This is a genomic window from Mycobacterium sp. NPDC006124 (assembly GCF_040614235.1).
Classification (GTDB): Bacteria; Actinomycetota; Actinomycetes; order Mycobacteriales; family Mycobacteriaceae; genus Mycobacterium.
This window is the reverse complement of record NZ_JBEXUA010000001.1, coordinates 455826-571168: the sequence shown is the minus strand read 5'-3', so window position 1 is coordinate 571168 and position 115343 is coordinate 455826. Positions and strand designations below refer to the sequence as shown.

The following is a 115343-nucleotide window of genomic DNA, read 5'->3' as shown; positions in this document are numbered from 1 at the left end:
CTCCCGCTTGAGCGAGGAGATGGTGACCGTCTCGGCCACCACGACGTTGTCGCGGATGAGGCGTGCCTTCGCGTTGCGACGGATGATGCCCGAGGTGACGAGGCAGCCGGCGATGTTGCCGACCTTCGACGACCGGAAGATCGCCCGGATCTCGGCGCGGCCGAGCTCCTTCTCCTCGTAGACAGGCTTGAGCATGCCCTTGAGCGCGGACTGGATCTCGTCGATGGCCTGGTAGATCACCGAGTAGTACCGGATGTCGACGCCCTCGCGGTTGGCCAGCTCGGTGGCCTTGCCCTCCGCACGGACGTTGAACCCGATGATGATCGCGTTGGACGCCGACGCCAAGTTGACGTTGGTCTCGGTGACGCCACCGACACCGCGGTCGATGACACGCAGTTCGACCTCGTCGCCGATCTCGATGCCCAGCAGGGCCTCCTCCAGCGCCTCGACGGTGCCGGAGTTGTCGCCCTTGAGGATCAGGTTGAGCTGGCTGGTCTCCTTCAGCGCGGCATCCAGATCGTCCAGGCTGATGCGCTTGCGGCTGCGCGCGGCCAGCGCGTTGCGCTTACGCGCACTGCGCCGGTCGGCGATCTGGCGGGCGATCCGGTCCTCGTCGACGACCAGCAGGTTGTCACCGGCACCCGGCACCGACGTGAAGCCGATGACCTGCACCGGCCGCGACGGGGTCGCCTCCTCGACGTCCTCGCCGTGCTCGTCGACCATCCGTCGGACACGCCCGTAGGCGTCGCCGGAGACGATCGAGTCGCCGACCCGCAGCGTGCCGCGCTGGATGAGCACGGTGGCCACGGGGCCGCGGCCACGGTCGAGGTGCGCCTCGATCGCGACGCCCTGGGCCTCCATGTCGGGATTGGCCCGCAGGTCCAGCGAGGCGTCGGCGGTCAGCAGAACCGCTTCGAGCAGCGCGTCGATGTTGGTGCCCTGCTTGGCGGAGATGTCGACGAACATGGTGTCGCCGCCATACTCCTCGGCCACCAGGTTGTACTCGGTGAGCTGCGCCCGGATCTTGGCCGGGTCGGCGCCTTCCTTGTCGATCTTGTTGACCGCCACCACGATCGGCACGTCGGCCGCCTGCGCGTGGTTGAGGGCCTCCACCGTCTGCGGCATGACGCCGTCGTCGGCGGCGACCACCAGGATCGCGATGTCGGTGGCCTTCGCACCGCGGGCACGCATGGCGGTGAACGCCTCGTGACCCGGGGTGTCGATGAAGGTGACCAGTCGCTCGTTGCCGTCCAGTTCGGTGAGGACCTGGTAGGCGCCGATGTGCTGGGTGATGCCACCGGCCTCGCCCTCGCGGACGGTGGCGTCGCGGATCGTGTCCAGCAGTCGGGTCTTGCCGTGGTCGACGTGACCCATCACGGTGACGACCGGCGGCCGGAACTCGAGGTCCTCCTCGCCGCCCTCGTCCTCGCCGTAGGTGAGGTCGAACGACGACAGCAGCTCGCGGTCCTCGTCCTCCGGGGACACGACCTGCACGACGTAGTTCATCTCGCTGCCGAGCAGTTCCAGCGTCGAGTCGTCCACCGACTGGGTCGCGGTGACCATCTCACCGAGGTTGAACAGCGCCTGGACCAGAGCGGCCGGGTTGGCGTTGATCTTGTCGGCGAAGTCCACCAGCGACGCGCCACGGGCCAACCGGATGGTCTCGCCGTTGCCGTGCGGCAACCGCACGCCACCGACGACCGGTGCCTGCATGTTCTCGTATTCGGCGCGTTTTGCCCGCTTCGACTTGCGGCCGCGGCGCACCGCGCCACCGGGGCGACCGAACGCACCTGCGGCGCCGCCACGCTGACCGGGACGGCCACCGCCGCCGCCGCCACCTGGGCGACCGCGGAAACCACCGGCGGGCGCGCCACCGGGGGCACCGGCGCCACCGGCGCCGCCACCGCGGTAGTTACCGCCACCCGCGCCGGGGGGACCACCGGGACGACCGCCACCACCGGGGCCACGGGCACCGGGGCCGGGACGGGGCCCGCCGGGACGACCGGCCGCACCTGGTCGGGCGCCGGGCGGACGGGGAGGCATGTTGCCGGGCGTCGCACCCGGGCGAGGTCCGCCACCCGGACGCGGAGGACCACCCGGGCGAGGCGGACCGGCCGGCCCACCCTGCGGTGGGCGCGGTGCGGGCCGCTCGACGGGCACCTGGGTGGAGAACGGGTTGTTGCCGACGCGGGGTGCGCGTCCTGCGGGCTTGGGCGCCGGGCCCGGTCGAGGACCGGGCGTGGGGCCGGCCGGCGAGGCCGGTGCGGTGGGAGCTGCGGGGGTTGCCGATGCCGCCTCGGCCTGCGGGGCGGCGGCCGGCGGTGCGGCGGCCACCTCTGGTGGGGCGACCGGCGGGGCCGGGGGTGCCGAGGGCGGTTCCGGCGCGGCGGCCGGCTTCGGGGCCGACGGGCGGGGGCCTCCGGGCTTGGGTGCCGATCCGGACGACGCGGAACCGCCGTTGGACGACGGGGCCGCCGGCGCCTTGGGGGCTGCGGGGGCGGCGTTCGACGACGCGGGCTTGCCGCCGCCACCCAGTGCCTCACGGAGGCGACGGGCGACGGGCGCTTCGACGGTCGAGGATGCCGATTTGACGAATTCGCCTTGCTCGCTCAGCCGGGCGAGTACTTCCTTGCTGGTGACACCGAGTTCTTTTGCCAACTCGTGCACGCGGGCCTTGCCTGCCACTACATCTCCTGTCTAGGAGGCGACAGCAGTGGGCCGCGCCTCGGGTTTAGCTATGACGCATGGTCATTCGAACTTCACGGTGTGCTCATGTTCTTGACTACCTGTTCTGTTGCCGGGCGGACCGAGCTTCCGGTGAGGAACTCGACCACCGCGGAGGTGTTCGGCGAACCGGTGATGCGCAACGCTCGAACGAAGGCTCGCCGCCGGATTGCCAGGTGTAGACACTGCTCGTCGGAGTGCAACCACGCACCCCGCCCAGGCAGGTTACCCGCTGCGTCGACGGTGACGGCGGCTTCGCCATCTCCATCGTGAACAGCGGCCACCCGAATCAAGTCGGCGGCCAGCTCACGCTTTCGGCATCCCACACACGTACGCACTGGTCCTTCGGGACTTTTGTGCTGCCGCGCGCGGGGAACCGAACTCTCGCGCTGGATCACGGCTCAGTCTACCGTCACGATCGCAGGAGAAAGAAACGCCTGCCTGCTACCCGTCGCGGGAGGCGCCGCTGGCCGCCTCCTCCTCGGTTTCGGGAGCCGCGTCGCTGCGAATGTCGATGCGCCAGCCGGTCAGCCGGGCGGCGAGCCGCGCGTTCTGGCCCTCCTTGCCGATCGCCAGGGACAACTGGAAGTCCGGCACCACCACGCGGGCGGCCTTGGCGACCTCGTCGATGACCGTCACCGACACCACCTTCGCCGGGGACAGCGCATTGGCCACGAACCTGGCCGGGTCCTCGTCGAAGTCGATGATGTCGATCTTCTCGCCCGACAGCTCGCTCATGACGTTGCGCACCCGTTGTCCCATGGGGCCGATGCACGCGCCCTTGGCGTTGAGGCCCGCCGTCCGGGACCGGACCGCGATCTTCGAGCGGTGCCCCGCCTCGCGGGCGACCGCGGCGATCTCCACGGAGTTGTCCGCGATCTCCGGCACCTCCAGCGAGAACAGCTTGCGCACCAGGTTGGGGTGGGTGCGGGACAGTTCGATCTTGGGCTCACGCGCCCCGCGGGTCACCCCGATGACATAGCAGCGCAGCCGATCCCCGTGCGTGTAGGACTCCCCCGGCACCTGCTCGGCCGGCCGGATGACGCCCTCGGAGCCCTTGGCCTCGGTGCCGAGGCGCACGATGACGTTGCCGCGCGTGTTCTCCCGGGCGTCGCGCTGGACCACGCCGGCGACGATGTCGCCCTCGTGGGCCGAGAACTCACCGAACATCCGTTCGTTCTCGGCGTCGCGGAACCGCTGCAGCATCACCTGACGAGCAGTGGTCGCGGCGACCCGGCCGAAACCCTCTGGGGTGTCGTCCCATTCGTTGACGAGGTTGCCGTCTTCGTCGGTCTCCCTGGCGAGCACCTTGACGATGCCGCTCTTGCGGTCGATGTCGATGCGCGCCGAGGCTTCGTGGCCCTCGGTGTGCCGGTATGCGGTCAGCAGCGCGGACTTGATGGTCTCGAGCAGTTCGTCGACCGGTATCCCCCGGTCCACTTCGATGGCATGCAGCGCACCCATGTCGATGTTCACTCTTCAACCTCCTGTACGGACATCCCGGCCAGCTCGAGCTCGAGCGGGTTCGGCGATGAGAATTCCACCTGGACAACGGCTTTGGCGACGTCGTCGATGGAAAGTTCACGAATCTTGGGCTTGGCGCCACGGTCGGTGACGACCAGACGCAGGACGCCGTCGCCGGTCTCGCCCAACCGTCCGGTCACCTGCGTGCCGTCGGTCGAGGTCACCTCGACCTTGCGGCCCTGGGCACGGCGGAAGTGCCGCTCGGTGGTCAACGGGCGGTCGACGCCCCGCGAGGTGACCTCCAACACGTAGGCGGCCTCGTCGGGTCCGTCGTCGATGTGGTCGAGCAGCTCCGAGGCCAGTCGCGACAAGGTGCCCAGGGAATCCAGGTCGAGCCCGCCGTCAGCGTCGGCGACCACGACGATGCGTGGCGGTCGCGCGCCCGATTCGACGACCACCTCGTCGACGTCGTAGCCCGCGCGGGCGAATTCGGCTTCGAGCAGCTCGGTCACCTGCTGCGGGGACGGCAACAGCGCCACGGTGAGCTCCTCGTCTTGAGTTGTATGGACCCGATCCCGCCACGAACTGCGCGGAACCAAGTGACAAGGATACGCCAGCCCCGGGCCTGCTCTCGGCAAACGCAGAGCGAGACGGCCGCGGCCGAGTCCAGCCGGGACCGTCGGCGCGAGATGGCAGGATGCTTGTGTGCCGAGCGCCCATCTCCCCGTCAGCAGACGGCGCGTGCTCGTCGGCGCGGCCGCGTTGGCCCTGCTTGGTGGCACCGCGGTCACCGCCTGCGGGTCGACCCCGCCCGTCAAGGACGTCGACGCCCTGATCGGCGCGCTGGACCGGGCCCACCAGGACAGTCGCCTCGCCGGCAACGCCGCGGCGGCCGCACCGCCCACGCTCGCAGCGGCGCTGACGGCCGTCGCCGACCAGCGCGCGGCGCACGCCACTGCGCTCACCGAGGAGATCACCAGGATCTCCGGCGAGACGCCGACGACCTCGACGACCGCCCCGTCGAGCGCCTCGTCGACTGCGGCACCGACGACGTCCGGTCCGCCCCCTCGACCACCGACCGCCGCCGAGGTGGTCGCCGCGCTGAAGGAATCCGCCGACGGCGCCACCCTGCTCGCGACCCAGCAGTCCGGGTACCGGGCCGGGCTGCTCGGCTCCGTCGCCGCGGCGTGCGCGGCCGCAGCCACGGTCGCGCTGGCCAATGCCGGGGTGACGCCGTGACCTCGCCCGCCGGCGGTTCCTCGGCGACGCCGTCGCGTCCCTCCGACGCCGCCGACGCCGCACTGTGGGACGCGGTCGCCGTCGAACACGGGGTGATCTACGGCTACGGCATCGTGTCCGCGCACTCGACTCCGGACGCCAATCAGCTCGTGTCGGATTCGCTTGCCGGACACCGCGAATTGCGCGAGGAGGGCATCGCCCGGCTCGTCGAACGCAAGATGACGCCGCCGATTCCCGCACTGGGCTACCAGTTGCCGTTCCCCGTCGAGGATCCGACTGCGGCCGCCAAACTCGCCGTGCGAATGGAGGAGGACTGCGCGGTCGCCTGGCGGGCGGTGCTCGAGCAGGCGACCGCCGCCGACGACCGGCAGCTGGCCGTCACCGCGCTGACCCGCGCCGCGGTCACGGCCGCCAGGTGGCGGGCGGTACTGGGCGTCGCCCCGGTCACCGTCGCCTTCCCCGGCGGCAGCGAAGGCGCCTAGCCAGCCAACCTGGCCGCGATCGCCGCGGCCGCCCCGTCGACGGGGATCTCCTCGGTCTGGCCGCTGAACCGATTGCGCAGTTCCACCACGCCGTTGGCCCAGCCGCGTCCGACCACGACCAGCCATGGCACCCCGAGCAGTTCGGCGTCCTTGAACTTGACGCCGGGTGACATCTTGCGGTCGTCGAGAAGGGGCTCCACCCCGAGCAGGTCGAGCTGCTCGGCGAGTTCGGTTGCACCGGTGCGGGCTTCGGCGTCCTTGTTCGCGATGACGACGTGCACGTCGAACGGCGACACCGACGACGGCCAGCGCAGGCCGAAGTCGTCGTGGCTCTGCTCGGCGATGACGGCCACCATCCGCGACACCCCGATGCCGTAGGACCCCATGGTCAGCCGCAACGGCTTTCCGTCCTCGCCGAGGACGTCGACGGTGAACGCGTCGGCGTACTTTCGGCCGAGTTGGAAGATGTGTCCGATCTCGATGCCACGGGCCGACACCAGCGGCCCGGCGCCGTCGGGCGACGGGTCTCCGTCGCGCACCTCGGCCGCCTCGATGGTGCCGTCGGCGACGAAGTCGCGTCCGGCCACCAGGCCCACGACGTGCTTGCCGTCTTGGTCGGCGCCAGTGATCCAACTGGTGCCGTCGACCACCCTGGGGTCGACCAGGAAGCGAACACCGTTGTCCAGCAACGCCCGTGGACCGATGTAACCCTTGGCCAGGAACGGATACTTGGGAAAGTCCTCAGCGGGCAGCATCACGTACTCGGCGGGGTCGAGCGCCGCACCGAGGCGCTTGTCGTCGACCTCGCGGTCACCCGGCACGCCGATCGCCAGCAGTTCCCAGTCGCCGCCGGGCTCGCGAATCTTGAGCAGGACGTTCTTGAGGGTGTCGGCGGCCACCACCGTTCGGCCCGCGAACTGGGGCAGGTCCGCCCCGTTGGCCCAGTCGACCAAGGTGGCGATGGTCGGGGTGTTCTCGGTGTCGTGGACGACCGGTTCGGGCAGGCCGTCGATCGGAAGCTCCTCGGGCCGCTGGGTGATGACCGCCTCGACGTTGGCGGCATACCCGGACTCCAGGCAGCGGACGTAGGTGTCCTCACCGACCTCGCTCTCGGCGAGGAACTCCTCCGACGCGCTGCCGCCCATGGCTCCCGACACCGCCGAGACGATGACGTACTGGACGCCCAACCGGGCGAAGATGCGCTGATAAGCCTCCCGGTGGGCGTGGTAGGCGGCCTTGAGCCCGTCGTCGTCCACGTCGAAGGAGTAGGAGTCCTTCATCACGAACTCGCGACCGCGCAGGATGCCCGCCCGCGGGCGGGCCTCGTCGCGGTACTTGGTCTGGATTTGGTAGAGCCGCAGCGGGAAGTCCTTGTAGGAGGAGTACTCCCCCTTCACCGTGAGGGCGAAGATCTCCTCGTGGGTGGGCCCCAGCAGATAGTCGTTACCGCGCCGGTCCTTCAGGCGAAAGAGGCCGTCGCCGTACTCGGTCCACCGGTTGGTGGTCTCGTACGGCGCCCGCGGAAGCAGCGCGGGCAGCAGGATCTCTTGTCCGCCAATGGCATTCATCTCTTCGCGGATGACCTGCTCGATCTTGCGGAATACACGCAGACCCAGCGGCAGCCAGCTGTACAACCCCGGTCCGATGGGACGGACGTAGCCCGCCCTGATGAGCAGCTTGTGGCTGGGCACCTCGGCGTCGGCGGGGTCGTCGCGCAGGGTGCGGAGGAACAGTTCGGACATGCGGGTGATCACAGCCGACAACCTTAGCTACCCGCGCGAACTAGTCCCTACCTTGCCAGGTGCAGACGCACACCTCGTTGCCCTCGGGATCGGCCAGCACCCAGAACGCGGGGGCGTGGGCCTCGGACACCAGCGTGCCGCCCGCCGCGAGCGCCGCGTCGATGCGCGGGCGGGCCAACTCCGGGGCGACCTCGAGGTCGAGGTGGATGCGGTTGCGCTGCAGTCGCGGCGCGTCCATCCGTTGAAACCAGATGGCCGGGCCCCGGCCGAGCGGGTCGACCAGCGCGGCGTCCGGTCCGTCCGCGCCCGGTTGGTCGACGTAACCGGTGGCGGCCTGCCAGAAGGGCCGCACCAGCGCGATGTCGAGTGCATCGACGGCGATCTCGATCGTCTGGGGCACCGCGGCCAGGTCTCCCGCGCTCGGCACCAGGGAACGCTCGCCGAGTGCCTCCGTCACGCGCTGCGCCAACCGCAGGTCCTGATCGGTGACGGTCCAGGTGGCGGCCGTCTGGAGCCGGAGCACCACGCGGTCGGGCTGCAGTTCGGCGGTCAGGTGCCCGTTGGCACCGGGCCCGGCCGCGACGACGGCCGCCAACGCGGCGTCGGCCGCGGCGGCCAGCGACGGCACGGGGACGTGGGTGAGCAACTCGGCCTGGATCAGGCGCCAGCCCAGCGAGTCGACGACGTCGGAGATCTGTTGTCCGGTGAGCATGGCGACACGCTAGCGCCGGACACCGACACCCCGAGGGGTCAGAGCTCGCCTGCCTCCACGGCTTCCTTGGTGTGCTGGGCCCGGGCGATGTCACGCGCGGAGAACCCGATCCAGAAGGCCGCGACGCCGACGAGGATCGAGATGCCGGCCACCCACAGCAGGGAGTAGGTGTAGCCGGCGCCGAGCGCGTCGAGTTGGGCGGGCGTCATGTTCTTCACCGGTCCCGTGGTGCCGCCCAGGTAGAGCGTGCGTGAGGTTTGCACCGCCATGATGGCGACCAGCACCAGCGGCCCACCGAGGTTCTGCACCATCAGGGTGATCGCCGACACCGGCCCGATCTCGCGCGGCCCGACCCCGGCGACCGCGCACAGGGGCAGGACCACCGAGATGATCCCGATGCCGAAGCCGCCGAGCACGATCGGAATGAACAGGTTGGGAAAGTAGGGAATGCTGCGGTCCAGGGTCGAGCCGTAGAGCATGGCCGCGAGCACGTAGACGCCGCCGCCGATGATCAGCCAGCGCGGCGCGACCAGGGGCGCCAACTTGGTGGCCAGCACGTTGCCGACACCGACCGCGACGGCGAAGGGCAGGAAGCAGACGCCTGCCCGCAACGCGGAGTACCCGAGGACGTCCTGGGCGAGCAGGCCCACCATGACGGTGACGGTGAGCAGCACGCCGCCGCCAAGGAACCACGCGGTCAGCGTCATCACCCGGTTGCGGTCGTTGAAGATCGAGAATGGCACCAGCGGGTTCTCGGCCGTGCGTTCGGCGAAGAGGAACGCCACGAAGAACACGACCGCACCGACGGCCGCGCCGACCACCCATGGATCGAGCCAGCCGCGCGGCGGACCCTGGGTGAAGACGAGCACCGCCGACGTGCAGCCGAGGGTGGCCAACAACGCGCCGGTGATGTCGAGTTTGAGCCGTTCGTGGTGCGTCTCGCCGATCCGCAGCCACGCGATCACCACGATCACGATGCCGATGGGGACGTTCATGAGGAACGCCAGCCGCCACGAGATGACGGTGAGCAGGCCGCCGAGCACGAGGCCCATGACCGACCCGATGGCCTGCATGCCCGCCGACACGGCCATCGCCTGATTGCGCGCCTGGCCCACGGCATAGGTCGTCGCGATGAGCGCCAGCCCGGTGGGAGCGGCGACGGCGGCGCCGATGCCCTGCAGGGCGCGGGCGGCGATCAGCGTGAACTCGTCGCCGGCCAGGCCGCACACCAGCGAGGCGATGGTGAAGACCCCGACGCCGGACAGGAAGGCCCGCTTCTGGCCGATCGCGTCACCGACCCGGCCGCCGAGGAGCAGCAACCCGCCGAAGGTCAGGACGTAGGCGGTGATCACCCAGCTCTTGCCGGCGTCGGAGAGGTCGAGTTCGGCCTGCATGCGCGGCAGCGCGACGATGACGATGGTGCCGTCGAGCGTCGACATCAACTGCATGCCGGTGATGGCGACGATGGCGATGCCGAGCACCGACGACGCCAGGGGCGCGGTCGAGTTCTCCGTCGAACCGGAGGACGAACCTGAGGGACCTCCCACGGCAGACATTGCCGACACCCTACCCAGCGGGACCGATCGTGAAACCGATGTCGGCGGTGGCGGCGTTGGCGCGCTGGGCAGTCACGTCGTCGAGACGGGCGCGCAGGGCGTCGGTGACGAGCTGCCACGCGTCCGAGCCGAGTACCAGTCGCCGTGGCGGATTCGGAGAATCAGCGGCCCGGATCATCGCCGCGACGGTGTTCTCCTGGCCGTCGACCATGTCGTCGGTCGTCAGCGGCGGTCGGTCGGCGGGGCCCCCGCGGTAGGGCGGGCTGGGTGGCACGCGCGTCGAGGCGTCGAAGAACCCCGTGCGCACCACACCCGGCTCGACCAGCGTGGTCCGGATGCCGAACGGTTCGACCTCCTGGGCCAACGATTCGTAGAAGCCCTCGATGCCCCACTTGGTCACGTGGTAGAGCGAGAAGGCCGGGAAGGCTATCTGGGCTCCCATGCTGGACATCTGCATCAGCAGACCACCGCCCTGGACCCGCAGGTGGGGCACGGCCGCCCTGGCCAGTTGGATGGATCCGGTCAGGTTGGTCGCGATCATTGCGTCGATCTGCGCGTCGCCGAGGTCCTCGGCGGTGCCGAAGACGCCGTATCCGGCGTTGGCCACCACCACGTCGACGCGCCCGAGGGCGGCGAATGCCTCGTCGGTGACGGCACGCACGGCGGCGGTGTCGGTGACGTCGAGGGACCGTACCCAGAACGCGTGGTCGTACCGGTCGGTGAGGTCGGCGACGTGGTCGAGGTCGCGGACGGTCGCCGCGACGTGGTCCCCGCGGGCAAGCAGTCGTTCGGTCAGTTCGCGGCCCATGCCGCGGGATGCCCCGACGACGAACCAGTTCTTGGGCATGAGTCCTCTTCTCTCGAATGGGTGTTCATGCCGTTCCAACCCTCGGTGGGTGGGTGCGCAATCCATGTTTGGGATGAGGGTCTCTGATCTCAGCCATACCGATTTCTTATGGCTATGGTGAGTCGGTGGACGAGGTGACCCTCCTGGGCCTGCGGGTGTGTCGCGAGGTGGCGACCGTGGGCTCGTTCACCGCGGCCGCTCGGTCGCTGGGCTATTCGCAACCTGCCGTCTCGCGACAGATCGCCGCGATGGAGGCCGCCGCGGGTACACCGCTGTTCGTGCGCACCGCGCGTGGGGTCAGTCCCAGTGCCGCCGGCGCCGCGTTGCTCGCGCGCGCCGGCCGCATCCTGGCCGACGTCGACGCGTTGCGGCGCGAGCTCGACGGGTTGGGCGACCGGTTGGCCGGCCGGGTGCGACTGGGCGTCTTTCCCGCTGCCGCAGCGGTTCTCGCGCCGCGTGCCATCGCCAGGCTGACCGGCGAGCACCCGGGCCTAGAGGTGCGACTGACCGAGGCGTCGACGCCCGCGTTGCTGCGCGACGTGCGCAGCGGACGGGTGACGGTGGCCGTCATCGGGACGGGAACCGGGCTGGCGGACTACGACCTCGAGGGGTTGTCGGTGCGGCAGGTGTTCGCCGGCGACCTCTGCGTCGCCGTCCCCGTCGGGCACCGGCTGGCGGCAACGACGAGGGTCGCGGTCCGTGCGCTGGAGGGGGAACCGTGGGTGGTCGGCGAGGGACCCGCCGGCGACCCGCAGTTCGGGGCGTGGCCGACGCTGAGCGACCCGCTCGTCGCCTTCCGGGCCAAGGGCTGGCCGGCTCGACTGGGGCTGGTCGCCGCCGGACTCGGCATCTGCCTGCTGCCCGAACTGGCCGCGGCGTCGGTACCGGACGGGGTGACGACCGTCCGCGTCGACGACCCGGACTGGCTCGGCCGCCTCACCCTCGCGGTCACCGGACCGGATCCGGGGAACGCTGCGCGGGCCGCCGTGGGCGCGCTCGTCGCCGCCGGTGACGGCCTCCGTGCGGCCCGGCCGGGCTAGATCTCGCCGGCGTCGATCGCTTCCTTGACTTCCTGCGCCTGGGCGACCTGCTGGGCGGTGTATCCGATGAACAGCGCGACGACGCCCACGATGACCGCCACCGCCGCCACCCACAGCAGTCCGTAGGTGTACCCCTGGTCCAGCGCGTGCATCTGCGCCTCGTTCATGTTCTTGACCGGGCCGGTGGTGCCGCCGAGGTACAGCGTCCGCGAGGTGATGACCGCCTGGATGACCGCCAGCACCACGGGACCGCCGAGGCTTTGCAGCATCAACGCGATGGCGGACACCGGGCCGATCTCGTCGAACGCGACGCCGGCGATGGCCGACACCGTCAACGGCACGACGATCATGCCGATGCCGAAGCCGCCGACCGTGATCGGCAGGACCAGGTTCGGGAAGTACGGGATGTCGCCGTTGAGAGTGGAGCCGTAGATCATCGCCGCCAGGACGAAGACGCCGCCGATGATGACCAGCACCCGCGGCGGCAGGATCGACACCAGGTAGGACGACAGGCCCAGGCCGATACCGAGCGCGATCACGAACGGGATGAAGCCGATCCCCGCGCGAAGGGCGCTGTAGCCCATGATGTCCTGCACGTAGAGCCCGATCAGCACGGTCAGCGTGAACATCACGCCGCCGGCGAGGAACACCGCGGCGAAGGTGGCCACCCGGTTGCGGTCGCGGAAGAGGCTGAACGGCACCACGGGATTGACCGCGGTGCGTTCGACGTAGAGGAATGCGCCGAAGAGGACGAACGCGGCCAGGCAGGAGGCGAGGGTGAGCGGCGAGAGCCAGCCCATCTCGGGACCCATCGAGAAGCCGAAGACGGCGGCCGTGCACGCCAGCGTGGCCAGAATGGCGCCGGTGGCGTCGAGCTTCATGGGTTCGCGGTGGGTCTCCCGCAGCGTCCGACGGGCCAGGTAGATCATCAGCAGGCCGACCGGCACGTTCACCAGGAACGCCCAGCGCCAGGAGAATTCGGTGAGGAAACCGCCGACGACGAGGCCCATGACCGAACCGACGCCGGTCATCGCGGCGAACACGGCCGTGGCGGTGTTGCGGGCCGGACCCTTGGGGAACGTGGTCGCGATCAGAGCCAGCCCGGTGGGTGAGGCGATCGCCGCGCCCACGCCCTGGGCCAGCCGGGCGATGACGAGCGTCGTCTCGTCCCAGGCCACGCCGCACAGGATCGAGGCGATGGTGAACAGTCCGACGCCGACGATGAACGTGCGCTTGCGGCCGATGGTGTCGCCGAGACGACCACCGAGCAGCATCAGTCCGCCGAAGGTCAGCACGTAGGCGGTGATGACCCAGCTGCGCCCGGCGTCGGAGAGGTTGAGCTCGTCCTGGATCTTGGGCAGCGCCACGATTGCGACGGTGCTGTCCATCGTGGCGAGGAGTTGCATGCCGCCGATCGCGATGACCGCGGCGATGAACCGCCGCGACGGGAGCCAGGTGGGATACCACTTGCTCGGCACGATCTGGGTCGTCGTGATGGGCATCGGCATGGGTGCCTGCGCAACGCTCTCGTCGTCGCCCGCGTCGCGATCGATGGCGGCGCGCTCTGCATCGTGGGGAGCCGTCATGTCGGGTTACCCTACAGTAATCTTAAGAGCTCTTTAAGTAGCGAAGGCCGCCACCGCCCCGATCACGATGATTGCGGGCGGCCGAATGCCGTCCTCGCGGATGTGTTGCGGTGCCTCTGCCAGCGTCGTACGCAGGGTCCGCTGCGCACTGGTGGTGCCGTGCTGTACCACCAGCACCGGCGTATCCGCAGGTCGGCCGCCTTCCAGCAGAACCTTGGCAAACAGTTCGATGCGCTCGACCGCCATGAGCAACACGATCGTGCCCGACAACGCCGCCAGCGCATCCCAATTCACTAACGATTCGGGGTGCCCCGGCGCAAGATGGCCGCTGACCACCACGAACTCATGGGTGACGCCGCGGTGGGTGACCGGAACGCCCGCGGCGGCAGGAACTGCTATGGCACTGGTCACACCGGGCACCACGGTGACCGGAATGCCGGCCTCGGCGCACGCCAGAAGCTCTTCGTGGCCGCGCGCGAAGACGTATGGATCGCCGCCCTTGAGCCGTACGACGAACTTGCCCGCCTTGGCCCGGTCGACGAGGACGGCGTTGATTGCGTCCTGCGCCATGTAGCGGCCGTAGGGAATCTTGGCGGCGTCGATGACCTCGACGTGTGGGGCGAGCTCGGCGATCAGCTCCTGGGGGGCCAGTCGGTCGGCGACCACCACGTCGGCCCGCGCGAGGAGTCTGCGACCGCGGACGGTGATGAGCTCGGGGTCACCGGGTCCGCCACCGACCAGGGCCACGCCGGCGTGCAGCGTGCCGGGCGCCCGAACGTCGCCGCTGTCGCCGATCACGCCCTGCTGCAGGGCGTCCTGAATGGCCGACCGGATGGCAGCCGACCGCCGGTGCTCGCCGCCGGCGAGCACTCCCACGTTCAAGCCGTCGTACTCGAACGAGGCGGGCGTCACCGCGGTGCCGTCGACGGCGGCGTCGGCGCGGACGCAGAAGATTCTGGACTGCTCGGCTTCGGCGACGATCGCCGCGTTCACGGTGGGGTCGTCGGTCGCAGCCAACGCGTACCAGGCGCCGTCGAGGTCACCCGGACGGTAGTCGCGCAGGTCGAGGGTGATTCCGTCGAACGCCTCGACCGCGGGCGTCGCCGCCCTGGCGATGACGTGCACGTCGGCTCCGTTGGCGAGCAGCAGCGGGATGCGCCGTTGCGCGACGCTGCCGCCGCCGACGACCACCACCCTTCTGCCGTTGAGGCGCAGGCCGACGAGATAGGCGTTGTCGGTCACCCGGCGAGTTTAGAGGTAGCGCCAGACCGGACGAACCGGCTCGCCGCCTCGGGATGCGCCGCCGCATGCGCGTGCAGGTAGGCGGCGTGGACGCCCCCGATGACCGCGCCGTCGGTGACGGAGGCGCCGGCACCGTCGCGAAAGCCCCACGCGGGCTCGTACCCGTCGGCGAATGTGACTGCCGTGCGGTGGAATTCGTGTCCCATTACTCGCGCGCCCGCCCGGTGCAGGGACGAGTCCCCCAGTGCCACCGCGTCCCGGTAGCCCAGCGTCAGGCGCTCGGTGAACCGGGCGCTGCCGGGCACCACCCCGCACATCGGGTGACCGTCGAGGTCGTCGACGAGGTAGGTCAGCCCCGCGCACTCCGCGTGGACGGGCGCACCCCGGTGGGCGAGCTCCCGGATCTGGCGGCGGACGACGTCGTTGACGGAGAGCTCGGCGGTGAACTGTTCGGGGAAGCCGCCCGGGATCACCAGTGCGTCGGTGCCGGTCGGCAGACCGTCGGTCATGGGGTCGAATGCGACGACGTCCGCGCCTGCGGCGGCCAGCAGCTCCGCGTGCTCCGGGTAGCCGAAGGTGAACGCCCGGCCGGCCGCGAGCGCGACCGTCACGTGTCCGGTGACCGGTTCGGCGCACTCCGGCGTCCACGGCTGCGCGCCGACGTGGGACCGGGCGACGGCGGCCACTGCGTCGAGGTCTACGTGTCGGGCCACCAGGGTGGTCATCGCATCCACGGCCGCCACGGCGTGCCTGCCGTGCTCGGTGGCGGTCACGAGACCCAAATGCCGTGACGGCACCGCGAGTTCGTCGGCGCGCGGGATCGCCCCGAGCACCGGCACCCCGGCCTGCTCGCATCCCTGCCGCAGCACGGCCTCGTGCCGCGCCGAACCGACCCTGTTGAGGATCACCCCGGCCAGATGCACCGAGGTGTCGAACGTCGAGAAGCCGTGCACCACCGCGCCGATGCTGTGACTTTGCCCCCGCGCGTCCACCAACAGGATCACCGGCGCCCCGAGAAGGCTGGCCACGTGCGCCGTGGAGCCGTGGGCAGGCCCGGATGACGAGGGGTCGATGCGGCCGTCGAACAGACCCATGACGCCCTCGACCACCGCGAGGTCGGCGTCGTCGCTGCCGTGGCGGAAGAGCGGACCGATCAGGTGGTCGCCGACCAGGACGGGGTCCAGGTTGCGGCCCGGCCGTCCGGAGGCGAGCGCGTGGTACCCCGGGTCGATGAAGTCCGGCCCCACCTTGAAGGGGGCGACGGTGCGACCGGCGCGACGGAATGCACCCATCAGTCCGGTGGCGACGGTGGTCTTGCCGCTGCCAGAGGACGGCGCGGCGATGACGACGGCCGGGGTGCTCACCATTCGATCCCGCGCTGACCCTTGCGTCCAACGTCCATGGGGTGCTTCACCTTCGTCATCTCGGTCACCAGATCCGCGGCATCGAGGAGTCGCTGCGGGGCGTCGCGACCGGTGATCACGACGTGTTGGGTGCCGGGCCGGGTGACGAGCACCTCGACTACCTCTTCGATGTCGACCCAGCCCCACTTCAACGGGTAGGTGAACTCGTCGAGCACGTAGAAGTCGTGGCGTTGATCGCTCAGTCGGCGCGCGATCTCGGCCCACCCGTCGGCGGCGGCCGCGGCGTGGTCGACCTCGGACCCGGACTTGCGCGACCACGACCATCCGGAGCCCATCTTGTGCCACTCGACGGGCCCGCCGGCGCCGTGTTCGTCGTGCAGGCGGCCGAGTTCACGAAAAGCGGCTTCCTCCCCCACCTTCCACTTGGCGCTCTTGACGAACTGAAACACCCCGACGTCGAAACCCTGGTTCCACGCGCGCAGGGCCATTCCGAACGCGGCGGTGGACTTGCCCTTGCCGGGACCGGTGTGGACGGCCAGCAGCGGGGCGTTGCGACGCACCCGCGTCGTCAGACCGTCGGCCGGGACGGCGACTGGTTGACCCTGTGGCATCAGCATCTCCTCCGTCGGGGATCACGCCGCGCGGTCGTCGGCGTGCGAACGGACCAACCGCGTCAGACCGTCGGCGCGGAGCTGGGCCAGCCGCACGGCCGGGGCGCCGAGCTGGGTGGCCAGCACCTCCGCGAGACCCAAACGTACATAGGAGGTCTCGCAGTCGACCACGACGGCCGCCGCGCCCTCGGCGAGCAACATCGCCGCCGCGGTGCGGGCCCGGCCGAGCGGATCGGGTCCGCCCGTGGCCCTGCCGTCGGTGAGCACCACGACCAGACTGCGACGTGCCCGGTCGCGTGCCTTCTCCCGGATCACCACGTCCCTGGCCGCGAGCAGTCCCTGGGCCAGCGGTGTCCGGCCGCCCGTGTCGAACCGCGACAGTCGCCTGCCCGCGATGTGCACCGACGTGGTGGGCGGCAGCAGCACCTGGGCCTGATCGCCGCGGAAGGTGATCACGGCGACCTTGTCACGGCGCTGGTAGGCGTCGCGTAGCAACGACATGGTCGCCCCACCCACGGCGGCCAACCGGTCTCGTGCGGCCATCGAGCCAGACGCGTCGACCAGGAAGACGACCAGGTTGCCCTCTCGACCCTCACGGATCGAGCGCCGCAGGTCGGCCGCACCCAATCGTGGTCGGCCGGGCCGGGTTTGCCGCTCGGCGGCCGCCAACAGCGTGCCGAACACGTGCAGACCGTGCCCCTCGCGTGGATCCTCGGTCGCGGCGATCGGGGTGCCGGTGCGGTTGCGGGCGCGGGACCGTCGCCCGGGCGCGCCCTCCCCCACTCCGGGTACGACGAGTGCCTTCGCCCGGAACGTGGCCGCGGGCGGGGCGTTCGGCCGGGGCGCGGACGCCGGTGACTGCCGTGGCTGGGCGGGGCCGTCGGTGGCCTCGGCCCCAGATTCCTCCACCGAACCGCCGCCGCCGCCGGGCGGGTCGGGCTCCGGGTCCGGTTCGGGACCGGGATCGCCGGCGGCCTCGCCGGCCTGGTTCATCGCCTCGTCGAGCTGGTCTTGGTCGAGGCCTGGATCGTCGAAGGGGTCGCGCCGCCGGCGGTGCGGGAGCGCCAGTTCCGCGGCGACCCGCACGTCCTGCTCCTCCACGCGGTCGCCGCCACGCCACGCCGCGTGTGCGACCGCCGTGCGCGCGACCACCAGATCGGCCCGCATCCCGTCCACGTCGAACGACGCGCACAGTGCCGCGATCCGCCGTAACTCGTTGTCCGACAAGATGATCGACGGCACCATGGCACGAGCCAGCACGATGCGGCGCGCCAGGTCGGCATCCTCGGCGGCGTAGCGGGCGGCGAAACCGTCCGGATCGGCTTCGAAGTCCATCCGCCGCCGGATCACCGCCACCCGGACGTCGACGTCACGGGAGGCGTGCACGTCGACGGTCAGGCCGAACCGGTCGAGCAGCTGAGGCCGCAGCTCGCCCTCTTCGGGGTTCATGGTGCCGACGAGCATGAACTTGGCCTCGTGGCTGTGGGAGACACCGTCGCGTTCGACGTGCACCCGACCCATCGCCGCCGCGTCGAGCAGCACGTCGACCAGGTGATCGTGCAGCAGGTTGACCTCGTCGACGTAGAGCACGCCGCCGTGGGCCCGGGCCAGCAGACCGGGTGAGAACGCGTGCTCGCCGTCGCGCAGCACGCGTTGCAGGTCCAGCGATCCGACGACCCTGTCCTCGGTGGCGCCGATGGGCAGCTCGACCAACCGGGCCCCCTCGTCGACGTCGGCGAGCACGGCGGCCAGCGCGCGCACCGCCGTCGACTTTGCCGTCCCCTTCTCCCCCCGGATCAGCACGCCGCCGATCTCGGGGCGCACCGCGCAGAGGATCAGGGCCAGCCTGAGCTGATCCTGGCCGACGAGCGCTGAGAACGGATAGGGCGTCGGGAGTGTGGAAGTCATCGCCTGTCAGCTTGCCCCATGCGGCCCGCCACGCCGCACCATGGGGATGTGGGGCACCCCGTCGTCGAGGAACTCCTCACCGTCGCGGACGAATCCGTGCTTGGCGTACATCTCCTCGAGGTAGGTCTGAGCGTCGATGCGACAGGGGTCGTCACCCACCTCCGCGAGAGCGGCCTTCATCAGGCGGCTGGTGTGGCCCTGCCCACGGTTGCTGCGCCTGGTGCACACCCGGCCGATGCGAAATACCTTCTCGCCGCCCGGATGTTCCTCCATCAGACGCAGAGTGGAGATCACGTGGCCGTCGGAGTCCTCGAGCCAGAAGTGGCGCGTCTCGGCGAGCAGGTCGCGGCCGTCCAACTCGGGATACGGCGTGGCCTGTTCGACCACGAACACCTCGACGCGAAGCTTCAGCAACTCATACAGCGTGGCGGCGTCGAGGTCCTTGGCCCAGCTGCGGCGGGGAATGACCGTCACGGCACCACCGTCATACGGTGACCGCGGGCACGTCGGTGGCCGCGTGGTCGAGCTTGAGAACCTTGGTGCCCCAGTCCCAGACCTCGGTGAAGAGCTTGGGTTCGCCGGACAGCTCGGTGCCGAACGACGGCACCATCTCCTTGATCTTGGGCTGCCAGCTCGAGAAGCGGTCGGGGAAGCAGCGTTCGAGCACGTCGAACATCGCCGGGACGGCCGTCGAGGCGCCGGGTGAGGCACCGAGCAGACCGGCGATGCTGCCGTCGGCGGCCGCGAGCACCGTGGTGCCGAACTCGAGCACCCCGCCGGCGCCCTTGCGCCGGATCACCTGCACGCGCTGACCGGCGATGTCGAGCTCCCAGTCGGAATCCTGGGCGCTGGGGGCGAATTCGCGAAGCGCTTCGACCCGGTCGGCCTCGCTGAGCGCCAGCTGGCCGACGAGGTACTTGACCAGGCTCATCTCGGTCAGGCCGACGCCAAGCATGGAGGCCAGGTTGTTGGGCTTGACCGAGAGCGGAAGGTCGGTGACCTTGCCCTGCTTGAGGAACTTCGGCGACCATCCCGCGAATGGTCCGAAGAGCAGGTAGGACCGGCCGTTGATGACGCGGGTGTCCAAGTGCGGCACCGACATTGGAGGCGCGCCCAGGGGCGGCGCGCCGTAGACCTTGGCCTGGTGCGCGGCGGCGAGCTCGTGGTTGCCGGTGCGCAGCCACTGGCCGCCGACGGGGAAGCCGCCGAAGCCCTTGGCCTCCTCGATGCCCGACTTCTGCAGCAGCGGCAGCGCTCCGCCGCCGGCGCCGACGAAGACGAACTTGGCGTTGAGCTTGCGCTTCTGACGGGTGCGGCGGTTGGTGACCTTCAGCGTCCAGCTTCCGTCGGACTCCTTGGACAGGTCGCGCACCTCGTGGCCGAACAGCGTCGTCATGCCGCCCTCGACGGCGTAGCCGATGAGTTGACGGGTCAGCGATCCGAAGTTGACGTCGGTGCCGTCCTGGGTCCAGTTCAGTGCCACCGGCTCGGTGAAGTTGCGCTTCTCGGCCATCAGCGGCAGTCGACGGGCGAACTCGTCGGCGGAGTCGATGTACTCCATCGACGCGAAGAGCGGGTTCTTGACCAAGGTCTCGCGACGACGCTTGAGGTAGTCGAGGTGCTTGGCCCCGTGCACGAAGCTGACGTGCGGGATGGGGTTGAGGAAGCTGCGAACGTCCGGCAGGACCCCACTCTCGACGGCGTGCGCCCAGAACTGTCGTGACACCTGGAACTGTTCGTTGACGTGGACGGCCTTGCTGATCTCGATCGTGCCGTCGGCGCGCTGCGGGGTGTAGTTCAACTCACACAGGGCCGAGTGCCCGGTGCCGGCGTTGTTCCACGGATCGCTGCTCTCGGCGGCGGCGCCGTCGAGACGCTCGACGAGCGTGATGGACCAGTCCGGTTCCATCAGCTTGAGCAGAGTGGCGAGCGTGGCGCTCATGATGCCCGCTCCCACCAGGACGACGTCGGTTTTGGCTACCTCAGACACGTGATCCTCGACCCTTCGTGGCACGAATTCCGCTCGTCGCGGCTTTCCGAATGTCCAGGTTATCCCGTCAACGTCGGCGGTCGTCGGTCGGCCGACATCCCTGCCGCGCCATCGCGCGGTACGGGGGTCCGCATAGAGTGAGGACGTGACACCGATGGGGCCCGGCGAGGAGCCCACGTGGGAGCCGGACGCGCTGCCCGGGTACTGGCAGCAAACCCTTCCCCTGGGTCCCGATCCGGACGGCGAGGGCGACCTGGTGGCGACGCTGGTGCGGCGCGGCGACGAAGCCCGCGGCAGGCACGCGGTGCTGGCGTTGCACGGCTACACCGACTACTTCTTCAACACCGAGCTGGCCGACCACTTCTCCGATCACGGCTTCACGTTCTACGCGCTGGATCTGCACAAGTGCGGCCGCTCGCGCCGCGACGGTCAGACGCCGCACTTCACCACCGACCTGGCCCGTTACGACGCCGAACTCGACCGCGCGCTGGCGATCATCGCCGCCGACGGTGCCGACGCGCCCCGGGTGTGCGTGTACGGGCATTCCGCGGGTGGCCTGGTCGCGAGCCTGTGGCTGGACCGGTTGCGCCGACGCGGTGCGGCGACCCAGGTCGGCGCCCTGGTGCTCAACAGTCCGTTCTTCGATCTGCACGGGCCGGCGATCCTTCGCAGCGCACCGACATCGGCGGCACTGGTCGCCCTGGCCCGGTTGCGCAAGCGGCAGGTGATCCGCAAGCCCACCCAGGGTGGCTACGGCACCACCCTGCACCGCGACTACGCCGGTGAATTCGACTACGACCTGGGGATGAAGCCCGTCGGCGGATTCCCCATCACGTTCGGGTGGATCAACGCGGTCCGGCGGGGGCAGGCGAGGTTGCACCGCGGCCTGGACGTCGGAGTGCCCAATCTGGTGCTGCGCTCGGATCATTCGGTCGCCGAAGCGCCCCACCCGGAGGCCATTCAACGCGGCGACGCGGTCCTCGACGTGGCGCAGATCGCCCGCTGGGCGGGTTGCGTCGGGAACCGGCAGACGATCACGCCGATCACGGACGCCAAGCACGACGTGTTCCTGTCGCTGGCCGAGCCGCGCGCGGCGGCATACCGGGAGCTGGCTCGCTGGCTCGACGACTACCTGGGCGCTGAATCTCGGCGTCCGACAATGAACTTCGGACAGGACTAGACACGTGGAACACTTCGACCTGGCAATCATCGGTACGGGCTCGGGCAACAGCATTCCCGATCCCGGCGTCGACTCCAGGTACGGCCAGATGCGGGTGGCGATCTGCGAGCAGGGCACGTTCGGGGGCACGTGCCTCAACGTCGGGTGCATTCCCACCAAGATGTTCGTCTACGCCGCCGAGGTCGCCGACACGATCAGGCGGAGCGCGCGTTACGGCGTCGACGCGACGATCGAGAAGGTGCGCTGGAGCGACATCGTCGAGCGCGTGTTCGCGCGTCGCATCGACCCGATTGCGGCGGGCGGCGAGGAGTACAAGCGGGGCCTGTCCAACGTGCGGGTGTACGGCAGCCACACCAGGTTTGGCCCGACGCAGCCCGACGGCCGGTACACGTTGCGCACCGATGACGGCGAGGAGTTCACCGCCGACAAGGTCGTCATCGCCGCGGGCTCGCGGGTGCGCGTCCCGCCGGCGATCGCCGACTGCGGCGTGACGTATCACACCAGTGACGACGTGATGCGCATCCCCGAGCTGCCGGAGCATCTGGTGATCGTGGGCGGCGGATTCGTGGCCGCGGAGTTCGCGCACGTCTTTTCCGCCCTCGGAGTCCGCGTCACCATCGTCGTGCGCGGCGACGGCCTGCTGACCCATTGCGACGAGTCGATCTGTTACCCGTTCACCGATCTCGCCACCAAGAAGTGGGACCTGAGGACCCACGAGAACGTCGTCGGCGTGCACCAGAGCGGTGACCAATGCGTGCTGGAGCTCGACGACGGCAAGACCATCGAGGCCGACATGTTGCTGGTGGCCACCGGACGCGTACCCAACGGTGATCAGCTCGACGCGCACTTGGCCGGCGTGGAGGTCGACGATTCCGGCCTGGTGGTGGTCGACGAATACCAAAGGACCACGGCGCGCGGCATCTTCGCCCTCGGTGACGTGTCGTCGGACTACCAGCTCAAGCACGTTGCCAACCACGAGATGCGGATCGTGCGCCACAACCTGCTTCTCGACTGGGACGACACCGACGCGATGCGCGTGACCGATCACCGCTTCGTCCCGTCGGCGGTGTTCACCGATCCTCAGATCGCGATGGTCGGCTTGACCGAGGACGAGGCCAGGGACGGTGGTTACGACGTCGTCACCAAGGTGCAGAAGTACGGCGACACCGCCTACGGCTGGGCGATGGAGGACGAGCACGGCATCGTGAAGCTGATCGGCGACCGAGCGACCGGCAAGATCCTCGGCGCTCACGTCATGGGACACCAGGCGTCGTCGATCATCCAGCCGATCATTCAGGCGATGAGTTTTGGTCAGACCGCCAAAGAGGTTGCCGAGAATCAATATTGGATTCATCCGGCGTTGCCCGAGGTGATCGAGAACGCCCTGCTCGGGTTGTCGTAGTCGAAGGCGGGCCGGGCCGTGACGTCGACTCCCGCTCGGAAGTGAGTGGTTCAGATGCTTCCTCAACGCCAACCCACGGCCCGACCGCGCCTCCCGACTCTAACATGAACACCTGAACAGGTGGACAGATTACGTGCCGCGACCCTAGGCTGGCGGTCGACCGAAGCATCCGTCGATGACGAAGGAAAACGCATGGCCGAGTACGCATTACCCGATCTTGGTTACGACTACGGAGCGCTCGAACCCCACATCTCCGGTGAGATCAACGAAATCCACCACTCCAAGCACCACGCCACCTACGTCAAGGGCGTCAACGACGCCGTCGCCAAGCTCGAGGAGGCGCGGGCCAAGGACGACCACGCCGCAATCTTCCTCAACGAGAAGAACCTCGCCTTCCACCTCGGCGGCCACGTCAACCACTCGATCTGGTGGAAGAACCTGTCCCCCAACGGCGGTGACAAGCCCACCGGCGAACTGGCCGCCGCCCTCGACGACCAGTTCGGGTCGTTCGACGGGTTCCGGGCACAGTTCACCGCCGCCGCCAACGGATTACAGGGCTCGGGCTGGGCGGTGCTCGGCTACGACACGCTGGGACGGCGCCTGCTGACCTTTCAACTGTACGATCAGCAGGCCAACGTGCCCCTCGGCATCATCCCCCTGCTGCAGGTGGACATGTGGGAGCACGCCTACTACCTGCAGTACGAGAACGTGAAGGCCGACTACGTCAAGGCCTTCTGGAACGTCGTCGACTGGGCCGACGTCCAAGACCGCTTCGCCAAGGCCACCACGGCGGCACAGGGGTTGATCTTCTAGGAAGTCGAGGCGCCACGTGCTCATCGCGCAACTGTCGGACCCGCACGTTCGGCCCAAGGGCGTCGACTACCACGGCGTCGTGGATTCGAACGCCGGTCTGGCAGCGGCCGTCGAGCACGTGTGCGCGCTGACCACGCGCCCGGACCTGGTGCTGGTCACCGGCGACCTGGTCGACCACGGCGAACCCTCGGAATACGAGCACGTCCGAGAGATCCTGGGGCGCCTGCCGATTCCTTTTCTCGTCATCCCCGGCAACCACGACGACCGCGAGAACTTTCGTCTCGCCTTCGCCGATCATCACTACCTGCCTCGGACCGGGCCGCTGCACTACTGCGTCGACGACCATCCGGTGCGCGTCATCGGACTGGACTCCACGGTGCCCGGCCGGCACCACGGACACGTCGACCGCGCCGGGTTGGACTGGCTGGCTGCCACGTTGGCGAAGGACACCTCCACGCCGACTCTGATCATGCTGCACCACCCGCCCTTCGTCAGCGGCATCCCGTACCTGGACGAGTACCGGTACTTCGAGGGCGCCGCACTTGCCGCCGTCGTCGAGCGCGCTCCCAACGTCGAGATCGTGGTGTGCGGACACGTCCACCGGTCGATGGTCAGACGCTGGGCGGGGACCGTGATCGTCACGTGCCCGAGCACCGCGACCGAGATCGACCTCCGACTGGAGGGGTCGGCCCAACCGTCGAGTCACGATGGGCCGCGGGGTTACCTGCTGCACCTCTGGGACGAGCACGAGGGAATGCTGAGTCACGTCAACCAGATTGGCGACTTCGCCGGGCCCTACCCGTTCGCCTGAGGCTCCCAGCGTTCCTCGATCCGACCGAAGTGCCACACCGCGAGGGCGACCAACCACACCACCACGAACAGCCCGACGATGGTGAAGCCGACGAACTCCAGGTCGGCCGAGCCGATGACCGCCAGCGGTCCGGACTGGATGCCGAGGCGGTCGACCAGTAACCCGATCAACACGATCACACCGATCACCAGGGCGACGAACACCGACAGCAGCGTGACGGTCAGGTTGTAGTACACCTTGCGAATCGGCTTGAGGAACGCCCAGCCGTAGGCCCGCGCCATGAACATTCCGTCGGCCGCGTCGAACAGGCTCATGCCGGCGGCGAACAGCACCGGCAGCACCATGATCGCGTACCACGGCAGCGTGAAGGCGGCGGTGCCGGCAGCCAGCACCAGCAACGCCACCTGCGTCGCGGTGTCGAAGCCCAGGCCCATCAGCAGGCCCACCGGGTAGAGGTGCCACGGCTTGTTCACCCGCCGCATGACGCGCCCGAGCAGCCGCGCCATGAATCCACGGCTGTGCAGTTGGCGTTCCAGCTCGGCCTCGTCGAACTCACCGGTGCGCATCTCGCGGAACACCTTGGCGATGCCGACGACGGCGAACAGATTGGTCAGACCGATGAGGATGAGGAACGTTCCCGCCACCAGCGACCCGATGAGGCCGAGCGTCTGAAGCATCGAGGAGTTCTCGTCCTGCACCGGTCCGATCAGCGCCTTGACCCCTAGTGCCAGCAGGAAGGCCAGCCCGAACACCACGCTCGAATGACCCAGCGAGAACCAGAACCCCGTCGACAGCGACCGCTTGCCCTCACCGACCAGCTTGCGGGTGGTGTTGTCGATGACGGCGATGTGGTCGGCGTCGAAGGCATGCCGCACGCCGAGCAGATACGCGGTCACGCCCAGGCCCACACCGAACACCCCGGTCGAACCCAGCGTGATGTGCTGCGGGGCCACCCCGAACACCAGCACACCCCAACCGAATACGTGCAGGAAGACGACGACGGCGACCATGCCGGCGACGGTGAACCAGTCGGTGCGATCCAGCCTGCCCATCGCGGTCGGACTGGACGGGGACTCCGACGACGTACCGAGGATCACGGGTTCGAGACTATGGCGACGCGCCCACGCCTGTCTAGCTGTACAGATGTTCAGGTCGACGGATCAACAAGCGGCCTGGTCACCCGTGCGCGGCACCGATCCAGTGCAGCAGATCGTGGACGATCTCGTCGTCGAGTCGGTAGGCCACCGACCGCCCCACCCGGGTGCTGCTCACCCAGCCCTGCTGCCGAAGCACCCGAAGAGCCTGCGACACGGCGTTCTCCGACCGGCCGACGACGGCGGCCAGGTCGCTGACGCAGATGCCGGGCGCCCGGTGCAGGCTCAGCAGGATCTCGAGCCGGTTCGGGTCCGACAGCAGGTCGAAGCGCAGCGTCCAGCCGGTGATGTCGACGTCGGACAGCGCGGACGACGCCCGTTGCACCATCGCCTCGCCGCCGGCTTCCATGCCTGCAATTTAGTCGACCGAGTGACGCAGTGGTCTAGCTGTCCAAAAACCCGTGCAGCAGCGCCGCCGAACCCCACACGTGCGCCGCCATCGTCTCGGCGGCGCCGTCGGCGTCCCCGGCCAGGATCGCCATCACGATTGCCTCGTGCTGTTCGTCGGAGTGGACGATGTTGCGCGCGAGCAGCGGAATGTGGTCGAGCAACTCGTTGAGGCGCATCCGGTTCTCGGCCACCAGCGGTACCAACGACGGGGTCCCGGCGGCCTCGGCGATCGCGAGGTGCAACCGCGAGTCCAACCGGCGGTAGTCCTCCAGCGCGGCTCCGCGGACGTCGGCCAGTCTGGCCCACAGGGTTTCGCGTTCGGCTGCGGTCAACGTCCGGCCCGCCGCCATCCGGGCCGCCCCCACCTCGAGGACCTCGCGCAACCGTAGCGCGTCGTCGATGTCCGCACGGCTGAAGCGCACGCCGTCGGCACTGGGGGCGGGCAGGTCCTCGGCCAGGAAGGTGCCGCCGTACCGACCGCGGCGCGACACCAGATACCCCGCGTCGGACAACGACCTGATGGCGTCGCGAACGGTGTCGCGGCTGACGCCGAGTCGCGCGGCGAGCTCGCGTTCCGGCGGCAGCGACTCACCCGGCTCCAGCAGGCCGAGCCGGATCGTCTCGAGCAACCGCCCCACGGTGTCCTCGAAGGCGTTGCCCAGCCTAACCGGCCGCAGCAGCGACGTCGATGCCGCCTCCGCGGCGGGGCACTCGCTGGCTGGCTGCTGCGGATCCGGTGTCGGGTGGGCGGTCACGGCGTCTACAGCGGGGTGACGTAGTGGCCGGTGATGCCTCCGTCGACCAGGAAGGTCGACCCGGTGATGAAGGATGCGTCGTCGCTGGCGAGGAAGGTCACGGCGGCGGCGAGTTCGTCGGGTTCGGCGAAACGGCCCATCGGCACGTGGACCAGCCGTCGCGCCGCGCGCTCCGGATCCTTGGCGAAGAGCTCCTGCAACAACGGGGTGTTCACCGGTCCGGGACACAGGGCGTTGACCCGGATGCCCTGGCGGGCGTACTGGATGCCGAGCTCCCGCGACATCGCCAGGACGCCGCCCTTGGACGCGGTGTAGGAGATCTGCGAGGTCGCCGACCCGTTCACCGCGACGAACGAGGCGGTGTTGACGATCGACCCCTTCTGCGCGGGGACCATGTGCCGCAGCGCGGCCTTGCAGCAGAAGAACACCGACTTCAGGTTGATGTCCTGCACCCGGTCCCAGGCGTCGATGCCGGTGACCTCGATCAGGTCGTCCTCCGGCGGGCTGATGCCGGCGTTGTTGAACGCGATGTCGACCGAGCCGTGGGTCTCGGCGGCGGTGTCGAACAGGTTGTCCACTGCAGCCTGGTCGGAGACGTCGACCTGGACGAAGGTGCCGTTGAGATCGGCGGCGACGCTCTTGCCCGTGGTGGGGTCGATGTCGCCGATCACGATCGTCGCGCCCTCGGCCCGCATCCGCTTTGCCGTCGCGAGACCGATCCCGCTGGCGCCGCCGGTGATGACGGCGACCTTGCCCGCCAGCCGCTGGGTCAGATCCATCTAGAGCTCTCCGATCTTGAAGAAGACGTTCTTGGTCTCGGTGAAGTGAAGCGGTGCGTCGGGGCCGAGCTCGCGCCCGAGCCCCGACTGCTTGAAGCCGCCGAACGGCGTGTTGTAGCGGACCGAGGAGTGCGAGTTCACCGACAGGTTGCCCGATTCCACGGCGCGGGAGACTCGCATCGCGCGCGACAGGTCGTCCGTCCAAATCGAGCCGGACAATCCGTAGGGGCTGTCGTTGGCGAGCTCGATGGCGTCGGCCTCGTCGTCGAACGGCAGGACGGTCACGACCGGGCCGAAGATTTCCTCGGTCACGGTGCGGTCTGTCCGCTTGGGGGTGAGAACCGTTGGCGGGAACCAGTATCCGGGGCCGCTGGGGGCGGAACCGCGGAAGGCGACGGGCGCGTCGTCGGGCACGTAGGACGACACCGTCTCGAAGTGCGGCCGCGACACGAGCGGACCCATCTCGCTGTCGCGCGACGACGGATCGCCGACGACCACGCCCTTGACCGCGGGCTCGAGCAGTTCCATGAACCGGTCGTAGACGTTGCGCTGCACCAGGATTCGGCTGCGTGCGCAACAGTCCTGGCCGGCGTTGTCGAACACTCCGTAGGGAGCGGTGGCCGCGGCCTCCGCCAGATCGCAGTCGTCGAAGACGATGTTGGCGCTCTTGCCGCCCAGTTCCAGCGTGACCCGCTTGACCTGCTGGGCCGCGCCGGCCATCACCCTGATGCCGACCTCGGTGGAGCCGGTGAAGACGATCTTGCGGACGTCCGGATGGCTGATGAACCGCTCCCCCACGACCGAACCCTTGCCCGGCAGCACCTGGAACAGCCCGTCGGGCAGACCCGCCTGCAGGCCCAGTTCGGCGAGTCGCATCGTCGTCAGCGGGGTGATCTCGGCCGGCTTGACCAGCACGGCGTTGCCGGCGGCCAGGGCGGGTACGAAGCCCCACGACGCGATGGTCATCGGGAAGTTCCACGGTGCGATCACCGCGACCACACCGAGCGGCTCGTTGAACGTGACGTCGAGACCACCGGCGACGGGAATTTGCTTGCCCGACATGCGTTCCGGGCTGGCCGAGTAGAACTGCAGGACGTCGCGGACGTGGCCTGCCTCCCACTCGGCGTTACCGATCACGTGGCCGGAGTTGGCCACCTCCAGCGAGGCCAACTCTGCGACGTGGGCGTCGACCACTGCCGCGAACGAGCGCAGCGCGGCGGCCCGTTCGGCGGGGGCGAGCTTGGCCCACAGCTTCTGGGCCGACCTGGCGCGCGCCACCGCGTCGTCGACCGCGGGCACGTCGAGCATCTCGACGGTGCGCAGCACCTCCTCGGTCGCCGGGTTGATCAGTGTGGACGTGCTCACGCGGTATTCCTCTCCAACCTCGAGTGCTTCTTCGATGCGTACTTCGTCGCGGCCTCGACGACACCGGCGAACAGTCGCAGGTCGTCGAGGCGTTCTTCGGGATGCCACTGGACGGCCACCACGAAGTCGGGGCCGGGAATCTCGACGGCCTCCACCACGCCGTCGGGATCCCACGCGCTGGCCATCAGCCCGTCGCCCAGTTCGGCGATCGCTTGGTGGTGATAGCACTGGGCGTCGGTGGACGTGCCGATCAGCGCGGCGACCCGGGTACCCGGCACCGTCTCGATCTTCGAGGTGCTGAACACCGCGTTGCCGAGCTGATGCTGGTAGTGCCCGACCACGTCGGGCAGGTGCTGGTGCAGCGTGCCGCCGAGAGCGACGTTGAGGACCTGCGCACCGCGGCAGATGCCCAGCAGCGGCAACCCGCGCGCCAATGCGCCTCGCACCAGGGCGAACTCCCACGCGTCGCGGTCCAGCGCCGGCTCGTCGGTGCTGGCGTGCGGAGCCTGACCGTATCGGGCCGGGTCGACGTCGCGTCCACCGGTGATCACCAGGCCGTCCAGACCGCCGAGCACGCGGTCGACGACGGCGTCGTCGACCGGTTGCGGCGGCAGGAGCATGGCGATGCCGCCGGCCGAGGTCACCCCCTCGACGTAGACCGCGGGCAAAAAGCTGGCACGGACGTCCCAGACGCCCGTCTGGGCCTGCTGCAAGTAGGTGGTCAGCCCGACCGCCGGCGGGCAGGAGCGCAGCGACTCGGGGGATGTCTCAGGTCTGGTGCCAGGCCTAGAGCCGTTCGAAGCCACGGCGCCTCTCCCAGTCGGTCACCGCCGAATTGAAGGCCTTCAATTCGATGCGGGCATTGTTGAGGTAGTGCTCGACGACGTCGTCACCGAACGCCTCCCGGGCCACGGTCGACGCCTCGAACAGTTCGGCCGCCTCGGCGAGGGTGGTCGGAAGTCGTTCGGCACCACTGGTGTAGGCATTGCCCGCGCACGGTTCGGGCAGCTCGAGTCGTTGGTCGATGCCGTGCAGTCCACCGGCGATCAGCGCGGCGACGGCCAAATACTGGTTGACGTCACCACCCGGGGCGCGGCACTCCATCCGCATCCCGTGCCCGTGACCGACCACCCGCAGCGCACACGTGCGGTTGTCCAGGCCCCACGCGACGGCGGTGGGGGCGAAGCTGCCGTCGACGAAGCGCTTGTAGGAGTTCACGTTTGGTGCATAGAACAGCGTCAGCTCACGCAGCGTGGCGAGTTGGCCCGCCAGGAAGCTGCGGAACATCGACGACATTCCGAGCTCGTCGTCGTCGTCGGCGAACACGGCCGAACCGTCCGTTCCGCGGAACGACAGATGGATGTGGCAGCTGTTGCCCTCCCGCTCGTCGAACTTGGCCATGAAGGTCAGGCTCTTGCCGTGCTGGTCGGCGATCTCCTTGGCGCCGTTCTTGTAGATCGTGTGGTTGTCACAGGTGACCAGCGCGTCGTCGTAGCGGAAGCCGATTTCCTGCTGGCCGAGGTTGCACTCGCCCTTGACGCCCTCGCAGTAGAGGCCCGCACCCTCCATGCCGTTGCGGATGTCGCGCAGCAACGGCTCCATCCGGGTGGACGCCAGCATGTTGTAGTCGATGTTGTAGTCGGTGGCGGCGGTCAGCCTGGTGTACCCCTTCGCCCACGCCTCGCGGTAGGAGTCGTCGAACACGATGAACTCGAGTTCGGTGGCCGCGACGGCTTCCATCCCCCGCTGGGCCAGCCGGTCGAGTTGCGCGCGCAGGATCCCGCGGGGCGACGGCCGCACCGGCGAGCCGTCATGCCAGCCGAGATCGGCCATCACCAACGCCGTGGCCGGCAGCCATGGGATGCGCCGCAGCGTGGTGAAGTCCGGCGTCATCACCATGTCGCCGTAGCCAGCCTCCCAGCTCGACATCTGGTATCCGTCGACGGTGTTCATGTCGACGTCGACGGCCAGCAGGTAGTTGCAGCACTCGGCGCCGTGGGCGATCACGTCGTCGACGAACAGCCGGGCGGAGATCCGTTTGCCGGTCAACCGGCCCTGCATGTCGGTGAAGGCGACGATGACGGTGTCGACGTCCCCCTCGGCGACCATCTTCTTCAACTCGGAGAGTTCCAACGTCACGTGCCCCGCCTCTCGAAACCGACGAACATGGGTGTGAGTCAACCATTGGATCCGGTTCACCGCGCATTTCGGTCATAGATTTACACAACCGTCACTGCCAAAGGTAGGACACCAGACCATTGCGGATCTATTGTCCCTACTCAGTGAGCGCGCTCGTGCGCTGCCCCGAGAAGGAGAATCACCGTGCCAGAGGGTCACGAAGAACTGTCAGACGACGAGAAGCACCTCGCGTCACTCGGCTACACCCAGGAGCTCAACCGCTCGTGGTCCAGCTTCAGCAACTTCGCCATCTCGTTCTCGATCATCTCGATCCTGGCGGGTTGCTTCACCTCGTTCGGCCTCGGATGGAACAACGGCGGTCCGGCCGCCATCGCCTGGGGTTGGCCCATCGTGTCGGTGTTCATCCTCGTCATCGGGTTGTGCATGTCCGAACTGGTGTCGGCCTACCCCACCTCCGGTGGCATCTACTGGTGGGCGAGCAAACTCGGGGGCGCCAAGGCCGGCTTCTACACCGGCTGGCTGAACCTGATCGGCCTGATCGCGATCCTCGCGTCGGTGGCCTACGGGTCGGCGACGTTCCTCGACCTCACCATCGGCACGTTCAGCGAGACGTGGCTGGCCGGCTACAGCCTCACCCGCGTCTTCGTCATCTTCCTCGTCATCCTCGCGCTCGCCGCAACGGTCAACATCTTCTCCTCGCACCTTCTGGCGGTCATCAACAACATCTCGGTCTGGTGGCACGTCGCCGGCGCAGCCATCGTCATCGTCATCCTCATCGTGGTGCCCGAGCAGCACGCGAGCCTGTCCGACGTCTTCGCCAAGACCATCAACAACACGGGCATGTTCGGCGGCGCCACCTCGGGCGTCGGCTGGCTCCTGTTCGTCCTGCCGATCTCGGCGATCCTGACCCAGTACACGATCACCGGCTACGACGCCTCGGCCCACCTGTCCGAGGAGACCAAGAGTGCGGCCGACGGTGCGGCCAAGGGCATCTGGCGATCGATCTTCTACTCCGCCATCGGTGGCTGGATCCTGCTGCTCACCTTCCTGTTCGCGGTCAACGACTCCGACGCCGTCTCCGCGGGTGGCGGTGCGGTCGCGGTGATCTTCAGCCAGGCTATGAGCTCACCGTGGGTGGGTGTCGTGCTGCTCATCTCGACGGCCGGTCAGCTCTTCTGCACCACCGCCTGCCAGACCAGTTGCTCGCGAATGTTGTTCGCGTTCAGCCGCGACCGTGCCGTGCCCGGGCATCAGCTGTGGTCGAAGGTCAGCAAGAACAAGATCCCGGCCAACGGCGTGATGATCACCGCCGTCGTAGCGGCCATCATCACCCTGCCCGCCCTGGTTCAGGTCGACGTCAACGGCGCTCCCGTGCCGGTCGCCTTCTTCGCGGTGGTCTCCATCGGCGTCGTAGGTCTCTACCTCTGCTTCGCGGTGCCGATCTACTACCGCTGGAAGGCCGGCGACTCGTTCCCCGTGGGCAAGTGGAACCTGCGCGGTCACCACAAGTGGATGGCACCGGTCGCACTCGTCGAGATCGTCGTCACCTCGATCATCGCCATGTTCCCGACGTCGATGGGCGGCATGCCGTGGGACCCGAGCTTCGAGTGGAAGTTCGTCAACTACACCCCGCTGCTCGTCGGCGGCGTGCTGATCCTGCTGTTCATCTACTGGCACGTGTCGGTGAAGAAGTGGTTCACCGGGCCGATCAAGCAGGTGACGACCGTTGCCGAGGAGCTCGACCTGACCTAGCCGAACAGTTCCCGCACGTCGGAATCGGTGATGGCAGAACCGAACACGTCACCCTCGTCGACGACGGCGGCGAACAGTTCGCGCTTGCGCTCCTGCAACGTGACGACCTTCTCCTCGATGGTGCCCGCGGAGACCAGGCGGTAGACGGTGACCGGGCGGGTCTGACCGATCCGATGCGTGCGGTCCACCGCCTGGGCCTCTGCGGCGGGGTTCCACCAGGGGTCACAGATGAAGCAGTAGTCGGCCTCGGTGAGGTTCAGCCCGAAGCCACCGGCCTTGAGGCTGATGAGGAACACCTGGGTCAGGCCCGATCTGAAGTCCCGGATCGCGGCGTCGCGCTGCTGGGAGCTCGACGACCCGTCGAGGTAGGCGTAACGCACCCCGACCGCGTCCAGGTGGGTGCGAAGGATGCCGAGAAATCCGGTGAACTGGCTGAAGACCAGGGCGCTGTGCCCCTCGGCGACCAGCTCGGGCAGTTGCTCGACCAGGAAGTCGACCTTCGCCGCGGCGACGTCCATCTTCGTGTCGTCGACCAGTCCGACGTGCAGGCTGAGCTGCCGCAGCAGCGTCAGCGACCGGAAGATCTGGAACCGGTTCTTCTCCCAATCCCCCAGCAGCCCAAGCACCTTCTGACGCTCACGGGCCATGTGCGTGTCGTAGATGCGTCGATGCTTGGGACCGAGGTCGAGTGCGAGGAGCTGCTCCTGCTTCGGGGGCAGCTCACCGGCGACCTGACCCTTGGTGCGCCGCAGCATCATCGGCTTGATCCGGCGGCGCAGCACGGTCAGCCGCTCGGGGTTGGTCCCAGACTCGATCGGCTTGCGGAAGTGCTGGGTGAACACCGCGGGCGACGGGAACAGGCCGGGCGCGGTGACCGACAGCAGGGACCACAACTCCATCAGATTGTTCTCCATCGGCGTGCCGGTGATGGCGAGCTTGAACGGGGCGTCCAACCGGCGCACGCACTGATGGGTCTTGCTGTTGTGGTTCTTGACGAACTGCGCCTCGTCGAGAATGACTCCGGCCCAGTCGATTCCGGCATAGGCCTCGAAGTCGATGCGCAGGATGGCATAGGAGGTGACCACGACGTCGGCCCCCGCGGCACGTTCCGCCAGCGAGGTACCCGACCTGGCCTCGGTGCTGGTGACCGCCAACGCCGTCAGCCCCGGGGTGAAGCGTCCGCACTCGGCGACCCAGTTGGTGACCACGCTCGTGGGGGCGACGACCAGGAAGCGACGGGATCCCTGCTCGGCCACGCGCGCGATGAGAGCCAGGGTCTGCACGGTCTTGCCGAGCCCCATGTCGTCGGCCAGCACCCCGCCGAGCTGGTTGTCCCACAGGAAGGACAGCCAGCTCAGTCCGTCGCGCTGGTAGTCGCGCAACGTGGCCGCCAGTCCCGCCGGCACCTCGACCGGCGCCGGCGGCCGGGCCGCCGTCCTCGAGGCAAGACTCTGCTGCCAGGCGGCCAGCTGCTCGTCCACCACGCCGAGGGCAAGCAGCTCCTCCCACAGGGTGACGTTGTGAGATCCGGCGTTCACCCGGTCGCCGTCGATCTCCCCGAGTGCGCGGGCCTCCTCGATCAGGTCACGCAGCCGTAGGAGCTCCGGGGTGTCGAGCCGAAAGTAGACTCCGTTGGGCAGCAGCATGTGCGTTGCGCCCGTGGCCAATTCGGCGATGACCGAGGCGATGGGCACCTCGTGCCCGTCGATGGTCAGCGTGATGCCGAGGTCGAACCAGTCGTTGCGCACCGGCTCGTCGGCGTCGCTGCCGAATCGGAGCCGGGGTGCGTCGTCGGCGGGCCGGAAGTCGGGCACGCCCTGCTCGACCTCCACGGTGAAACCGTCTCGGCAGTCCAGGACCGGCAGCGTCTCACCGACCAGCACCGCCGCCTCGGCCAGGGTGAGGTCGACCCCGGCGCGCAGTGTGGTCGGCGACGCGGCCGTCGCGGCACCGGTCGACCCGTCGGCCCTGGCGACCGAGGTCATCTCCTCGACCAGGGCGGCGGTGACGACTCTGTTGACCAACCGTCGAAGATGCTGTGCGGCTTGCTGTTTCCAGGTGTGGGAGGCTGCCGCGACGGCTCGGAGCGCAGGCGTCACCGCGTCCCAGACGAGGGCTTCGGCGTCGGCGTCGCGGTAACCCGTGCGCGCCGCCAGGGAATCGGGGTCGAAGTCGTGGTGGCGGTCGTCGACCAGATACCGCGTGCTCCACGACGCGCGCACACCGCTCGCGGTCGCCGTCAGCGTCAACACCACCGTCGGGCCACTGACGGTTGGCGGCGTGAAGAGGCCGTCGGTCACGTCCACCGGCGTCGCCTCGACCAGTCGCGGAAGCACGTCCATCGAGAATTCCGGCACCATGTCGGCGGGGATGCGCACGACCTCGTTGCGCAGCACCAGGTCCAGCGCCGTGCGGGCGGGCACCGGGTCGAAACGGCCCAGGCGCAGGACGTCGTCGACGACGGTGTACATCCCGTGCGGTGTCGGAGATCCGATGAGCCCGACCGCGTCGGTCGGGCAGCGTTCGCCGTCGACGACCATCGCGACCGACATCACCGCGCCACCGGTGTCGTCGGCGACGAAGTCGAGCCGCAATTGCGCGCTCTTGATCAGGTCGACCCCCGTCAGACCGCTGCCGCCGTGGGCGACGATGACGACCCCGGCGTCCAGCGCGTCGTTCAGCCGGGCCCAAAAGCCCACGGGCACCCGAGAAATGGTCATCACGTCGTTGACCGGCACGATGCCGGAGCGCTGCGCGTCGCTGACGAGGGCGCGCAGAGCGTCGTACTGTGCACGGTCGAACTCACCGGCGGCCGCGTGATAGGACAGGCGCTGCCAGTTGACCCCGGCCCTGATCCAGGTCCCACGCTTGCCGAGGCTGACCGGACGCAACGCGATGTCGGCGCGCGGCCGGTACCGCGTCGGCGGGGTGACGGAGAACTCGAGGCCCAGCGGCGCGGCGTTCTCGGTTCCCGGCGGCGCCAGTTCGTCGAGCATCTTGGTCAGCACGACGCGCCACCGGTCGGCGGCCTGCGCGGGCGACTGATGGTTGCTCGAGGCGGTCAGCAGGAGGGCGACGGCGTGCTTGCAGTAGACCCCGACCGGGCAGGAACACTCGGCCCAGGCCAGTGCGAGGTCTTCGCCGGAGCGTCGGAATCCGGCGGCGACCCGATACCGGTGGCCGTCGGACCCCGAACACAGGCCGATCAGCTCGAGGTCGTCCTCGTCCCAGTCCACGTCGCTGACGCGCCCGAGGTCGGCGTACCTGGTGCCACGGCTGACCGTCGCCGAACCGAACTCGGCGACCAATTCACCGATGTTCAGGACGAGGCCCAGGGGCGGCACCATGCTCCGAGAATAGGCAAGCCCGCCGACAGGACGCCGACGAACGGGTCACCAGGTGCTGGTGCGCAGCACGATCTCGGCGGCGAGTTGCGCCGTGGATTCCTGGGCGTTGCGACGGCCGAGCAACTCCACGATGCGGTAGTCGCCGTAGACGTAGCGCTGGCTGGCCTTGGCCACGTTGCGCGCCGCGGGCGAACTCACCAGCGCGGTGGTGTTGACCTCCACCGGCGGGCAGTGCTCGTCACGAACCTCCCCCGCCTGGTCGGGCACGCGTGGGTGGCCGCGGTCGACGACGACCAAGCCGATGAACCGGTCCAGACGGGTGGCGGCCAGTTCCCAGGCGAGCTCGCCCCCGATGCGATCGCCCACCAGGAGCGCCCAGCGCACGCCGACGGCATCGAGGATCCCGACCACCGACTTGGCGCTCAACCGTGGGTCGGGCGAGATGACGACGGTCCGCAGCGACGCCGTGTGCAGTCGTTCGCAGATCGCGTCGTACGCCGACGGGCCTTGATGGGTGGCCCCCAGCAGCACGACGACCGAGCCCTTCTCCGGGCCCGACACGTCGACGGTCGCCGGGAACCCGTCGACGGTGAGCACGGTCGATGGCATTGCGTCACGCTACAGGGATCACCCGTGTTCGGTGCCGGTTTTCACGGGCTCGTGCTCCGGCGTTCAGCGATGCCCGAGGCGCTCGGCCTGCTTGGCGGTGATGTCCAGAAACGTTTGCGGCAGCGACCCTTTGACGGCGATGGAGGGATCGGGCGTAGGGAACGCGATGCCGAACATGCCCGACTCGCCGATGTTCTCGAACGTGAAGTACACGCTGCTCTCGGTTCCCCGCAACTGCATGGTCTGCTGGTAGGTCAGAGCCTGCGGCCGCGGTGAACTCATCCTGGTGGTCGTCATCTGGATGGGTTGGGACTCCCTGTCGAAGAACGTCGTGTAGGCCTCGCACCGTGTTGCGGTGGCGTCGAGCCGGTCCAGGTCCAGGGTGTCGGCCAGGATCGTCATCACGATCCGGGCGCCGTCGTAGGCGACGGCGTACTTCGCCGAACTCCCCGGTCCGCGTTCGACGGACGCCGCGATGTCGCGGGTCAACCCGTCGGTGCAGCCGGCGGGTTCCGAGGCCATCGGCGGCGGGCGGTTGGCGCCGCCGGGTTGACCGGGCCGTTCGTCGACGCGATCGAACCGGACCCCCGCCGGGAAGTCCTCGGCGCTCAGCACGCTCGCGTTCAGCCGGGCGCCGGGCCACGTGGGAGTGCCCTCGACGGCACAGCCGCTCAGCAAGACGACCATGCCCGCCGCCAGGACGACCAGTTTCGACGTCACCGCCATGCAGTAAGGCTACTCAGCCGCCGTCGAGGCGGGAGGTGATCACGGGCCGGGGCGGCGCCCCCGAGGCGAGCAGGTCCAGTACCGCGTCGAGGTCGAGGTGCTCGACGAGCAGGTCGGCCATCGCGTCGAGTTGGGCGTCGCGACGTCCCGCGACGTCGACGTCGTCGGCGACGACGAACCCGTGCCGGCCGGCCGCGGTTGCGGCGTCGACGAGCCACTGCCGCCGTACGTCGTCGTTGTCGAACAGCCCGTGCCAGTGCGTGCCGTACACCGCGCCACGGCGGATGCCGACGTCCAGCCAGGGTTCGTCGGCCGTCCGCGTGACCTGGCCGTGGTGAATCTCGTACCCCCGCAACGGCGTCGACCAGTGCTCGAGGGTCTTGTCCACCGCGAAGGCGATGTCGGCGTCGAGGAGGCCAAGCCCCTCGACGCGTCCCGCGCCCGACTCGACCGGGTCGTCGATGGTGCGGCAGAGCATCTGGAATCCGCCGCAGACGCCCACCACGGCGCGCCCGGCCGCCGCGTGCGCGAGAACGCCGTCGGCGAGACCGCGATCCCGCAACCAGCCGAGGTCGGCGACGGTCGCCTTGCTGCCGGGCAGCACCACGACGTCGGCGTCGGCGAGGTCGGCGACGTCGGTGACCCACCGGACCACCACGCCGGGTTCGCACGCCAACGCCTCGACGTCGGTGGAGTTGGAGATCCGGGGCAGCCGCACGGCGGCCACCCGCAGCGTGTCGGCCCCGCGTGCTGGCTCCGGGATGCCGACGATGCGGTGGGCCTGCACCGACAGGGAGTCCTCCGCGTCGAGCCACAGGCCGTCGTCGTAGGGGACGACGCCGTAGGTGGGGCGCCCCGAGAGTCGTTCGAGCTGGTCGAGTCCCGGGGTCAGTAGTGCCGGGTCACCGCGGAACTTGTTCACCACGAACCCCGCGACCAGCCGCTGGTCGGCGGGCTCGAGGACCGCGACGGTGCCGAAGAAGTGGGCCAGCACCCCGCCGCGGTCGATGTCTCCAACGATCAGCACGGGCAGGTCCGCGGCCCGGGCCAGCCCCATGTTGGCCAGATCGGTTGCCCGCAGGTTGATCTCGGCGGGCGACCCGGCTCCCTCACAGATGACGACGTCGAATTCGGCTCGTAGCGAGTTGAGTTCGTCGGCGACGACCGCCGCGAGCATGTCGCGGTGCCGGAAGTAGTCCCCCGCGGCGACCGTGCCCGCCACCCGTCCCTTGACCACGAGTTGGGAGGTCCGGTCCCCGCCCGGCTTGAGTAAGACGGGATTGAACCGCACGCTCGGCTCCAAGCCCGCTGCCCGCGCCTGCATCGCCTGGGCGCGGCCGATCTCGCCACCCTCGACCGTCACGGCCGAGTTGTTGGACATGTTCTGCGCCTTGAACGGCGCAACGCGAATGCCCTTGCGCAGCAACAGCCGACACAACCCGGCGACGACCGTCGACTTGCCGGCGTCAGACGTGGTGCCCGCGACCAGGAGCGCCCCGCTCACTCCGGGAGCGTCAGGATCTCGGCCCCGTCGTCGGTGACCACCAGGGTGTGCTCGAACTGGGCGGTCCACTTCTTGTCCACCGTGGCAACCGTCCAGCCGTCGTCCCAGATCTCGTAGTCCAAGGCGCCCAGGTTGATCATCGGTTCGATGGTGAACGTCATGCCCGGCTCGAGGACCGTGTCGACGGCGGGTTGGTCGTAGTGCAGGACCACCAGCCCGTTGTGAAAGGTCGTGCCGATGCCGTGCCCGGTGAAGTCACGGACGACGTTGTAGCCGAACCTGTTTGCGTAGGCCTCGATGACGCGTCCGACGACCGAGAGTTGGCGGCCCGGCTTGACGGCCTTGATCGCCCGCATGGTCGCTTCGTGGGTGCGCTCGACGAGGAGGCGGTGCTCCTCGGAGACCGCACCGGCGAGGAAGGTGGCGTTGGTGTCGCCGTGGACGCCGTCGACGTAGGCGGTCACGTCGATGTTGACGATGTCGCCGTCCTGGACGACCGTCGAGTCGGGGATGCCGTGGCAGATCACTTCGTTGAGCGACGTGCAGCACGACTTCGGGAAGCTCTTGTAACCCAGCGTCGAGGGGTAGGCCCCGTGGTCGACCATGTACTGGTGGGCGATGCGGTCGAGTTCGTCGGTGGTGACGCCGGGCGCGACTGCCTTGCCGGCCTCGGCCAGTGCGTTGGCGGCGATGCGTCCGGCCACCCGCATCTTCTCGATCACCTCGGGTGTCTGCACCCACGGCTCGGAGCCCTCCTGCACGCTGGACTTCCAGGCGTACTCGGGGCGCGAGATCGACTTGGGCACCGGGAGCGTCGGGGAGAGCTCGCCGGGGCGGAGGGCGGTGCGAACGGACATCGTCCCAGCCTAACTAACCCCTGCCGAACAGCGACTTTCGCGGTCCGCGGACGTCGACGGACCCGCACACGCAGCGGCCGGTCAGGATGACGTGCGGTGACCCCTCCGCGGGCGCGTCCTTCCGGTGGTCGCGGGCACTGCCGACGAGCACCTCGACGTCGTCGATCGACGCGCTGGCGCCCTCGGGCAGCCGGATGTCCACCGAGCCGAACTTCATGTCGAGTTCGATCACGACGATGGGCCCGGCGAAGCGCGCCCTGGTGAGGTCGAGGTCGACCGACCCCATCCGTCGCACCAGCGACAGCCTGGTGGGCACGATCCACTCGCCCTGACGTTTCAGCGAGCCCAGCACGCCGCGCAATTCGACGCGGTCGGTGGCCGTGGTGACGATCGCACCGGGGCCGGGCAGGTCTTCGACGAGCGCGGCGAGCTCGGAGTGCAGTCGGGCCTGCGACACCGCGGCCGACCGCTCCTCGAACTCGCCGATGTCGATGAGCCCGAGCGCCACCGCGTTGTGCAGTCGCCGCAGGGTGCCGTTGCGGTCGGCGTCGGAGATGCGAAGCACCATGGCCTCTGCTCCGGGTGCCCCCGGGTCCGGATTGCTGCTCGTCACGATTCCCGTCCTTTCCGGGACCAGGCTACTCAGACGAGGTAGTCGGGGGGCAGGCCGCCGAGCATGTCCTTGCACATCCGGACGGCGTACTCCGAACTGCCGCCGCCGACGATCAGGGCGGCGAAGGCCAGATCGCCGCGGTAGCCGGCGAACCAGGCGTGCGAGCCGCCGTCGAACTCGGCCTCACCGGTCTTGCCGCGGACGTCGCCGCTGCCGTTGAGTTCCTTGGCCGTGCCGTTGGTCACCACCAACTGCATCATCGGGCGCAGTCCGTCGACCATCTTCGGCGTGATGGTCGGGGTGTCCCCCGACACCTCGGTGTGCCTGCCCTCGATCAGGGTCGGCACCGGCGTCTTGCCCGCGGCCACGGTGGCTGCGGCCAGCGCCATGCCGAAGGGGCTGACCAGGACCTTGCCCTGTCCGAAGCCGTCCTCCGTGCGCTCGGTGAGGTTGACCGTCGGCGGGACCGTTCCGGTGACGGTGCTGATGCCGTCGACGACGTAGTCGGTGCCGATGCCGTACTGCGCGGCGGCGGTGGTCAGCCCGCGCGGCGGCATCTTGCTCGCCAGTTCGGCGAAGGTCGTGTTGCAGGAGTTGGCGAACGCGCGCGACATCGGCACGGTGCCGAGGTCGAACCCTCCGTAGTTGGGGATGGTCCGCTGCCCGATGTCGATGTGCCCGGGGCAACCCAGAAGTGTGTTGGGCGTCGCCATGTCACGATCGATGGCCGCGCCGGCGGTGATGATCTTGAACGTCGACCCCGGCGGGTAGAGGCCGGTGGTGGCCGCGGGTCCGTCGACGTCGGCGGCGGCGTTCTGGGCGACGGCCAGGATCTCGCCGGTGGACGGCTTGATGGCGACGATCATGGCCTTGCGCCCGACCATGTCGACGGCGTCCTGGGCCGCGTTCTGCACCGAGCGGTCCAGGCTGATGGTGACCGAAGGTGCTGGAGCACCCGGGGTTTCGTCGAGGACCTCGACGTCGGCGCCGTTCTGGTTGACGCTGACCACACGCCAGCCGGCCTGACCGTCGAGCTCGTCGGAGACCGACTTCTTGACCTGGTTGATGATGTCGGGCGCGAAGCGGTCGTCGACGGGCAGCAATTCGGCGTGCGGCGTGATGACGACGCCCGGAAGGTTGCCGATCGCCGGCGCCACCGCGTCGCGGTCGGATTGACGCAGCGTGATGAGGTTCAGCGGAGTGGTCGACGAGCTGGCCGTCTCGGCGAGACGTTGGGCGTCCATCGTGGAGTCGAAGCGGCGCAGCGTGTCGGCGACGATCCGGGCCGTCGGCATCAGATCGCCGCCGGCGGCCTTGGCATCGAGCGCGTAGTTGTACAGGAATCCCGGCCGCAGCACGTCGCTGCCGCCACGCTCGTTGACCGACGCGCGCGGTGGGGCGTCCGCACGCAGGGCCAACGTCTGATTCTCACCGAGGTTGGGATGCAATCCCGTTGCGCTCCAACGCACTTCCCACCGACCCTCGTCGCGCACCATGTTCAGCTGCCCGTCGTAGGTCCAGGTCCGCTTCTTCGGCAGGTGCCAGGTGTAGCGGTAGGTGACGCTGCCGGTGTCCTCGGCGTACTTGGAGCCGAGGATCTGTGCGTCGAGCTTGGTCGCCTGCAGGCCGGCCCATGCCTCGTTGAGGGCGGCACGCGCCTGGGCGGGGTGGTCGCTGAAGTCGGCGGCCGCGCCGGTGTCGCCCTTGGCGAGCGCGGTGAAGAAGGCCGTCGCCACCGGTTCGGGCCCGTTGGGGCGTGGGGTGCAGGCGCTCAGTCCACCGGCGGCCGCCATCAGCGCGAGAACCGTCAGGAGACCAGTGACCCGTGATGCGGATGAGGTTCGTGTTGCCATTGAGGCTGATGTTAGAAGCCGCGACGACCCAATTCCCGGAGGCGCACCGAGACGAATTCGTGATTGGCCGGGAACCTCGCCGTGATCAGTCGAGCAACACGGTGGCGAACGTACCCACCTCGGTGAAACCGATGCGAGCGTAGGTGGCCCGCGCAATCGTGTTGTACCCGTTGACGTAGAGGCTGGCGGTGCGCCCGCTACGGACGACCGCCCGGGCCAGCGCCGCGGTGCCGGCGACGCCGAGTCCGCGGCCGCGCCAGTCCGGATGCACCCAGACGCCCTGGATCTGACCGACCGACGGCGACTGCGACCCGACCTCGGCCTTGAAGACGACCTGGCCGTGTTCGAAGCGGGCCCAGGCCCGGCCCGCGGTGATGAGTCCGGCGACCCGACGCCGGTAGCCGCGACCGCCGTCCCCCATCCGGGGGTCTACGCCCACCTCCCCGATGAACATGTCGATCGCCGCCACCAGATAGGCGTCGAGTTCCTCGATGCGCACCGGGCGCACCTGCGGGTCGACGGGACACTGCGGCGGCGTGGACAGCGCCATCAGGGGCTGGTGTTCGCGGACGTCACGCGCCGGACCCCAGGACCGCTCGAGGCGGTGCCACATCGGCATCACCAACTCGGTGCGGCCGACCAGCGACGAACAGCGCCGGGGCGTGCTGGCGGCCTTGTCGGCGAATGCCAAGAGGTCCGACACCTCACCGCGCAGCGGAATCAGGTTGGCGCCGGCGAAGCACAGCGAATCGCTCGGTCGCCGCCGCGTCCACATCTCGCCGCCGATCGACGTCGGGTCCACCCCGTGGTCGGCCACCCTGGAGGCGACCATGCACGAACCGACCGGATCCTCGTCGAGCACCCGGCGCACCATGGTGGCGTCACGGACCACCGTCACACGTCGCTCCTCGGCGAGGCGAAACAGTGGCGGAGCGGACATCTGAACCTTCTAGGAAACAGCGGCGGTGACCCTGCTCACAGGGTCGAGTTCAGCTTACGGTCACAACGGGAGCGCCGCTGACATCTGGTCCACTGGCCGGATCCATCTCGGCGGCGATCTTCATCGCCTCTTCGATGAGCGTCTCGACGATCATCTGCTCGGGAACCGTCTTGATGACCTCGCCCTTGACGAAGATCTGGCCCTTGCCGTTGCCGGACGCGACGCCGAGATCGGCCTCTCGGGCCTCGCCGGGACCGTTGACGACGCAGCCCATGACCGCCACCCGCAGCGGAATGTCCATGCCCTCCAAGCCCGCCGACACCTCGTTGGCGAGTGTGTAGACGTCGACCTGAGCGCGTCCGCAGGACGGACAGGACACGATCTCCAACCCGCGCGGACGCAGATTGAGCGATTCCAGGATCTGGTTGCCGACCTTGATCTCCTCGACCGGCGGCGCCGAGAGGGAGACCCTGATCGTGTCGCCGATGCCCTTGGCGAGCAGCGCGCCGAAGGCGACCGCGGACTTGATCGTGCCCTGGAACGCCGGTCCGGCCTCGGTCACCCCGAGGTGCAGCGGGTAGTCGCACTGTTCGGCGAGCAGTTCGTAGGCGGCGACCATGATGACGGGGTCGTTGTGCTTGACGCTGATCTTGATGTCGCCGAAGCCATGCTCCTCGAACAGCGACGCCTCCCAGAGCGCCGACTCGACGAGCGCTTCGGGAGTGGCCCTGCCGTACTTCCTCATCAGGCGCGGGTCGAGGGAGCCGGCGTTGACGCCGATGCGGATCGGGATGCCGGCGTCACCGGCGGCCTTGGCGACCTCCTTGACCCGGCCGTCGAACTCCTTGATGTTGCCGGGGTTGACGCGCACCGCGGCGCAGCCTGCGTCGATCGCGGCGAAGATGTACTTCGGCTGGAAGTGGATGTCGGCGATGACCGGGATGTTGGCCTTCTTGGCGATCGCCGGCAGCGCGTCGGCGTCCTCCTGCCGTGGGCAGGCGACGCGCACGATGTCGCAGCCGGACGCCGTCAGTTCGGCGATCTGCTGCAGCGTGGAGTTGATGTCATGGGTCTTGGTGGTGCACATCGACTGCACGGCGATCGGGTAGTCGCTGCCGACGCCCACGTTGCCCACCATCAGCTGGCGCGTCTTGCGGCGCGGAGACAACGTGGGGGGCGGCGGTACCGGCAATCCCAGACCGACGGTCATGATGACTTCCTTCTCCTGCTATTGGAACAACTTGATCGGATTGACCAGGTCGGCTGTGACGGTCAGCAACATGTATCCACCCACGACCACCAGGACGACGTAGGTCGCGGGCATCAGCTTGAGGTAGTTGACCGGGGCGCCGGCGACTTTGCCGCGCGCGGAGCGAATCAGGTTGCGGATCTTCTCGTAGACGGCGATGGCGATGTGTCCGCCGTCGAAGGGCAGCAACGGCAGCAGGTTCACCGCGCCGAGGACGAAGTTCAGCTGGGCCAGGAAGAACCAGAACATCACCCACAGACCGTGGTCGACGGTCTCGCCGCCGATGATGCTGGCCCCGACGACGCTGATCGGCGTCTCCTTGTCCCGCTCACCGCCGCCGATGGCGTCGACGAGCGCGCCCATCTTGCTGGGGATCTTGGCCAGCGACTTGCCGAGCTCGACCATCAGGTCGCCGGTGAAGGCGAAGGTGCCGGGCACTGCCGAGAGCGGGTTGTACTGCGTGGGCTCGAAGCGGGCGGGGGCGATCCCGACGGCGCCGACCGTGGTGGGCGCGGCGGCGTCCTCCTTGGTGAAGCGCTGGGTCTGCGTGACGTCGACGGTGGTGGTGAACTCCTCCGTGCGGCCGTTCTCGGTGCGCTGCACGACGAATGGCGTCGGCGCGTCCAGTTTGCGGACGGCGGCGACCATCTGCTCGAAGGTGTTCACGTCGGTGTCGCCGACCTTGACCACGGTGTCGCCGGGTTCGATGCCGGCCGCCGCTGCCGGACCGGGACCGGTGCACTCCCCCAACTTCTCCTTGGACACCTGCGAGGCGACGCAGGCCGTCTCCCCAACGATGGCCGTGGTCGGCGGATGCAGGTTGGGCAGTCCCCACACGATGGCGATGCCGTAGATCAGCACCAGACCGATGACGAAGTTCATCGCGGGACCGGCGAACAGCACGGCCACGCGCTTCCACACCTTCTGGCGGAACATCGCGTAGGGGCGGTCCTCGGGCGAGAGTTCCTCCACTGACGTCATGCCCGCGATATCGCAGAAGCCGCCGAGCGGTACGGCCTTCACGCCGTATTCGGTGTAGCCGAGCCGGTTGCGGCGCTTGGTCGACCACAGCGTCGGTCCGAATCCGACGAAGTATCGACGGACCTTCATCCCGGTGGCGCGCGCGATCCACATGTGACCGCATTCGTGCAGCGCGACCGACAGCAAGATGGCCAGTGCGAACAGCACAATGCCCAGTGCGAACATCATCTGGTTGCCAAGACCTCCCGTGCTGCCCTCTCCACCGCGGTGCCGGCCGTGGCCTTGGCCCAGTCCTGCGCAGCGAGTACGTCGTCCACGGTAGCCGGTTCCGCCGACCACTGGTCGGCAGCGCGCAGGACCTCGGCGACGATTCGGACGATGGCGGGAAAGCGGATGCGCCCGGCGAGGAAGGCCTCGGCCGCCTCTTCGTTGGCGGCGTTGTAGACGGCGGTCAAGCAGCCGCCCCTGGTGCCCGCTTCACGCGCGAGCGCCACCGCGGGAAACACCTCGTCGTCGAGCGGTTCGAAGGTCCAGGTGGAGGCCGTGGTCCAGTCACACGCCCGCGCGGCGCCGGGAACGCGCGCCGGCCACCCCAGCGCCAGGGCGATCGGCAGCTTCATGTCGGGTGGACTGGCCTGAGCGATCGTCGAACCGTCGACGAACGTGACCATCGAGTGCACGATCGACTGCGGGTGGACCACGACGTCGATGCGGTCATACGGCACGCCGAACAGCAGGTGCGTCTCGATCAGCTCGAGACCCTTGTTGACCAGCGAGGCCGAGTTGAGCGTGTTCATCGGCCCCATCGACCACGTGGGGTGTGCGCCAGCCTGCTCGGGTGTGACGCCCTCCAGGTCGGCGGCGACCCAGCCGCGGAAGGGACCACCCGAGGCCGTCAGCACCAGCCGGTCGACTTCGTCGGCGGTGCCGCCGCGCAGGCACTGTGCCAGGGCCGAATGCTCGGAGTCCACCGGGACGATCTGGTCCGGCTTGGCCGCCTTCAGCACCAGGGGGCCGCCGGCGATCAACGATTCCTTGTTGGCCAAGGCCAGTCGCGCACCCGACTCCAGGGCGGCCAGGGTGGGCCGCAGTCCAAGCGCCCCGACGAGGGCGTTGAGCACGACGTCGGCCTCGGTGTTCTCGACCAGGTGTGTGGCCGCGTCGGCGCCGACGTAGGTGACGTCGTCGAGTTTCGCGGCGGCATTGGAGGAGGCCACCGCGACGTTGGTGACGCCGGTCTCGGCACGCTGGCGGGCCAGGAGGTCGGGGTTGGCACCGCCGGCGGCCAGCCCGACGACCTCGAAGCGGTCGGGGTTTGCGGCGATGACCTCGAGGGCCTGGGTGCCGATCGAACCGGTGCTGCCGAGGACCAGTACGCGCACGCGATCCGAACTCACCCGTCCATTGTGCCGCGTCACCCGGCCCGTGACGAAAGCGCAATCCGAATGTGACGCGGATATGACGGACCGGCCCGTATTCCCATCCGTGATCACAGTCACCGCGAATGCCCCATGAGGACGGCGGCACGTGCCGTCCCTGACACATTGGAGTGATCACGTCATGAACTCAGCACACCGCAAGGCGATTGCTGCGCTAGGCCTGACCGCCGTAGCCGTCATGGGCACCGCCGCGTGCTCGAAGGAAGAGGCCAGCTCGACCGCGAGTTCCGTCTCCAGCAGTGCCAGCAGCATCTCCTCCAGCGTGATGAGCAGCTCGACGTCGAGCGCGCCCATGACCGGTGCGGCCGACCCTGCCGCGGGCCTGGTCGGCAGTGGTTGCGCTGGCTACGCCGAGAAGGTGCCCGAGGGCGCCGGCTCCGTCGCCGGCATGGCCAAGGACCCGGTGGCGACGGCTGCCTCGAACAACCCGCTCCTCACCACGCTGACCGCTGCGGTGTCCGGAAAGCTCAACCCCGGCGTCAACCTGGTCGACACCCTCAACGGTGGCCAGTTCACCGTGATCGCGCCGACCGACGACGCATTCGCCAAGATCGACGCGGCCACCCTCGAGAAGCTCAAGACCGACGCGCCGTTGCTCACCAGCATCCTGACCTACCACGTGATCCCGGGTCAGCTGAGCCCGGAGCAGGTCGCCGGCACGCACAAGACGGTCGAGGGTGCCGACGTCACCGTGACCGGCGCCGGTGAAGGCCTCAAGTTCGATTCCTCGGGCCTGGTGTGTGGCGGTGTCAAGACCGCCAACGCGACCGTCTACATGGTCGACACCGTGATGATGCCTCCGGCCAAGTAACAAGAGCCACAACGGATTCAACGGGTGGTGTCCCGCTGCACGCTCCTGCGCCCGCGGGGCACCACCCGTGTCTGCTTCACCAACGAAGAAAGTTGAAACACATGAAACTGTCCGAGAAGACCAAGAAGGCCGTCACCGGCACCTCGATCGCAGCACTGGCCGTCGCCGGGCTGCTTGCCTCCACCGGCATTGCCCAGGCAAGCCCCGCCGAGGGCTTGGTCGGCAACAGCTGCGCCGCCTACGCCAAGGAAGTTCCGACCGGCCCCGGCTCGGTGCAGGGCATGTCGATGGATCCCGTGGCTACCGCGGCGTCCAACAACCCGATGCTGACCACGCTGACCGCCGCGGTCTCGGGCCAGCTCAACCCTCAGGTCAACCTGGTCGACACGCTGAACAGCGGTGACTTCACCGTGTTCGCCCCGACCGACGACGCGTTCAAGAAGATCGATCCGGCGACCATCGACAAGCTCAAGACCGATGCGCCGCTGCTGACCAGCATCCTGACCTACCACGTGGTTCCGGGTCGGCTCAGCCCCGAGCAGGTCGTCGGCACCCACAAGACGGTCGAGGGCGGCGAAGTCACCGTGACCGGCATGGGACCGGACCTCAAGGTCAACGACGCCGGCCTGGTGTGCGGTGGCGTGCAGACCGCCAACGCCACGGTCTACATGATCGACACCGTTCTGATGCCGCCGGCTCCCCCGGCGATGTAATCGCACACCTTTCGGCTGCAGGGCGGTCCGGGCTTCGGCTCGGGCCGCCCTGTTGCGTTGGCGGTCACGGGCTTCACTCGCCCTCCCCGTTCACGTGGCGTTCTCGGCGGACGCGGTCAGTGTGGGCCTGAGTGCGGGTGGTTCTGCGGCGGGGCATGGTGAGTCCGGCGGTGTGAGCCGTGGGCCCTCCGGTCGTCGTCACCGTGGCAGTGGGTCTACTGAGTTCGGGGAAGAGCAGCCTGCTGCCTGGTGTGGTGATGAATTCCTGGCCATCCGGCGCGGTCCAAAGAACCGTGCCGTCGTCGAGTTGTCTGTCGCGCCAGCCATTCTCGCCGCCCCAGAAGGTCTTGAGCAGGTGGTGTCGACGGCATGGGCATTTGAGGTTGGATGCCGTGGTAGGTCCGTGGGGCCAGGGGATGGTGTGGTCGATGTCTGTTTGGGTGGCGGGCATGCGGCAGCCGGGGAAGCGGCAGGTCATGTCGCGGCAGCGGATGAAGTCGGCCAGTTTCTTGGATGGTCGGTACCGGTTCTCGGGTGGGGCTTGGCCGGGGTGCACGATCGGGGTGATCATCGCTCCGATGGTGGCGCGGCAGGCGATCGCCCCCGGCAGGAACTGGCCACCCATCAACGCCGCGGGGCGAAGCTGCGCGAGGTGTCCCGGTGTCGGGGTGAGGGCCTCGGTGAGGGTGAGGTCGCGCAGGGGCTTGTCGAATAGCGGTGGGTGGTGGCCGTCGAGGGCGGCGGATTCGTCGGTGGGCGGGGTCTCGTGTGTCGGTGCGGGGGTCTCGGGTCTCGGTGCGGGAGTCTCGGGCTCGGGGTCGGCCAGCGTCTCTTCACTGGCGATGACGTAGACCACCACTCCCGACGCGGGTGGGTTTTGGGCGGCGGGGCAGTCGTCGGTGCCGCACAGGCAGGCCATGCGGTCGTTCCCACCAGCGCCGAAGGCGTCGGCGCGGAGTTGATCAGCGGTCCGCGGGTCGGCGGGGCACACCGTGGCGGCCAGGGCTCGCAGTCGGGCCTGCAACGCCTTCGCGTCATGGGCGAAGAGGGTGGCGTACAGGGTGGCCATACCGCTGCCGTCCTCGTCGATGGAGATCTCCACCGACCGACTCCGCGCCTTGGTCTCGTTGCGCCGCACCGCCTGCGGGTCGACGCGCGCGACATGGGCGTCGATCGTCTTCTCGGTCTTGTCCACCGACATGGGCTCCCAGTCCCCGAACGCCTCGGCCAGGAGTGCATCCAGGGTCCGTAGGGCGTCGGGGTCGATGACCAGGGCGGCGCGTGTGACCACCGTCTTCACCAACGCATAGGTGATGAGCCCTTGGGCGAAGACTGCGGCCACCTTCGGGAAGCGTTCGTGCAACGCGACGGCAATCAGCAATTGGTGGGAGGCCGCTCCGGGGGTGATGCGTTGCGCGGCGCCGATATGCGCGGCGACGGCGTCGAAATCGTCCAGACACCACTGGTCCCGATCCGCCGATCCCGACGCGGCATAGGCCTCGTCGAGCATCGCGGCCATCGACGCCACCCGACGGGCGCACGCCGCGTTCTCCACCCGCGACCACGACCACAGCGCCCCGGCACCGCGGGTGCCGGTCGTGACGTCCACCAACTGATCGAACATGTGTTCGATTCTATCGGTCGACACCGACGCTTGACAGACGGCGAGTCAGGCCTGTGGATAACTCCAAAACACCTGCGCCGCAGCCTCATCACCGACTGCCAGTAGGTCACGCATCCGGCGGGAAATTCTCCTGCCAATGCCGGGCGACGTCCACCCGGCGGGCGACCCACACCCCGTCGTGCGCCTGCACGTGGTCGAGGAATCTGCCGAGCGCGGCGATGCGCGCAGGCCGGCCGACGAGTCGACAATGCAGACCCACCGACAACATCTTCGGAGCGCCCGCCACCCCCTCGGCGTACAGCACGTCGAACGCGTCACGCAGATAGGTGAAGAACTCGCCGCCGGAGGGAAATCCGCTCGCCGAGACGTACTTCATGTCGTTGGTGTCCAGCGTGTAGGGCACGACGAGGTGGTCGCGCCCAGAGACCCGCGTCCAGTACGGCAGGTCGTCGGCATAGGAGTCGGAGTCATACAGAAAACCCCCGTGCTCGACGACGAGCCTGCGGGTGTTGGGCGAATCCCGACCGGTGTACCAGCCCAGCGGCGGCTCTCCGGTGAGCTCGGTCAGGATGCGCACCGCCTCCGCCATGTCGGCGCGTTCGACCTCCTCGTCGACCAATTGGTAGCTACGCCACTTGAGGCCGTGGCAGGCGATCTCATCACCGCGGGACCGGAAGGCCGCCACCGCCTCGGGGTTACGGGCCAGCGCCGTGGCCACGCCGAAGATGGTCAGCGGCAGCCCGCGCTCGTCGAACATTCGCAGCACGCGCCACAGACCCGCCCGCGACCCGTACTCGTACAGCGACTCCATGCTCATATGCCGGTTCGGAAATGCTTGTGCACCAATGATTTCCGACAGAAACGTCTCCGACGCCTCGTCACCGTGCAGGACGTTGTTCTCGCCACCCTCCTCGTAGTTGAGCACGAACTGCACGGCGACGTGGGCGCCACCGGGCCAGTTCGGATTCGGCGGATGCGGCCCGTACCCCACCATGTCGCGGGGATAGTCGTCGGTCGTCGGCGTCATGGTGGGATTGTCGCAGTGGACCGTGTCCAAATCCTGACGACCACCGACCTCGAGGTTTTCTCGTTGCGCGCGACGGGGAAGATCAGGGGCATGCCAACGTTGCTGTGGTTTCGTCGCGACCTGCGCCTGCACGATCTGCCCGCCCTGCTCGACGCCGCCAAGGAGGACGAGGAAGTCCTGGCCTGCTACGTGCTCGACCCCCGGCTGAAGAAGTCCGCCGGCCCCCGTCGGCTGCAGTACCTCTACGACTCGCTGCGGGAGTTGCGCGACGGTCTCGACGGCCGGCTGCTGGTCGTCCGGGGCGACCCCGTGGACCGCATTCCGGCGCTGGTGAAGAAGACCAAGGCCACCTCGGTTCACGTGTCGGCTGACTATCTCGACTTCGGCAAGCGCAGGGATGACGCCGTCCGCAAGGCGCTGGGCGACATTCCCCTCGAAGAGTCCGGGTCGCCGTATCTGGTGTCCCCCGGAAGGGTGACGAAGGACGACGGCACCCCGTACAAGGTGTTCACGCCGTTCTACTCGGCGTGGAAGGCCCACGGCTGGCGGGCGCCCGCCCGCACCTCGGCGAAGTCGGCCCGCTGGATCGACCCCGCCGACGTGGGCGGGGGCGTCGACGTTCCCGCGGGGGACGCCGAACTCGACCACCCGGCCGGTGAGGCGGCGGCGCGCAAGGCGTGGAAGAAGTTCGTCGGCTCGGCGCTCGAGGACTACGCCGACGATCGCGACCGGCCCGACCACGACGGCACCAGCCGGATGTCGGCGCACCTCAAGTTCGGCACCATCCACCCTCGCACGATGGCCGCCGACCTCGGTGGCGGCAAGGGAGCCCAGGCCTATCTGCGCGAGCTCGCATTCCGGGACTTCTACGCCACCGTGGTGCACGCGTGGCCCGAGAGCACGTGGTGGAACTGGAACAAGAACTTCGACCGCATCGAGGTCGACGAGGACGCGGACGCCAAGAAGAAGTTCGAGGCCTGGAAGGCGGGCAAGACCGGGTTCCCGATCGTGGACGCCGGCATGCGTCAGCTCGCCGAGACCGGCTTCATGCACAATCGCGTCCGGATGATCACCGCGTCGTTCCTGGTGAAGGATCTGCACCTCCCGTGGCAGTGGGGAGCGCGCTGGTTCCTCGAGCAGCTCACCGACGGCGACCTGGCCAGCAATCAACACGGCTGGCAGTGGGCGGCCGGCTGCGGCACCGACGCCGCCCCGTACTTCCGCGTGTTCAACCCGACCACCCAGGGCAACAAGTTCGATCCCGACGGCGCCTACGTCAAGCGCTGGGTGCCGGAGTACGGGGGTGACGACTATCCCGAGCCGATGGTCGACCACGCCGCCGAGCGCGTCGAGGCACTGCGCCGCTACGAGGCCGTCCGCTAAATACGACGCCGTGTCGTATGCCAGAATGGGCACAGTTGACCGCACCCCTGAGGAGCTATCGTGGCGAACACCGAGGTCGAACGGCATACCGGCGTTGACGTCGAGGACGTGCCGTCGGCTGATTGGGGTTGGTCGAAGCAGAGTCACCGCGCGATCCAGATCGGCGGCATCCTCGCCGGCTTCTTCATGCTCGCGATGCTGCGGGGCAACCACGTCGGCCACGTCGAGGACATATTCCTCGTCGGCTTCGCGCTGACGATCTGGGGCATCGTCTTTCGCGACTGGTGGCTGCGCCGTCGCGGCTGGACTCGCTAACCCGACATCGTCGCCGCCGCGAGCGGCATGACGTCACTCACCTCGGTGAGCACGTCGGACAACCCCGCGGCACTGCGCAGGGCGACGAAGGACCGGAAGATCGCCTCGGTGACCTCGTGCGGATCGTCGGTAGTCTGGTCGTCGGTGAGTACCGAGACGTCGAGTTGGTCGACGTAGCTCCACACCGTGACGTTCATGGCGCTGCCGGCGACCAAGGGGCCGACGGAGTAGATCTCGCTGATCACCGCTCCCCCGAACGATCCCCGCTCCCGCGGGCCGGGCACGTTGGACACGGTCAGGTTGAAGATCATGCTCGACTCCATCCGCTTGGACTGCCAGCGGAACGCCGGCGGCGCCATGGCCGGCGGCAGGAAGTTCAGCCAGCTGGGGATCAGTCCGGGGCCCAGCAGATCGTTGTTCTCCTTGGCGATGGCCGTCGCGGTCGCCGTCAGCCGGAGTCGTTCGAGTGGATCGTCGACGTGCACGGCCAATGACGGTGTCATGTAGGTGAATTCGTTGCCCGCCAGCCGGTCTGGGTCACCGTAGCTGACCGGAACCCCGGCGATCAGCGGCGTGTCGGCGGCGCCGTCGTACTTCAGCAGCAGTTCCCGCAACGCACCCGCGACCGTGGTGAGCACGACGTCGTTGATGGTGACGCCGAGCGTCTTCGCCGTCTCCTTTACGTCGGCGAGCGCCAGCGGCGCGGTCGCGAAGCGGCGGGTCGGCGAGACGACGTGGTTGATGAACGTCGGCGGCGGAGCGAAGTTCGAGGCGAGCTCGGGGTGCGAGCCGCGTTCCTTGGCGCGACGGCGCACCTTGGAGACGCCGTCGACGGTGTCGGCCAGCAACTTCGGTAATCGCCGGATCTGGCGGGCGTGGTCTCGTCCGGCAGCCATCACCAGCCCGCTCCTGGTCCGCTCGCGCGGTTCGGTGCGGATCGGTTGGGCGGGGAACTCGGGCGGTTCGGGTTGGATCGCCCAGCCGAGCTGGTTGGCCGAGGCGACGCCGTCGGCGAGCACGTGGTGCACCTTGTGGATGATCGCGACGCGATCGCCGGCGAGACCGTCGGCGACGTACATCTCCCACAGCGGGCGGCTGCGATCCAGTGGCGTACCGGCGATTTCACCGATGACCTGGTCGAGTTCGCGGCGGCCGCCGGGCGCCGGTACCGACACACGGCGGATGTGGTGGTCGAAGTCGATGTCCGGATTCTCGACCCACATGGGATGGTGCAGCTTCAGCGGAATGTCGACCAGCTGGTAGCGCAGCGGCTTGAGCGCCAGCAGACGCGGCTCGGCCACCCGGCGGAACAGCTCGAAGGTGAAGGCCCCGTCGAGACCCGAGACGTCCAGGATTCCGATCTTGAGGGTGTGCATGTGAATCTCGGGGGCCTCGGTGTACAGCAGTAGGGCGTCCACGCCGTTGAGCCGTCTCATCGCTCCCTCGCTTCGCTAGCCCTCGGCGGCGAGTTGGCCGCAGGCAGCGGCAATTTCACGACCCCGGGTATCGCGCACGGTACAGGACACCCCGCGCTCGCGGACGCGTCTGACGAACTCCCGCTCGGCAGGCTTGGGACTGGCGTCCCACTTGCTTCCAGGCGTCGGGTTGAGCGGGATGACGTTGACGTGCACCAGCGGCCCCAGCGCCCCGTGCAGCTTCTTGCCCAGCAGATCACCCCGCCAGGCCTGATCGTTGACGTCGCGGATGAGGGCGTACTCGATCGACACGCGCCGTCCGGTGGTGTCTGCGTAATACCTTGCGGCGTCGAGGGCTTCGCCGACGTTCCACCGGTTGTTCACCGGCACCAGGGTGTCGCGCAGTTCGTCGTCGGGGGCGTGCAGCGAGAGCGCCAGCGTCACCCCGAGTCGTTCGTCGGCCAGCTTGCGGATGGCGGGCGCCAGCCCGACCGTGGACACCGTGACCGAGCGCGCCGAGATGCCGAACCCATGCGGCGCCGGTGCGATGATGCGCTTGACCGCGGCCAGCACGCGGTTGTAGTTGGCCAGTGGCTCGCCCATGCCCATGAACACGATGTTGGACAGCCGGCCGCGCGCCAAGTGCCCCGAGTCGCCGCGCTCCTGCCCGCCGAAGTCGTCGCGCATGACGGCCGCGGCCGCACGCACCTGTTCGAGGATCTCCGCGGTGGTCAGGTTCCTCGTCAGACCGCCTTGCCCGGTGGCGCAGAACGGACACGCCATGCCGCAGCCCGCCTGCGACGACAGGCACAGGGTGCTGCGGTTGGGGTATCGCATCAGCACCGACTCGATGGTGGTGCCGTCGATCGCACGCCACAACGTCTTTCGGGTCTCCGCGCCGTCGCACTCGACGGAGCGCACCACGTCGAGCAGCCGCGGGAACAACGCCTGGGCCACCTGGTCGCGCAGAGCGGCGGGCAGGTCGGTCATCTCGCGTGGATCGGCGATCAGTCTGCCGAAGTACTGGTTGGCCAGCTGCTTGCCGCGGAACGCCGGCAGCCCCAGTTCGGCGAGGGCGGCACCGCGCGCGTCGTCGTCGAGATCGGCGAAGTGGCGCGGGGGCTTCCCGCGCGTGGGCGCGTCGAACACCAGGGGAAGTTTCATGGTCTCGCTCATTATCAGGCCTGTTCACTCAAGACGTCACGTACCGCACCCTCGACGGCTTCCAGAGCGGTGGCGTCGACCCCGGCGCGGCCCCGCACGAACACCGTCGCACGACTCGTCGGAGGCAATCCCTCGGTGAGGCACAGTCCGTCGGGAAGTCGACCGATCATCGGCAAGAGCGCGACGCCCAGGCCCGACCGCACGGCGGCGAACAGGCCGGACAGATCGGAGCTGTCGGCGGCGATGCGGTAGGGCGAGCCGATGCGGTCCAGCGCGGCGAAGGTCGGCTCGCGCAGCGTGCACGGTTCGGAGAACATCACCACGGGCAGCGGATCATTGGCCGGCATCGCGAACGTTCGGCTCGAAACCCACTTCAGCGCAACGATTCCCGACGCATTGGCCGGATCGAGGCCGCTGCCGTCCAGCATCACCGCCACATCGACGGTGCCGTGCTCGATTGCGTCGGCGAGCATCACGTTGCGGTCCAGCCGGAAACGCAGCCGCCACTGCGGGAGTCGCTGCCCCAGCGCTGCGGTCAGGCCGGGCAGCATGACGTCGGCGCCGTGCTCGGTCGCGCCGATGACCATTACGCGCTCCTCGGCGGCGCCCAGGTCGGTGAGGGCGGCATCGTGTGCGGCCAGGATCGTCCGGGCATGGGACAGCAGCCGGTAACCCAGTTCGGTGAAGGCGACGCCGCGGCCCGACTTCTCGACCACGGGTCCCCCGACGACGGCCTCGACGCGCCGGACGTGCTGGCTGACCGCGGACTGGGTGAGGTGCAGGACCGTCGCGGCGCGGTGAAATCCGCCACAGTCGGCGACGGCGACCACGCTGCGCAAGGGCGCGATGTCCAGGACCTGACTCACCCCGTCAAGGTACTCCGATCAGCATCGACGATCAAAGCGCCGGTACTACGAGCGACGAACGCAAACCTCGTCCATGGATCGATCAGCATGACTGATCGAATGTGATCGCCGATATTCGTTGGACGACGGCGACGTGTAATGCCGACGATGAGATCCATGTCCCCGACACGCATGCCCATGACCACTGCGGCCGCCGTGACGTTCTTCTACGCCCTGGGCTACCCCATCGGGAATCTGGCGGTGAACGCCATGTCGCCGATGGCGGTGGTCGCGTTCCGCTTCGTCCTGGCCGGATTGATCCTCGGCACCTGGGCGAAGGTGGCCGGCGTGCGGTGGCCAACCGGTCGCGCGCTGGGCCACGTCGCGGTGTCGGGCCTGCTGATGCAGGCGTTGCAGTTCTGCGCCCTCTACTTCGCCATCGAGCACGGCGCACCGGCGGTCCTGTGCGCGGTGGTGGTCGCGATGAATCCCGTCGCGACGGCGATGCTCGCCGCAGCGTTCCTCGGGGACCGCCTGACGCCCCTGCGCATCCTGGCTCTGGCGCTCGGCGTGGTCGCCGTGCTCGCGGCCTGCGCCAGCCGATTGGTCGCCGAGCACGGCGTCGACCCGGCGGTGTTGCTGCTCCTGGTGGCGCTCGTCGGCCTGGCGGCAGGCGGGGTGTATCAGCAGCGGTTCTGCGCCGACGTCGACTTCCGCGCCTCCACCGCCGTGCAGAACGCGGTCGCGGCGATTCCCGCGATTGCACTGAGCCTCACCACGCCCTTCGTGGTGCACGACGTGACTCACGCGGTGGTGGGCGTGGCGGGGGTGGTGCTGCTCAACGCGACGCTGGGCGTCTCGCTCTACGTGCGCGCGATCAACCTTCACGGCGCCGCGGCGGTGTCGATGCTGTTCTGCGTCATCCCCGCGGTGGCCGGCGTGCTCTCTTGGCTGATGCTCGGGCAACGGGTCGACGTGGGCGTCGGGGTGGGCCTGATACTCGGCGCGTTGGCGTGCTGGGTCAACTCGCGAGCGTCCCGGTCAGGCGAGAAGCGTCAGGACGACCCACACCGCGACGGCCGAGGGCAGGACCGAGTCCAGGCGGTCCATGAGGCCCCCGTGGCCCGGTAGCAGCGTGCCCATGTCCTTGATGCCCAGGTCGCGCTTGACCTGAGATTCGATCAGGTCGCCGAGCGTGCCGGTGAGGACCAGCATCAGACCCAGCGGAATGCCGACCCAGGCGGGCTTCTCCAACAGGAAGGTCACGGCGAGCACCGACGCGGCGGTCCCGAAGATCAACGAACCGGTGAAGCCCTCCCAGGACTTCTTCGGGCTGATCGCCGGCACCATGGGGTGCTTGCCAAACAGCACGCCCGCCGCGTAGCCGCCGATGTCGGAGAACACGACGCCGAGCATCAGACACAGCACGCGCCAGCGGCCGTCCTCCGGGTAGACCAGCAGTACGCCGAACGCGCCGAACAACGGAATCCAGGCGGCCAGGAAGATCGTCGTGGTGACGTCGCGAAGGTAGTTCTGCGGTGGGTTCTTGAGCCCACCCGACAGCAGCCGCCAGATCATGCACACCACGACCGTGGCACCGAACGCACCCAGGGCGCCGGCCGGGCCGAAGGGCCACGTCAACCAGACGATGGCCTGCCCGCCGACGAGCAGCGGGACGATCGGAATGGCGTACCCCGCCGTCCGAAGTCGCTTGACGACCTCGTGGGTGGCGACGGCCATCGCGACCGCCACCACCGGAACCCAGCCCAGTGGCGCGAACACCAGGATCGCGATGACGCCGAAGCCGAGGAAGGCCCCGACGCCGATGGCGGCGGGGAGGTTGCGTCCGGCCCGGCCGCCCGTCTTCTTGGGTGCCGGGGTCTCGGGCCCGTCGGTGGACGCCGTGTCGGTGTCTGCCACCGTGCTGTCGCTGAAGGTCTGGTCTGCTGCGACCTAGACCTCCAGCAGCTCGCCTTCTTTGTGCTTCACCAGGTCGTCGATCTGCGCGGTGTAGGTCTGGGTGCTCTTGTCCAGGTCCTTCTCCGCGCGACCGACCTCGTCCTCGCCCGCCTCGCCGTCCTTCTTGATCCGGGCGAGCTCCTCCATGGCCTTACGGCGGATGTTGCGCACCGTGACCTTGGCGTCCTCGCCCTTGCCCTTGGCCTGCTTGACCAGGTCACGGCGGCGCTCTTCGGTCAATTGCGGGATGGAGATCCGGATGACGTTGCCGTCGTTGCCCGGGTTCACGCCGAGATCGGAATTGCGGATCGCGTCCTCGATGGGCTTGAGCTGGTTGGCCTCGTAGGGCTTGATGACGACCAGCCGGGCCTCGGGAACGTTGATGCTGGAGAGCTGGGTGATCGGCGTCGGCGAACCGTAATACTCGATCTTGATTCGGTTGAACATGCCGGGGTTGGCGCGACCGGTGCGGATGGACGACAGGTCGTCCCGGGCGACCGAGACCGCCTTCTCCATCTTCTCCTCTGCTTCGAAGAGGGTTTCGTCGATCACTTCATCTTCTCCCGTCGGTGTCGCTCGTCCACCCGTTAGGTGGTGACCAGCGTCCCAATCCTCTCACCCGCCACCGCGCGCGCGATATTGCCGTCGACGAGCAGGTTGAACACCAGGATGGGCATGCGGTTGTCCATGCAGAGGCTGAACGCCGTCGCGTCGGCCACCTGCAGGCCCCGGTCGATGACCTCCCGGTGGGTGATGTTCTTGAGCAGCTCGGCATCCGGGTTGGTCCGCGGGTCGTCGGTGTAGACGCCGTCGACGGCCTTGGCCATCAGCACGACCTCGGCGCCGATCTCGAGCGCGCGCTGCGCGGCTGTGGTGTCGGTCGAGAAGTACGGCAGGCCCATGCCTGCGCCGAAGATGACGACGCGCCCCTTCTCCAGATGCCTGCGGGCGCGACCAGGGATGTAGGGCTCGGCGACCTGCCCCATCGTGATGGCGGTCTGCACGCGGGTGTCGATGCCTTCCTTCTCCAGGAAGTCCTGCAGCGCAAGGCTGTTCATCACGGTGCCGAGCATGCCCATGTAGTCGGACCGGCTGCGCTCCATGCCACGCTGCTGAAGCTGGGCGCCGCGGAAGAAGTTTCCGCCACCGATGACCACCGCGACGTGCACGCCGCCGCGCACGACTTCGGCGATCTGCCGCGCCACCAGGGCGACGACGTCGGGATCGAGGCCGACCTGTCCCCCGCCGAACATCTCACCACCCAGTTTGAGCAGAACGCGCGAATAGCCGGGCCGCTGACCGGGGTCCGCCAGGACCGTTTCCGCCATGTCACTCCTTCGGTCCGCACGCGAGTGCCCCCAATCCTGCCAAACGGCTGGATCGGGAGCGCGCAGGGGTGAGTGCTACCCCAGATGTGCCGACAACAGCCAGGCGGGCATCGACACGCGGCCGTCGCCCTCGTCGCGGATGCCCGAACCCGCGAAGTCGTCCGACGCGGCAGGGTTCCGTGCGGCGGTGGCGTGGATGCGGGCGTGCCGGACGTCGTCGACGATCCAATACGGGGAGACCGCGGCGCGCAGTTCCGCCTCGGTGACGGGGTTCATCGGGACGCCCTCGGGCATGCCGGCACGGTCGAACACCAGGACGTAGTACGACGCGCCGGGCGCGGCGGCGCGCACGATCGACCGCTGATATCCGTCGCGGAGTTCGACCGGCATGGAGTGGAACAGGGTGCAGTCCACGATCGTGCCGAAGCGTCCGTCGTATCCGGTGAACGCACTGATGTCGGCGACGTCGAAGGTGGCGGTGGTCAGGCCGCGCCGGGCGGCCTCCGCGCGGGCCAGTTCGATGGCGGTCGCGGACTGGTCGAGCCCGACGGCGGTGAAACCGCGGGCCGCGAGTTCCAGCGCCGTCGCGGCCTCGCCGCAGCCGGCGTCCAGGACGTCGCCGTGGAACTCGTCGGCGTCGATCAGGGCGGCGATCTCGGGTTGCGGCTCGCCGATGCTCCACGGCGGCTTGGTGCCGAGACCCAATTGTTCGGCCTCGCCCCGGTATGCGGCGTCGAACATGACTTCGAGGGGATTACTCATGCCGTCATGCTTATCAACCTAGTTGATATATGTCAACATAGTTGACATGAGTGCACGCGACGACCAACCGCTGGGCATGCTCTTGATCCGGGTCGCGACCGCCCTGCGCAACGAGGTCGTCGCCAGTGTGCTCGAACCGCTGAACCTGTCCTTCCCGCAATACATCTGCATGCGGATCCTGTCCCACTCGCCGGGCCGCTCCAACGCCGACCTGGCCCGCGACGCCAACGTCTCACCCCAGGCGATGAACTTGGTGCTGCGCGGCCTTCAGGAGCGCGGACTCGTCACCCGGCCCGACGCCGTACCGTCGGGGCGCTCCCTGCCCGCCGAACTGACGCGGGAGGGGGCCGCCCTGCTGCACGACGTCGACCCCGGCGTGCGGAACGCCGAACAGAAGGTGTTGGCGCCCTTGGGTGAGGACGACCGCCGACGGTTCCGCACGCTCCTCGCCGAACTCGGCTAGCCGCCGCTAGGACTCCATCGCCCGCTCGGCGACCGGCAGGCCGGCGTGGTGGGCACCGTGGCACGCCTTCGGTGGCGACGGCGGAACGTCGAGTGCCGGGTTGCCGTCGAAGAATCCGATGGGCTTGAGGTGGAAGCCCGTATACGCGCACGGCATCACCGGCCAATCCTCCGGCCGCACCACGTGGTGCGCACCCAGGGTGTACCAGAGCACCACGTCGGTGTCCTCCAACGGCGCGTCGTCGGCGACGAACTCGGGCAGGCCCTGCGCGTCGGCCGACTGGTACATGTAGTCCCCCGCCGCGAACTTCTCCGCCTCGTCGTACTTGGTGACCCACAGGTTGTGCTGCACGAACCGAGCCCGGTCGTAGATGGAGGAACCCTCCTGCACCATGACGGGCACGATGTCCTTGGGCACCAGCTTGTAGGCGACGGGTGAGCCGAGTTCGTTCTTCTTCGACGGGTTGACGACCTTCCAGTACCGGCCGGTCTTCCAGTCCCAGTCCCGCGCACCGTCGGCTTCGGAGGCCACCAGGGTGTCCTGGGTGATCCACGCGTTGTGATGCGGGTTGAGCGCCGGATCCGGTTCGGGAACCGAATCGACCTCGTAGACACTGTTTCCCGGACCGTCGATGCTCATGTCGAGCCGGAAGTTGAAGAAGTGCTGATGGTTCGGCCCGTAGACCCCGGGGGCGACGAGCTTGCCCCAGCGCGGGACCTCGCCCTCGGCGATCGAGCCGGTGGTGAGCACCCCGGACAGCTTGACCTCGACCTCGATCGACGCGTCGTTGTAGAAGTACCAGAAGAACCCGTACTCGTAGTTGCCGACGGTGCAGATCATCGACACCACCAGCCGTCGCGAACGACGCACCTCTACCTCACCGGTGCGAAAGTCGGTGTGCTTCCAGGAGATTCCGTAGTCCTCCTCGTGCATGCAGATGGCATTCGGGATCGTGACGGCGTTGCCGTCGGAGTCGTTGACCATGCCGTCGAAGTAGTGGATCTCGCCGAGACAGTCACACCCCAGCGTCAACGGGTTGGCGGAGAAGCCCATCCCGACCTCACCCATGTCGAAGACGTTCTTGTTCCAGTGCGTCGGTGAGGTGTCACCGTAGGGAACCACCATCTCCGAGAGCGACCCGCGGTACAGGATCGGCCTGGTCTCCCCGCGGTCGGTGTAGGTCACCTCGTGCAGAGTGACACCCTCGCGCGGGTTGAACCCGATGCGCATCGACCACTTCTGCCACGTGACCTGCCATCCGTCGACGGTGAAGCTGGGCCCCTCGGGCTGGGTGATCTCGATTGGCTTGACGTCGCCGCGGAACTCGGTGAACGCCGGCCGGTTGTTCGGATCGAACATGAAGCGGGGGTCGTAGTTTCCCGCCGTCGGCGGCATCGGCACCACGCCGTGGTCCTCGATGTCCACGACCTTCATGTGGTCGAGGTCGAAGGTGACGATCAGACCCTCGACCGGCCGGGCGTAACCGTGTTCCGACGGCGCCGCACGCATGAACGTCAACGGACGGCAGAGCAGCGGTGAGTTGTCGTAGTGGTCGCCGGCACCGTAGTAGCCGGCCGGCCACGGGTCGATCATCGCGAGGCTGAAGTCGGTGATGCCTCGCTTGCGCATCGCCTCCTGCCACCGCGGGTCCTCGCGGACCTTCTCCTCCACACCGGTCATGTGTTCGACCAGATAGGACGGGAAGCGCCCGGGGATGGACTTCCACGACTCGATCATGCTGGCGCCGAGATCGACCACCGCCTCGTAGATCATCTTCGCCGCGGCGTCGTACATCGTCGCGAACGCGCAGCGGGCCACGTCGGCGCCGGTGAAGGTCAACTCGGCGGTCTTCGCCGGCTCCGCGAGGTGGATCATCACGAACTTCAATGTGGGCGTGGCGAATTCGGACGCCATGACGATGGCCGCCGCCGACTGGATCTCCTCCCCCGTCAGCGGGTCGAGCGGATAGCTCGTCGAGTCCGCGGTGGCGTCTCCGCTCCTGGTGGTGCTGTCGAGTGTCATCGTTCAGACTCCGTCGGTGGTCGAGGTTTCCTTGGTGAGGTCGAAGACGGCGAGGTGCGCCAGCGAATCCTCCTTGCTCATCTTGCGGGCCGAGCGCTTGCCGAAGACGAACACGATCAGGCCGAGGGCGAACATGCCCAGGCTGATCCCGCCGACCCAGGTCATCCAGGTGGCCTGCGGCACGTCGATCCACGGTGTCACGAACGAGTAGTAGATGCCGGCGACGGTGGCGATCGAGCCCACGATGACCACGATCCACACGCCGACCATGCCGCCGGGGATGCGCCAGAACTTCTCGTCGTCGTAGCGGTCGGCGTACTTCTTGCGCGCCACGACCACCGGGATCAGGAAGAAGAAGCCCGACAGCAGCCATACGGTGCTCAAGCCACCCTGCAGGTAGATGGTCACGTTGGCCATGCTGCTCTGCGAGTAGAGCCCCACCAGGATCAACGAGGACAGCACACCCTGAATGAGGATGGCCGTCACCGGGTTTCGGGTGCGTGGGTTGAGATGGGTGAAGATGCGCGGCAGGTGCCGCTCCAGACCCGAGACGAAGATCAGCCTCGAGTAGGCCACCTGGTAGGTCATCAGTGCCACCACGATGATGCCCGCGAGCACGACCGCACAGACCTCCATCAGGCCGGGGAAGCCGGATGCGCCGAGGGCGGCGATGACGCCGGTGACGGGGTCGATCTGGTCACCGGGCAGCGCCATCATTGTGCCGAGTGTCGTCAGCAGGTAGATGGCGACCAGAGCCGTCGAACCCCACAGGATCATCTTGGGTCCGCTCTTGCGCACCGAGAGGAATTCCGCACCCATGTTGTAGGGCGTCTCGACGCCGAGCAGGTAGAGCAGCACCGTCCCGTAGAGGAAGCCCGCGACGGCGAAGTTGGGCACCGTCGCCTCGTGCCAGTCGAACGGCGTGGCCGAGCCGTTCTTGACGGCGAACAGCAGACCGCAGACGAAGATCGTCAGTGTCAGCACGCCGTAGACCACGAACACGACGTTCATGATCTTCTGGTTGGCGGCGAGTTTGGCCAACGCCAACCCGATCACCGTCCACATGATGACCAACTGCAGGATGATGCTGGTCGTCAATCCGAGTTCGGTGTGGAAGGCCAGCAGCAGGAACTGCAGCACCACGGCCGGTGAGGATGCGGCGTTGAGGATCACCGGCACCCATGACAGGTATCCGCCGATGAATCCCCAGGTTTCGCCCATCGTGCGGTGGGCCCAGATGTACACCCCACCCTGGCCCGGCCACAGGTTGCCCAGTTCGACGACGGCCATCCCGGCGGGCACCAGGAAGCTCACGATGCCGAGCACCCACATGGGGATCGCCGTCCAGCCGCCGGCGGCCATCACCGACGATCCGGTGACCCAGCAGATGATGAACACGTACGCCGAGGTGAGGCCGAACGTGCTCATCACCTTGGGCAGGATCTGCTCGGGGACGAGTTCGGTCGTCATCAGCGCGTCGCGCTCGGCAGTGCCCGACGACCGCGCTTCCATTTCTTGAGTCACAGGTGTTTCCTTCGATTTCGTCGGGTCAACGGATCAGTCGACGATCTGGCCGTCGCGCATCCGGACGACCCGACTGGCCTCTTCGGCGACGATCGGGTCGTGGGTGCTGGCGACGACGGTGACGCCCATGGTCGAGCACAGGTCGCGCAGCATGCGCACGACCGTCTCGCCCGTCTTGTGGTCCAGGTTCGCCGTCGGCTCGTCGGCGAGGACCAGTGTCGGATTGCTGATCAGCGAGCGCGCGATCGCCGTGCGCTGCTGTTCACCTCCTGACATCTTGGTGGGCTGGTGGTGCACCCGATGACTCAGGCCGACCAGCTCGAGGAGTTCGGCTGCCCTGGTGCGCAACGCCTTGCGGTCATATGGCTCGAACATCAGGGGAAGCTCGACGTTCTCGACCGCGGAGAGGAACGGAATCAGGTTGTAGCTCTGGAAGATGAAGCCGATGGTGTCGTGGCGCAGGGCGGCGAACTGGCTCTCGGTCAGCTTGCCGGTGTCCTTGCCCGCGACGCTGACCGATCCCTTGGTGGGCCGGTCGAGTCCGCCGATGATGTTGAGCAGCGTGGACTTTCCGCTACCGCTGGGGCCCATCAGGCAGACGAATTCTCCGGGCATGACCGTGAGGTCGGCGGCGACGAGGGCCTTGACCACCTCGTCGCCGAGCTGGTGCAGCTTCCACACGTCGGACACCGCGATGACCGGTGCGGCCGGCCCGTCGGCCGTGGTCACCTCGGTGACCTTCGCGGTGACCTCCGCGGTGACCTCCGTGTCCTTCTTGTCGTTGACGACGGTCATGGATCAACCTCCCCCGGAGAGCGAACGAATGGGTGGCCGCGACGCTGCGGTCCAGGTGGGCAGGATGCTGGTCACCACCGCGGCGACGATGCTGACCGCAATGGCGACGCCCGAGCCCAGCAGCAGTCCGCCGACGGCGACGCCGGTGGGCACGAAACCCGTTGCGCCAAGCCCCAAGGCGACGGCGACGGCGAGCGCCGCGCCGACGATCGCGCCGAGGACGGCCGCCACCAACGGTTCGACGAGCAGGGCCGCGACGACGGGTCCGCGGGGTACCCCGTTGGCGCCCAGCACCCCGAGCTCCCTGGTGCGGTGTGCGACGGTCCTGGTGGTGGCCACGGCCACCTCCACGACGCCGACCAGCAGCACGGTCACCGCGATGAGGACGACGGCCCGGCCGATCTCGTCGGCGTGCCCGAGTGACGCGGACTGCGCGCGAATGCCGTCCTGCATCCCGAACACCAGGACGACGAGGAACGAGCCCGTGGCCGTGGTGACGACGGGCAGGATCATCTCGCCGATCCGTCGCCGGGCGGCGAGCCAGCCGTAGGCCAAACCCTTGGTCAACATGACTAGCGCGTCCCCATTCTCTTCGCGCGAGCGCTCATGGTCGTATCCTCTTCGCGCAAGCGCTCATCAGCGGTCCCCCAACAGGTCGACGGGACGCTGCTGAAGCAGCCGGTGCACCGGCACCAGCGCGCCGACGATCGCCATGGCGGGGAGGAAGGCCGCGACCATGGCCGAGGCCTGCAGCCAGGCAGTCGGGGTCGCGATACCCGGAATCACCAGTGCCACTGCGGCTCCCGCTCCGGCGATGCCGACGAGATAGGCGACGACGAAGACCACGGCCGACTCGACGAGGAAGAAGTAGAGCACCTCGTCGGCGAGCCCGATGCTCGACATGATGCCGAACTCGCGCTTGCGTTCCTGCACGGCGGCCAGGAACGAGGACACCGCGATGACGAAGCCCAACCCGAGGCCGATGGTCGAGATGAGCCCCAGCGTCGAACTGGTCACCTTGCCCGAGAACAGCGCGGAGAACTTCTGCTCGAACGTCAGCGGGCCGTTGCCGCCAACGGTGTCGTAGATCAAGCCGGTGCCACCCGCATCCGGCAGCACCGCCGGGTCGGCGGTGAACGGCAGACCTGTCGCCGCGCCGAACGACTGCGCCAGGGTGCGGTCCTTCTCGCGCCCCTGCGGCGCGAACACCGTCCACCATCCCCTCTCGCCGACGATCGACCGCGCCAGGTCGGTCGACACCACGGCGGACTGCCCGTCCCCCGACACGTCGACCACCAGGCTCTGGCCACCGATCGACACCCGCTCACCGGGGCCGACGCCGAGGCGGTCGGCCAGAGCCGACCCCAACGTGGCTTGGCCCGAGGGTGTTTCGTCACTTCCGCGCAGCGAGACCGCGTTGCCGTCGACCGTCGTGAGCCCCGACAACGTGTGCACGCCCCGCCAGCCGGCGGGCAGCGCGAGGTCCGGTGCAGCTCCGTCGGCAACCAGTGCCTGCGCGTCCGGGTCGAAGTGGACCCCGGCGGCCGGCACTGCCCACAGTTGGGCCCCGTCCAGTACGTCGGTGACCGAATCGGCGCCGGTGATGGCGAAGCTCGAGGAGATCGTGCGGACGATGGTGACGCACGCAATCGCGAGCGCGATGCCGAGCACCGACAGTACGAATCGTTCGGGGCGTCGCCGAATGTTGGCCAGCGCGAACCGAACCAGGTACCCGAAGGTGTTGCCGGACGCGGCGGCGATCGCCGGAGGTCGTGCGGTGGTGGCGGCTGTTGACTCCACGACGGCGATGTTCGGCTCGCCGTGTTTCTTCGGTTACGACCCGTGATGTCCGGAAGGTTAACTACGCCGGCGACAGATTAAGGTGAGGTGTCGTCAACTCGACGAATTTCGTCGACGCCGGCGTGGCCCGAAACGAAACGTCTTGTCGATCAGCGTGTTCGGGCTTGGGAATCCGCAGTGACCGCGGAGGTGATGAGGGGGAAGGGCACGGCCTCCTCGATCTCGTAGGCCAATTCGAGCAGAGTCTTCTCCCGGCCCATCCGCGCGCTGAGCATCATGCCGACGGGCAGGCCCTCGACCGACTGGCCCAGCGGCAAGGAGATCGCCGGGTCACCGGTGACGTTCTGCAGCGGCGTGAAGGCCACCCAGTCCACCAGTCGCTCGATGATCTGGTCGTAGTCGGCGGTCGGGTCGAGGTGCCCGACGAGCGGCGGCACCTCGGCCAAGGTCGGCGTCAGCAGCACGTCGTAGTCGCGCACCCGCGGCAGCATCCGGCGGCGCAGCGTCGCCAGTCGGGCCACCGCCAACGGCAGCCGGCGCAGGTTCGCCGCCGCGAACGCTTCGAGTCCGAGGGTGAGGTTGTCGAGCTTGCCGCGGTCGAACGTCGCACCGAACCGGCTCTTGCCACCGCGCACCAGCGCGAAGGACAGCAGCGCCCAGTACAGCAGGAAGTCGTCGATGAAGGACACGGGCACCGGTGGTGCGTCGAGGTATTCGACGCGGTGCCCCATCCGCTCGAGCAGGTCGGCGGTACGCAGGGTGTGCTCGCGTACCTCCGGACTGCACTCCCGCTTGACCGACTTGGTGAACACGGCGACCCGCAACCGGGCGCGCCCCGGCCGCGTCACGTCGCCGATCGGCGGCAGCTTCGGGCTGCGCCACACCTTCTCGGCCTCGCAGTAGAACGCCGCGGTGTCGCGCACCGAGCGGGTCACCACGCCGTTGGCCACGATCCGGATCGGCATCTGGCGCATGTCGGCGTCCAGCGGCAGCCGGCCCCGTGACGGCTTGAGACCTACCAGGCCGTTGCAGGAGGCGGGGATGCGGATCGACCCGCCGCCGTCGTTGGCGTGGGCGATCGGCACCGCACCCGCAGCGACGAAGGCACCGGCGCCCGACGACGACGCCCCGGCGGTGTGGTCGACGTTCCACGGATTGCGGACCGCCCCGAGGCGGGCGTGTTCGGCGACGGCGCTGAAGCCGAACTCCGAGAGCTGGGACTTGCCCAGCGCCACCAGGCCGGTCGACAGGTACACCCGGGCGAAGTCACCGTGGGCGGGCTCGGGCCGCGGCTCCCAGGCGTCGGTGCCCTCCATCGTCGGCATGCCCTCGACCGCGGCGTTGTCCTTGACGAACGTCGGCACCCCGTCGAAGAAGCCGCCGTAGCGGGTGGGCGACGCGGCGCGGGCCCGGGCAGCACCGAAGGCCTCGAACGCCAGACCGTTGAGCTGGGGGTTGACCTTCTCCGTGCGGGCGATCGCCGCTTGGACGACCTCCGCTCGCGACACTGCTCCGGACGCGATGGCCTCGGTGACGCCCACCGCGTCGAGCCGTCCGAGTGCGTCGTCGCCAAAGGCCGAAACGAGGGTCATGCGACGACGCTAGCAATGCGCGCCGGGAACGAAGAAACCCCGCGTCCGCCGGGTTACCGGCGAAGACGCGGGGTCTCCTGGTGTCGTGCGGGCTAGCTGCGACCGACCTCGAAGCGGACGAACCGCGTCACGGTCAGTCCGGCGTCCTCGATCAGCGCCTTGACGCTCTTCTTGTCGTCGGCGATGGCCGACTGCTCGAGAAGGACGACGTCCTTGAAGTAGCCGGTCAGACGACCTTCGATGATCTTCGGCATGGCCTGCTCCGGCTTGCCCTCTTCGCGGGCGGTCTCCTCGGCGATGCGACGCTCGTTGGCGACCGCTTCGGCGGGGACGTCCTCACGCGTGAGGTATTTGGCCTTCATCGACGCCACCTGCAGGGCCACGGCGTGCGCGACCTCGGGGTTGCCACCGGTGTACTCGACGAGCACGCCCACCGCGGGCGGCAGGTCCGAGGACCGCTTGTGCAGGTACGCCTCGACCGTGCCGTCGAAGTAGGCGACGCGGCGAAGTTCGAGCTTCTCGCCGATCTTGGCCGAGAGGTCGGCGATGACCTGCTCGACGGTCTTGTCGCCGATCTTCGCGGCCTTCAGCGCGTCGACGTCGCCGGCCTTGGACTCGGCAGCGGCGTCGACGATCTGAGCGGCCACGGACTGGAACTCTTCGTTCTTCGCGACGAAGTCCGTTTCCGAGTTCAGCTCGATCAGCGCGCCACCCTTGGCGGCGACCAGACCTTCGGCCGTCGCACGCTCGGCACGCTTGCCGACGTCCTTGGCACCCTTGATGCGAAGGACCTCGACGGCACGCTCGAAGTCACCATCTGCTTCGACCAGGGCGTTCTTGCAGTCGAGCATGCCCGAGCCGGTCAGCTCCCGAAGTCGCTTGACGTCGGCAGCGGTGTAGTTCGCCAATTTTCTCTCCTACGAAGATTCAGTGGTCGTCTCGGTGGCGACGGGCGCCGCCTCAACGGGAGCAGCAGCTGCCGGTGCGGTGGCGGTGGCGAGCAGTTCCTGCTCCCACTCGGCCAACGGCTCGGCGGCACCCTCGGCGGCACCCTTGTCGGCGCCGGCACCCGAGCGGGCCTTGAGGCCCTCGGCGACCGCGGAGGCGATCACCTTGGTGAGCAGCGCAGCCGAGCGGATCGCATCGTCGTTACCCGGGATCGGGTAGTCGACGAGGTCGGGATCGCAGTTGGTGTCCAGGATCGCCAGGATCGGGATGTTCAGCTTGCGAGCCTCGGCGACGGCCAGGTGCTCCTTGTTGGTGTCGACGACCCAGATCGCCGAGGGCACCTTCTGCATGTCGCGGATACCACCGAGGCTGCGCTCGAGCTTGTTCTTCTCGCGCGTCAGCATCAGGATTTCCTTCTTGGTGCGACCCTCGAAGCCACCGGTCTGCTCCATGGCCTCGAGCTCCTTCATCCGCTGAAGGCGCTTGTGCACGGTCTGGAAGTTGGTGAGCATGCCGCCGAGCCAGCGCTGGTTGACGAACGGCATCCCGACCCGGGTGGCCTCGTCGGCGATGGACTCCTGCGCCTGCTTCTTGGTACCGACGAACATGATGCTGCCGCCGTGGGCGACGGTTTCCTTGACGAACTCGTACGCCGTGTCGATGTAGGTCAGCGTCTGCTGCAAGTCGATGATGTAGATGCCGTTGCGGTCGGTGAAGATGAATCGCTTCATCTTCGGATTCCAACGGCGGGTCTGATGCCCGAAGTGCGCGCCGCTGTCAAGCAGCTGCTTCATTGTTACGACAGCCATGGTGGCTTGGTCCTTCTTCAGTCGGTTGTCGTCCGACATCGGGGTGATGTCGAACCCTGGCGCTCGTTGCGTGCCGGACCCGTGTCGAGGACTTCCCCCACATGGGACCAACCGGCATGCGTGTGCAACCTTGGAAATCGAGGCTGCGGCACGAGCGCGCGAAGTCAACCCGCTCACGCGGATTGCGGGACTGAGTTTACACCGTTGACATGCCTGCTCTTGCCACGCCGAGACGCGCGGCGACCGATTCATCCACAGGCGCTCGCCGACCCCCTTCCCATGACCCGATCGCCGCGCTGAACTGGTGCGATGAAGTTGATGGCGGTTCTGGCGACCCTGGGCCTGCTCATCGCCGCACCAGCGCACGCCGACGGCGACCGGCTGGGCTGGCCGCTACGGCCCCAACCGGCAGTGACCAGGACCTTCGACGCACCGGCCCAGAATTGGAACCGTGGGCACCGCGGGGTGGACCTCGCCGCGACGCAGGGGCAGACCGTCTACTCCGCGGCGGCGGGCACCGTCGTCTTCGCTGGCGAACTGGCGGGGCGACCGCTGATCTCGATCGCCCACCCCGGCGGTTTGCGCACCACCTACGAGCCGGTCGAGGCGGCCGTCCGGGTGGGGCAGCTCGTCGCGGCGGGCGGCGCGGTGGGGGTGCTGCTGGCCGGTCATCCCGGCTGTGGTGCGGCGGCGTGCCTGCACTGGGGTGCGATGTGGGGGCCGGCGTCGCGCGCCGACTACGCCGACCCGCTGGGTCTGGTCGTCACCACGCCCGTGCGGCTCAAGCCCGTGGGTGGGCCTGGTCGTGCACCGCCCGCAGCCGCGCCACGGTGACGTGGGTGTAGAGCTGCGTGGTCGCCAGAGACGAATGTCCGAGGAGTTCCTGGACGACCCGAAGGTCGGCCCCACCCTCGAGCAGGTGCGTCGCGGCGCTGTGCCGCAAACCGTGCGGGCCGATGTCGGGAGCGCCGTCGACGGCGGCCATGGTCTGGTGCACGACGCTGCGGGCTTGGCGCGGGTCGATGCGTCCGCCCCTGGCGCCGAGCAGAAGGGCGGCACCCGAGGTCGGCGTGGCCAGTGCGGGCCTGCCGTCGGTGAGCCAGGAGGTGAAGGCTCTGAGCACGGGTTCGCCGAACGGCACCGTCCGTTGCTTGTCGCCCTTGCCGAGTACCCGCAGGACACGTTGCCCGGTGTCCACGTCGTCGACGTCGAGACCGCACAGCTCGCTGACGCGAATTCCGGTGGCGTACAACGTCTCCACGATCAGCCGGTCGCGCAACGCCATCGGGTCGCCCTGCTGTGCGCCGGAGGTGGCGGCGTTCATCGCGTCGAGCGCCTGGTCTTGACGCAACACGGCGGGAAGGGAGCGCCGGGCCCGCGGCACCTGCAGTCGCGCCGCCGGATCGCCGTCGATCAGGCCCCGACGCCACGCCCACGCGGTGAACGTCTTGACCGCCGAGGTCCGGCGGGCCAGTGTCGTGCGCGCGGCACCCGCGGCCGCCTGCGAGGAGAGCCAGGATCGCAGCACCGCGAGCGTGAGACCGTCCAGCGAGGGCTGCTCACCCAGGAAGGCGAACAGGGAGCGCAGGTCCCCGAGGTAGGCGCGGCGGGTGTGCTCGGACCGGCCGCGTTGCAGGGCGAGGTATTCGTCGAACTCCTCGAGCACCACTTCGACTGCCGCTGCCACTCCCCCACGGTGGCAGACCGAGTCGGGCGCCGCCGTCGACCATGGCCCGTGTCGCGCGTTTCGAGACCACACGGTGACGTGTCAGGGCGCGACTGCGGTACTCGCCGGGTCGATCATGATCTTGGCGTGCGTCTCCGGGTCACCCAGCGCGTCGAAGGCCGCCGCCACGCCGTCCAACCCGACGGTGCCGGTCAGCAGTGGCGAACCGTCTACCTTGCCGTCGGCCAACATGTGCAGGGTGTCGCGGAATTCCAAAGGGGTGTAACCGAACACGAAGCGAAGGTCGACCTCCTTGCTGATCGCCATCGCGGGCCGAAGCTTGTCCTCGCCCATGCAGACGCCGACCACCACGACCCGGGAGTTCAGCGGTGCCGCGGCGACGACGCCGTCGATCATCCCGGGGACGCCCACGCACTCGAAGATCACCGGCCGCTTGGGACCGGCCGCGCCCAGAGCGTCGGCGGCACGGTAGACGTGCGACCACCCCGGCATCTTGCGCAGCTTCTCCATCGAACCCATGCCCAACTCGTAGAGGGCCGGGGCCTGGGTGATCATGCCCTTGGTCCCCGCGCGCTCGTAGGGCGAGTCCACCGCGGGGTCGACGACGACGTCGGCCCCGCACTTCGTGGCGAGAGACCTTCTGCCGGAGGAGAAGTCGCTGGCGACGACGGTCTTGACTCCGAGGGCCTTGAGATGAGCGATCACGGCCAGCCCCACCGGACCGCAGCCGATGACGATCGCGACGTCACCCTTGCCGACCTCGCTGCGGCGCACCGCGTGCAAGGCCACCGCCATCGGCTCGGTCAGCGCGGCGACGTCGGCCGACAACCCGTTGGGCACGACGAAGCTCATCGCCGCCTCGGCGACCACGCGCTCGGCGTAGCCACCGGGCGCCAAGGGCGACAACCCGGTCAGGTGGACGCCGCCGGCGGCCCGCACCAGGGGGAACGACACGACCAGGGTGCCGACCTTGAATTCCCTTCCGACGCCCCTACCCCGTTCGGCGACCTGGCCGGAGAACTCGTGGCCCATCACCACCGGGGTGTCGGCCCGCATGAAGTCGTGGTAGCCGACCGCGGTCATGACGTCCTGCAGTTCGCCGGCATGGTGACGGGCATGCAGGTCGGAACCGCAGATGCCGCAACGCTTCACCTCCAGGACGAGCTGACCCCTCTGCGGCTGCGGGTCGGCGGCGTCGACGACCTCGAGGGTGCCGTCCAGGCAGCGCACGGCCCTCATCGCGATACCTCCGCCGAGTCGACGCGGCGTAGTGCGTCACGCCCGAGATCCTTGAGTGAGGCGTACCCGTCAATGCCCATGATGAGGTCCGCCTCGGCCAGCAGGGAGCGCAGCACATGGACCGCGCCGTCGACGCCGCCGAGGGCCATGCCGTAGGCGTACGGCCGTCCGACGCCGACCGCGGTGGCGCCCAGCGCCAAGGCCTTCACGACGTCGGCGCCGCTGCGGATGCCGGAGTCGAACAGCACCGGCACCCCTGGGACGGCGTCCACGATGCCCGGCAGACAATCGATCGCCGGCAGACCGCCATTGGCTTGGCGCCCACCGTGATTGCTGCAGTAGATTCCGTCCACGCCGCCGTCGACGGCACGGCGGGCGTCGTCGGGATGCTGAACGCCCTTGACCAGAAGCGGCAACGACGTCAGCGATCTCAACCACGGAAGATCGTTCCAGGACAACGAGTTACCGAACACCGAGATCCACTTCAGGATGGCGGCCTGCGGGTTCTCCTCGGGGGTCTGCGCCAGGGAGGCCCGAAAGACCGGGTCGCTGGTGTAATTGGACAGACAGTGCCCGCGAAGCTGCGGGAAGTTCGACGTCGAGAGGTCGCGGGGACGCCAGCCGGGCACCCAGGTGTCCAACGTGACGACGATGCCGCGGTACCCGGCCGCCTCGGCCCGCGAGACGAGACTGGCGGCCAGATCGCGATCGGTCGGGGTGTAGAGCTGGAAGAAACCGGGGGTGTCGCCGAATTCCGCGGCGACGTCCTCCAGGGGATCGGTCGTCAACGTCGACGTCATCAGAGGCACGCCGGTGCGGGCGGCCACCTTGGCCGCGGCGACGTCGCCGTGGCCGTCCTGCGCGCACAGGCCGATCACTCCGACGGGGGCCATGAACAACGGTGACGGCAGCGTCAGCCCGAACACGTCGACGGACAGGTCGCGTTCCTTTGCGCCGGCGAACATTCGGGGCACCAGGCCCCACCGCTCGAAGGCGGAGACGTTGACTCGCTGCGTGCGCTCGTCGCCCGCGCCGCCGGCGACATAGGACCACAGGGATGGGGACATCGCGGCCTTGGCCTTGGCCTCCAGTTCGGCGAAGGCCATCGGGTAGGACGGCAGGACTCCGGAGAGGCCTTGGAGGTAGATCTCGAGCTGATAGTCACCGAATGCCATGGCCCAAGCCTGCCAGTCCGGCTCAGCTGGCGGACTGAGACTCCGCTTTCGCCAGTTCGGCCTTCCACTGGCGGAAGGTCTCCTCGGTGCGACCACGCCGCCAATACCCGGAGATCGACGCCCACTTCGCGTCGACGCCGCGTTCCTTGCGGATGTAACCCCGCAGGTTGTGCATGACGGCTTGCGCCTCGCCGTGGATGAACACCTGCACCTGACCTGGCCGCCACAGGGCTTCCATCACGGCCTCGATCAGCGGCGCGTGGTCACCCGCCTGATCCTCTGACACCAGGTCGGCGCGGCCGCCGCGGTAGATCCAGCGGATCTGAACGCCGTCGGGCGCGACCAGTTCGATCTCGTCGTCGGGACCACTGACCTCGACGAAGACGTATCCGACGGCGTCCGGCGGCATCGCCTCCAGGGCGGCACTGATGGCCGGCAGACCGGCCTCGTCACCGGCCAGCAGGTGCCAGTCGGCGGCGGGGTCGGGCGCGTAGGCGCCGCTGGGCCCCATCAGATACGCGGGATCGCCTGGCTCGACCGCCGCCGCCCACGGCCCGGCGACGCCGTGCTCGCCGTGCACGACGAAGTCAATGCTGATCTCCTGACGTTCGCGGTCGACCTTTCGCACGGTGTAGGTCCGGACGACGGGCTGATGCGCCTCGGGCAATTCCTTGAAGCTGTCGAGCGTCAGAGGGGTCGGCAGCGCCGACACGTCGGTGTCCGGGCGGGGCAACACGATCTTGACGTAGGCATCGGTGAAGTCGTTGGGGGTGAAGGTGGCGAAGCCACCGCCGAGAACCACTCGGATCATGTGCGGTGTGAGCTGTTCGCTGCGCACCACCTCGAAGGTGTGGATCGGACGGGCAGCCACGGTCACCTCTTTGCAGTCGTCGGTTGGCGCCTTCGACTATACGAGCGGCGGAGGTCGCGTGGCCGGCTACCGTGCGAGCACGCTCGCGGTGTACTTGGGCTGAAAGTCGGTCGTCAGCAGAGCGCCGAAGTTGTCCTCGCGGTTGCCCCGGTTGGCAGTGTCTACGTCGCGGATGCTGTAGACGAACGCCGGTCCGGCCCAGCTGAAGGCGGCCAGTCCGGCGAACACGTCGAGGATCTGCTTGGCCTGCTCCTGCTGGCTGACCCCCTCGGCGGAGGGGTCCGAGGTGGGCGCCCCCAACTCGGTCATCCAGACCTTCTTGTTGCCGTCGCCGTTGCCCGCCATCACGTCGTGGACCCTCGTGAGGTCCGACCAGGCGTTCTCGGGGTCGGCGGCGAGACCGGTGGGAAAGACGTAGGGGTGCATGGCAACTGCGTCGAAGTAGCCCTTCGCCCCGTTGGCGTACATGTCGTTGAGGAAGTTGGGCGGCCCGTCGCCGCCGACGGCGCGACTCAGACCCGCCGACATCACCGTGCTGTTGGGCTGAACCGCCTTGATCGCGGGGTACGCCGCCTTCAGCAAACCGACGTAGACCGCGGGTCGATTGTCGGCATAGCCGAGGAACCCCGGCAGGTTCGGCTCGTTCCAGATCTCCCAGTCGGTGACGCGGTCGCGGTAGCGCGTGGCGACGGCCGCGGCGAAGGTGGCGTAGTCGGCCGGGTCGACCGGCGGGGCGTAGAGCGGGGCGCCCGGCGCCTTGGCCCAGTCCGGGGTGTTGATGATCATTGCGAGCACCCGCATGCCCCGACTACGGGCACCGTTGACCCAGCGGTCGACGTATCCCCAGTCGTATTGCCCCTTCACCCGCTCGACTGCGCTCCAGTCGAGGTGCACCCGCATCCAGCGTGCGTTGGTCTGCGCGGCCGCGTCGAGTTCGCGGTCGGCATCCTCGGGGCTCATCCAGATCTGTGAGGCGCCGACGCTGAACCCGTAGCCGTCGGCGGGCACCGCCGGTGCGGCGTTGGCCACACGAGATCCCGCCACCTCCATCGAGGTGAGCAAGAACAGAGCGGCCAGGAGGATTGCGACGGCGCGGCGACCACCGATGTCGAGGCTGAGCATGGGGTCAACCTACCGGAGCACCACGCGCCACCTCCCCTCCTGACGCCGAACCAGACCGGCGAGCTCCAGGGCGGCCAGCGGACCGAGCAGTTCGGTGGGCGGCACGCCGGCGGCCACGGCGAGCTCGTCGACCGTTCGGGCGGCGCGCGGCGGGAAGGCGTCATAGGTGCGCAGTTCGACGTCGGTCAGACCGTCCAGCGGCGAGCTGGGGTGTTCCGGTTCCGCTGCCAGTTCACCGGCCGCCCCGACCACTTCGACGACCTCCTCCACCCGCGTGACGAGCAGGGCGCCGTTCCTGATCAGCACGTGACACCCGGCCGAGGCCGAGGAGGTCACCGGACCCGGCAGGGCGCACACCGGCCGGCCGAGGGCCTGCGCCCAGGAGGCGGTGTTGGCCGCCCCGCTGCGCAGCCCGGCCTCCACCACCACCGTGGCGCCAGAGAGCGCGGCGACGAGACGGTTGCGGGTCAAGAACCGGTGGCGCGCCGGGCGTACCCCGGGGGGATACTCGCTGACCAGCAGGCCCTGTTCGGCGATTCGGCGCAGCATCGCGGTGTGAGCCGACGGGTAGGGCACGTCCACGCCGCCGGCGAGCACCGCGACGGTCAGCCCCTCGGCTCCCAACGTGGCGCGGTGGGCCACGCCGTCGATGCCGAAGGCACCACCCGAGACCACCGCCACGTCGCGGTCGGCGAGTCCGGCAGCCAGGTCGGCCGCCTGGTGTTCCCCGTAGGACGTCGCCGCCCGAGTGCCGACTATCGAGCACGATCGGTCGGCGACGTCGGCCAGCGAGTCGTCCCCGACTACCCACAGCACCATCGGCGCGGCTCCGGTGGGCCGATCGCACGCAGGTCGACCGTCGAAGGACCGGAACGCCAGCAGCGGCCAGTCCGGGTCGTCCGGGGTGACCAGTCGACCACCCAGGCGCGCCAGTACGTCGAGGTCCCGCACCGCCTGGTCGACCTCGCGCCGCGCCTGGGTGAGCCGCTGCAGCGTGGCGTCCTCCACCCGCCCGCTCCTGATCAGTGCCGCGGCGTCCACGGGGCCCACCTCCGCCACGAGAGCGGCCAACGCGCGCGACGGCGGCTCGACGACCCGGGACAGATAGGCCCACGCCCGGCTCTCGGCGGTCATCGCGAACCCCCGGCCTGCCGGAAGCTCAGGGCGACGTTCACGTCGTCCAGCACCGGCGTCGTGCGGCCACCCAGGTCGGCGAGGGTCCACGCGACGCGCAGCGTTCGGTCGACGCCGCGAATGCTGAGATCGCCCTTGTCCAGCGCGGACCGCAGCGGCGCCATCACCGCCCGATCGAGCCGAAAACGTCTGCGCAGCAACGGTCCGCTGACTTCGGCATTGGTCCGAACGCCGTGCGGAGCCCAGCGTGCCGCGGCCGCGTCGCGGGCTGCGGCCACCCGGTCCCGCACCGCCGCGGTGGACTCCCCCTCGGTCGCCCCGATCACGCCCGAGGGAACCGGGTGCAGTTCCACCCGCAGATCCACGCGGTCCATCAGCGGACCGGACAACTTGCCGAGGTAGCGCCGCTTGACGGCCGCCGCGCAGATGCAATCGCTGGACTTCGCGGGCGCGCAGGGGCACGGATTGGCGGCCATCACCAGCTGGAACCGGGCGGGGTATCGGGCCACGCCGTCTCGGCGGGCGAGTCGAATCTCGCCGTCCTCCAATGGTGTTCGCAACGCCTCGAGCACGCTGGAGCCGATCTCGGCGCACTCGTCGAGGAACAGCACCCCGCGGTGGGCGCGACTGACCGCGCCGGGCCGCGCGAGGCCCGACCCGCCGCCCACCATGGCGGCCACGGTCGACGTGTGGTGCGGTGCGACGAGCACCGGTCTGGTGATGAGCGGCGTGCGACCAGACAGCAGGCCGGCCACGGAGTGAATGGCGGTCACCTGTAGCGACTCGTCGTGGGTGAGCGGCGGCAGGAGACCCGGAAGTCGTTGCGCCAGCATGGTCTTGCCCACCCCCGGCGGTCCCGTCAGCATCAGATGGTGTGCGCCGGCCGCGGCGACCTCGACGGCGAACCTGGCGTGTGTCTGCCCGACGACGTCGGCGAGGTCGGCGACGGGTTCGGCCTCGGCGGCTGCCTCGTCCGCATGGTCGTCGAGGACGCCCTTGCCCTCCAGCCATGCCTGCACCTGGGGCAGCGTCTTGGCTCCCCACACGTCGATGCCGTCCACCAGACTGGCCTCGGCCAGATTGTCGATCGGCACCACCACCGACGACCAGCCCTCCCGCTTGGCGGCCAGCACCGCGGGCAACACGCCCTTGACCGGGCGGACGCGCCCGTCGAGTGCCAACTCGCCGAGCAACACCGTCTCGTCCAACCGCGCCCAGGACTTCTTCTTCTCCGCCGAGACGACGGCGAGCGCCAAGGCCACGTCGTAGACCGAACCCATCTTGGGCAGGGTTGCCGGGGACAGCGCCAGGGTCAGCCGGGTCTGCGGCCACTCGTTGCCGCAGTTGGTGATCGCCGAACGCACCCGGTCGCGCGCCTCCTGCAGCGCGGCGTCTGGCAGCCCGACGAGGTGCACCCCTGGCAAACCCGAGGTGATGTGCGCCTCGATCTCCACGATGACTCCGTCGACGCCGCACACCCCGACCGAATGCGCCCGTCCCAGCGCCATCACCCCACCGCCTGAAGGTGGGTGATCTCCGGAGTGGGACCGCGCCCGATCCGGATGCCCACGACGTCGATGCGCATCCGAGGCCATCGGCGATCCTGGGTGGCCAGCCACACTCCGGCCAGCCGGCGCAAGCGCCGCAGTTTCTGCGGGGTCACCGCCTGCTCGACGCCACCGAAGCGGTCGCTGGTGCGCGTCTTGACCTCGACGAACACCACCGCGCCCGTGGCGGGGTCGGTGGCGATCACGTCAAGCTCGCCGTAGCGGCATCGCCAGTTGCGGGTCAGCACCCGTAGGCCGTGCCCGGTCAGGTAGTCGACCGCGAGCTGCTCACCGAGAGCGCCGATTTGGGCGCGGGTCCACGTTTCCGTCATGCCCACACCGTGCGTGGCCACACCGACAGCGGACCCCGGCCCAGGGCCGGTCATCCACAGACGCCGATTCGTCCACAGGCGCGAACCTAGGGGCTCGAGAAGTCGGGGACCTCGATACCGTGGGCGGCGTTCTCCTCGGAGAACCTGCCGAGGCCGCGGTGGTGACGAGCAGGTCCGCGCCGGGGTCGAGGCGGTCGCGCCGGCACTCACGTCGGAACCGCCGTGCCATGATGTGCGCCATGGCAAGACGACCTCACCACCGGGCCCTCTTGTCCGCACTCCCCCTCGCCGTTGCCGCGCTGACGGCCGTGGCGTGTGACTCCGGAACCGTGGTGAACACCGACGAGCCGCGTCCCACCACCGAGACCAGCACCACACCGCCACCCCCGCTGGCGAACCGCCCGACCAACGACGCGCTCGTCAACGCCTTCGACTACGCCGCACCCCGGGCCGACGGACAGACGGCCTACTACTTCACCAGCCCGAGCAAGCGGTGGGTATGCGCGATCGTGCCGCGCGACGCGGCGGGCTGCCAGTCCTCGACCGGGTCGACCATTCCCGTCAAGGGGGCACCGGACACGGTGCCCGCACCCGACGGATCCGAGGCCGCGCCGAACGCCATCCAGGTGGGCCGGCTCGGTGACGCGGGATTCGCCACGCTCGAGGCCCCGGGGTACTCGCTCGACCCCGGGCCCGCCGCGATCCTGCCGTTCGACAAGGTGCTCATCGTTTCCGGCTTTCGGTGCAACGTGCAGGAGGCAACCGGGATCTCCTGCGCCAGCGAGGTGTCGGGCAACGGATTCACCTTCAGCGCAGACGGATTCACGTTGCAGTACACCGACCTGCCCGCGTAGACGCGGGGCGGACTACTCCGCCAGCGCCTCGAACAACGACGCCAACTGGCTGGGCGACAGGTCGACGCCGCACTGAGCCTTTACGTCCTTGAGGGGCTGCACGATGCGCTGCAGGTCGAGGAATTCGCCGGGATGGGCGATGAAGTAGCCGCGGACGGAAGTTCGCGCCACCTCCGGCGGCTGGCTGGCGGCCGCAGTCAAGACGTCGTCGGCCGCGGGGTGTGCGTCGAGGTAGGCACCCGCCGAACTCAACACCCCGCTGGCCGTCGCGGCGAACCCGCTGGCCTTGCACGGCGCGGCATCGGCGACCGGCAGCACCCCGGCACCCGCGACGAGTGATCCGGCCGCACACGCCCCGACGAGGCCGATCGCGCCGCAGCGCACGAGGGAGAAGGTCATGGCGATGGTTCCTAACGTGTCGGGACGAAACTGGCGCGGCCCGCCGGATGTCAGTCAACGTACAGAACCGACGACACGTCGTCCCGGCAACCAAACTTCTCCTCGACGGGCCCAGGTATGTTGCTTAGGTAACCCTCACCTCGATGAACCGCTGCCGGGCTCAGACCTGGACGGAAGGGATGTACTCGATGCGACCACCTTGGAAGCGGATTGGCGTTCTGCTCGCCGCGATCGCGCTCGTCGCGAGCGCGACGGCGTGCTCCTCGTCGTCCGGCGACTCCGACGGGCTGTTGATCTACAACGCCCAGCACGAGTCGCTGACCAAGGAGTGGATCGACGCGTTCACCAAGGCCACCGGAATCAAGGTCACCTACCGCCAGGGCGGTGACACCGAACTCGGCAACCAGTTGATCGCCGAGGGCGCGTCGTCACCCGCCGACGTCATCCTCACCGAGAACTCACCGGCGATGGCAGCGGTGGAGAAGGCCGGCCTGTTCGCCGACGTCGACCCCGCCACCGTGGCACAGGTGCCCGCGCAGTACCGGCCCGCCACCAACAAGTGGACCGGTGTCGCCGCGCGCACCACCGTCTTCGCCTACGACAAGTCCAAGCTCACCGAGGCGCAGTTGCCCAGGTCGATCATGGATCTGGAGAAGCCGGAGTGGAAGGGGCGCTGGGGTGCACCGCCCGTCAAGCCCGACTTCCAGGCCATCGTGGCGGCCATGCTCGACCTCACCGGCGAACGAGCGACGTCGGCCTGGCTGGCGGGCATGAAGTCGGGGGCGGAGATCTTCCAAGACAACATCGCCACACTGCGGGCGATCAACGCCGGCGAGGTGGACGGCGGAATCATCTATCACTACTACTGGTTCCGCGATCAGGCCAAGACCAAGGAGATCAGCGGCAACACCGCGCTGCACTACTTCCGCAACTCCGATCCCGGCGCCTTCGTCTCCATTTCCGGTGGTGGCGTGCTGAATTCGAGCAAGAAGAAGGACGAGGCCCAGAAGTTCCTGGCCTTCGTGACCAGCAAGGCCGGTCAGGAAGTGCTCGAGAACGGCACCTCGTTCGAGTACCCCGTGGCCAGCGGTGTGCCGGCCAACCCGGCGCTGGTGCCACTGGCCGACCTGCAGGCACCCGCGGTCAACCCGTCGGACCTCGACGCCAAGAAGGTCACCGACCTGATGACCAAGGCCGGCCTGCTCTAGATGATCACCGACACGGCCCCGGGCCCGGCGTCGGTCGGCGCCGGTGGCCGCCGGCCCGGGCCCGCGCTCGTCGCCGTCGTCGCGGTGCTCGTCGCGGCGACCTTCGTGCCGCTGGGATACGTCGTCTGGTCGGTGGTGAGCACCGGGCCGTCCGAGACCTACGCCCTCGTCGCCCGCCCGCGGGTGCTCGAATTGTTGCTCAACACAGTCGGACTGATCGTGGTGACGGTGCCGTCGTGCGTGGTGCTCGGCGTCGGCGCGGCATGGCTGGTGGAGCGCACCGACGTGCCGGGGCGCTCGACGTGGAGGCCGCTGCTGGTCGCACCGCTGGCCGTGCCCGCCTTCGTCAACAGCTACGCCTGGGTCAGCGTGGTGCCGTCGCTGCACGGATTTTGGGCCGGCGTACTGGTCGCGACGACGTCGTACTTCCCCTTCGTCTACGTGCCCGCCTCGGCCACGTTGCGCCGGCTCGACCCCGCCACCGAGGAATCGGCCCGGGCCCTTGGCTCCAGCCCGGCCGGCGCCTTCTGGCGCGTCGTGCTGCCACAGCTGCGCCTCGCCATCCTCGGCGGTGGACTACTGATCGCGGTGCACCTGCTGGCCGAGTACGGCGCGTTTGCGATGCTGCGCTTCCCCACCCTCACCACGGCCATCTTCGAACAGTTCCAGGCCACCTTCGACGGTGCCGCCGGCAGCACCCTCGCCGGTGTCCTGGTGCTGTTGTGTCTGGTGCTACTGGCCGCCGAGGCGGGCGGCCGCGGCACCGCCCGCTACGCCAGGATCGGCTCGGGTGCCGCCCGACACCTGTCACCGCATCGGTTGGGCGCCAAGGCGATTCCGTCCTGGATCGCGCTTGCGCTGCTGACCGCCCTGGCCCTCGGCGTCCCGACCTGGACGATCGTCCGCTGGTCGTGGATCGGCGGGGCGGACGTATGGAACGTCGCCGAGATCGTCTCGACCACCGCCCAGACCGCAGGCCTCGCCGCGGTGGCCGCGGCGGTGACGACCGTGCTCGCATTCCCCTTCGCCTGGGTCGCGGTGCGGTACCGCGGCGCGCTCGCCCGATTCGTCGAGGGCTGCAACTTCGTCACCAGCTCGATGCCGGGAATCGTCAGCGCCTTGGCGCTCGTCACCGTCGCCATCCGCGTCGTCCCGCCGCTGTACCAGACCGCCACCCTCGTACTGGCCGCCTACGTGCTGCTGTTCATCCCCCGCGCGATGGTCAACCTCAGATCCGGGTTGGCGCAGATCCCACCCGGCATCGAGGAGGCGTCCCGGTCCCTGGGCGTGTCTCCGACCCGGACCTTCCTGCGCGTCACCCTGCGACTCACCGCCCCTGCCGCCGCGGCAGGAGCCTCCCTGGTGTTCGTCGCCGTCGCCACCGAACTCACCGCCACGCTGCTGCTGGCCCCCACCGGCACCAGCACGCTGGCGATGCGATTCTGGTCGCTCAGCAGCGAACTCGACTACGCGGCCGCCGCACCCTACGCACTGCTGCTCGTCGCGCTGTCGGTCCCGGTGACGCTCGTCCTATTCCGTCAGTCGACGCGGGCGGCCGCGCTGTGACCACCCACGCACTCGAGATCGGCGGTCTGGCAAAGAGTTTCGACGGTCAGGAGATCCTGCACGGCGTCGACCTGTCGGTGCGGCCCGGGACCGTGACGGCGGTCGTCGGCGCGTCGGGATGCGGCAAGACCACGCTACTGCGCCTGGTCGCCGGGTTCGAGACACCCGACGCCGGGAGCATCGCCATCGCCGGACGCACGGTCGCCGACGCCGGCCGGTGCGTGCCCGCCCACCTGCGCGACGTCGGCTACGTCGCCCAGGACGGTGCGTTGTTCCCTCACCTGACGGTCGGGCAGAACGTCGCCTACGGACTCGAGGGCAGCGCTCGCAGCACCCGCGCCCGGGTCGCCGAACTACTCGCGACGGTGTCGCTGGATCCGGCGATGGAACGCCGTCGGCCACACCAGCTCTCGGGTGGTCAACAGCAGCGCGTCGCCCTGGCCCGGGCACTGGCCCGCGAGCCCGCCCTGATGCTGCTCGACGAGCCGTTCAGCGCGCTTGACACCGGCCTGCGCTCGTCGACGCGAACGGCGGTCGCGCGGCTGCTCGCCGAGGCAGGAGTGACGACCCTATTGGTCACCCACGACCAGGAGGAGGCCCTGTCGATCGCCGACCAGGTCGCCGTCATGCGCGACGGTCGGTTCACCAGAGTCGGCACGCCGCAACAGGTCTACCTCGCCCCGGGTGACGTGTTCACCGCCCAGTTCCTGGGTGACTGCGTGCTGCTGCCGGCCACGATAACCGCAGGCGTGGCCGACTGCGCCCTGGGCCGGGTGCCGGTTCGCGACGGCGCGGCCGACGGCGCGGCGACACTGGTGCTGCGGCCCGAGCAACTGGTTGCCACCACCGTCGACGACCGAGACGAGGGAGATCGCCTCGGCACCGTGTCGTCCTCGGAATTCCGCGGACGCGACGTGCTTCTGGTCGTCGACCTCGGTGCGGGCGAGCCGATCACCGTCCGACGGCATGGAATCGACCCGCCCGGGGTGGACGCCAAGGTCCGCGTCGAGGTGATCGGCACCGCCGCGGTGCTCGACGAGCGACCGTGATGTTCACGCGACTGGTCGAGCACCTCGCCTCCCGGGGCGACGACGCGGCGCTGCTGACCGACGACGATCGGATCCCCTACCGGGAGTTGGCCGATCGGGTCGCCGCCAGCGCTTCAGATCTCGGCTCGCGGCGCCGACTCGTCATGGTGGAGGCCCGCAACAGCGTGGACGCCGTCGTGCACTACCTCGGCGCGCTCGCCGGCGGTCACGTCGCGCTGCCCGTGCCCGGGGGCGTCGACCACTCCGCGATCGTCGACGCGTACGACCCCGACGTCGTGGTCCTCGACGGCACGGTGCGCCACCGCCACACCCCGGCCCACGATCTGCATCCCGACTTGGCGTTGCTGATGTCGACATCCGGCAGCACCGGATCACCCAAGCTGGTGCGCCTGTCGCGGACCAACGTGGCCGCCAATGCCGACGCCATCGCGACCTACCTCGACGTCCGCCCCACCGACCGGGCCATGACGACGCTGCCCATGTCCTACTGTTACGGCCTCTCGGTACTGCACAGCCACCTGCTGCGCGGCGCCGGCCTGATCCTCACCGACCACTCGGTCGTCGACGACGGCTTCTGGGAGCTGATGAAGAAGCGCCGCGGCACGGCCTTCGCCGGTGTCCCGCACACCTTCGACCTGTTGGACCGCATCGGGTTTCACGACATGTCGCTGCCGCACCTGCGCTACGTCACTCAGGCCGGCGGGCGGCTCGCGCCCGACGCGGTCCGTCGGTTCGCCGACCTTGGCCGGCGGCGCGGCTGGCGACTGTTCGTGATGTACGGCGCCACCGAGGCGACCGCGCGAATGGCCTACTTGCCACCGGAACTCGCCCACGACCATCCGACGTCGATCGGAGTGCCGGTCGACGGCGGACGATTCGAGCTCGACCCGGTCGAGGGCACCGCCGACGAGATAGGCGAGGGCACCGGCGAATTGGTGTACCACGGACCCAACGTGATGATGGGCTACGCGCAACGCCCCGGGGATCTCGCACTGGGCCACACCGTCGACGCCCTCCGCACCGGCGACCTCGCCCGCCGCACGCCCGACGGACTCTACGAGGTGGTCGGCCGCCTCAGTCGCTTCGTGAAGCTCTTCGGTCTGCGCATCGACCTTCAGCGCGTCGAGGGGGCGCTGCACACCGCCGGGGTGGACGCCATCTGCACCGACGGCAACGGCGTCCTGCTCGTGGCGGCCGCCGCCCGCCCCGCCAACGCCGACGTGGCACAGGTGGCCGCCGACGCCGCGGGACTGCCCCGGGCGGCGATCCGCGTCGTCGACGTCGAGGAGATCCCGAGGCTGCCGTCGGGCAAGCCCGACCTGCCGTCCGTGCGCGCCCTGGCCGAATCCGGCGAGGTGACCGAACCCGACGCCCCCGACCTTCGCAACCTGTTCGCCGTCGTCCTGCATCTCGACCCCGCGGCGGTCGACCCGCGGGCCAGCTTCGTCGACCTCGGTGGCAACTCCCTGTCCTACGTCGCGATGTCGGTGCGCCTGGAGCGAGCACTGGGCCATCTCCCCACCAACTGGCCGCGGATGCCCCTGCGCGAGTTGGAGGCCTCACACCGAACCCGGCGCCGGTGGGGCACCACGCTGGAGACCAGCGTGGCGCTACGCGCCGTCGCCATCGTCCTGGTGGTCGGGTCGCACGCGGGGCTCTACACCCTGTGGGGTGGCGCGCACGTGCTGCTCGGCATCGCCGGATACAACTTCGGCCGGTTCTGCCTGACACCGCTGCCCCGTACCCGACGGGTCCGGCACCTGTGCGGCACCATCGCCTGGATCGCCGTGCCGTCGATCGTGTGGGTCGCGGTCGCGTTGGTGATCACCGACGATTACACCGCGTCGAACCTGTTGTTGGCCAACAAGTTCCTCGGCCCTGCTGACAGCATGACCGCGGGACGGCTGTGGTTCGTCGAGGTCGTGGTGTGGATTCTGGTGGCCGTGACCGTGGCCTGCGCGTCACGGGTCGCCGACCGGATGGAGCGACGGAGGCCCTTCGCGTGCGCCTGCGCGGTGCTGGCGGTGGGACTGCTGATCCGCTTCGACGGTTTCGGCCTGGGCCGCGAGGCGTGGTTCACCGTGGTGGCGTTCTGGTTCTTCGCCGTCGGCTGGGCGGCCTCGAAGGCCTCGACCGGGTGGCAACGCGCCACGGTGACCGCGATGCTCGCCGTCGGCATCGTCGGATACTTCGCCGACTCGCACCGGGAGATGCTGGTGTTCACGGGTCTGGCGTTGCTGATCTGGCTGCCCGCGATCCGCTGCCCGTCGGCGTGCACCGTGGTGGCGGGCGTCCTGGCCGAGGCGTCACTGCTGATCTACCTGGTGCACTACCAGGTCTATCCGCTGTTCGGTGAGCACCGCCTGCTGGGGGTCGTCGCGTCCCTGCTGACCGGCGTGGCGCTGACCCTGCTGCTCACCGTGGCGCGCAAGCGGATTGGCCCGGTCGCCCCCCGGCTGGCCAGCCTCCGGCTCACTGCTCCCGCTCGGCGATGAGACCCTCCTGCGCGACGGTCGCGCTGATCGCGCCGTCGGCACCGACGAGGCTGCCGACGATGACGCCACGGCCCCGCGCCGCCGCGGGAGATCTGGTCTCCAACAGGTTCCACCGGTCGGCTCGCACCGGGCGGTGAAACCAGATCGACGAGTCCGTCGTACCGCTGCGATGGGTTCTGGCCATCATCGAGTGCCCGTGCACCTGCAGCGCGGGGTCGATCATGTACACGTCGCACACGTACGCCGCGATGACGTCGTGCAGCAGCGGGTCCGCGGGGACGTCGACCACGACCCGCCACCACAGCCGTCGCACGAACTCCTCCGTCGACCGGTCGTCGACCACGCGAACGTCGATCTCGTCCAACGGCATCGACGGCGCCGGTCCGGGCGGGCCGGTGCGCGGCAGGTCCTCCGGGTCCTCCGGCAACGAGTCCCGATGGCCGTGCTCCGGGCCGGGCAGCGGAAGGGAGAACGAGACGGTGGCCGCCGTCGTCACCCGATTGCCTTGGCGCGACACCACCCGGCGCGACGACGCGGTGCGACCGTCGAAGACGCGCTCCACGTCGTAGTCCACCGGGTCGCCGGCCTCACCGCCGCGAAGGAACTGCAGGTGCATGTTGGTGGGCAGCTTGGCGGGTTCGACGGTGCGCGCGGCAGCGGCGAGGGACTGCGCCATGAACTGGCCACCGAACGCCCGCTTGCCCTCGGGACCGCTGGCGGCACCAGTCCACGCGTCCTGCGACGCCGCCTGCTCGACGTCGAGCAGGCGCAGCAGCGCGCTCACGCGACGGTCCCGGCGTCGGTCAGCCGGGCGACGTCGGCGTCGGCCAACCCGAGCCGTTCGCGCAGCAGGTCGGCGGTGTGGTCACCGAGTCTTGGAGCGGGTACCGCGGGGCGGTGACGACCGTCGACCGCCAGCGGCAGCCCCGGGGCCAGGTACTCGCCGATCCGCGGCTGGTCGAGCGGACTGAACATCGGGTTGTCGGTCACCTTGGGGTCGGCCACGGCCTCGGCGAAGGTGCGGTAGCGCTCCCAGAGGATCGACGTCGCCGACAGGGCCGCGGCGACCTCCTCGGCGGTGCGCTCGGTGAACCACACCGTGAACAGGCCGGTGAGGGCGTCGCGGTGGCGGTAGCGCTGTCCCTCGTCGGTGAAGTCCGCGCCGATCGCATTACCAAGCGCAGCAACGGCATTCGTCGTGGCGGTCATCTCGGTCAGGTCCCGGAAGTGACGCCCGGTGAGCGCGACGACCATGAACGACACCCCGTCGGCGCTGACGAAAGCCTGTCCGTACTGGCCGTAGATCGAGTTGCCGATGCGGTCACGGTCGACGCCGTTGACCATGGCCTCGGTCAGGAAACTCAGGTTGCCCGCGGTGGCGAGGGCGACGTTCTCCAGCGCGACGCCGACGCGCTGGCCCGCCCCGGTCGCGTCGCGGTGCCGCAGGGCGGTGGTCACCGCGAGCGCGACGTACAGTCCGCAGGTGACGTCCCAGGCGGGCAGGACGTGGTTCACCGGGTCGGCCAGGCCAGGTGGTCCGGTGACCGCCGGAAATCCGAGTCCGGCGTTGACGGTGTAGTCGACCCCGGTTCCGCCGTCCACTCGACCGGACACCTCGACGTGGATGAGGTCGGGCCGCAGCTCGACGAGGGTGTCATATGAGTGCCATTGCCGCCCAACGGCATTGGTGATCAAGACGCCCGCGTCGACGATCAGGCGTGTGATCAGTTCCCGACCCTCCGGCGAGCGCCCGTCCATCGCCGCGGAGAGCTTGCCCTTGTTCAGACCGGCCCAGTAGATGCTCTCGCCGTCGGCGGTGAGCGGCCACCGGCGGTAGTCGGCGGCACCGCCGACGGGATCGACGCGAATCACCTCCGCTCCCAGCTGGGCCAGCGTCATCCCGGCCAGCGGGACGGCCACGAAACTGGAGATCTCGACGATCCGCACTCCGGCCAGTGGACGGGTGGCGTCGACGGGTTGCGCCACGGTCAGATGAGCTCGACGGTGTCGGCGATGGAGTCCAGCACCCGGCTCGGCCGGAAGGGGTACTTCTGGATGTCGGCCACCGCCGTCGACCCGGTCAGCACCAGGATGGTCTCCAGCCCCGCCTCGATGCCGGCCACGACGTCGGTGTCCATCCGGTCCCCGACCATGACCGTGCTCTCCGAGTGCGCCTCGATGCGGTTGAGCGCGCTGCGGAACATCATCGGATTGGGTTTGCCGACGAAGTAGGGTTCGCGGCCCGTGGCCTTGGTGATGAGCGCCGCGACCGAACCGGTCGCCGGCGTCGGGCCCTCCGCCGACGGCCCGGTGACGTCGGGGTTGGTGGCGATGAAGCGGGCGCCGCCGCCGATGAGGCGAATGGCCTTGGTGATCGCCTCGAACGAATAGGTCCGCGTCTCACCGAGCACCACGAAGTCCGGCCCGGTGTCGGTCAGCGTGTAGCCGACCTCGTGCAGCGCCGTCGTCAGGCCGGCCTCGCCGATGACGTAGGCCGACCCGCCCGGCAGCTGGTCGTGCAGGAAGGCCGCGGTCGCGAGTGCCGAGGTCCAGATGGCGGCCTCGGGCACCTCGAGGCCCGAACGCAGAAGTCGCGCGGCGAGATCGCGCGGGGTGAAGATCGAATTGTTGGTCAGCACCAGGAAGGGACGTTCCTTCTCGGTCAGCCGTTGCAGGAATTCCGCGGCCCCGGGGAGCGCACGCTCCTCGTGTACGAGAACGCCGTCCATGTCGGTGAGCCAGCACTGCGGTGTCTTGCGCATGGCTCCAGTGTGGCAAGTCCCCGGCCCGGCAGGGTCAGCGCATCACCACAGTCGAGGGAATCCGCGGCGAACCGAGCGCGTCGCGATGCGACGGCGGCTGACGCCCGTCGACGTCGGTGATGCCGTAGCGGGTCGCGATCTCGGCGCCGATCAGCGTCTGACCACTGAGTTCGACGAGAGCGGGATCGCGCCACAACGCGTCGAGCACGTGGCCGGTGAACTCCGGGGTCTCGGCGTGCTCGGCCGTCTGCGCCAACGCCTCGGGCTGGCCGTCGAAGGCGCCGACGAACTTCTCGGTCAGCAGGATGCCCATCCAAATCGAGACGGTGGCCACGCCGGTGCCTGCGAGGTCGACCGCCATGTCGGCGGCCATCTTGTCGACGCCGGCCTTCTGGGCTCCGTAGGCGGGGCCGTGCATGTAGCACACCGAGCCCGGTGAGGAGGTGAACGCAATCAGCCCGCGACCGGCGGGCACCATCGAACGGGCGGCGTGCCACGACGCGACGTAGGACGACCGCAACCCCACGTCCAGGACGTCGCCCAACTCGATTGGCTTGTCCCAGAAGGGTTTGCGAGAGGTCAACCGGTCACTGATCGCAGCGGCGTTGTTGACCAGCAGGTCCAGCGTCCCGCACTCCTGCGCCACCCGCTCGAACAGGGCGGCGACCTGGGCGTCGTCGCGATGGTCCACGGTGACCGGGATACCACCGGAGACGGCGTCGGTCACGGTGCGCCCGGTCAGGTACACCCGCCAGCCGGCCGACAGCAGCGCGGCGGCGATGCCCCGGCCGGCGCCGCGGCTGGCACCGGTGACGACGGCGGTGGGCGCAGCGGTCACGTCAGTCGGGCAGCCGCAGCTCGGGCTTCTCGACCTCTTCGATGTTCACGTCCTTGAACGTGATGACCCGGACCTGCTTGACGAAGCGGGCCGGGCGGTACATGTCCCACACCCATGCGTCGGCGAGCCGCAACTCGAAGTAGACCTCGCCGTCGGCGTTGCGCGGCACCAGCTCGACGCTGTTGGCCAAATAGAAGCGGCGCTCGGTCTCCACGACGTAACTGAACTGCCCCACGATGTCCTTGTATTCGCGGTACAGCGAGAGCTCCATCTCGGTTTCGTACTTCTCGAGATCTTCGGCACTCATCGGTTCGGTGGTCCTTCGTTCGGTGTCGGTGTACATCTTTCCTCAGCCCGTTTCGACACGCTGCCCGGCCTCCCCCACCGACACCCGGCGCACGTTGACGAACGAGTAACGGTGCTCGCTGCAGGGGCCCCGTTCGGCCAGCGCCGCGGTGTGAAACGGCGTGCTGTACCCCTTGTGCACGGCGAAGCCGTAGCCCGGATGGCGGTCCTCCATCTGAACCATCAGCCGGTCGCGGCTCACCTTCGCCAGCACACTGGCCGCGGCGATGCAGGCCGCCGCGGCGTCACCTCCCACCACCGGCAGCGACGGCATCGGCAGGCCCGGCACCCGAAAGCCGTCGCTGAGAACGTAACCCGGTCGCAGCGACAACCCCGCTACGGCCCGACGCATGCCCTCGATGTTGGCGACGTGCACACCGCGCCGGTCGACCTCCGTCGACGGGATGAACACCACGTGATAGGCCAGCGCGTAGCGCCGGATCAACGGAAAGAGTCGCTCCCGCTCGCGTTCGTTGAGCTTCTTGGAATCGTCGAGGGCGGCCAGGCTCTCCAGCCGATTGGGTCCCAGCACGCATGCGGCAACCACGAGCGGTCCCGCGCACGCGCCGCGACCGACCTCGTCGACCCCGGCCACCGGGCCGAGGCCACCGCGGTACAGGGCGGACTCGATGGTGCGCAGACCCGCGGACTTGCGGATCACGGCTCGAGGCGGCCAGGTCGCCGGCAAGACCTGCTCCTACTGAGCGGTCTGCGGGTTGATCGACGAGACGCCGCCCCACCGGCCCGGAGGCCACGCGATGAACCGAGCCTTGCCGATGACGTTGTCGACCGGCACCGTGCCCGCCATCGGGTCGCCGGTGCACAGCAGACCCTTCTGGGCGTCGGCAGGCAGGTTGGTGCAGTGCGCGCGCGAGTCGGCCGAGTGCGTGCGGTTGTCACCCATCACCCACAGCCGGTTCTCCGGCACCTTCACCGGCCCGAACTCGTTGCCGAGGCACGGATAGATCGCCGGGTCGGCCATCATCGTGTTGACGTCGAGGTACGGCTCGACGAGCTTCTTGCCGTCGACCGTGAGCCCGGTGGCCGCGCGGCACTCGACCGTCTGGCCGCCGACGGCGATGACGCGCTTGACGAGGTCGTTCTCGTCCGGTGGCACGAAGCCGACGAACGACAACGCGTTCTGCAGGTAGCGGATCGGCGTGCTGTCGGAGCGGATCGACTTGTAGCCGATGTTCCATGCCGGCGGACCCTTGAAGACGACGACGTCACCGGGCTCCGGCGTCGAGAAGTCGTAGGTGACCTTGTCGACCATGATGCGATCCCCGACGCAGCCTGCGCAGCCGTGCAACGTCGGCTCCATCGACTCGGACGGAATCAGGTACGGCCGGGCGACGAACGTCAGCATCACGTAGTACAGGACCAGCGCGATGCTCAGGAGGATCGCGGCTTCGCGGACCGCACCGCGCTTCTTCTTCGGCGGGTCCTCGTCGACCCCGTCGCGAAGGTCTTCGTCGGCGGCATCGGTGGCGTCAGTGGCGTCAGCGGATCCGGTCACGCCCTCAGAGTAGTCAGCGCGGCGCTCGGCGCCGCGCTGCTCGGGATCCAACCGTCACACCCGTCCGGGTGCGCCGCCGCTGACGATCAGCGCTTTTCCTTGATCTTGGCCTTCTTGCCACGGAGTTCGCGCAGGTAGTACAGCTTGGCGCGACGCACGTCGCCGCGGGTCGCGACGTCGATGTGGTCGATGTTGGGCGAGTGCAGCGGGAAGGTGCGCTCGACGCCGACGCCGTAGCTCTCCTTGCGGACGGTGAAGGTCTCCCGAACACCGCCGCCCTGCCGACGCAGCACGACGCCCTTGAAGACCTGGACGCGCTCCTTGGAGCCCTCGATGACCTTCACGTGAACGTTCACGGTGTCGCCTGGGCCGAAGGTTGGGATGTCGTCGCGCAGCGACGGCTGGTCGATGAAGTCCAGGGTGTTCATCGGTGACACTTCCTCGTGGTTGGCGATCGTCTGATCGTGTTGCGGCCGCGGGCGTCACGTCGACGGACGACGTGTCACCGGACCGAGGTCTTCATGCGCTTCTCGCACCAGATGGGGACGGCCTCGTCCCCGCCGTGCGTAGGCAACTGCTCGATTGTGCCAGATGAGCAGCGTGACGACGAAATCGTGTCCGGCCGGGCGGCCGGAAGCGGCGTCACGCGTCAGCGGTTAGGGTACCCATGAGCGGCAAGGAGCCCGAAGCACGTCCGCCGGGCCTCCGCGACTCGACCCCATGCGCCCAGGGAGGACCATGTTCCGGCAGCCGTCCAAGCTGCTGATGGTCACTGCGTGTGCGGTCACGGTCCTGATCGTGGCCTCGGGCTGCGAGGCCAGGGTGTACGGCACCACGCCGGACCCGGCCACCCCCGCACTCACCGTGGTCGCGCCGCTGGGCAGCCTGGCGCCGCTGCCGGAGCCTCCACCCGACCAGCCGGCGGCTTCCTTCGCCGGCCTGGCCGAGCGGGAGCGGCAGGCGACGGCCGAGGCCGCCGACGACGGCGCCGACGTGACCGCGTTGGTCCTGGACCGCAACACCGGCCAGATGGTGTCCAACGGAAACTCGACGACCATCGCCATCGCGTCGGTGGCCAAGCTCTTCATCGCCGACGACCTGCTGCTACAGGTGTCCCAGGGGCAGACCCGGCTCTCCCCCGAGGATCGCGTGAACTTCGACCGCATGTTGCGACAGTCCGACGACAGCGCCGCAGAGGTGTTCTGGTATCGCAGCGGGGGCAGCAAGATCATCACCCGCGTCGCGGCCCGGTACGGGTTGACGTCGACGCGGCCGCCCAACGACGGCCGGTGGTGGAACACCATCAGCTCCGCGGCGGACCTGGTGCGCTACTACGACATGATGATGTCGGGCACCGGTGGGCTGCCACCCGAGCAGGCGAACGTGATCCTGGCCAACCTGGCACAGTCGGCGCCGGTGGCCCTCGACGGCACGCAGCCCGGCGGCGTCTACCCCCAGCGATTCGGCATCCCCGAGGGGTTGTTCGCCGAACCCGTGGCGGTCAAGCAAGGCTGGATGTGTTGCATCGGATCGGACTGGATGCATTTGTCGACCGGCGTGATCGGGCTGGACCGCCGCTACGTCATGGTGATCGGCTCGATGCAGCCGGCCACCTCCGAGGACGCCCGAGACACGATCACCCAAGCCGTCAAGACGATGTTCCCGGACGGCCGCATCTAGGCCAGCAGGTCGGGCCGACGTTCCCGGGTGCGCTGCAGGGACTGCTCCCGTCGCCAGGCCGCCACCTTGCCGTGGTCACCGGACAGCAGCACGGGTGGGACGTCGAGGCCGCGCCAGCTCGGCGGGCGGGTGTAGCTGGGCCCCTCGAGCAGGCCGTCGGTGTGCTCGGAATGCGAATCGTCTTGGTGTGACACGGGATTGCCGAGCACCTCGGGCAGCAAGCGGACCACCGCCTCGATCATGACCAGGGTGGCGGACTCCCCGCCGGCCAGGACGTAGTCGCCGATGGAGACCTCCTCGACGCGCATCCGACGCGCCGCGTCGTCGACGACGCGCTGGTCGATGCCCTCGTAGCGGCCACACGCGAACACCAGATGCCCCTCGGTGCTCCACCGCTGGGCGTCGGCCTGACGAAAGGGCCGGCCCGCGGGGGTGGGGACGACGAGGAGCGTGTCGGACGTGCAGATCTCGTCGAGGGCCTCACCCCAGACGGGGGCCTTCATGACCATGCCGGGGCCGCCGCCATAGGGCGAGTCGTCCACCGAGTGGTGCACGTCGTGCGTCCATCGCCGGAGGTCGTGGACGGCCAACTCGAGGATGCCGGCGTCGATTGCCTTGCCCGGCAACGACTGTCGCAACGGGTCGAGGTAGGCCGGAAAGATGGTGAGGACGTCAACGCGCACGGTCGCGCATTCCTAGATCGAGTCCAGGTCGAGCAGACCCTCGGGCGGGTCGATCTCCACCAGCCCGTCGGCCAGGGACACCGACGTCACGATGGCGCCCACGAACGGGACGAGCACCTCGGGGCCGTCGCCCTCGGCGGGGCGTACGGAGAGGATCTCCCCGGCCGCGGTGTGCAGCACCTCGCCGACCACGCCGACCTCGGCGCCCGCGGTGGTGCGCACCCGAAGGCCCTCGAGCTGATGGTCGTAGAACTCGTCGGGATCCTCGATGGGCGGCAGGTCCGCGGCGTCGACCACGAACAGACTGCCGCGCAACGCATCTGCCGCGTCACGGCTCGAGACACCGACCAGCCGCACCAGCAGGCGGCCGCTGTGTTCGCGCATCGAGTCGACGACGAGGCGAGTCTCGGTTTTGTCCCGCGCCCTGGCCCGCAGGGCGTTTCCGGGTGCGAAGCGCTCGTAGGGCTCGTCGGTCCGGACGTCGACGACGACCTCGCCGCCGATGCCGTGCGCCTTGACGACACGTCCGACGACGAGGTCCACGATGGCGTCTTCCCGACCGTTACTGGTCGGTGTCCACCACGTCGACGCGGATGCCGCGACCACCGATGCCGGCGACCAACGTGCGCAGCGCCGTGGCGGTGCGGCCACCGCGGCCGATGACCTTGCCGAGGTCGTCGGGGTGCACGTGCACCTCGACGGTGCGTCCACGGCGGTTGGTCACCATGTCGACCCGGACGTCATCGGGATTGTCGACGATGCCGCGCACGAGGTGCTCGACGGCGTCGACGACGACGGTGCTCATTCGGCAGCGGCGTCGGAGGCTGGCTTGTCCTCCTCGGACCCGGCGGCACTGTCGGTGGCCTCGTCAGCCGTGGCGTCGTCGTCGGCCTTCTTGGCGGGCGCCTTCTTCTTCTTGGACGTCGTCGCGTCACCCGTGGGGGCGTCGTCGGCGGCGGCGAGAGCGGCGTTGAACAGGTCGAGCTTGCTGGTCTTGGGTTCCTTGACCCGCAGGGTGCCCTCGGCGCCCGGGAGGCCCTTGAACTTCTGCCAGTCACCGGTGATCTTCAGCAGCGCGAGCACGGGCTCGGTGGGCTGCGCGCCCACGCTCAACCAGTACTGCGCACGCTCCGAGTCGATCTCGATGAGGCTGGGGTCTTCCTTCGGGTGGTACTTGCCGATGACCTCGATGGCGCGGCCATCGCGGCGGTTGCGCGCGTCGGCGACCGAGATGCGGTACTGGGGATTGCGGATCTTGCCGAAGCGGGCGAGCTTGATCTTGACAGCCATGGTGAAACGACTTCTCCTGTGATTGCCACGCTTGCAATTCAGCGACTCGGGCGGATTGCCAGGTCCGGTCTTGCCTTGCGTGTGTGACCGACGGACAGCGCATCGAGCGAGGATGACCCCCGCCGAACCGTGTCGTCCGTCAGACAGCCGCCCATTGTGCCAGACCACGCCCCATCGGCGAAAATCGCCTCAGACGACGCGATCGAAGCACTTGGTCTCGACGCGCCGCGTCATGCGCCACCCGTCGGCGGTGCGGACGAACTCGTCGTCGTACCAGAGTCCGCAGAACAGGATCTGTCCGTCGTCGGAGAGCTTCATGGGGTTGAAGCACAGGATTCGCGACGTCGCGGTGTCGCCCGCGACCCGCACGTCGAAGTTGCCGATGAGGTGCGAGTACGCCGGAAAGTTCGGCAGCACCTCCGAGAGCCATGCCTTCACCTCACCGAAGGTGCCGTCCACGCCACCCATTGCGCGGTAGTCGATGTAGGCGTCCGGGGTGAACACCCGGTCCAGATCGTCGAAGCGACGCGTGTCGATCGCCGTGGAGTAGTCGACGAGGAGCTGTTGGATTTCGAGGCGGTCGGAGATCTCTTCCAGACTCAGCATGGGTTCGATTGAACACCTCGGCCCGGGGTCAGGCTTGCGGACCCTCCGCGGGCGGCCAGTGCTCTCCCGGCGACACGTCGCCCGGTTCGGTGTGGTCACCACGCGAGAGTGGAACCCACTGCTCGCTGGGGGCGGGCTGCTTCGAGGACGGGAAGTCACGCAGCTTGCCCGACGGCTTGGCGTCCCAGGCCTCGAACGTCAGCGGCGTCTCCAGCCAGCCCTCGAGCAGCAGGTAGCAGGCCTCCAGCGAGTCGAGGTGGCTGCGCTCCCAGCCGTGGCTGCCGTCCAGGCCGAACGCGACGAGCGCGGCGCGGGTGTTGGCGCCCGCCTCGATCGCGGCGGCCGCGTCCGAACGGTAGAACCGAAAGATGTCCCGCGCGTGGTGGATTCGGCGGTCCTTGGCCAGGCGCAGCAGCTTGCGCGTGAGGTGGTAGTCGAAGGGGCCGTGCAGGTCGGCCATCGGGATGGTCACGCCGTGTTCGAGGGAGTGCTGGCCGGGGGCGCAGACCGCGTTGTCGACCGAGATCAGCTCCGCGACGTCGGGCGGCAGGCCACTGCTGGCGCCGTGGCCGACTTCCTCGGTGATGGTCACCATGATCGTGGTGCGGTGCGGCAGCACGACCTGGTTCTCCATCACGTTCTTCGCCAGGGCCAGGGCGACGGCGACGCCCGCCTTGCCGTCGAGGTGGCGCGAGACGATGAAACCGTCCTCGGTGAGTTCGGGGCTCGTGATGAACGCGACGAAGTCGCCGACGTTGAGACCGATGCGCACCAGGTCCTCCCGGGTCGACACGTTGCGGTCGACGCGGACCTCCACGTGCTCCCAGTCGGTGGGCTGGGTGTCGATCTCGTCTCCGAAGGCGTGCCCAGATGCCTTGAGCGGCATGACCGTACCGGTGATGAAGTCGTCACTGTCGTCGGTGAAGATGCGCACCCGGGCGCCGGCGGCGAAGCGCGCGGAGAAGGTGCCCACCGGGATCAGCTCGAGGCGTCCGTTGTCCTTGAGGTCGCGGACCATGCAGCCGATGGTGTCGGCGTGCACGACGATCGCGCGATCGGTGGTGGCCGAGGCTCCCGGCAGCTCGGCGGTGAGCGCACCGCGGCGGGTCAGGGTGAACGGCACGCCGAGTTCGTCCAGGATGCCGCCGATGAGTTGCATCACCGCGTCCGTCCGCCCCGACGGGCTCGGAGTCTGCAAAAGCGCGAGCAGCGTGTCGACCATCCAGCTGCGGTCGTCGGCGCTCATCCGTGCGGCGGTCGTGGGCGCGAGGTCAGTCAAGGTTGCCTTCCAGTTCGTCGGTGATGCACTCTCCGGCCCGGAGCCTAGCGAGGGTCAATCCTGAGTCACCGGGGCGGGTTGCCACGCCCACGGCGTCGCCGCCGTACGGGGAAAGAGCAAGTCCACGAACGCCTGTGCCGTCGGCCGGGGTTCGTGATTGGCCAGTCCCGGGCGTTCGTTCGCCTCGATGAACACGTACTCCTCACCCTCGGCCGACGGCACGATCAGGTCGATGCCGGTGACGGGGATTCCGATCGCGTCGGCGGCGTCGACGGCCACCTTCGCCAGTGCGGGGTTGAGGTCGTCGGTGACGTCGCGAATGGTCCCGCCGGTGTGCAGGTTTGCCGTGCGCCGCACGGTCAACCGTTCGTTGGGCGGCAGCACGTCGTCGATTTCCCATCCTGCCTCGCGCACCGTGTCCACGGTGAGGTCGTCGACCGGGATCACCGACTCCCCGTGGGTGGCGGCGGCCCGGCGCCGACTCTGCGCCTCGACGAGCTGGCGGATGGTGTGGTCGCCACTGCCGACGACCTCGGGCGGACGGCGCAGTGCCGCGGCGATCACCTTGCCGTTGATGACGACGATGCGCAGGTCCTCGCCGGGACACAACTCCTCGAGCAGCACGTCCGGGCATTGTTCGGCGGCGAAGGTGATGGCGCGGTCCAGGTCGTCGGGCCGCGTCACCCCGACGGTGATGCCGGCGCCCTGCTCGCCCCGCACCGGCTTGACCACCACCGAGCCCACCTCCCGAAGGAAGTCGTGGTCGGCGTCGGTGAACGTGGCCGAATGCCCGCGCGGCACCCTGATCCCCGCCTCGGCGACCACGCGCCGCGCCACGCGCTTGTCGTCGCAGCGGCTCATCGCGACGGCGTTGGTGAGTTCGGACAGCGACTCCCGGGTGACGACGCTGGTGCCGCCGTGGGTCAGCTTGAGGTAGCCACCCTTGGCGTCGAGCACCTGGACGGCGATACCCCGCAGGATGGCCTCGTCGGCGATGATGCGGGCGTACGGATTGAGTTGGGACAGTTCCTCTTCGGCCTTGGCCGGCGCGAACAGCTTCTCGTTGATCGCGTTCTTGCGCTTGACGCCCAGCACCGGCACCCGGACGAAGCCCATGCGTTCGTACAGCGCGATCGCACCCTCGTTGTCGTGCAGCACCGAGAGGTCCATCTGGCGGCGTCCCCGCCGGATGAACTCCTCGATGAGCGAGCGGACGAGCAGGCCGCCGACCCCGGGCCGCGACAGCGTCGGGTCGACCGCCAGGCACCAGAGACTCGATCCGTTCTCCTCGTCGCCGAACAACTGGGCGTGGTCGATGCCGGTCACGGTGCCCACGACCGCGCCGGTGTCGTCGTCGGTGGCCACCAGGTAGACCATGTGCGGCTCGTGCTGGCTGTTGTTCCACATGAGGTCGACGTCGGCCGGGACCATGCGGCACTGCAGATAGATCTGGTTGATCGCGGCACAGTCCTCGATGGTCTCCACCGAGCGCACCGAGAGACCCGCAACCGGCGCCGGCTCGTAGTCCAGCGGCGCCGTGAGGTCGACCCGGTAGGTGAAGCTCGGGTCGATGAAGAACTCCTGCGGGTGCAACGCCACGAAGACGTGTGGGGCGTCGAGGTACATGCCGATGTCGCGCCGCCCGCTGGCCTCGGCACGCAGGGCGTTGCCGAACTGCTCGGGGTCCTCACACGTCTGCCCGAAGACCAGCCGGCCCCAGCCGAGGTCCTGGACGACCGTCACGGTCACTTGAGCCCGTCGACGTGTCGATTCAGCCAGAGCTCGAGCAACCCGATCTGCCACAACGGATTTCCCCGCAGCGGCGTCAGGTTCCCGTTCGGGTCGGCGAGCAATTCGTCGACCGCGGCGGAGGCGAACAGGCCGCGGTCCCGGGCGGCGGAACTCAGCAGGGCGTCCTTGACCAGGTCGAGGTAGGGCCCCTGCAGGTGCTTGAGGGCGGGCACCGGGAAGTACCCCTTGGGCCGGTCGATGACCTCGTGGGGAATGACCTTGCGGGCGGCCTCCTTCAGGACGCCCTTGCCGTCGTAGGCGGTCTTCAGCTCGGGCGGGCACGTCGCGGCCAGCTCGACGAGTTCGTGGTCGAGGAAGGGCACCCGGCCCTCCAGGCCCCACGCCATCGTCATGTTGTCGACGCGTTTGACCGGGTCGTCGACGAGCATCACGGTGGTGTCCAGGCGCAGCGCCCGGTCGGTGGCGGTGGCCGCCCCCGGGTGGGCGAAGTGGTCCCGGACGAAGTCGCCGGCGACGTCGGCGCCGAGCCGCCACGACGACGAGAGCAACCGGTCCAGGCCGGCGTGGTCGCGGTCGAAGAACGCCGTGCGGTATCGCCCGAGCGCGTCCTCGACGTCGCCGTCCGCGGCATGCGCCATCGGCGGGTACCAGTGGTAGCCGGCGAAGATCTCGTCGGCGCCCTGGCCGGACTGCACGACCTTGACGTGCTTGCTGACCTCTTGGGACAGCAGGTAGAACGCCACGCAGTCGTGGCTCATCATCGGCTCGCTCATCGCGCCGATGGTGTCGGTGAGGGCGGGCAGCATGCGGGCGGTGTCGATGCGGATCTGGTGGTGGTCGGTGCCGTAGTGCCGGGCGATGACGTCGGAGTACTTGAACTCGTCGCCCTCCTCTCCACCCGCGGCCTCGAAGCCGATGGAGAAGGTCGCCAGCCCGTGCTGACCGGCCTCGGCGAGCAACCCGACGATCAAGCTCGAGTCCAGACCGCCGGACAGCAGGCACCCGACCGGGACGTCGGCGACGAGGCGGCGTTCGACCGCCGTGCGCAACGAGCCGAGGATGGCGTCCTGCCAGTCGGCCTCCGACCAGTTGGCGCGCTCGGCGGAGCGTTCGAACACCGGTTCCCAATAGGTGTGCGTCGTGCGGGAGCCGTCCGGTTCGACGCGCATGATGGTGCCCGGTTCGAGCTTGCGGACACCCTTGAGGATGGTCCGTGGTGCGGGCACGACGGAGTGAAAGCTCAAATAGTGGTTCAGCGCAACGGGATCCAGGTCGGTGTCGACTCCGCCGGCCGCCACCAGGGCCGGCAGCGACGAGGCGAACCGCAACGCACCCGTCCCGTTGCCCTCGTCGACCTCGCACCAGTACAGGGGCTTGACGCCGAGCCGGTCGCGGGCCAGCACCACGCGCCCGGTGGTGGTCTCGGCCACGGCGAAGGCGAACATGCCCTTGAGGTGGTCGACGACGCGCTCACCCCATTCGCGGTAGCCCTTGAGGATGACTTCGGTGTCGCTGTGGGAGAAGAAGCGGTACCCCTTGCCGAGGAGTTCGCGCCGGAGCTCGGGATAGTTGTAGATGCAGCCGTTGAACGCCACGGTCAACCCCAGCTCGGGGTCGTGCATGGGCTGGTGGCCGGTGGTGGAGAGATCGATGATCGCCAGCCGGCGGTGGCCGAACGCCACCGCGCCGCTGGACCAGGCTCCCCCGCCGTCGGGACCGCGGGGCACCATGCAGTCCGTCATTGCGCCGATGGCTGCGAGATTGGCCGCGCGGCCGTGGGCGATTTCGCCGGCAATGCCACAAATGGTGATCGACTCCTCGGGTGTGTCAACGGGTGCTGGGGGAATTCGAGCGGCTCAGGGGTAGCCGAATTACGCCGCCGTCAAACCCACGGTGGCGCGGCTCACGCACGCCGCGGACAGTAGGCTCGGCGGCCATGGCTCGGCTCCTCGGCACTCTCGCGGTCTGCATCGCGACACTCCTTCCCACGTCACTGCTGCTCGACTCGCCCGTCGCGGTGGCCGACGTCGACGTGCCGCCCGCAGGCGCACCTCAGTTGCCGTCCGGACCCGCCCCCGCTTGGATTGTCGCTGACCTCGACTCCGGCCGCATCCTGGCCGGCCGCGACGAGTACGTCACCCACCCGCCCGCCAGCACGATCAAGGTGTTGCTGGCCTTGGTCGTGCTCGACGAGCTGCCCCTGGACGCCACGGTGGTGGCGAACGAGGCCGATGCGACCACGGAGTGCAACTGCGCCGGGGTGACGGCCGGGCACACCTATACGACCCGGGACCTGCTCGACGGGCTGCTGCTGGTGTCGGGCAACGACGCCGCCAACACCCTGGCTCACATGCTCGGCGGCACCGACGTCGCCGTGACCAAGATGAACGCCAAGGCACTGCAGGTTGGCGCCACCGGCACCCGCGCGGGCTCGCCGTCGGGCCTGGACGGGCCCGGCATCGACGGTTACACCACGCCGCACGACCTGGCCGTGATCTTTCGTGCCGCGCTGCAGAACCCGGTGTTCACCGCGATCACGTCCTCGCCCACCGCCACGTTTCCCGGCGCCGACGGCCCCGTCACGTTGTACAACCAGGACGAGCTGCTTGGTCGCTATCCCGGCATGCTCGGCGGCAAGACCGGGTTCACCGATCCCGCCCGCAAGACGTTCGTCGGCGCCGCGGAGCGCAACGGCCACCGCCTGGTGGTCGCGATGATGTACGGACTGGTCGTCGAGGGTGGGCCGACGTACTGGGATCAGGCGTCCGGTCTGCTCGACTGGGGCTTCGCGCAGGACGGGTCGGCGGGGATCGGCACGCTCTGACCCGCCGAAGGTACGGTCGGCGAGGAACGAGACCCGATGGAGATCTGATCGCGCGCTGGGCGAGTTCTGGGCTCCCTAGGCTCGCGTCGTGCGACGACCGATCGCGGCGGTGTCCCTGGTGGTGCTCGCCCTCACCGCGACGACGACGGCGCCCGTCGCCTCCGCGCTTCCCGATGCCCAACCAGCCGGGACGGTCGTCGCCCCACCCGACGGTCCCGCGCAGGCCTGGCTGGTCGCCGACCTGGACAGCGGCACGATACTGGGAAGCCGCGACCCGAACGGTTCCCACGCCCCGGCGAGCACCATCAAGCCGCTGTTGGCGATGGTCGTGCTGGACCACCTGAACCCGAATTCGTTTGCGCGGGCGAACAAGAGCCACACCCAGGTGGAGTGCTCCTGCGTCGGCCTGGCGCCCGGCCAGGCCTACACGACCACCCAGCTGCCCTCGGGACTGTTGATGGTCTCCGGCAACGACGCCGCGAACATGCTGGCCGACATGCTCGGCGGCCAGCGGGCCGCGGTCGCGGCCATGAATGCCAAGGCTCAGTCCCTCGGCGCCCGTAGCACCCGCGCGTCGTCACCCTCCGGGCTCGACGGACCCGGCTGGGAAACCGTCACCACCCCTTACGATCTCGCGCTGATCTACCGCCAGGCGCTCAAATACCCGTTGATCGCCCAGATCTTCCGATCCCCCACCGCGCCGTTCCCCGGGAAGACCCTCGACGCGCAGAACGAACTGTTGACGCGGTACCCCGGCGACTTCGCCGGCAAGACCGGCTACACCGACCTCGCCCGCAAGACCCTGGTCACCGCCGCGCAACGCAACGGCCGACGCCTGCTCGTGGTGCTGATGTACGGCACCGGTGACCTCTACGGTCAGGCGATCAACCTCTTCGACTGGGGCTTCGGCCAATCCACCTGAGCCGTCAGTGGCAGTGCACGTGCTGCTCGGCCGTGCCGGCGCTGACCGGGTCCACCGGCAACGGCGACCCCACCCGGTCGGTGAGCGCGCCCGCCGAGTGCGCCACCGTCCCGCCGATGAGCGTCACCTCGGCGTGCTGCTCGAGGAGTCCCCGCGGATCGCGTTCGTGGGCGTACAGATCGTCGGACCACACCACCATGTCGGCCTGCATGCCGACCGCGAGCCGGCCCCTGTCGTGCTCGGCGTGCCAAGCCCTCGCGCCGTGCACCGTGTACGCCTCCAGAGCCCGGTCGAAGCCGACGCGTTCGTCGGGCGTCCACGAGTCCGAACCGTCCAGACCGGCACGGGTGGCGGCCGAATACACACCGACCAGCGGATCCATCTCGCCGACCTGCCAGTCACTCGAGAATGCCACGGTCGCTCCGGTTTCCAGCAGACTGCGAAACCGCCAGGCCCGATCCCACCGCTGCTCCCCCACGTTGTCCATCCACGTGCCCGCCACCAGATCCGGCGAGCAGTGCCGCGGCTGCATGGCCGCGGTCACGCCCAGGGCGTGGAACCGGGGAAGGTCGTCGGGGTGCAGGCACTCGACGTGCACGATGCCGTGCCTACGGTCGCTGGTGCCGTTGGTGCGGGCGGCCCGTTCGATGGCGTCGAGCGTCAGCCGGATGCCGGCGTCGCCGGTGGCGTGGGTGTGGGTTTGGAAGCCCAGCCGGTCCAATTCACCAATCACGGCGACGAGTTCGCGACCCGGGTAGCTGGGCCTGCCGCGGACGCCGGGACGGTTGGCGTAGTCGTCGAGCATCAGCGCGGTGTGCGGTTCGATGACGTCGTCGGCGTACAGCTTGACGGGGCCGAGCTCCAGCATCGGATGGGTCACCGCGCCGTCGACGGCGGAGCGAAGGCGCGCCCGGAATTCGCCGTCGGCACCCACCGGGTGGAACAGGGCGGCGATCACCCGTGAGGTGAGCACGCCCTCGGCGAGCGCCCGTTCGAACAGCGACAGCTCTGCCAGGGGCACCTGTGGTTCGACCACGGTGGTGATGCCCAGGGCCGTGGCCATCCGCATGCTCGAGCACAGCTTGCGGTAGCGGCGTTGCGGTGAGTACATCGGGATGTCGCGTTGCAGCGCAGCCAGACCCGCCTCGGTCATCGCACTGGTGTAGAAGTCCGTCACCCAGCCGGTGGGGTCACCCGCGTCGTCGCGTTCGGGCCTGCCCCAGGGAACGTCGACGCCGCCGGAGATACCGAGCATCGCCAGCGCGGCGCGGTTGAGCCACACCGAGTGCTGGTCGTAGGTGGTGACGAAGATGGGTTTGTCGGTCAGGCCGTCGAGGTCGACGGCGGTGGGCCTGCGCCCCTCGACGATCGAGTACACCGCGTTCTCGGCGCAAATCCAGTCGAGATCGGCTCGGCGCGAGGCGAATTCGCTTATGCGCCGGCGCACCTCGGTCAGGTCGTGTGCCCCTTCGAGAGAGACGGCGTCCTCGTCGAAGCCGAGCAGCAGGTGGTTGTGTCCGTCGATGATGCCGGGTGTGACCAGCCGTCCGGCCGCGTCGAGGCGGCGTGCGGCGGTGGGGGCGTCGGCTGTGCTGCCGACGTAGCTGATCCGGCCGTCAATGACGCCGATGGCCTCGGCCCACGGGGCGGCGGCGTCGAAGGTGCGGATGCGGGCACCGGTGACGAGGAGGTCGGTCATCGGGCACTCCCGTCGGACTCGTCGGAGACGTCGAGCAGCAGCAGATGGGTGCCCGCGCGGGAACGCAGGTAGCAGAAGTAGTACAGAAACCCGGCCGCGACGATGCCGACGGCGATGCCCAGGCTGAGCCACTGCGTCGGATCGAGCAGTCCCATCACGAAGATCGTGGCGATGGCGAGCAACGCCACGATCGGGGGCAGCGGCCACAGCGGCATCAGGTATCCCGTCCGCCCCGACCTGCGGCGCATGACGATCGCCGACAGCGCGATGAACCCGTAGCTGAATGCCAGGGTGGAACCGGTCGCGTTGAGCAGCACGTCCATGGGGATCAGGCACCCGGCGACGGCGAGCACACCCATCAGCAGCGTGGCGACCCACGGCATCTTCGCGGACTCCGACACCCGGGTCAGCGGCGCGGCGACCTTCGCCGGCATGGCCTGGTCGCGGGCCGCGGCAAACAGCAACCGCCCCGATTGCAGCGCGATGGCGATGATGGCGTTGACGATCGCCAGCGCGATCGACACCAGCACGAAGACGGTGACGGCGTGGCCGGCCCGCTCGTCGAGGAACGCTTCGACGGGCAGGTCCGCGCTGAACAGATCGGTCAGCGAACCGGTGCCGAGCAGGATGGCGGCGAGCGGAATGATCTCCGCGAGGATCGTGACCACGGCACTCCACAGCACGGCGCGGGCGATGGTCCGGCGCGCGTTCTTGGTCTCCTCGGCGAAGTACACCGCACCGCCGTAACCGTTGAAGGAGAAGATCCCCTGCGTCACGGCGACTACCAGGCCGGCGATGCCGAGCGGCGCCAGTCCGCCGGTCGCGGCATCGACGGCCTGCGGGCTCAACAGCGCGGTGATCGGACGCTCGACGTGCACCAGACCGAGCACCGTCAGCAGTGCCAGTGCCGCCATCTCGATGAACAGGAACGCCCCGGTCACCCACGCGTTGGTGCGAATGTTCAGGCATGCGGTGGCGGTCGCCAGGATCGTCACGACGACCGCCGTCCAGACCGGGTCGAGACCAGCGATCGCGACGCCGAGGTAGTCGGCGACGCCGAGGGCGAACACCGCGACGATCAGCGGCAGCGTGACCAGGCCGACGAAGAAGATCGCGACGCCGGCCGCCGGGCCCAGGGTCCGGCTGACCAGCGAGTAGTCGCCACCGGCCACGGGATGGCGCGATGCGAGCTCGGCGTAGCAGAAGGCGATGAGCAGGCTGATCACGCCCGCGACGGCGAAGCCCCAGAACACCCCGGTGCCGTAGGCGGCCAGAGCGGCGCCGCCGAGCACGAAGACGCTCGAGGCAGGCGAGATGCCGGACAGCGTGATGAGCACGTTGCCGCCGACGCCGAGCGAGCGCGAGAGGGTTCCTTCGTAGGTGGCAGACGTGCTGCCGGGGTCGGGTGCGGCCGCGGGCGGCAGCGTGCTCGGGTGGGTCATTCGAGGTCTCTTCTTCGTCGGAGCACGAGGCTCGGATAATTCTTTGACGTTTGTGTCGAAGAATGCCGAGAAGGCTCGCACGTGACGTGGATTACTGTCAACCCATGGCCCGACCCCGCAACCAGGGAGCCCGGCGGCAGGCCCTCATCGAGGCCACCTACACCGCGGGCCACAAGCGCGGACTCCGCGCCCTGTCCCTGACCGACGTCGCCGAGCAAGCGGGCCTCAGCCGCGGCACGGTGCTCTACTACTACGGCGACCTCGACGGGCTGCTCGTCGAGGCGCACGCTGCCGGTGTCGAGCGGTTCTGCGACGAGCGGGACCGCCTGATCGCGGCGTCCGACGATCCCCGCCACCAGCTCGGCATCGCGATCCGCGCCGGGCTGCCCAGCGGGCCGGATGACGCGCTCATGCGCCTGTTGTACGAATTCGACTTCCTCGCAGGCAATTCCGCGCTACACGACGAGCTGGTGCAGAAGATGTATCTGCGACAAATGGACACCTATCGCGGCATCTTCGCCGCGGGGCGGCGGTCCGGCACGTTCACCGCCGCACTGGACGACGACCAGCTCGCGATGACGTTCGTGGCCCTCGAGGACGCGTACGGCCTGCACATCGTGGGCGGCAACGCGCTGATGACCCCCGACACGGCGACCGCCGCCATGACCGCCGTCGCGACCGAACTGGGCTGCCCGCCGACGACCTGAGTGAGCCGCCGCGGGTACGCCCCCATGGCCACGCGCATCCAAGTAAGGTGACCCTAACTCCACGCGCGACTCTCCGCGCCACGACCAGGGGGCCCATCGTGACCAGTTGCCGAGACTCGTTGATCGTCGCCTACGGCACCGACATGGGCAACGCCGAGGACGCCGCCATGACCTTCGCCGAGGCGGCCACGGTCCTCGGTGTCCAGGCCACGGCCGTCGAACTCAACCAGGTGAAGCTGGCCGAGCTTCGGTCGGCGACCCAATTCGTCGTCGTCACCTCGACGTTCGGTGACGGCGAGTTCCCCGACGGCGCGGCGCTGTTCTGGGAGGCGCTCAGCGCCGACGACGCCCCACGACTCGACCACCTGAGCTTCGCCGTGCTGGCCCTCGGGGACGTGTCCTACGAATTCTTCTGCAACGCAGGCAAACTGCTCGACGCGCGACTCGAGGCGCTCGGCGCCATCCGGCTGCTCGACCGCGTCGACGTGGACGGCCCCTACGAGCGGGCCGCTGCGGCGTGGACGGCCGACCTCGTCAAGGTGCTCGAGGCCAACCGAACCATGCCCGCCCGACCCGGGACCCCGGAGCCGACCGTGACGCGGGAACGACACCGCACCGTCGACGCCCCCGTGACGGTCAACAGACTGCTGACCGCACCGGACTCCAGCCGAGAGGTCAGACACTTCGAGGTCGACGTGTCCGAATCCGAATTCGACTACCGGACAGGCGATTCCGTCGCCATCCACGCACCCAACGATCCGCGTCTCGTCGAGGCCATCCTGGACCACTTCGGAGTCGGCCACGGACACGTCGTCGCCGACCACGACGAGCCACTCGGGGTCCTACTCTCCGAGCACTTCGAGATCCGCACCCCGTCGCGCGCCCTGGAGACCATGGTGGCGGCCGGCGCGGACGACATGGACGTCCTGGACCTGATACGTCTGTCGGACCTGACCCTCGACGAGGCCTTGGACACGTTGCGGCCGCTGCAGTCTCGCGACTACTCCGTCGCCTCGAGCCCGCTGGTGCACCCCGACCACGTGCACCTGACCGTCGCCACCGTGCGGTACACGGTGCGGGACCGGCAGCACAGTGGTGTGGCCTCGACCTTCCTCGCCGACCGCGGCCACACCGTCCGCGTCCGTCTGCGGCCCAACCAGGCGTTCCGACTGCCCGCAGCCGACGTCCCGATCATCATGGTCGGACCGGGCACCGGAATCGCTCCGTTTCGCGCCTTCCTGCAGGAGCGCAGGGCCACCGGCGCCACGGGGCGGTCGTGGCTGTTCTTCGGCGACCGTCACCGCGCCACCGACTTCCTCTACGGCGACGAGATGACCGAGTTCGCGGCGTCGGGCACGTTGACCAGACTCGATCTCGCGTTCTCCCGCGATCGGCCCACCACCGAGCCTAGAACTCATGTCCAACGACGCATGTCGGAGAACGCGGCGGATCTGTTCTCCTGGCTCCAGGACGGCGCCCATCTGTACGTCTGCGGCGACGAGAAGCGGATGGCCAAGGACGTGGACGCGACGTTGCGCCGCATCGTCGAAGCCGAGGGCGCCCTGGATCCGGAATCCGCTCGTGCCTACGTCGACGACCTCGTCAGGACCCACCGCTACGTCCGGGACGTCTACTAGCGGTATACGCGGCCGCGCAACAGGATTCGGTCGGGGCGGCCGAGTACCGCGGCACCGAGGCGCGGGTCCTCGGCATAGCAGAGAAGGTCGGCCGACGCGCCGTGCTCCAACGCCGGTCGGCCCAGCCACGCCCTGGCGTCCCAGCACGCCGCGCCCAGCGCGGCCGTCGCACTCATGCCGACGGCCTTGAGCGCGTCGACCTCGTCGGCGACGCGGCCGTGGGCAACCATGCCCCCCGCGTCGGTACCGGCGTAGATCGGCACCCCGGCGTCGTGGGCGGCGCCGACCCGAGACGGGCAGGACGCGTGGAGGTCGCGCATGTGCTTGGCGTAGGTCGGGTACTTGCCCGCCGCGTCGGCGATGCCCGGGAAGTTGTCGATGTTGACCAGCGTCGGCACCAGGGCGGTGCCGTGCTCGAGCATCATCGCGATGACGTCGTCGGTGATGCCGGTGCCGTGCTCGATGCAGTCGATGCCGGCGTTGATCAGACCGGGTAGTGCGTCCTCGCCGAAGACGTGCGCGGTCACCCGGGCACCCTCGGCGTGGGCGGCCGCGATCGCCTCGACCAGGACGTCGTCGGACCACAGCGGCGCCAAGTCACCGACCTCTCGGTCAATCCAGTCCCCCACCAGCTTCACCCAGCCGTCACCCCAGCGCGCCTGCTCGGCGACCGCGGCGGGCAGTTGCGACTCGTCCTCGAGGTCGATCGGCAGACGAGGAATGTAGCGCTTGGGTCTGGCCAGATGGCGGCCGGCGCGGATGATGCGGGGCAAGTCCTCGCGGTCGTCCATGCTGCGGGTGTCGACGGGAGAGCCAGCGTCACGAAGCAGTAGCGCACCAGCCTCACGTTCAGTCTCGGCCTGAGTGATCGCCTCGCCGAACTCCGTCGGTCCGTGCGGACCCAACCCGACGTGACAGTGCGCGTCGACCAACCCGGGCACGATCCAGCCGCCTGCCCCGTCGGCTCCGAAGATAGTCTCGGCACCGGCCAACGGCTCGGCGCTCAGCACACCGCGGTCGACCCACCACTCCACGGGCTCGCCGTCGGGCAAGCCACGGCCCCGCAGATGGAGCCTCAACCTATCGTTGGCCCGGGAACTTCAGCTTGGACAGGTCGAAGTTCGCCAGCCCCGGGGGCAACTCGTCGAGACCCTTGGGCATGTTGGACAGGTCCGGGAACCCGGCGGGCACGCCACCGCCGACGCCCAACGGGTTGGGAGTCTTGGGCGGGGTGGGACCGCGGCCCTTCTTCTTGCCGGCCTGCTTGTTCTTACCCTTCGCGGCCTTGCGCGCGGAACCCTTGCGCGCGAACGGCATTCCCATCTGGCCGGCCATCTGCGACATCATCTTGCGGGCGTCGAAGAACCGGTCGACCAACGAGTTGACCTCGGCGACCGTGACGCCTGAACCGTTGGCGATGCGCAGGCGCCGCGAGGCGTTGATGATCTTCGGGTCGGCCCGCTCGGCGGGCGTCATGCCGCGGATGATGGCCTGTACGCGGTCGAGTTGCGTGTCGTCGACCGCGGCCAGCGCGTCCTTCATCTGGCCGGCGCCGGGAAGCATGCCGAGCAGGTTGCCGATCGGTCCCATCTTGCGGATCATCAGCATCTGCTCGAGGAAGTCCTCCAGCGTCAGCTCGCCGGAACCGATCTTGGCGGCGGCGGCCTCGGCCTTCTCGGCGTCGAAGACCTGCTCGGCTTGCTCGATGAGGGTCAGCACGTCACCCATGCCGAGGATGCGGCTGGCCATCCGGTCGGGATGGAACACGTCGAAGTCGTCGAGCTTCTCGCCGTCGGAGGCGAAGAGGATCGGCACGCCGGTGATCTCGCGGACCGAGAGCGCGGCACCACCGCGGGCGTCGCCGTCGAGCTTGGTCAAGACGACGCCGGTGAAGCCGACGCCCTCGCGGAACGCCTCGGCGGTGGTCACCGCGTCCTGGCCGATCATCGAGTCGAGGACGAACAACACCTCGTCGGGATCGACCGCGTCGCGGATGGCGGCCGCCTGGCCCATCAGCTCCTCGTCGATGCCGAGGCGACCCGCGGTGTCGACGATCACGACGTCGAAGTGCTTGGCCTTGGCCTCGGCCAGACCTGCGGCGGCCACCGCCACCGGATCACCGGTCTTCATCTCGGCGATGTCGACGCCGCCCGGTGACACACCCGGGTTCGGCGCGAACACCTGCACGCCGGCGCGCTCACCGACGATCTGGAGCTGGTTGACCGCACCCGGACGCTGCAGGTCGCAGGCCACCAGGAGCGGGGTGTGGCCCTGTCCCTTGAACCACTTGGCGAGCTTGCCCGCCAGGGTCGTCTTGCCGGAGCCCTGCAGGCCCGCGAGCATCACGACCGTCGGCGGGGTCTTGGCGTAGCGGATGGTCCTGGTCTCGCCGCCGAGGATACCGACGAGCTCGTCGTTGACGATCTTGACGACTTGCTGCGCCGGGTTCAGCGCACCGGATACCTCCGCGCCCTTGGCACGGTCCTTGACGCGGGCGATGAACGCCCGCACCACGGCCAGGGACACGTCGGCCTCGAGCAGGGCCAGGCGGATCTCGCGCGCGGTGGCGTCGATGTCGGCGTCGGTGAGCCGACCCTTGCCACGCAGGCCGGAGAGGGCCCCGGTCAATCGGTCGGAAAGCGATTCGAACACGTGGTTAGCCTAGCTGGCGGAGCACTAGCTGGCCTCCGGCACTGCCTTGGGTCGCGCCGGCGTCGGCAGCATGGCGTAGAGGTCGCGCTCGAGTTCGTCGCGGGCGTCGGAGACGTCGCGGGTCACCTCGCCGGTCGCCAGGGCGGGCACGACGAGGCCGAAGGCGTCCACGACCGTCGAGCCCAGCGTGGTGACCTTCGCCCACGCGATGTCGACGCCGTCGCGTTCGACGACTGCCGTCAGCCGCGCCAGCAGGCCCGCCCGGTCGGTACTGCGGATCTGCAGGACGAACTCACCCGGGGCGGTGCCCTCGAACCACAGGATCCGCGGCGGCGCGGGGGCGTTGATCGGCACGGCGTCGGGGATGTCTCCCGCTCTGGTGGTGTTGACGGTCGCGCTCTCGCGGTCCCGGCGTTCCAGCGAGCCGACGACGTCGAGGTCCCCCGCCAGCGCCAGCACGAACTGTTCGCGCAGCAGCTCCGCGGCCGGTGGCGAGCCGAAGTGGGGTGACACCACGAACGTGGTGATCGCCACGCCGTCCTGGACGACGACCGACGCCGAGTGCACCCGCAGCGAGTTGAGCGCCAGCACGCCCGCCGCCCGCGACAGCAGACCCCGCCGATCCGGCGCGATCATCACCACGTCGAAGACGTGCGGACTGTCCGACGCCGTCAGCTCCACGTGCACGGCGCGGTCGGCCGCCAGAGCCAGATGCCTCGGATCGATCGGATCGGGTTCCGGAAGCGGCTCCCCGGCCATGACCATTCGGCATCGGCGAACCAGGTCGCCGATCAGCGAGGCCTTCCAGTCCCCCCACACGCCGGGTCCAGTGGCCAGCGAGTCGGCCTCGGCCAGGGCGTGCAGCAGTTCGAGCAGGACCAGGTCGCCACCGAGCGCGTCGACCACCGACGCGATCACCTTCGGGTCCTGAAGGTCACGGCGGGTCGCGGTGTCGGGCAGTAGCAGGTGGAAGCGGACCATCTTGGACAGCAATTCGACGTCGGACGGCCACAGTCCGAGCCTGGTGCCGATCTGGGTCGCCAGGTCGGCACCGATGACGCTGTGGTCTCCCCCGCGACCCTTGCCGATGTCATGGGCGAGCGCACCGAGCACCAGTAGATCGGGCCGCGACACCCGGGTAGTGAATGCGCTTGCGCGCGATACGGTTTCGACGAGGTGCCGGTCGACGGTCCAGATGTGCACGACGTCGCGGGGCGGAAGGTCCCGCACCGCGCCCCACTCGGGAAAGAGCCTGCCCCACAAGCCGGTTCGATCCAGCGCCTCGATGGTGGAGACCGACGCTCCGCCCGCGGCGAGCATCACCAGCAGGTCCTTGAGCGCTTGGCGGGGCCATGGGGTGCGCAGCTCGGGCGCCGTCTCGGCGAGCCGCGCCAGGGTCGACGACGACATCGGCAGCCCCGTCGTCGCCGAGGCCGCCGCGACGCGCAGGATCAACCCGGGATCGCGTTCCGGCCGGGCGTCGCGGGCCAGCATGATCTCCCCGCCGTACTCGATGACACCCTCGTCGACCGGGCGCCGCACGGGTCGCCGCAGCACCGCCAAACCGCGGCGCGGCAACGCATTCGACGCGGTTCGGATGCCTGCGTCGACGTAATAGCTGATGGTGCGGGCGGCGTCGCTGAGCATCCTGGCCAGGTCGAAACGGTCACCGATGTGCAGGGCGGCGCCGATCTCGTCGGCGTACTGCGCCAGCAGCATCTCCCGGCCGCGCCGGGAGACGCGGTGGAGCTCGGTGCGCACGTTGAGCAACGCGAGGTGGGCGTCCCCCAGCGATCCCGTCGGCGAGGCCAGCGAGCGGCTGGGATAGGCGTCGGCCAGCTGTGCGATGGCCAGCGCGTTGAGCAGTTGGACGTCACGCAGACCGCCGCGTCCGTTCTTCAGGTCGGGCTCGGCACGGTGGGCGATCTGGCCGCTGCGGTCCCATCGGGCTCGCGTATGCGCGACGAGTTCCTCGAACCGCGGGGCGATCCCGGTGCGCCATTGCCGACGGGCGCCGCCGACCAGCAGCGCCGAGAGATCGGCGTCACCGGCGATGTGTCGCGCGTCGAGCATGGCCAGACCCGCCGAGATGTCCTCGCTGGCGACCTTCAACGCCTCCGGCACCGTCCGGACGCTGTGGTCGATGTGGATGTTGGCGTCCCACAACGGGTACCAGAGCAGTTCGGCGACTTGGGACACCACCTCTCGCGGCATGTCGTCGTGCACAAGGGTCAGATCCAAGTCCGAATATGGCAGCAGCTCACCGCGCCCCAACCCACCGGTGGCGACGATGGCGAAGCCACTGGTCGCCGTGATGCCGATCTCGGCAGCCTTGGTGGTGAGCCAGAACTCGTGCAGATCGAGCAGCGCGTCCCGCAGGGCCGGGGCGTCCAGTCGCGCACCGCCGCTCAGCAATTGCTCGGCCGCGGTGGCCAAGTCCTTTGCCGGACGCGACGAACCCGCCGCAGGCGCCACCCAACGAGGGGCGCCTGCGGCGGTCGTCGGATCCTCGCGCGAGCCGTCGTCGGCGGAATCCGTTGTCTGCCTGGTCATCTCGGTCCTCCCCGGACTCACGTGATCAACTGCACTTGCTGGATGCGTGTCCGGGAGACGACGCCTAGATCACCGTCGGGACGTCAAATGGCGTCGGCCCCACGCTCGCCGGTGCGCACCCGCACGACGGTGTCGACCGGGCTCACCCACACCTTGCCGTCACCGATCTTGCCGGTGCGAGCGGCCTGGACGATGACGTCCACCACCTTGTCGACGGCAGCCTCGTCCACCAGGACCTCGACCCGCACCTTGGGCACGAAGTCCACGGAGTACTCCGCACCGCGATAGACCTCGGTGTGACCCTTCTGCCTGCCATAGCCCTGCACCTCGCTGACGGTCATCCCCAGGATGCCCGCCTGCTCGAGACCCGTCTTGACGTCCTCCAGAGTGAACGGCTTGACGATCGCAGTGATCAACTTCATTTAGTCAGTTCCTTCCGGGTCATTCTCCAGGCCCCTGCCAATACTTCCCGATCACGCGAGTTCATAAGCGGTTTCCGCATGCTCGGCCTCGTCGATGCCGTTGTGCTCTTCCTCTTCGTCCAGTCGCAACCCGACGGTGAACTTCACGATGAACGCGACGACGGCAGTGCCGACCGCGGAGTACACCAGCACCGCGCCGGCACCGATGGCCTGCTTGATGAGCTGGTCGAACCCGCCGCCGTAGAACAGGCCCGTCACCGCGGCACCCGCCTCGGGCGTCGCCACCAGGCCCACCAGGAGCGTACCGATGATGCCGCCGACCAGGTGGACGCCGACGACGTCGAGCGAGTCGTCGAAGCCCAGCTTGAACTTCAGCCCGACCGCGAGCGCACACACTGCGCCGGCGACCACACCGATGACCAGTGCGCCGACCACGTTCACCGACGAGCAGGACGGGGTGATGGCGACCAGGCCCGCGACGATGCCCGAGGCCGCACCGAGGGACGTGGCGTGGCCGTCGCGGATCTTCTCCGTGACCAACCAGGCGAGCATCGCAGCGGCGGTGGCGACCGTCGTCGTGACGAACGTCGCA

Annotated in this window: 107 protein-coding genes (2 of these 107 cut by a window edge); 25 read left to right on the top strand and 82 right to left on the bottom strand. The window is 68.9% G+C overall.

Annotation, left to right across the window (positions count from 1 at the left end; genetic code table 11):
• The 4 genes from infB to rimP all read right to left on the bottom strand — a co-directional run.
• A protein-coding gene (gene infB / locus ABZ195_RS02690; protein WP_355214596.1) for a translation initiation factor IF-2 crosses the window boundary here: on the bottom strand, positions 1 to 2685 show its 5' portion. It extends 120 nt beyond the left edge of the window; only the first 2685 of its 2805 coding nucleotides appear in the window; the start codon lies at positions 2683 to 2685; the stop codon falls past the left edge of the window.
• A gap of 74 nt (positions 2686 to 2759) precedes the next feature.
• Positions 2760 to 3122, bottom strand: coding sequence for a YlxR family protein (locus tag ABZ195_RS02685; RefSeq protein WP_355214594.1), 363 nt, complete (start codon positions 3120 to 3122; stop codon positions 2760 to 2762).
• Positions 3123 to 3168: 46 nt separating this feature from the next.
• On the bottom strand, positions 3169 to 4200 hold the full coding sequence (nusA, locus tag ABZ195_RS02680; protein ID WP_355214593.1) for a transcription termination factor NusA: 1032 nt from the start codon (positions 4198 to 4200) through the stop codon (positions 3169 to 3171).
• A complete protein-coding gene (rimP, locus tag ABZ195_RS02675; RefSeq protein WP_355214591.1) occupies positions 4197 to 4727 on the bottom strand; it encodes a ribosome maturation factor RimP in 531 nt (176 codons plus the stop codon). Before rimP ends, nusA begins: the two co-directional genes overlap by 4 nt.
• Before the next feature lie 166 nt (positions 4728 to 4893).
• On the opposite strand from rimP, the gene ABZ195_RS02670 reads away from it, so the two are divergent.
• Positions 4894 to 5427, top strand: coding sequence for a hypothetical protein (locus tag ABZ195_RS02670; protein ID WP_355214589.1), 534 nt, complete (start codon positions 4894 to 4896; stop codon positions 5425 to 5427).
• Positions 5424 to 5909 carry a ferritin-like domain-containing protein gene (locus ABZ195_RS02665; protein WP_355214587.1) on the top strand — a complete coding sequence of 162 codons (486 nt, stop codon included), beginning with the start codon at positions 5424 to 5426 and terminating at the stop codon, positions 5907 to 5909. The genes ABZ195_RS02670 and ABZ195_RS02665 overlap by 4 nt, the downstream gene beginning before the upstream one ends.
• Here the strand turns inward: ABZ195_RS02665 and ABZ195_RS02660 are convergent.
• The 4 genes from ABZ195_RS02660 to ABZ195_RS02645 are packed head-to-tail and all read right to left on the bottom strand — an operon-like array spanning position 5906 to position 10766.
• Complete coding sequence (locus ABZ195_RS02660; RefSeq protein ID WP_355214585.1) at positions 5906 to 7663, bottom strand: proline--tRNA ligase; 1758 nt, start codon at positions 7661 to 7663, stop codon at positions 5906 to 5908. The genes ABZ195_RS02665 and ABZ195_RS02660 overlap by 4 nt on opposite strands.
• A gap of 28 nt (positions 7664 to 7691) precedes the next feature.
• On the bottom strand, positions 7692 to 8363 hold the full coding sequence (locus ABZ195_RS02655) for a VOC family protein (RefSeq protein WP_355214584.1): 672 nt from the start codon (positions 8361 to 8363) through the stop codon (positions 7692 to 7694).
• 38 nt (positions 8364 to 8401) lie between these two features.
• The gene (locus ABZ195_RS02650; protein ID WP_355214582.1) at positions 8402 to 9919 is read right to left on the bottom strand and encodes an MFS transporter; all 1518 of its coding nucleotides are present in this window, start codon (positions 9917 to 9919) and stop codon (positions 8402 to 8404) included.
• Between the two features lie 10 nt (positions 9920 to 9929).
• Positions 9930 to 10766: an SDR family oxidoreductase gene (locus tag ABZ195_RS02645; protein WP_355214580.1), complete on the bottom strand. Its 837-nt coding sequence runs from the start codon at positions 10764 to 10766 to the stop codon at positions 9930 to 9932.
• Between the two features lie 125 nt (positions 10767 to 10891).
• Here ABZ195_RS02645 and ABZ195_RS02640 point away from each other — a divergent pair, with 125 nt between their 5' ends.
• A complete protein-coding gene (locus ABZ195_RS02640) occupies positions 10892 to 11806 on the top strand; it encodes a LysR family transcriptional regulator (protein WP_355214578.1) in 915 nt (304 codons plus the stop codon).
• On the opposite strand, the gene ABZ195_RS02635 is transcribed toward ABZ195_RS02640, so the two are convergent.
• The 7 genes from ABZ195_RS02635 to mqo all read right to left on the bottom strand — a co-directional run bounded on the left by ABZ195_RS02635 (position 11803) and on the right by mqo (position 20507).
• The gene (locus tag ABZ195_RS02635) at positions 11803 to 13314 is read right to left on the bottom strand and encodes an MFS transporter (RefSeq protein WP_355214938.1); all 1512 of its coding nucleotides are present in this window, start codon (positions 13312 to 13314) and stop codon (positions 11803 to 11805) included. The genes ABZ195_RS02640 and ABZ195_RS02635 overlap by 4 nt on opposite strands.
• Before the next feature lie 111 nt (positions 13315 to 13425).
• A complete protein-coding gene (gene cobA / locus ABZ195_RS02630; RefSeq protein ID WP_355214576.1) occupies positions 13426 to 14634 on the bottom strand; it encodes a uroporphyrinogen-III C-methyltransferase in 1209 nt (402 codons plus the stop codon).
• Positions 14631 to 15998 carry a cobyrinate a,c-diamide synthase gene (locus ABZ195_RS02625; RefSeq protein WP_355214574.1) on the bottom strand — a complete coding sequence of 456 codons (1368 nt, stop codon included), beginning with the start codon at positions 15996 to 15998 and terminating at the stop codon, positions 14631 to 14633. Before ABZ195_RS02625 ends, cobA begins: the two co-directional genes overlap by 4 nt.
• A complete protein-coding gene (cobO, locus tag ABZ195_RS02620; protein ID WP_355214572.1) occupies positions 15995 to 16609 on the bottom strand; it encodes a cob(I)yrinic acid a,c-diamide adenosyltransferase in 615 nt (204 codons plus the stop codon). The genes ABZ195_RS02625 and cobO overlap by 4 nt, the downstream gene beginning before the upstream one ends.
• A gap of 21 nt (positions 16610 to 16630) precedes the next feature.
• Positions 16631 to 18517 (bottom strand): magnesium chelatase subunit D family protein, encoded by a 1887-nt coding sequence (locus ABZ195_RS02615; protein ID WP_355214570.1) that lies wholly within the window; start codon positions 18515 to 18517, stop codon positions 16631 to 16633.
• A gap of 6 nt (positions 18518 to 18523) precedes the next feature.
• Positions 18524 to 18991 (bottom strand): GNAT family N-acetyltransferase, encoded by a 468-nt coding sequence (locus ABZ195_RS02610; protein WP_355214569.1) that lies wholly within the window; start codon positions 18989 to 18991, stop codon positions 18524 to 18526.
• Positions 18992 to 19001: 10 nt separating this feature from the next.
• On the bottom strand, positions 19002 to 20507 hold the full coding sequence (mqo, locus tag ABZ195_RS02605; protein WP_355214567.1) for a malate dehydrogenase (quinone): 1506 nt from the start codon (positions 20505 to 20507) through the stop codon (positions 19002 to 19004).
• A 154-nt stretch (positions 20508 to 20661) separates the two neighbouring features.
• On the opposite strand from mqo, the gene ABZ195_RS02600 reads away from it, so the two are divergent.
• The 4 genes from ABZ195_RS02600 to ABZ195_RS02585 all read left to right on the top strand — a co-directional run bounded on the left by ABZ195_RS02600 (position 20662) and on the right by ABZ195_RS02585 (position 24713).
• Entirely contained in the window at positions 20662 to 21687 is a 1026-nt protein-coding gene (locus ABZ195_RS02600; RefSeq protein WP_355214936.1) for an alpha/beta hydrolase, read from the top strand.
• 4 nt (positions 21688 to 21691) lie between these two features.
• The gene (gene mtr, locus ABZ195_RS02595) at positions 21692 to 23089 is read left to right on the top strand and encodes a mycothione reductase (protein ID WP_355214565.1); all 1398 of its coding nucleotides are present in this window, start codon (positions 21692 to 21694) and stop codon (positions 23087 to 23089) included.
• A 192-nt stretch (positions 23090 to 23281) separates the two neighbouring features.
• Positions 23282 to 23902, top strand: coding sequence for a superoxide dismutase (locus tag ABZ195_RS02590; RefSeq protein ID WP_355214563.1), 621 nt, complete (start codon positions 23282 to 23284; stop codon positions 23900 to 23902).
• 16 nt (positions 23903 to 23918) lie between these two features.
• On the top strand, positions 23919 to 24713 hold the full coding sequence (locus tag ABZ195_RS02585; RefSeq protein ID WP_355214561.1) for a phosphodiesterase: 795 nt from the start codon (positions 23919 to 23921) through the stop codon (positions 24711 to 24713).
• Here ABZ195_RS02585 and ABZ195_RS02580 read toward each other — a convergent pair.
• The 7 genes from ABZ195_RS02580 to ABZ195_RS02550 form a co-directional block, all read right to left on the bottom strand.
• The gene (locus ABZ195_RS02580) at positions 24698 to 25765 is read right to left on the bottom strand and encodes a HoxN/HupN/NixA family nickel/cobalt transporter (RefSeq protein WP_355214935.1); all 1068 of its coding nucleotides are present in this window, start codon (positions 25763 to 25765) and stop codon (positions 24698 to 24700) included. The two genes, ABZ195_RS02585 and ABZ195_RS02580, sit on opposite strands and share 16 nt — an antisense overlap.
• A 124-nt stretch (positions 25766 to 25889) precedes the next feature.
• Positions 25890 to 26216, bottom strand: a complete 327-nt coding sequence (locus ABZ195_RS02575; RefSeq protein ID WP_355214559.1) for a metalloregulator ArsR/SmtB family transcription factor — start codon at positions 26214 to 26216, stop codon at positions 25890 to 25892.
• 34 nt (positions 26217 to 26250) lie between these two features.
• Entirely contained in the window at positions 26251 to 26937 is a 687-nt protein-coding gene (locus ABZ195_RS02570) for a GntR family transcriptional regulator (RefSeq protein WP_355214933.1), read from the bottom strand.
• Positions 26938 to 27017: 80 nt separating this feature from the next.
• Positions 27018 to 27791 carry a 3-oxoacyl-ACP reductase gene (locus ABZ195_RS02565; RefSeq protein WP_355214557.1) on the bottom strand — a complete coding sequence of 258 codons (774 nt, stop codon included), beginning with the start codon at positions 27789 to 27791 and terminating at the stop codon, positions 27018 to 27020.
• A complete protein-coding gene (locus tag ABZ195_RS02560; RefSeq protein WP_355214555.1) occupies positions 27792 to 29156 on the bottom strand; it encodes an aldehyde dehydrogenase family protein in 1365 nt (454 codons plus the stop codon).
• Positions 29153 to 29908 (bottom strand): gamma-glutamyl-gamma-aminobutyrate hydrolase family protein, encoded by a 756-nt coding sequence (locus ABZ195_RS02555; protein ID WP_355214931.1) that lies wholly within the window; start codon positions 29906 to 29908, stop codon positions 29153 to 29155. Before ABZ195_RS02555 ends, ABZ195_RS02560 begins: the two co-directional genes overlap by 4 nt.
• Positions 29909 to 29942: 34 nt before the next feature.
• A complete protein-coding gene (locus ABZ195_RS02550; RefSeq protein ID WP_355214929.1) occupies positions 29943 to 31265 on the bottom strand; it encodes a glutamine synthetase family protein in 1323 nt (440 codons plus the stop codon).
• A 213-nt stretch (positions 31266 to 31478) separates the two neighbouring features.
• Here ABZ195_RS02550 and ABZ195_RS02545 point away from each other — a divergent pair, with 213 nt between their 5' ends.
• Positions 31479 to 33047, top strand: a complete 1569-nt coding sequence (locus ABZ195_RS02545; protein WP_355214553.1) for an amino acid permease — start codon at positions 31479 to 31481, stop codon at positions 33045 to 33047.
• On the opposite strand, the gene ABZ195_RS02540 is transcribed toward ABZ195_RS02545, so the two are convergent.
• From ABZ195_RS02540 to dxr, 11 genes are all read right to left on the bottom strand, one after another.
• Positions 33044 to 36394 carry an SNF2-related protein gene (locus ABZ195_RS02540; protein WP_355214551.1) on the bottom strand — a complete coding sequence of 1117 codons (3351 nt, stop codon included), beginning with the start codon at positions 36392 to 36394 and terminating at the stop codon, positions 33044 to 33046. The genes ABZ195_RS02545 and ABZ195_RS02540 overlap by 4 nt on opposite strands.
• A gap of 45 nt (positions 36395 to 36439) precedes the next feature.
• Complete coding sequence (locus ABZ195_RS02535) at positions 36440 to 37003, bottom strand: alpha/beta hydrolase (RefSeq protein WP_355214550.1); 564 nt, start codon at positions 37001 to 37003, stop codon at positions 36440 to 36442.
• 63 nt (positions 37004 to 37066) lie between these two features.
• Positions 37067 to 37729 (bottom strand): hypothetical protein, encoded by a 663-nt coding sequence (locus ABZ195_RS02530; protein WP_355214548.1) that lies wholly within the window; start codon positions 37727 to 37729, stop codon positions 37067 to 37069.
• Between the two features lie 13 nt (positions 37730 to 37742).
• A complete protein-coding gene (locus ABZ195_RS02525; protein WP_355214546.1) occupies positions 37743 to 39233 on the bottom strand; it encodes a cobyric acid synthase in 1491 nt (496 codons plus the stop codon).
• Positions 39230 to 40090 carry a type I methionyl aminopeptidase gene (map, locus tag ABZ195_RS02520; RefSeq protein ID WP_355214544.1) on the bottom strand — a complete coding sequence of 287 codons (861 nt, stop codon included), beginning with the start codon at positions 40088 to 40090 and terminating at the stop codon, positions 39230 to 39232. The genes ABZ195_RS02525 and map overlap by 4 nt, the downstream gene beginning before the upstream one ends.
• A 13-nt stretch (positions 40091 to 40103) precedes the next feature.
• Entirely contained in the window at positions 40104 to 40658 is a 555-nt protein-coding gene (locus ABZ195_RS02515; protein WP_355214927.1) for a DUF1707 domain-containing protein, read from the bottom strand.
• 74 nt (positions 40659 to 40732) lie between these two features.
• A complete protein-coding gene (locus ABZ195_RS02510; protein WP_355214543.1) occupies positions 40733 to 42556 on the bottom strand; it encodes a penicillin-binding transpeptidase domain-containing protein in 1824 nt (607 codons plus the stop codon).
• A gap of 85 nt (positions 42557 to 42641) precedes the next feature.
• A complete protein-coding gene (locus tag ABZ195_RS02505) occupies positions 42642 to 43496 on the bottom strand; it encodes a GNAT family N-acetyltransferase (protein ID WP_355214541.1) in 855 nt (284 codons plus the stop codon).
• A gap of 49 nt (positions 43497 to 43545) precedes the next feature.
• Entirely contained in the window at positions 43546 to 44706 is a 1161-nt protein-coding gene (gene ispG, locus ABZ195_RS02500; protein WP_355214539.1) for a flavodoxin-dependent (E)-4-hydroxy-3-methylbut-2-enyl-diphosphate synthase, read from the bottom strand.
• Positions 44707 to 44724: 18 nt separating this feature from the next.
• Complete coding sequence (locus ABZ195_RS02495; RefSeq protein ID WP_355214537.1) at positions 44725 to 45954, bottom strand: M50 family metallopeptidase; 1230 nt, start codon at positions 45952 to 45954, stop codon at positions 44725 to 44727.
• The gene (gene dxr / locus ABZ195_RS02490; RefSeq protein ID WP_355214535.1) at positions 45951 to 47144 is read right to left on the bottom strand and encodes a 1-deoxy-D-xylulose-5-phosphate reductoisomerase; all 1194 of its coding nucleotides are present in this window, start codon (positions 47142 to 47144) and stop codon (positions 45951 to 45953) included. Before dxr ends, ABZ195_RS02495 begins: the two co-directional genes overlap by 4 nt.
• 142 nt (positions 47145 to 47286) lie before the next feature.
• On the opposite strand from dxr, the gene ABZ195_RS02485 reads away from it, so the two are divergent.
• Both ABZ195_RS02485 and ABZ195_RS02480 read left to right on the top strand, forming a co-directional pair.
• On the top strand, positions 47287 to 47976 hold the full coding sequence (locus ABZ195_RS02485) for a fasciclin domain-containing protein (protein WP_355214533.1): 690 nt from the start codon (positions 47287 to 47289) through the stop codon (positions 47974 to 47976).
• Positions 47977 to 48077: 101 nt separating this feature from the next.
• The gene (locus ABZ195_RS02480; protein WP_355214531.1) at positions 48078 to 48689 is read left to right on the top strand and encodes a fasciclin domain-containing protein; all 612 of its coding nucleotides are present in this window, start codon (positions 48078 to 48080) and stop codon (positions 48687 to 48689) included.
• A gap of 73 nt (positions 48690 to 48762) precedes the next feature.
• Here ABZ195_RS02480 and ABZ195_RS02475 read toward each other — a convergent pair whose 3' ends face one another.
• Positions 48763 to 50313 carry a DUF222 domain-containing protein gene (locus ABZ195_RS02475; RefSeq protein WP_355214529.1) on the bottom strand — a complete coding sequence of 517 codons (1551 nt, stop codon included), beginning with the start codon at positions 50311 to 50313 and terminating at the stop codon, positions 48763 to 48765.
• 106 nt (positions 50314 to 50419) lie between these two features.
• Positions 50420 to 51340, bottom strand: a complete 921-nt coding sequence (gene puuE, locus ABZ195_RS02470; RefSeq protein WP_355214527.1) for an allantoinase PuuE — start codon at positions 51338 to 51340, stop codon at positions 50420 to 50422.
• A 90-nt stretch (positions 51341 to 51430) separates the two neighbouring features.
• Between puuE and ABZ195_RS02465 the strand changes: the two genes are divergently transcribed.
• Entirely contained in the window at positions 51431 to 52723 is a 1293-nt protein-coding gene (locus ABZ195_RS02465) for a deoxyribodipyrimidine photo-lyase (protein ID WP_355214525.1), read from the top strand.
• Positions 52724 to 52783: 60 nt separating this feature from the next.
• Complete coding sequence (locus ABZ195_RS02460; protein ID WP_355214523.1) at positions 52784 to 53038, top strand: DUF2631 domain-containing protein; 255 nt, start codon at positions 52784 to 52786, stop codon at positions 53036 to 53038.
• Here the strand turns inward: ABZ195_RS02460 and ABZ195_RS02455 are convergent.
• From ABZ195_RS02455 to ABZ195_RS02445, 3 genes are read right to left on the bottom strand one after another with little or no spacing between them, the layout of a single operon-like run.
• A complete protein-coding gene (locus ABZ195_RS02455; RefSeq protein ID WP_355214521.1) occupies positions 53035 to 54474 on the bottom strand; it encodes a wax ester/triacylglycerol synthase family O-acyltransferase in 1440 nt (479 codons plus the stop codon). The genes ABZ195_RS02460 and ABZ195_RS02455 overlap by 4 nt on opposite strands.
• 15 nt (positions 54475 to 54489) lie before the next feature.
• Entirely contained in the window at positions 54490 to 55617 is a 1128-nt protein-coding gene (gene rlmN / locus ABZ195_RS02450) for a 23S rRNA (adenine(2503)-C(2))-methyltransferase RlmN (protein WP_355214520.1), read from the bottom strand.
• A 14-nt stretch (positions 55618 to 55631) separates the two neighbouring features.
• The gene (locus ABZ195_RS02445; RefSeq protein WP_355214518.1) at positions 55632 to 56483 is read right to left on the bottom strand and encodes a LysR family transcriptional regulator; all 852 of its coding nucleotides are present in this window, start codon (positions 56481 to 56483) and stop codon (positions 55632 to 55634) included.
• Between the two features lie 156 nt (positions 56484 to 56639).
• On the opposite strand from ABZ195_RS02445, the gene ABZ195_RS02440 reads away from it, so the two are divergent.
• Entirely contained in the window at positions 56640 to 57593 is a 954-nt protein-coding gene (locus ABZ195_RS02440; protein WP_355214516.1) for a DMT family transporter, read from the top strand.
• Here the strand turns inward: ABZ195_RS02440 and ABZ195_RS02435 are convergent.
• The 4 genes from ABZ195_RS02435 to ABZ195_RS02420 all read right to left on the bottom strand — a co-directional run bounded on the left by ABZ195_RS02435 (position 57504) and on the right by ABZ195_RS02420 (position 60511).
• Positions 57504 to 58382, bottom strand: coding sequence for a phosphatidate cytidylyltransferase (locus ABZ195_RS02435; protein WP_355214514.1), 879 nt, complete (start codon positions 58380 to 58382; stop codon positions 57504 to 57506). The genes ABZ195_RS02440 and ABZ195_RS02435 overlap by 90 nt on opposite strands.
• Before the next feature lie 33 nt (positions 58383 to 58415).
• A complete protein-coding gene (gene frr / locus ABZ195_RS02430; RefSeq protein ID WP_355214512.1) occupies positions 58416 to 58973 on the bottom strand; it encodes a ribosome recycling factor in 558 nt (185 codons plus the stop codon).
• A gap of 35 nt (positions 58974 to 59008) precedes the next feature.
• Complete coding sequence (gene pyrH / locus ABZ195_RS02425) at positions 59009 to 59749, bottom strand: UMP kinase (protein ID WP_355214510.1); 741 nt, start codon at positions 59747 to 59749, stop codon at positions 59009 to 59011.
• A gap of 75 nt (positions 59750 to 59824) precedes the next feature.
• The gene (locus ABZ195_RS02420; protein ID WP_355214509.1) at positions 59825 to 60511 is read right to left on the bottom strand and encodes a class I SAM-dependent methyltransferase; all 687 of its coding nucleotides are present in this window, start codon (positions 60509 to 60511) and stop codon (positions 59825 to 59827) included.
• 46 nt (positions 60512 to 60557) lie between these two features.
• Between ABZ195_RS02420 and ABZ195_RS02415 the strand changes: the two genes are divergently transcribed.
• Positions 60558 to 60974, top strand: coding sequence for a MarR family transcriptional regulator (locus tag ABZ195_RS02415; RefSeq protein ID WP_355214507.1), 417 nt, complete (start codon positions 60558 to 60560; stop codon positions 60972 to 60974).
• Positions 60975 to 60980: 6 nt separating this feature from the next.
• Here the strand turns inward: ABZ195_RS02415 and ABZ195_RS02410 are convergent, their stop codons facing one another.
• The 8 genes from ABZ195_RS02410 to rpsB form a co-directional block, all read right to left on the bottom strand.
• A complete protein-coding gene (locus tag ABZ195_RS02410; RefSeq protein WP_355214505.1) occupies positions 60981 to 62996 on the bottom strand; it encodes a primary-amine oxidase in 2016 nt (671 codons plus the stop codon).
• Positions 62997 to 62999: 3 nt separating this feature from the next.
• On the bottom strand, positions 63000 to 64466 hold the full coding sequence (locus tag ABZ195_RS02405; protein ID WP_355214925.1) for an APC family permease: 1467 nt from the start codon (positions 64464 to 64466) through the stop codon (positions 63000 to 63002).
• Positions 64467 to 64553: 87 nt separating this feature from the next.
• Positions 64554 to 65315, bottom strand: coding sequence for an ABC transporter ATP-binding protein (locus ABZ195_RS02400; RefSeq protein WP_355214503.1), 762 nt, complete (start codon positions 65313 to 65315; stop codon positions 64554 to 64556).
• 3 nt (positions 65316 to 65318) lie between these two features.
• Entirely contained in the window at positions 65319 to 65885 is a 567-nt protein-coding gene (locus ABZ195_RS02395) for an ABC transporter permease (protein WP_355214501.1), read from the bottom strand.
• 66 nt (positions 65886 to 65951) lie between these two features.
• Complete coding sequence (locus ABZ195_RS02390; RefSeq protein WP_355214499.1) at positions 65952 to 67115, bottom strand: FtsX-like permease family protein; 1164 nt, start codon at positions 67113 to 67115, stop codon at positions 65952 to 65954.
• A gap of 149 nt (positions 67116 to 67264) precedes the next feature.
• Positions 67265 to 68707 (bottom strand): amidase, encoded by a 1443-nt coding sequence (locus ABZ195_RS02385; protein ID WP_355214498.1) that lies wholly within the window; start codon positions 68705 to 68707, stop codon positions 67265 to 67267.
• A 92-nt stretch (positions 68708 to 68799) separates the two neighbouring features.
• Entirely contained in the window at positions 68800 to 69615 is an 816-nt protein-coding gene (gene tsf, locus ABZ195_RS02380; RefSeq protein WP_355214496.1) for a translation elongation factor Ts, read from the bottom strand.
• 9 nt (positions 69616 to 69624) lie between these two features.
• Complete coding sequence (gene rpsB, locus ABZ195_RS02375) at positions 69625 to 70464, bottom strand: 30S ribosomal protein S2 (protein WP_079926954.1); 840 nt, start codon at positions 70462 to 70464, stop codon at positions 69625 to 69627.
• Positions 70465 to 70773: 309 nt separating this feature from the next.
• Here rpsB and ABZ195_RS02370 point away from each other — a divergent pair, with 309 nt between their 5' ends.
• Complete coding sequence (locus ABZ195_RS02370; RefSeq protein ID WP_355214493.1) at positions 70774 to 71298, top strand: M23 family metallopeptidase; 525 nt, start codon at positions 70774 to 70776, stop codon at positions 71296 to 71298.
• Here the strand turns inward: ABZ195_RS02370 and ABZ195_RS02365 are convergent.
• The 8 genes from ABZ195_RS02365 to ABZ195_RS02330 all read right to left on the bottom strand — a co-directional run bounded on the left by ABZ195_RS02365 (position 71246) and on the right by ABZ195_RS02330 (position 79571).
• Positions 71246 to 72151, bottom strand: a complete 906-nt coding sequence (locus ABZ195_RS02365; RefSeq protein WP_355214491.1) for a tyrosine recombinase XerC — start codon at positions 72149 to 72151, stop codon at positions 71246 to 71248. The two genes, ABZ195_RS02370 and ABZ195_RS02365, sit on opposite strands and share 53 nt — an antisense overlap.
• 81 nt (positions 72152 to 72232) lie before the next feature.
• Positions 72233 to 73390: a zinc-binding dehydrogenase gene (locus ABZ195_RS02360; protein ID WP_355214489.1), complete on the bottom strand. Its 1158-nt coding sequence runs from the start codon at positions 73388 to 73390 to the stop codon at positions 72233 to 72235.
• The gene (locus tag ABZ195_RS02355; protein ID WP_355214487.1) at positions 73387 to 74565 is read right to left on the bottom strand and encodes an alpha-hydroxy-acid oxidizing protein; all 1179 of its coding nucleotides are present in this window, start codon (positions 74563 to 74565) and stop codon (positions 73387 to 73389) included. The genes ABZ195_RS02360 and ABZ195_RS02355 overlap by 4 nt, the downstream gene beginning before the upstream one ends.
• 22 nt (positions 74566 to 74587) lie before the next feature.
• Positions 74588 to 75436 (bottom strand): siderophore-interacting protein, encoded by an 849-nt coding sequence (locus ABZ195_RS02350; protein WP_355214485.1) that lies wholly within the window; start codon positions 75434 to 75436, stop codon positions 74588 to 74590.
• 66 nt (positions 75437 to 75502) lie between these two features.
• On the bottom strand, positions 75503 to 76558 hold the full coding sequence (locus tag ABZ195_RS02345; protein ID WP_355214483.1) for a hypothetical protein: 1056 nt from the start codon (positions 76556 to 76558) through the stop codon (positions 75503 to 75505).
• 9 nt (positions 76559 to 76567) lie between these two features.
• Complete coding sequence (gene dprA, locus ABZ195_RS02340; RefSeq protein WP_355214482.1) at positions 76568 to 77692, bottom strand: DNA-processing protein DprA; 1125 nt, start codon at positions 77690 to 77692, stop codon at positions 76568 to 76570.
• On the bottom strand, positions 77689 to 79200 hold the full coding sequence (locus ABZ195_RS02335; RefSeq protein WP_355214480.1) for a YifB family Mg chelatase-like AAA ATPase: 1512 nt from the start codon (positions 79198 to 79200) through the stop codon (positions 77689 to 77691). Before ABZ195_RS02335 ends, dprA begins: the two co-directional genes overlap by 4 nt.
• Entirely contained in the window at positions 79200 to 79571 is a 372-nt protein-coding gene (locus ABZ195_RS02330; protein WP_355214478.1) for a YraN family protein, read from the bottom strand. Before ABZ195_RS02330 ends, ABZ195_RS02335 begins: the two co-directional genes overlap by 1 nt.
• Before the next feature lie 239 nt (positions 79572 to 79810).
• On the opposite strand from ABZ195_RS02330, the gene ABZ195_RS02325 reads away from it, so the two are divergent.
• Entirely contained in the window at positions 79811 to 80425 is a 615-nt protein-coding gene (locus tag ABZ195_RS02325; protein ID WP_355214477.1) for a hypothetical protein, read from the top strand.
• A gap of 12 nt (positions 80426 to 80437) precedes the next feature.
• Here the strand turns inward: ABZ195_RS02325 and ABZ195_RS02320 are convergent, their stop codons facing one another.
• On the bottom strand, positions 80438 to 80824 hold the full coding sequence (locus ABZ195_RS02320) for a heme-binding protein (protein ID WP_355214475.1): 387 nt from the start codon (positions 80822 to 80824) through the stop codon (positions 80438 to 80440).
• A 188-nt stretch (positions 80825 to 81012) separates the two neighbouring features.
• Between ABZ195_RS02320 and ABZ195_RS02315 the strand changes: the two genes are divergently transcribed.
• The 4 genes from ABZ195_RS02315 to ABZ195_RS02300 are packed head-to-tail and all read left to right on the top strand — an operon-like array spanning position 81013 to position 87142.
• A complete protein-coding gene (locus ABZ195_RS02315) occupies positions 81013 to 82032 on the top strand; it encodes an iron ABC transporter substrate-binding protein (protein ID WP_355214473.1) in 1020 nt (339 codons plus the stop codon).
• Positions 82033 to 83598, top strand: a complete 1566-nt coding sequence (locus ABZ195_RS02310; protein WP_355214471.1) for an iron ABC transporter permease — start codon at positions 82033 to 82035, stop codon at positions 83596 to 83598.
• Complete coding sequence (locus tag ABZ195_RS02305; protein ID WP_355214469.1) at positions 83595 to 84647, top strand: ABC transporter ATP-binding protein; 1053 nt, start codon at positions 83595 to 83597, stop codon at positions 84645 to 84647. Before ABZ195_RS02310 ends, ABZ195_RS02305 begins: the two co-directional genes overlap by 4 nt.
• On the top strand, positions 84647 to 87142 hold the full coding sequence (locus tag ABZ195_RS02300) for an AMP-binding protein (protein ID WP_355214467.1): 2496 nt from the start codon (positions 84647 to 84649) through the stop codon (positions 87140 to 87142). Before ABZ195_RS02305 ends, ABZ195_RS02300 begins: the two co-directional genes overlap by 1 nt.
• Here ABZ195_RS02300 and ABZ195_RS02295 read toward each other — a convergent pair.
• The 8 genes from ABZ195_RS02295 to rplS all read right to left on the bottom strand — a co-directional run bounded on the left by ABZ195_RS02295 (position 87120) and on the right by rplS (position 93031).
• Positions 87120 to 87926, bottom strand: coding sequence for an acyl-CoA thioesterase domain-containing protein (locus tag ABZ195_RS02295; protein WP_355214465.1), 807 nt, complete (start codon positions 87924 to 87926; stop codon positions 87120 to 87122). The two genes, ABZ195_RS02300 and ABZ195_RS02295, sit on opposite strands and share 23 nt — an antisense overlap.
• Positions 87923 to 89128, bottom strand: coding sequence for a CoA transferase (locus tag ABZ195_RS02290; RefSeq protein ID WP_355214463.1), 1206 nt, complete (start codon positions 89126 to 89128; stop codon positions 87923 to 87925). The genes ABZ195_RS02295 and ABZ195_RS02290 overlap by 4 nt, the downstream gene beginning before the upstream one ends.
• A gap of 2 nt (positions 89129 to 89130) precedes the next feature.
• On the bottom strand, positions 89131 to 89904 hold the full coding sequence (locus ABZ195_RS02285; RefSeq protein ID WP_355214461.1) for an HAD-IIA family hydrolase: 774 nt from the start codon (positions 89902 to 89904) through the stop codon (positions 89131 to 89133).
• Positions 89905 to 89938: 34 nt separating this feature from the next.
• The gene (locus tag ABZ195_RS02280) at positions 89939 to 90742 is read right to left on the bottom strand and encodes an SDR family NAD(P)-dependent oxidoreductase (protein ID WP_355214459.1); all 804 of its coding nucleotides are present in this window, start codon (positions 90740 to 90742) and stop codon (positions 89939 to 89941) included.
• Between the two features lies 1 nt (position 90743).
• Positions 90744 to 91049: a DUF2469 domain-containing protein gene (locus ABZ195_RS02275; protein ID WP_024450376.1), complete on the bottom strand. Its 306-nt coding sequence runs from the start codon at positions 91047 to 91049 to the stop codon at positions 90744 to 90746.
• Positions 91050 to 91091: 42 nt separating this feature from the next.
• On the bottom strand, positions 91092 to 91775 hold the full coding sequence (locus tag ABZ195_RS02270) for a ribonuclease HII (RefSeq protein WP_355214457.1): 684 nt from the start codon (positions 91773 to 91775) through the stop codon (positions 91092 to 91094).
• A 9-nt stretch (positions 91776 to 91784) separates the two neighbouring features.
• Positions 91785 to 92603 (bottom strand): signal peptidase I, encoded by an 819-nt coding sequence (lepB, locus tag ABZ195_RS02265; RefSeq protein WP_355214455.1) that lies wholly within the window; start codon positions 92601 to 92603, stop codon positions 91785 to 91787.
• 86 nt (positions 92604 to 92689) lie between these two features.
• Positions 92690 to 93031 carry a 50S ribosomal protein L19 gene (rplS, locus tag ABZ195_RS02260; protein WP_355214453.1) on the bottom strand — a complete coding sequence of 114 codons (342 nt, stop codon included), beginning with the start codon at positions 93029 to 93031 and terminating at the stop codon, positions 92690 to 92692.
• A 310-nt stretch (positions 93032 to 93341) separates the two neighbouring features.
• Between rplS and ABZ195_RS02255 the strand changes: the two genes are divergently transcribed.
• Positions 93342 to 94283: a hypothetical protein gene (locus ABZ195_RS02255; RefSeq protein WP_355214451.1), complete on the top strand. Its 942-nt coding sequence runs from the start codon at positions 93342 to 93344 to the stop codon at positions 94281 to 94283.
• Here the strand turns inward: ABZ195_RS02255 and trmD are convergent.
• From trmD to ABZ195_RS02215, 8 genes are all read right to left on the bottom strand, one after another.
• The gene (gene trmD, locus ABZ195_RS02250; RefSeq protein WP_355214449.1) at positions 94280 to 94966 is read right to left on the bottom strand and encodes a tRNA (guanosine(37)-N1)-methyltransferase TrmD; all 687 of its coding nucleotides are present in this window, start codon (positions 94964 to 94966) and stop codon (positions 94280 to 94282) included. The two genes, ABZ195_RS02255 and trmD, sit on opposite strands and share 4 nt — an antisense overlap.
• A gap of 12 nt (positions 94967 to 94978) precedes the next feature.
• Entirely contained in the window at positions 94979 to 95509 is a 531-nt protein-coding gene (gene rimM, locus ABZ195_RS02245) for a ribosome maturation factor RimM (protein WP_355214447.1), read from the bottom strand.
• A 19-nt stretch (positions 95510 to 95528) separates the two neighbouring features.
• Complete coding sequence (locus tag ABZ195_RS02240) at positions 95529 to 95771, bottom strand: RNA-binding protein (protein WP_029114920.1); 243 nt, start codon at positions 95769 to 95771, stop codon at positions 95529 to 95531.
• Complete coding sequence (gene rpsP / locus ABZ195_RS02235; protein ID WP_355214445.1) at positions 95768 to 96256, bottom strand: 30S ribosomal protein S16; 489 nt, start codon at positions 96254 to 96256, stop codon at positions 95768 to 95770. Before rpsP ends, ABZ195_RS02240 begins: the two co-directional genes overlap by 4 nt.
• A gap of 189 nt (positions 96257 to 96445) precedes the next feature.
• Positions 96446 to 96862: a nuclear transport factor 2 family protein gene (locus ABZ195_RS02230; protein ID WP_355214443.1), complete on the bottom strand. Its 417-nt coding sequence runs from the start codon at positions 96860 to 96862 to the stop codon at positions 96446 to 96448.
• 28 nt (positions 96863 to 96890) lie between these two features.
• Positions 96891 to 98108, bottom strand: coding sequence for an osmoprotectant NAGGN system M42 family peptidase (locus tag ABZ195_RS02225; RefSeq protein WP_355214923.1), 1218 nt, complete (start codon positions 98106 to 98108; stop codon positions 96891 to 96893).
• 87 nt (positions 98109 to 98195) lie between these two features.
• The gene (gene ngg / locus ABZ195_RS02220) at positions 98196 to 99890 is read right to left on the bottom strand and encodes an N-acetylglutaminylglutamine synthetase (protein ID WP_355214441.1); all 1695 of its coding nucleotides are present in this window, start codon (positions 99888 to 99890) and stop codon (positions 98196 to 98198) included.
• Entirely contained in the window at positions 99887 to 101698 is a 1812-nt protein-coding gene (locus ABZ195_RS02215; RefSeq protein ID WP_355214921.1) for an N-acetylglutaminylglutamine amidotransferase, read from the bottom strand. Before ABZ195_RS02215 ends, ngg begins: the two co-directional genes overlap by 4 nt.
• Positions 101699 to 101829: 131 nt before the next feature.
• On the opposite strand from ABZ195_RS02215, the gene ABZ195_RS02210 reads away from it, so the two are divergent.
• A complete protein-coding gene (locus tag ABZ195_RS02210) occupies positions 101830 to 102717 on the top strand; it encodes a D-alanyl-D-alanine carboxypeptidase family protein (RefSeq protein WP_355214439.1) in 888 nt (295 codons plus the stop codon).
• A gap of 88 nt (positions 102718 to 102805) precedes the next feature.
• Positions 102806 to 103639, top strand: a complete 834-nt coding sequence (locus ABZ195_RS02205) for a serine hydrolase (RefSeq protein ID WP_355214437.1) — start codon at positions 102806 to 102808, stop codon at positions 103637 to 103639.
• A gap of 4 nt (positions 103640 to 103643) precedes the next feature.
• On the opposite strand, the gene ABZ195_RS02200 is transcribed toward ABZ195_RS02205, so the two are convergent.
• Both ABZ195_RS02200 and ABZ195_RS02195 read right to left on the bottom strand, forming a co-directional pair.
• Entirely contained in the window at positions 103644 to 105338 is a 1695-nt protein-coding gene (locus ABZ195_RS02200) for an amidohydrolase (protein ID WP_355214435.1), read from the bottom strand.
• Positions 105335 to 106780: an APC family permease gene (locus ABZ195_RS02195; RefSeq protein ID WP_355214433.1), complete on the bottom strand. Its 1446-nt coding sequence runs from the start codon at positions 106778 to 106780 to the stop codon at positions 105335 to 105337. The genes ABZ195_RS02200 and ABZ195_RS02195 overlap by 4 nt, the downstream gene beginning before the upstream one ends.
• Before the next feature lie 104 nt (positions 106781 to 106884).
• Between ABZ195_RS02195 and ABZ195_RS02190 the strand changes: the two genes are divergently transcribed.
• On the top strand, positions 106885 to 107487 hold the full coding sequence (locus tag ABZ195_RS02190) for a TetR family transcriptional regulator (RefSeq protein WP_355214431.1): 603 nt from the start codon (positions 106885 to 106887) through the stop codon (positions 107485 to 107487).
• A 98-nt stretch (positions 107488 to 107585) separates the two neighbouring features.
• Positions 107586 to 109124 (top strand): sulfite reductase flavoprotein subunit alpha, encoded by a 1539-nt coding sequence (locus tag ABZ195_RS02185; RefSeq protein WP_355214429.1) that lies wholly within the window; start codon positions 107586 to 107588, stop codon positions 109122 to 109124.
• On the opposite strand, the gene ABZ195_RS02180 is transcribed toward ABZ195_RS02185, so the two are convergent.
• The 5 genes from ABZ195_RS02180 to ABZ195_RS02160 form a co-directional block, all read right to left on the bottom strand.
• Complete coding sequence (locus ABZ195_RS02180; RefSeq protein ID WP_355214427.1) at positions 109121 to 110203, bottom strand: amidohydrolase family protein; 1083 nt, start codon at positions 110201 to 110203, stop codon at positions 109121 to 109123. The two genes, ABZ195_RS02185 and ABZ195_RS02180, sit on opposite strands and share 4 nt — an antisense overlap.
• Position 110204: 1 nt before the next feature.
• Positions 110205 to 111776, bottom strand: a complete 1572-nt coding sequence (ffh, locus tag ABZ195_RS02175) for a signal recognition particle protein (RefSeq protein ID WP_355214425.1) — start codon at positions 111774 to 111776, stop codon at positions 110205 to 110207.
• A gap of 24 nt (positions 111777 to 111800) precedes the next feature.
• Positions 111801 to 114329 (bottom strand): [protein-PII] uridylyltransferase, encoded by a 2529-nt coding sequence (locus ABZ195_RS02170; RefSeq protein WP_355214423.1) that lies wholly within the window; start codon positions 114327 to 114329, stop codon positions 111801 to 111803.
• A gap of 83 nt (positions 114330 to 114412) precedes the next feature.
• Positions 114413 to 114751 carry a P-II family nitrogen regulator gene (locus ABZ195_RS02165; RefSeq protein ID WP_149478580.1) on the bottom strand — a complete coding sequence of 113 codons (339 nt, stop codon included), beginning with the start codon at positions 114749 to 114751 and terminating at the stop codon, positions 114413 to 114415.
• Between the two features lie 51 nt (positions 114752 to 114802).
• On the bottom strand, positions 114803 to 115343 hold the 3' portion of the coding sequence (locus tag ABZ195_RS02160; protein ID WP_355214421.1) for an ammonium transporter. The gene runs 794 nt beyond the window's last position; only the last 541 of its 1335 coding nucleotides appear in the window; its start codon lies off the right edge, out of view — the gene reads right to left on this strand; the stop codon is at positions 114803 to 114805.

Coding starts and splice junctions, on each gene's coding strand:
- ABZ195_RS02600 (WP_355214936.1), top strand. CDS start 20,662: ATGGGGCCCGGCGAGGAGCCCACGTGGGAGCCGGACGCGCTGCCCGGG.
- rpsB (WP_079926954.1), bottom strand. CDS start 70,464: ATGGCTGTCGTAACAATGAAGCAGCTGCTTGACAGCGGCGCGCACTTC.
- ABZ195_RS02405 (WP_355214925.1), bottom strand. CDS start 64,466: ATGACGACCGAACTCGTCCCCGAGCAGATCCTGCCCAAGGTGATGAGC.
- ABZ195_RS02320 (WP_355214475.1), bottom strand. CDS start 80,824: ATGACCTTCTCCCTCGTGCGCTGCGGCGCGATCGGCCTCGTCGGGGCG.
- puuE (WP_355214527.1), bottom strand. CDS start 51,340: ATGACGCCGACGACCGACGACTATCCCCGCGACATGGTGGGGTACGGG.
- ABZ195_RS02480 (WP_355214531.1), top strand. CDS start 48,078: ATGAAACTGTCCGAGAAGACCAAGAAGGCCGTCACCGGCACCTCGATC.
- ABZ195_RS02495 (WP_355214537.1), bottom strand. CDS start 45,954: ATGATGTTCGCACTGGGCATTGTGCTGTTCGCACTGGCCATCTTGCTG.
- ABZ195_RS02360 (WP_355214489.1), bottom strand. CDS start 73,390: ATGAGGGCCGTGCGCTGCCTGGACGGCACCCTCGAGGTCGTCGACGCC.
- ABZ195_RS02410 (WP_355214505.1), bottom strand. CDS start 62,996: ATGACACTCGACAGCACCACCAGGAGCGGAGACGCCACCGCGGACTCG.
- ABZ195_RS02330 (WP_355214478.1), bottom strand. CDS start 79,571: ATGACGGAAACGTGGACCCGCGCCCAAATCGGCGCTCTCGGTGAGCAG.
- ABZ195_RS02540 (WP_355214551.1), bottom strand. CDS start 36,394: ATGGTGCCGCCCCTGGGCCTCGTCCTGAACATCGGTGAATTGGTCGCC.
- ABZ195_RS02645 (WP_355214580.1), bottom strand. CDS start 10,766: ATGCCCAAGAACTGGTTCGTCGTCGGGGCATCCCGCGGCATGGGCCGC.
- ABZ195_RS02170 (WP_355214423.1), bottom strand. CDS start 114,329: ATGACCAGGCAGACAACGGATTCCGCCGACGACGGCTCGCGCGAGGAT.
- rpsP (WP_355214445.1), bottom strand. CDS start 96,256: ATGGCTGTCAAGATCAAGCTCGCCCGCTTCGGCAAGATCCGCAATCCC.
- cobO (WP_355214572.1), bottom strand. CDS start 16,609: ATGCCACAGGGTCAACCAGTCGCCGTCCCGGCCGACGGTCTGACGACG.
- ABZ195_RS02325 (WP_355214477.1), top strand. CDS start 79,811: ATGGCAAGACGACCTCACCACCGGGCCCTCTTGTCCGCACTCCCCCTC.
- ABZ195_RS02590 (WP_355214563.1), top strand. CDS start 23,282: ATGGCCGAGTACGCATTACCCGATCTTGGTTACGACTACGGAGCGCTC.
- ABZ195_RS02385 (WP_355214498.1), bottom strand. CDS start 68,707: ATGACCCTCGTTTCGGCCTTTGGCGACGACGCACTCGGACGGCTCGAC.
- ABZ195_RS02515 (WP_355214927.1), bottom strand. CDS start 40,658: ATGGTGCTTCGCATCTCCGACGCCGACCGCAACGGCACCCTGCGGCGA.
- ABZ195_RS02285 (WP_355214461.1), bottom strand. CDS start 89,904: ATGCGCAAGACACCGCAGTGCTGGCTCACCGACATGGACGGCGTTCTC.
- ABZ195_RS02355 (WP_355214487.1), bottom strand. CDS start 74,565: ATGGCATTCGGTGACTATCAGCTCGAGATCTACCTCCAAGGCCTCTCC.
- rlmN (WP_355214520.1), bottom strand. CDS start 55,617: ATGAAACTTCCCCTGGTGTTCGACGCGCCCACGCGCGGGAAGCCCCCG.
- ABZ195_RS02440 (WP_355214516.1), top strand. CDS start 56,640: ATGTCCCCGACACGCATGCCCATGACCACTGCGGCCGCCGTGACGTTC.
- ABZ195_RS02370 (WP_355214493.1), top strand. CDS start 70,774: ATGAAGTTGATGGCGGTTCTGGCGACCCTGGGCCTGCTCATCGCCGCA.
- ABZ195_RS02190 (WP_355214431.1), top strand. CDS start 106,885: ATGGCCCGACCCCGCAACCAGGGAGCCCGGCGGCAGGCCCTCATCGAG.
- ABZ195_RS02345 (WP_355214483.1), bottom strand. CDS start 76,558: ATGCTCAGCCTCGACATCGGTGGTCGCCGCGCCGTCGCAATCCTCCTG.
- ABZ195_RS02315 (WP_355214473.1), top strand. CDS start 81,013: ATGCGACCACCTTGGAAGCGGATTGGCGTTCTGCTCGCCGCGATCGCG.
- ABZ195_RS02230 (WP_355214443.1), bottom strand. CDS start 96,862: ATGCTGAGTCTGGAAGAGATCTCCGACCGCCTCGAAATCCAACAGCTC.
- map (WP_355214544.1), bottom strand. CDS start 40,090: ATGTCCGTTCGCACCGCCCTCCGCCCCGGCGAGCTCTCCCCGACGCTC.
- ABZ195_RS02415 (WP_355214507.1), top strand. CDS start 60,558: ATGAGTGCACGCGACGACCAACCGCTGGGCATGCTCTTGATCCGGGTC.
- ABZ195_RS02275 (WP_024450376.1), bottom strand. CDS start 91,049: ATGAGTGCCGAAGATCTCGAGAAGTACGAAACCGAGATGGAGCTCTCG.
- ABZ195_RS02195 (WP_355214433.1), bottom strand. CDS start 106,780: ATGACCCACCCGAGCACGCTGCCGCCCGCGGCCGCACCCGACCCCGGC.
- ABZ195_RS02475 (WP_355214529.1), bottom strand. CDS start 50,313: ATGTTCGATCAGTTGGTGGACGTCACGACCGGCACCCGCGGTGCCGGG.
- ABZ195_RS02485 (WP_355214533.1), top strand. CDS start 47,287: ATGAACTCAGCACACCGCAAGGCGATTGCTGCGCTAGGCCTGACCGCC.
- ABZ195_RS02465 (WP_355214525.1), top strand. CDS start 51,431: ATGCCAACGTTGCTGTGGTTTCGTCGCGACCTGCGCCTGCACGATCTG.
- ABZ195_RS02165 (WP_149478580.1), bottom strand. CDS start 114,751: ATGAAGTTGATCACTGCGATCGTCAAGCCGTTCACTCTGGAGGACGTC.
- dprA (WP_355214482.1), bottom strand. CDS start 77,692: ATGACCGCCGAGAGCCGGGCGTGGGCCTATCTGTCCCGGGTCGTCGAG.
- ABZ195_RS02395 (WP_355214501.1), bottom strand. CDS start 65,885: ATGTTGACCAAGGGTTTGGCCTACGGCTGGCTCGCCGCCCGGCGACGG.
- ABZ195_RS02510 (WP_355214543.1), bottom strand. CDS start 42,556: ATGGCAACACGAACCTCATCCGCATCACGGGTCACTGGTCTCCTGACG.
- ABZ195_RS02400 (WP_355214503.1), bottom strand. CDS start 65,315: ATGACCGTCGTCAACGACAAGAAGGACACGGAGGTCACCGCGGAGGTC.
- ABZ195_RS02530 (WP_355214548.1), bottom strand. CDS start 37,729: ATGGCGGTGACGTCGAAACTGGTCGTCCTGGCGGCGGGCATGGTCGTC.
- ABZ195_RS02550 (WP_355214929.1), bottom strand. CDS start 31,265: ATGGTCGCCGAGGGGGACGTCGACACCGTCATCGTCGCCTTCACCGAC.
- ABZ195_RS02420 (WP_355214509.1), bottom strand. CDS start 60,511: ATGAGTAATCCCCTCGAAGTCATGTTCGACGCCGCATACCGGGGCGAG.
- ABZ195_RS02575 (WP_355214559.1), bottom strand. CDS start 26,216: ATGGAAGCCGGCGGCGAGGCGATGGTGCAACGGGCGTCGTCCGCGCTG.
- ABZ195_RS02200 (WP_355214435.1), bottom strand. CDS start 105,338: ATGACCGACCTCCTCGTCACCGGTGCCCGCATCCGCACCTTCGACGCC.
- ABZ195_RS02505 (WP_355214541.1), bottom strand. CDS start 43,496: ATGTCCGCTCCGCCACTGTTTCGCCTCGCCGAGGAGCGACGTGTGACG.
- ABZ195_RS02225 (WP_355214923.1), bottom strand. CDS start 98,108: ATGAGCGCCGACGACCGCAGCTGGATGGTCGACACGCTGCTCGCGCTT.
- ABZ195_RS02255 (WP_355214451.1), top strand. CDS start 93,342: ATGTTCCGGCAGCCGTCCAAGCTGCTGATGGTCACTGCGTGTGCGGTC.
- ispG (WP_355214539.1), bottom strand. CDS start 44,706: ATGACCGTCGGTCTGGGATTGCCGGTACCGCCGCCCCCCACGTTGTCT.
- pyrH (WP_355214510.1), bottom strand. CDS start 59,749: ATGGCGGAAACGGTCCTGGCGGACCCCGGTCAGCGGCCCGGCTATTCG.
- ABZ195_RS02580 (WP_355214935.1), bottom strand. CDS start 25,765: ATGGGCAGGCTGGATCGCACCGACTGGTTCACCGTCGCCGGCATGGTC.
- ABZ195_RS02650 (WP_355214582.1), bottom strand. CDS start 9,919: ATGTCTGCCGTGGGAGGTCCCTCAGGTTCGTCCTCCGGTTCGACGGAG.
- ABZ195_RS02240 (WP_029114920.1), bottom strand. CDS start 95,771: ATGAGCACCGTCGTCGTCGACGCCGTCGAGCACCTCGTGCGCGGCATC.
- ABZ195_RS02300 (WP_355214467.1), top strand. CDS start 84,647: ATGTTCACGCGACTGGTCGAGCACCTCGCCTCCCGGGGCGACGACGCG.
- ABZ195_RS02455 (WP_355214521.1), bottom strand. CDS start 54,474: ATGAGACGGCTCAACGGCGTGGACGCCCTACTGCTGTACACCGAGGCC.
- ABZ195_RS02565 (WP_355214557.1), bottom strand. CDS start 27,791: ATGGATCTGACCCAGCGGCTGGCGGGCAAGGTCGCCGTCATCACCGGC.
- ABZ195_RS02635 (WP_355214938.1), bottom strand. CDS start 13,314: ATGCCGATGCCCATCACGACGACCCAGATCGTGCCGAGCAAGTGGTAT.
- ABZ195_RS02335 (WP_355214480.1), bottom strand. CDS start 79,200: ATGGCGCTGGGACGGGCGCATTCGGTCGGGGTGTGCGGCGTCGACGGA.
- ABZ195_RS02210 (WP_355214439.1), top strand. CDS start 101,830: ATGGCTCGGCTCCTCGGCACTCTCGCGGTCTGCATCGCGACACTCCTT.
- rplS (WP_355214453.1), bottom strand. CDS start 93,031: ATGAACACCCTGGACTTCATCGACCAGCCGTCGCTGCGCGACGACATC.
- ABZ195_RS02535 (WP_355214550.1), bottom strand. CDS start 37,003: ATGCCATCGACCGTGCTCACCGTCGACGGGTTCCCGGCGACCGTCGAC.
- ABZ195_RS02310 (WP_355214471.1), top strand. CDS start 82,033: ATGATCACCGACACGGCCCCGGGCCCGGCGTCGGTCGGCGCCGGTGGC.
- ABZ195_RS02615 (WP_355214570.1), bottom strand. CDS start 18,517: ATGACTTCCACACTCCCGACGCCCTATCCGTTCTCAGCGCTCGTCGGC.
- ABZ195_RS02655 (WP_355214584.1), bottom strand. CDS start 8,363: ATGCTCACCGGACAACAGATCTCCGACGTCGTCGACTCGCTGGGCTGG.